Below are 89,793 nucleotides of genomic sequence, written 5' to 3'. Positions count from 1 at the left end.
AGCCGGGTCTTCGACGTCGAAGGTCTTGCCGGAAGCGGCGTCCCGCCACTCACCGTTGATAAGCAGGCCAGTGGGAACAGAGGCCAGAAGGGCGCTTTCGCGTTCTGCGGAAACGGCCGGCTGTGCAGTGACAGTCACGATGACTCCCTTGTCAGTAGGGGTTATTGCAGCCCGCCGAGGACGGCCGGAAATAGCCGTCCGGGTTGCGGGCTGATTAATTGCCAGACTACTGCCGGGCGGCTGCAAGGGTCTACGCCTTTACGCACTGCGAAAGCGTCAGGGTGCTGTGCACCTGCACAGCAGAGGATGCAGCTGCTCGGCAGCCCTACCGCGCCGCCAGCACTGCCGAATAGAGTTCCCTTTTGCTGACCCGGGCATCGTCCGCCACGGCGGCCACCGCTTCCTTCAGGCGGATGCCTTGGGCCACCAGCCCATTCACGGCTGCCACATGGTCCTCGGCTGTCCCTGCAGCCTGCTCGGGCGCCCCACCAAGGACAATCGCGATCTCTCCCCTGATGTCCGTGCTCTCCGCCCACGCCAGGAGATCACCCAGTGTCCCGCGGACCACCTCTTCGTACGTCTTGGTCAACTCCCGGCACACGGCGACCGGGCGGTCCGGCCCGAACCGTTCCCGCAGGGCCCGGAGCATGGCCTCCAGCCGGTGCGGTGCCTCGAAGAACACCATGGTGCGCCGCTCCCCCGCAAGGTCCGCCAGCCGCGACGCCCGCTCGCCCGCTTTCCGGGGCAGGAACCCTTCAAAGCAGAACCGGTCCGTGGGCAGGCCGGACAGGGCAAGGGCGGTGAGCACCGCTGAGGGGCCCGGAACAGCAGTAACGGTCAAGCCCGCCGCAACCGCGCCCTCAACCAGCCGGAAACCCGGATCCGATACCGAGGGCATACCGGCATCCGTGACCATGACCAGAGTGCTCCCCGAGCGTACCTGTTCCAGCAGCTCGGACGTCTTCGCCGCCTCGTTGTGCTCGTGGTAACTGATTACCCGCCCCGCGACTGTCACACCCAGGCTTTGGACCAGCCGGTGCAGCCGCCGCGTGTCTTCCGCAGCGACAATGTCCGCTGTTCCCAGCAGTTCCACCAGGCGTGCGGAGGCGTCACCGGTGTTCCCGATCGGAGTGGCGGCAAGGACGATGCGCCCTGCGGTCGGCTGGCCGGAATCAGGAAGGGTGCTGGGGTTAGGGTCCACGCCTCCAGCCTACTGCTGCGGCGGTCTGCCTGCCGCAAACGGTAGCATGGGGCTCGTGACGCAGACCTCGACGCGGCCAGGCGGGACCGGGCAGGCCATCCCCGCGGGACCCGGCAGTGAGACCGGGGGGTCACCAGGCGTCCGGCGCGGTTCCCCGGCGCGGCCCTGGATCAGCCGCCCTGCCGAGGCCTTCACCGTGGACTCCCTGCTGGTGCGGCTCCTGGGGTCCATGCCTGCGTGGCGGGGCTACCCGCCCTCCCTGAGAATGTGGTTCCTGCTGGTTCCGGTCCTGACAGCCGTTGCCGGCGGGATCCTGAGGTTTGTCCGGCTGGAGGTTCCGCCCAAGCTGGTGTTCGACGAAACGTATTACGTTAAGGACGCATACTCTTACCTGGTCAGCGGCTACGAACGCAGCTGGCCGGACAAGGCCAATGATGCCTTCAATGCCGGAAACCCGGGAGTGCTGCTGGGCTCCCCGGAGTACGTAGTGCACCCACCCGTGGGCAAATGGATGATTGCCGCCGGGATGTGGCTTTTCGGTCCGGACAACCCGTTCGGCTGGCGCTTCGCGGCGGCCCTGACCGGCACGCTGTCCATCCTGCTGGTTTCCCTGATCGCCCTGAAGCTGTTCCGGTCGCTTCCCCTCGCGGGAGCCGCCGGCCTGCTGCTGGCGGTGGACGGCCACCACCTGGTGATGTCCCGCACCTCGCTGCTGGACATCTTCCTGATGTTCTGGATCCTCGCCGCCTTTGGCGCCCTGCTCCTCGACCGCGATGACGGCCGGCGGCGGCTCGCACTGCGGCTGGCCCGCGCTGCCGCCGCCAACGGCGGTCGTCCGGCTGCGGGCCAGTTGCTCTCCGGACCCTGGTTGGGAGTACGCTGGTGGCGCCTTGCGGCCGGAGTCTGCCTGGGCCTTGCGGCGGGGACCAAATGGTCCGGGCTGTTTTTCCTGGCCGGCTTTGGGCTCCTCACGGTCTTTTGGGACCTCAACGCCCGGCGGGTGGCCGGGATCCGTGGCTGGATCAGTGGCGGCATCATCAAGGACGGAATTCCGGCGTTCCTCAGCATGGTTCCGGTGGCGGGCCTTGTCTATGCGGCCACTTGGGCAGGATGGTTCCGGTCCGAGGACGCGTACTTCCGCCGGTGGGCCGAGAGCAACCCCTCCGATGCCTGGGGCTGGTTGCCGGACCCGGTCCGCTCCCTGGCCCACTACCACCGGGAGGCCTATACCTTCCACCAGGGGCTGGGATCGGAGCACCCGTACGAGGCAAGCGCGTGGAGCTGGCTGGTACTCGGCAGGCCGACGTCGTTCTTCTATGAATCCCCGCAACAGGGCAGCCCAGGCTGCGCGGTGGAAAAGTGCACCGCGGCCATCCTGTCCGTGGGAAATCCGCTCATTTGGTGGGGCGCCGTGATTTCCCTGGTGGTGCTCCTCTTCTGGTGGGCCGGGAGGCGTGACTGGCGGGCAGGCGCTGTACTGGCCGGAGTGGCGGCGGGATACCTGCCGTGGTTCCTGTATCCGGAACGGACCATGTTCTACTTCTACGCCGTGTCCTTCGAGCCTTTCCTGGTCCTTGCCCTGGTGTACTGCCTGGGGCTCGTCATGGGCAGGGCCGAGGATCCCCCCTGGCGCCACCGCGCCGGGCTGTACCTGGTGGTCCTGTTCCTGTCGGCGGCCGTCCTGCTGTCGGCCTTCTTTTATCCTGTCTGGTCTGCCGAAACCATTCCCTACGAGGACTGGAAAGTCCGGATGTGGATGCCGTCCTGGATCTAGGGCAGGATGGCATCAGACCCCCCAAACCAGCCGCTGCCGCCGCATGGTAGCGGAACGGAGACCTGCTGTGAGAGAAGCGAGCACCGAACTGCTGGTTGAGCTTGACGCCGCCAGCAACGTAACCGACCTGTTGCTGGAGCGGCATGCGGCGAATCCCGCCCATGCCCTGTACCGGCGGAAAGGGCCCAACGGCTGGGCGGACGTACCCGCCCACAGGTTCCTGCAGGACGTCAGTGCCCTTGCCAAGGGCCTGATCGCCGGCGGAATCGAACCAGGCGATACCGTTGCCGTCATGTCCCCCACTTCCTACGAGTGGACCCTGGTTGATTTCGCCATCTGGTTTGCCGGCGGGGTGACGGTGCCCATCTACGAGACATCCTCCGCCCAACAGGTGGAATGGATCATCCAGGACGCGGGGGTCCGCCGCGTCTTTGCCGCGGACCGCGCCACAGTGGATCTCGTCAGCGGCGTCGTGGCGAACTCCGCGCTGCTTCGGGACCGGCTGGTCAACGTCGTGCGAATGGACTACGACGGCGAAGCGCCGGACCTCGCCAGCCTCGCCGCTGCCGGGGCGGGGGTCACAGACATGGAGCTTGAACGGCACCGGAGCAGCGCGGGGCTGGACGACGTGGCCAGCCTGGTCTACACCTCAGGTATCACCGGCCGTCCCAAGGGATGCGAAATCACCCACGGCAATTTTGCCTTGGTGGCAAAGAACATCGTGGCGTTCCTGCCGGAGCTGCTGCAGCAGGAACAGGCGCGCACCCTGATGTTCCTGCCGCTGGCGCACGTCCTTGCGCGTGCCGTCCAGGTGGTTTGCCTCGCCGCCGGGGCGACCCTGGGCCACACCCCGGGGGCCGCGCAGCTGCTTGAAGACCTGGGCACCTTCCGGCCGACGTTCCTGCTGATGGTGCCGCGGATCTTCGAAAAAGTCCGGGCAACCGCCGCGCACAAGGCCGCCGCGGCAGGCAAAGCCCGGCTTTTCCGGGCAGCTTCAGCCACCGCCATTGAATACTCGCGGGAAGAAGACAAACGAAGCCGGGGTGAGGGCAGCGGCCCGGGCCTGCTGTGCCGGATCCGCCACGGCATCTTCGACCGGCTGCTGTACCCGCGCCTCCGCCACGCCTTCGGCGGCCAGGTGCGGTACACGGTGTCCGGGGCCAGCCCCCTCGGACTTGAAGACGCCCACTTTTTCCAGGGCGCCGGAATTCCCGTCCTCGAGGGATACGGCCTGACCGAAACCACCGCCCCCTGCACCGTCAACACCCCATTGCGGACCCGCGTGGGATCAGTTGGAATTCCCATTCCGGGCACCACCATCCGGGTGGCTGAAGACGGCGAGATTCTGGTCAAAGGGATCGGAGTCTTCAGGGGCTACCACGCCAACCAGGCCGCGAATGCCGAAGCATTCGTGGACGGGTTCTTCCGCACCGGCGACCTTGGCGAACTGGATGCCCGGGGTTTCCTCACCGTCACCGGCAGGAAGAAAGACCTCCTGGTCACCGCCGGCGGCAAGAATGTGGCGCCCGGTCCCCTCGAGGAGACAATCCGGGCCCACCACCTGGTGGCCAACGCTGTTGTGGTGGGCGACGGGAAGCCCTTCGTCTCCGCATTGGTCACGCTGGACCCGGAGGGGGTGGACAACTGGCGCTCGGAGCAGGGCCTGCCTGCCCTGGCGGTCAGCGAAGCAATCACCGATCCAGCAGTTGTCACCGCGGTACAGGAGGCAGTGGACCAGGCGAACCTGCTGGTGTCCAAGGCGGAGTCCATCCGCAGCTTCTCGCTCCTGGACGCCCAGTTCACCGTGGAGTCAGGACACCTGACGCCCTCCCTCAAACTGAAGCGTGCCGCCGTCGTGCGTGATTACGCCGAGGAGATCGTCAAGCTGTACGGCTGACCGCCAGGGGCTACGCCTGGTCCGCGGCTGCTTCCCGCTCCTCCTGCACCGCACCACGGGCCTCCTTGACCAGGCCCCGGCGCCGGCGCGTCGGCCAGGTGAGGATCAGCGTCACCAGCGCCGCCAGCAGCACCAGTCCTGCGATCACCATGCCGGCATCAATCCAGAACTGGCCGGGGAAAAGCCGGATCAGGGTATCCTCCAGGCTGAAGGTCCAGGACCCGTCGGCGAAAAAGATCCGGTGGAACTCGGTAAAGAACTGCTGCCAGCCAAGGACGGCCAGGGTGCCCAGTCCGAGGATGAGCACCAGGGTGATGATTGAACCGGCGAACAGGCCGCGCCGGACTCCGCCGGCGCTTCGCCTGCGCAGGTAGAGGACGGCGATGATGCTCAGCAGGACCAGAAGCACGCCGGCACCGAACGTTGACAGGATCACCAGCTTGACGTCCGCCATGTGGCTGACCTCGCCGTCCTTGAACAGCTTGTCCCCGCCGCGGTGGACCAGGTCGCCCAGGTAGCGCGGTCCGGCCCAGTTGCTGAGGTAATCCACGGCGTAGGAGCCGTAGGTCATCCGGTCCTCAGTGCTGAAGCCGTATCCGTCACCGGGGAAGCCGGGCCGGTTGTATTCCACCCACAGAAACAGTGGAGAGGCCACCGCCCGGACAGCCAGGATCACCAACACCAGGGGGAAGAATACGGCCAGCAACACCTGCATCACGCGCGGCGCGACAGGCTTGGCGTTGGCTGCACTCTCCCGCTGCGCATTCCTGCGCTCCACCTCTTCCTCAGGCGGCCGGACGTGCAGCGCCGAGGTGGGAAGAGGCTCTTTGAAGACAGCTGAACTTCCATCTCCGGACCGTTCCACAGCGGCCTCCGCAGCTTTTCGGTCCGCCCGGCTCTCCGGTTGCGCGGCATCGTCCCCGTCGTGTCCAGTGGCGTGGGCGCCGGCAGGCCTGGAGCCGGTACGCCCGGAACCGGGCGTACCGGAACCGGCAGCAGTCGCGGCCGCAGTGCCACCTGCCGTGCTGGACCCGCTTCCGCCGGGCGTAAGCCAGGAAAACGCGGGCTCGTCGGAGTCCCCGGACGTGTCCAGGAGAGGTTCCGGCTGCGGCTCGGCGCTTTTGGCGCGGGCCGGTGTTTCGTCTTTCACAGCAGCGTCACTTCCGTTGTGCTTCCACGCCGGACCGGGGCCAGCCGGCGCGCTTGATCTGTTTTCGAGCCTACCGTCAGGGCCGTCGGCTGGGCGAGGAACCACCCCGTCCGGTTTACAACGATTCAGGCAGCCATTTCCGTGTAACCGGCATCCTCCCGCCGGAGGTCACCCCGTTCACCTGAAAGGTACGCGCGCCGCCCCCACACCAACACATACGTCCAGTAGGCTGCCAGCACCATCGCCCCAATGGTGATCTTGGCCCAGACCGGCAGCGCACTGGGCGTAACGAATCCCTCCACCAGGCCGGACACGAACAGCACCAGCACCAGGCCCAGCGCCACGGTTATCAGGGATCTCCCCTCCTCCGCCACAGCCCTGCCCCTGGTCCGCGGGCCCGGGGACACCATGGCCCAGAAAATCCGCAGGCCGGCGGCGCTGGCAATGAATACGGCCGTGAGTTCCATGAGGCCGTGCGGCAGGATATAGCTGAAAAAGACGTCGGTCTTGCCGGCGGCGGCGAAGATTCCAGCTGCTACGCCCACGCCCTGTGCATTCATGAACAGGATCATCGGGACCCAAAAGCCGGTGATCCCCAGGGCTACCGCCTGGGCGCTGATCCAGGCGTTGTTGGTCCACACGGCACCAGCGAACGAGGCCGCCGGGTTTTCAGAGTAGTAGTCAATGAAGTCTTCTTCGACATATTGCCGAGCGGCCGCCTCAGAGGCCACGGCCCGCAGGGCCTCGGGAGACGTGCCGATCCAGATCGCGTACGCCGCGCCGATGAGGGTAAATGCTGTGCCGCAGGCAAGCGTCAGCCAGGTCAGACGGTAAAACGCGGCCGGCAGTGCCACGACGAAATACCGTGCCAGATCCGCCATCGGGTTGGACCGCGCACCCGTGAAGCGTGTCCTTGCCTGTGCGAGGGTGGCGGACAGCGAGGCGGAAAGTCCGCTTTCGGGGGCAACCGAGCGGATCAGTGACAGATGCGCAGACGTGGACTGGTAGAGCGCCAGCAGTTCATCAGCCTCGCGCCCGCTCAGCCTGCTCCGGGATGCGAGCTCGTGCAGGCGTGCCCACTTGTCCGCGTTGACAGCGGTGAAGGCGTCGATATCCACGGCACCAGCCTAGCGGCACGGCACTAGACTTTGAGCGACCACACCTTACGCCGGAGGACCAGGGAGCAACTGTGAGTTCAATAGTCACCGGTGAAGCAGTGCTGCTGGAGCTGCGCCCTGCATCTTTTGCCGCCCGCGCACTCGGCCTGCTGCTGGATGTTGCCTTCAATGCCATCCTGCTCGTGGTGATCCTGCTGGGCCTCACAGCTGCCGGCGAGGACCTGGACGAGGCCGCCACGCGCGCCCTGGTCCTGTCCAGTGTGGTTTTTTGCCTGGTCATCGTGCCCGTGGCAGTCGAAACGCTAAGCCGCGGCCTGTCGCTGGGAAAGCTGGCCGCCGGCCTCCGGGTAGTCCGGGAGGACGGTGGCGCCATCCGCTTTCGGCACGCCGTGATCCGGGGGCTGACCGGATTCCTGGAGATCTACCTGACGTTCGGCGGGATTGCGCTGACAGTTGCCTTGCTCAATGACAGGTCCCGCCGGCTGGGAGACCTCATGGCCGGAACCTACGCCATCCGCACCAGGGTGCCCGTTGAGGAGCCCGTTGCGGTGTTCGTGCCGCCCCGGCTGCGGGCGTGGGCCGCCAGCGCCGACATCGGCAGGATTCCCGATGCGACCGCGCGCAGGGCTTCCCAATTCATCCGGCAGGCGGGACGGATGGCTCCCCGCTCGCGCGCGGACATGTCGACCTCCATCGCTGCGGAGCTTTCCGCCCACGTGGCTCCGCCTCCGCCGCCGGGGACCACCCCGGACGACTACCTCGCCGCCGTCGTCGCTGAGCGCCGGAACCGGGAACTCAACCGGCTGTTGCAGTCACGACGGCGCAACAGTGAGGTTGGCGAGAGGCTGCACAGGCTGCCTTTCGGCAGCTGAGGGCTAGTTGTCGTATTCACTCCAGGGGATGTTCCAGTCCCCGAACCCGTCGTCGTGGGCGGCGTAGTCACCTTCCGTGTTCACGATGTTGACCACGTCCCCCGTGCCCATGTTCTCAAAAACCCAGGCAGCGCCGTCGGGGGCGAACCCAATGCAGCCGTGCGAGACGTTCGTGTTCCCGATGAATGGGTAGGCGGACTCCAGGGCCTGGTGGATATAGGCACCGCTAAGGGTGAGACGGATGGTGTACTCCACGTCCTTGTCGCCGTAGTAGGCGGGGTCATCCGGTTTCAGCCCGATGCTTGAGGCCCGGAAGTGGTCATACCGCTTCTTTTCCATCAGCACCCCGTAGCCCCGGGCCGACGGGAAGCGTTTGTCCCCCATGCTGACCGGCAGAGTCTTGACCACCTGGTCGTTGACGCTCAACGTGAACGTGTGTGCGGCGGCGTCAGCGACTGCCACCTTTTTGTCACCGATGGAGACGTTGACTTTCTTATTGAAGTTGGCGATCTGGCCATTGCCAAGGTCCACGCCGAAGAGCTTCATGTCCATGGAGACGGTGGAGTTTGCAGCCCAGAAGTTCTCTGCCCGGTACCGGACCATGGTGTCGCTGTGCCAGTGGAAGGCGCCCACCTGGCCGGCGCTGCTGGTGATGGTGATGGCCTCCTCGACGGCGTCGCGGTTAAGCACGGGCTCGCTGAAGATGATCTGCAGAGGCTGACCCACGCCGACTTTCATGCCGTCCAGCGGGTAGATGGCGGCGTCCGCCTCATGGGAGCTGGACACGGTGCTGAAGGACTGGGTGGTGCTTGTGTCCCGTCCCGCACTGTCCTTGACGACGTAGGTGTAGCGGTACTCGGTATTGAACTTCAAGGGCGCGGCTGCGGACCAGCCTGTGCCTCCGGCGTCGATGCGGCCCTCCACCGTTTCACCTGAGGTGCTCGTGAGTGTGACCCGCTCAATGGTGCCGTTGGTCACTTGCAGTGAAACCGGTGCTGCCGGGTTCACCTGCTTGGCACCGTTTGCGGGTGTGGCCTCGGACTTGACTGGGGCGATAACTGGCGAGGCTATGCCAGGGGACGTCCTGACGGCGGACCCGGCCTCGGACTCAATGGCACCCCGGGCGATGCCCGGAGCCACGGCAGCGAAAACGCCGCCGACGGCGGCCAGAACGCAGACGGCCACCACCACGAGGATTTTCTTGAGCGTCCCGGGGCGGCGGGACTGGACTTCAGGCTCCATATTTTGATCCTAGGCGCAGAAAGTAACAGCCCGGGTGCGCGCAGCACCCGGGCGCCTCACTTCTTAGTAACGGTAGTGCTCGGGCTAGTAACGGTAGTGCTCGGGCTTGTAGGGACCGGCAACGTCGATGTCCAGGTACTCGCCCTGGTCCTTGGTCAGCTCGGTCAGCTCTACGCCCAGGGCGTCGAGGTGCAGGCGGGCCACCTTTTCATCAAGGACCTTGGGCAGGACGTACACCTGGTTTTCGTATTCGCGTTCGCCTGCCGGCTGGTCTTTCTTGGTCCACAGCTCTATTTGGGCGATGGTCTGGTTGGCGAAGGAGTTGCTCATCACGAAGGACGGGTGTCCTGTGGCGTTGCCCAGGTTCAGCAGCCGGCCTTCCGAGAGGACGATGATGGAGCGTTCGGCATCATTGCCCTCATCGAAGACCCATTCGTGGACCTGCGGCTTTATTTCCACCTTCTTGATGCCGGGGACCTTGGCCAGCCCGGCCATGTCAATCTCGTTGTCGAAGTGGCCGATGTTGCCCACGATCGCTTTGTTCTTCATGCCGGCCATGTGCTCGGCCATGATGACGTCCTTGTTGCCCGTCGTGGTGATGAAGATATCGCCCTGGGTAAGGACGGATTCGAGCCTGGCCACCTGGTAGCCGTCCATGGCTGCCTGCAGCGCGCAGATGGGGTCGATTTCGGTAACGATGACACGCGAACCCTGGCCGCGAAGCGCTTCCGCGGCTCCTTTGCCAACGTCGCCGTAGCCGCAGACGACGGCGACCTTGCCGCCCATGAGCACGTCCGTGGCACGGTTGATGCCGTCCGGCAGCGAGTGCCGGATTCCGTACTTGTTGTCGAACTTGCTCTTGGTGACAGAGTCGTTGACGTTGATGGCGGGGAACAGCAGCTTGCCCTGTTCGGCAAGCTGGTAGAGACGGTGGACGCCCGTGGTTGTTTCCTCGCTGACGCCCTTGATGGTGGCTGCGGCCCTGGTCCACTTATGCGGGTCCGCCGCGATGGAACGGCGCAGCACGTCCAGGAAGATCCCGTACTCTTCGGAGTCGGTGGGGTCCGCGGACGGTACGTTGCCTGCAGCCTCGAACTCGACACCCTTGTGCACCAGCATGGTGGCGTCCCCGCCGTCGTCTAGGATCATGTTCGGTCCGAGCTCCGGGTTGGACTCAGCGCCCGGCCACGTGAGAATCTGCTCGGCAGTCCACCAGTACTCTTCGAGGGTTTCGCCCTTCCAGGCGAACACGGGCACGCCCTGCGGGTCCTCCACGGTGCCGTTGCCCACAACCACGGCCGCGGCGGCCTCGTCCTGGGTTGAAAAGATATTGCAGGAGGCCCAGCGGACGTCAGCGCCCAGGGCGGTAAGCGTTTCGATCAGTACGGCAGTCTGCACTGTCATGTGAAGGGATCCTGCGATCCGGGCGCCCTTGAGCGGCTGCGTGGGCCCGAATTCCTCCCGAAGCGCCATCAGGCCGGGCATTTCATGTTCGGCAAGGCGGATCTGGTGGCGGCCGGCTTCAGCCAGCGTGATATCGGCAACCTTGTAGTCAAAAGTCATGAATGGTCCTTAGTCCCGTCCGGGATGCTTGTCCCGGTATTTCTGTATCGATGCGGAGCGGCAGCGCCGTGCTTGTGCTCCTGCGTTGGCTGGCCCGGCGGCTCCGCTAGGGGGCCTCGGATGTTCCGGAGGCGGAATCGTGCTGGTCCGTCCCCGTGGCGGTGGCTGCCTGCAACAGCTCTGGTGGCAGGAGCAGCGGAATCCCGTCCTCGATGGCATACCGCGGTGCGGCCCCGGATTCGCCGGCAAGGGCGGCAACCAGTTCTTCGCCCTCCTGCACCAGGGGTGCGCCGGTCACGGGGCACCGCAGGACGGACAAAAGCTCAGGACTGATTTTTGGCATGTAGTGATGCTCCCTGGCGGGCGCGCTCGCGCCGGTAGCGGACTGGTGTTCAGCTACCAGCCTACCGCCAGACGGTGCTTACGAGGGTTCACGCAGCACACGGAGGTGTCCCCTGCGGGCGCCTTCTGCCGCCGCCGGCGCTTCGAGGGCTGTATGGTGGCCCCGCTGGGCAGGAGGCTGCTGTGCCTGGGTGGGCAGCGCCGCTGCGTCCCGGACAGCGTTGGCCAGGGCCAGAAGGTCGTCAGGGCCGGGTTGCTGGGGCGTTGAGGGCATGGCCAGCCGCAGGACTTCCCAGCCGCGGGGAACGGTGAGGGAGTCCGCGTGTTGTTCGCAGAGATCGTAACAGTGGGGCTCGGCGTAGGTCGCGAGCGGACCCAGGACCGCAGTGGAGTCTGCGTACACGTATGTCAGGGTTGCCACCGCTGACTGGCGGCAGGCCGATCTTGAACACTGACGGATAGCTCCCACGACATCACAGACTACTCCGTGTCACCACGAAAACGGCGTATTGGCGCCGCGGGCAGGACGCGCCTTCGCTGCAGGGGGAATCTATCGCGTAAATCAAGCAGCGGGTTTACAGTCGAAGTATGCAGTCATCGAACCAGAAATCAGCTTTCACGGTCCGGTTGGCTGATCCGGATGCCCCGGAGCTTCCGGGCACCGGCTCTCCGGGCAAGAGCTTCGTCATGCGCCGCCGGAACCGCCACGGACGGGGACTCCGCGGGGAGGTCATGCTCCCAACACATCCCGGTTACCGCACGCGCTCGGACCGCTTTGATGACATGGTGCTCGATTCGGCACAACGCCTCCACGACATCTGGGGAAAGACCCTGGACGGCGTCCGGTTCGGCGTTGATGAGATTCCGCCCGATCTGGAACAGTTGGCGGCCAACTCCGCTGCAGCCCCCATGGGCTCCTACACTCCGGCCACGGACGGCGAAGGACCGATGATCACGGTATACCGCCGCGTGGTTGAACAGGCCTGCCCCGGCCCCGAAGAGCTCCAGGACCTGGTTCATGACGTCGTGGTGGAGCACACCGCTGAGATGCTGGGAGTTGCTCCGGAGACACTGGACCCGGTCTACCGGCGCCGGTACTGACGCCGGGGACTGAGCCGCTGGGGCGTCCCTCAGTAGCTAAGGGTCACCGGCACTGTTTCCTGGCCTGCGGCTTCCGGCAGGAACGCCAGGGTGGATACGTCGTTCCTGCCCTCCTGCTGCACCAGCAAAGCCCCGTAGGCCGCCCCGCCTGAAGCGGACACCACATAGCCCACCACGCCGGCATCCTCCACCTTGTCAGGAACGGCGATGGAGGACGTGGTGCCACCGGCGATATCGGCAGTGGACGCCGCGCGGACCTTGCCGTCTGATGTAATCGCCGAGTAGGTGATGGTGGCCCTGTCATCCAGCGCGCCGAAGACCAGGCTGCGGACCCCGCCCTGGGGCACCGGAACAACGTGCTGGCTCCCGAGCCGAACTCCGGACGCTGCCCACGCCACGTCTGAGGCCTGGCCTTCCTGGAGCCCGCGTGCCACCCGCGCCGCGGCCACAAAAGAAACATCTGACGATGCGGCCACCGTATATTGCCCGGCGGGGACACCCGCGAGGGAAACCTCGGTGACAGCCCCTGACTTGGCGGTGACGACACCGCCGGATGGGAGTGCCTTCTCGCCGTCACGGCCGTAAAGCTTGACTTCCACCACTGCATCCGACGGGCCGGGCACTGTGAGCTGCAGGGCTGGTGCGGCGTCCCTGTACCCTGGCTTGCCGGTCAGCTGGGCCAGTGCGGCGGGGTCCTGGATGTCCACGCCCGCCATCACCTGCCGCGCTGCAGGTGCCGTGCCGGGGGTGATGAAGTCCACTCCTCCCGGCGTAAGGCCGCGCAGGACGCTTTGCTGGATCACTGCCGCGACAGGACCGCCCGCACTGCGGACATGGACGCTGAGCTGCTCCTCTCCTGCCGCCAGGCCCGCGAGGACTATGGAGCGCGTAGTTCCCGGCGCTACCAGCAGGCCGCGGCTGCCTGGTGCCTGGATCTGTCCCCCGCCGCCGAAAAGCTCAAGGCTCACCGTGGCCGGTGTGCTGGAGGCATTTGTCAGGATCAGCACGGATGTCCGCCCCACCGTGGTGCTTGCGCCCGCGAGCCACTGGTCGTTGGAGGGCTGCTGGCAGTTGGACGTCGCAGTGCCCTGGAGGTCACCGTCGGTAGCGGTGAATTTCATCGCCCCGGCTGATGAAGCCTGTTGGTTCGCCAACGCATCGGCACTGAGTACCGTCACCTGATCCACAGGCCGGGACGCGAGCACGCCCGCAAGAGGTTCCTGGGCCGGGCCGGCGGGAGGTGACTGGCCGGGTTCTTTCGTGATTTCGACGGCGGCAGTCCCGTCCAGCTGGGACAGCCGGCTCGCAGGCAGTACCCCTGCCGCACCCAGCACCGCACCGGTCACGGCGCTGGCCGCAGTTGCAGAAACGGGACTGAATTGCGGATCGGTTCCCGCTTCTGTGCCCTCGAGCAGCCGGGCAGGGCCAGGACAAACGCCCACGCTTGTTCCGGCCGGGACGGCTGCTGCCGCGGCGGGCAGAGGCCGGCTCGACCCGGGAACCGGCAGGAGCGATCCGCCGGCAACTACCGCTCCGGCGCCGGCCAGGATGAGTGCCGCCGACGCGGCCCCGATCAATGCCGCCCTGTTTCCTTTACCGGCAGGCCGCTGGCCGGTGGCTGAAGAGCCGCCGCCTGCGGGCTTCCGAACTGATAACTCCGGGCGTGCAGTGATGGCAAGGCCACCCTCGTGGCGGGCGTCCGGCGGCCCGCCGGGGACTTTGTGCTCATGCATTTTGGTGTTCCTTACGCAGGGAGCCTTCGTCCCGGGACAGGCCTGTCCTGGGCCGTGGGGCCGGCATCGGGATGGCGAGCAGGACCGTCAGCCCAATCACTGTGGCCTGGGCAATGGCCGTCCACGGCGCCCACGGGTTCTCGTAGCGGACTGTCAGTTGGCCTCCGGCTGTTGGAAGGGTGAAGGCCTGGGACCAACCGGAGGTGGTCGATGTCAGCCTGCGGCCGTCAAGCCACGCGCTCCAACCGGAATCGGCGCGTTCAGCGAGCACCAGCAGGCGCCCTTCCGGGCCGGCCGGCACGGGGGCGTCCACGTCGTTATTGGCGGAGGGCACCAGCGCGATGGCAGCGCCGCTCCCATCCACGATCCTTACCCGGTGTGCAACATCAGCGGCCTCCAGCGCCGGCTGGTTCAACGGGGTAATCCGCCAAAGCCAGCCCACATCGGTCTGGCCGACCGCCACGAGCCCTGGTACCGCGTCCATTCTGCTTGCCGTCAGCTGGGCCGCGGTATCTGTTGAGCGCAGGACGAGGAATCCGACGCCCAGCTGCTCCAAGTCGTTGCGCGGGTCCACCCCCTGGCCCGCAACGAGGGTGGCCACCACACGCCGGACTGTGGCCGAGACGTCGTCGTCCTCGCGGACGGTTTCGCTTCCGGGACTGCCGATGATGTTCCGTGCGGAGGCAATGGTGGACAGGTTGTCGAGGGTGGTGCCGGAGCCCCGCACCACGGATGCGTCAAAAGTTCCGTCGTCACGCGTGCTGATGAGCAAGGTCCGGGTCTGCTCCGGTCCGGTTCCCCGGTCGATCGCAGTGGCGGGAAGCGTTCTGGGATTAACGGCTTCCACGAGCCGCCCAGCACCGAGCGGGGCGGCTTGGCGGTCTTCCGCGGAGCCGGTTTCGGCGCCGGCAGATGGGGAACCGGTCGCGGCGGCGGACGCAGCGGTGGCAGGGCGGAGCAGGTTTTGGGCTGACCAGGCAGCCATGCCGGCCAAGGGGCCGGCAAGCAGGATCACCATGCCGAGGGCAACGGCTGTGCGAAAAGTTGCCTTGTGCCTGGCTGTGGTGCCGGCCGCCGCACTGTCCGCCATCGCCAGGAGTCTTTCTCCTCCCAGGATGCCTGCTGCCAGGAGGGTGAAAGCGGCGGCTGAGACAGCCGGACCCGTGAAGGGAGTCACCAGGACGTCCGCGTTCATCGCAGTGGCCACGTGGCTGGCCAACCAGCCACCGGCGAGGGCGATGCTTCCAGCCACCCAGAAAGACCCGGCCAGGCTGGCACGGTTCCCGGGTATCAAAAGCCCGGCAAGTGCCAGTGCCAGCACCGGCGCGGCCACGAGGAGCGCCAGCAGCAGCGCCCAGGGCACTGTGCCGCCGGCGAAGAGTGGAAGGCCTTGCAGCCCTCCCTGCGGGTCAAACCGCAGGGGCTGGCCCAGGAATTGCTGCCACACCGGAGCGGCGTCGAAAGCCAGGGGCAGGCCAGGATCGGCCAACAACGCCCGCGGCCGGTCAAGCACGGAAAGTCCGAAGGGAATGAACAGGGCGGCGGTGGGCAGCAGTGCCCACCAGACTGTGCGGCCGCGACGGCCCAGCAGGAGGCCGCAGAGCACGATGACCACGGCGGACGGGGCCAGGAGGGAAGGAGCAGAGGCAATAACAACAGCCAGTACAAGACCGGCTGCAGCCGCTGCCGTCCAGGACGGCGTGCCGTTGATGCCGGGCCTCGCAGGTGGCTTTTCACCGGGGCGGCGTTCAGAAGGGGCCGGCGACCTGAAGCGGCCGTGCCCTGTAGCTGATCCAGTCGCCCTCAGCAGTGCGAGGACCAGCAGGGGGAGCATGATGTGGGCAATCAGCGCGCCGGCCCTGCCCTGGTTCAGTGCTACCTGGAGCGCAGGGGCCGCGGCCCAGAGGATTGCCGCCGCAAGCCGGAGCCGGCGCCGGACCGTCAGCCCTCCGGCGGCGAACCATGCAGTGAGAGCGGACACCGGCGCAGCAAGCAGCAGCAGCCAGACCACAGCCGGATTGGCGTCGCCTCCTCCCAGGACGCCCAGGATCCAGAGGACGTAGTCGAAGGGATCCCCCCTGCCGGGCAGCCCTGCCCCCAGCGTAATCCACCAGCTCGAGGCGTGGTGCCAGATGTCACCCAGGCTGGCGGAGACTGGAATAAGGGCGCCACCGGCAACGGCGTCAGCACGGAAAAGACCCGCCAGGGCCAGGAGTGACGCAACAGACGCAAGGATGACGGCAGCGAGTGCACCGTTGCCCACCCAGCCCCGCTTAGTGGTAGCCAGCGCTGCAAAGTCGTCGGAGGCGTCACCCGACGGCTGGTGGGCCAGCGGATCCTGCTCAAGATCGTCCGCGGGGGACGGATCCGATCCAAGGGCTTCCATCAGGGACCGCCGGTGGCTCCAGACTTCGCGCCTGGGCGTTTGCAGCTTACGGATGACTGAGCGACGGATCCGGCGGGTCTGCCGTGCGCTCCGGCGGGCCCTCGCGACGGCCCGCGGCCGGCTCAGGGCAGCGCAGGTGGCAAACAGCTGCGACACGCCGTGCCCCGGGTCCTTGACCAGAATGCTCAGCACGAGTTTGAACAGGCTGCCCAGGAGCGCCCCTGCCCAATGAACCGGAACCATCCACAATGGGGCATGCTTCAGGCGCAGGTGGACCTGGGCTTTCCGGGCTGCTGCCGCGTTGCCTAGGGCATGGGGCCGGTGCGCTACGTGGAACATCCTGGCTGCCGGTACAACAACCACCCGGTGCCCGGCCAGCCGGTTGCGCCAGCAGAAGTCGACGTCGTCGCCGCTGCCCGGCAGGGCAGGATCGAAGCCACCCAAGTGCTCCCAAACATCACGGCGCACCAGCATGCCGGCGGAACTCACCGCAAAGGTGTCGCTGCGGCCGTCGTATTGCCCCTGGTCGAGCTCGTCGGCGTCGATCAGGGTCAACCGCTCTGCCCAACGGCTCGTGGACAGTCCGACGTCTATCAGATTCCGCCCCGCATGCCAGTCCAACTGCTTGCAGCCGGCAACGGTAACGGAAGGGGCACGTTCAACGGCGCTGAGCAACTCGGCCAGGGCATTCGGTTCAGGGGCCGCGTCGTCGTGGATCAGCCAGATCCACTCGGAACTGCCGCCGGAAGCGTCTCCGCTCCATGGTGCGAGCTCGGCCAGCCCGGCGGAAACAGCGGCTCCCATGCCGCCTTTACCGCGCTGCTGGCTCACCACGTTGGCTTCACCCAGGGCCCGTTGAAGCAGTTCCTTGGAATCGTCGCGGGAGCCGGTGTCGACGCCGATGGTGTAGTCCACGGGCCGGGTCTGATCCGCCAGGGCCGCGAGGGTTCGGGGAAGATAGTCGCTGCCGTTATGGGCTACCACAACGGCAGTGACATGGACATCTCGGTGAATTAGACTGCCCGCTTCCTCAGCCGCCGGCGCTCGCGCTCGGAAAGGCCTCCCCAGATCCCGAACCGTTCGTCATTGGCCAGCGCATATTCCAGGCACTGGGAGCGAACGTTGCAGGCTCCGCACACCTTCTTCGCATCCCGCGTCGACCCGCCCTTCTCCGGGAAGAAGGCCTCCGGGTCGGTCTGGGCGCACAGGGCGTCCGTTTGCCAGCCTAGCTCGCCTTCGTCGTCGAAATCCTGCTGGCGGGGCAGTCCAATCCATACCGGCTGGCTTGCGCCGGCGGCTGCCAGTTCCATGGGCGGGTCGAGTTCATCCTCGGGGTCCGCACCGCCGTCCAGCAGGGCTTCATGGGCGGCGAGGAAGGCAGTTGCCTGGTCCTCAAGGAGGCCCGTGGCGTCCCTGTTGTACCGCTCCACTGCATCAGGATCGGCCGGGTCCACGAACCAATCGCTGGGCACCCCCCGGGCCCGGTACTTCGCCGTCGCCTGACCAGCCACGACGGCATCTTCCTGGATACGCTCTGCTTGCCCCACGGCGACCCTCCTGATGTTGCAGCCCCTGCCCGATAGGTGGCACTCGGTGATGTGCCGGCATTTACGCAGTTGCTTTTAGATATCTAATTACACGTGTGTAACTAGGGCGAGTCAAGCGGCTGCCGGATAATAATCACTCCGGTTGAGGAAGTTGGCGCACGCCACGCCCGGGAATTTTTCAGACTCGGGCGCCTGGGAGGGGTGCGCCGTCAGGAGACGTCTCCGAACGGCGCAAAATCGCCGTCAAATGCTGGAAAATACCTGCCATCGGAAAAAATAGCAAGCACACTGAGGATTTCGTGTGAGATATCTCACATCAGGCTCGCCTGGCTGTGCAGCCCGGCCTGGCATCGGGGGTACGGGCAGTGACCATCTTCTCCGCCGGTGGCAGGATGTAGCCATGGAAACCCCCGCAGCTGGTCTCATGGCAGCCCTTCGTTCCGGCAATTCCACCGCCCCGCGGCTTACCTGGTACGGCCCGGACGCCGAGCGGGTGGAGTTGTCCGGCCGGGTGCTGGACAACTGGGTGGCCAAGACGAGCAACCTGCTCCAGGACGAACTGGACGCCGTACCAGGCATGCGGCTACGGCTTGACCTTCCGGCGCACTGGAAAGCCATGGTGTGGGCGCTGGCCGCCTGGCAGCTCGGGCTGGAGGCCGTGCTGGACGGGGAGGCAGCGGATTTCCTGGTCACCGCCGAGCCCGCATCCGCAACGGGAAAATACGACGCCGTGGTTGCCGTTGCGCTTCCGGCGCTGGCCATGCGCTGGCCCGGTGAGCTGGCCTCCGGATACCTTGACTATGCGGCCGAGGTCCGCTCCCACGGGGACGTTTTCATGCCGCACGCGGTTCCCGATCCTTCAGCCTGCGCCATCGTGGGCAGCGACGGGCGCCGGCACCTTCACCGGGACCTGCTGGAGGGTTTCGCTGTTCCCCATGAAGTAGGCGTCCGCCTGCACATACCGGCCGGCGATGGACTGGAGGCGGCGCTGTCCAATGCCCTTGGCGCCTGGCGGCGTGACGGCTCTGTGGTGCTCACGCACCAGGACGTGGAACTGACGGACAAGCTTCTGGCGGCGGAGCGGGTACACGGCAGCTAGGAAAGCGGAAGCTTCCGTCGGGCCGGTCGTACCAGGCGGGTTCAGCTACTGCTTGGGTTCAGGGGAAGGCTCGCGCTCCACAGACCGCTCTACGGCAACCTCGTGTTCCTTGTGGTGGTGGAGCTCGATGAGCTCGTGGTCATGGGAAAACTCTGGTTCCTGGTCCAGTTCCTGGTTGAACACCAGGAAGCGGTAGGCGAAGAACCGGACCACCGTAGCCACCAGGATGCCCAACACCCCGGCAGAGAACAGCAGGTTCTTGTCCGTAACGCCCAGCCCGTACTTGGCAAGGGCCGTAAAGCCCGTGGAGATGCCGATGCCAATTCCGTTGATAAGGACAAACATCAGGAATTCGCGGAGTATGTTGGCCTGCCGCCGGTGCCTGAAGGTCCACAACCGGTTGGCGATCCACGAGAAAACAGTGGCGACTGAGGCGCCGACAAACCGCGCTTTGGCCTCGCTGTCCGTCATGGGGCCATGCATCAGGTAGTAGGTCAGGCCGTTGTCAATGACGAACGCCACGCCGCCTACTGCTCCGAACTTGGCCACCTCGCGCCAAAAAAGCGAGGCGAGGCCCCGAATACGGTCTGCAAGTGCGGTGATCATGGCCCTCCATGGCTTTGTGAACTGTGGGCCATCGGGCCAGAGGCCTATTTTAGCCCCTAAACCTGTGCCACAGCCTCCCCAACCTGTGCCCGCGGAGCGGCCGGCCGCCGAAACACTCCACGGCTGCCGGCACTTAAACGCGGGATACGGGCGGTCTTCGGTAGGCTGGCTACTGTGACTTTTCCAGTGATAGGTGTGGTTGGCGGCGGCCAGCTAGCCCGAATGATGGCCCCGGCCGCAACTGCTCTCGGCTTTGAACTCCGCGTCCTTGCCGAAGGCGACGACGTCTCCGCTGTATCAGCAGTGTCCTCCTCTCCAGTGGGCGACTACAAGGATCTGCAGACGCTCCTGGACTTTGCGCAGGGGCTGGACGTCATGACCTTTGACCATGAGCACGTGCCCACCGGGCATCTCCGCGCCCTGCAGGAGGCCGGCGTCAATGTCCAGCCGGGGCCGGACGCACTCGTCCATGCGCAGGACAAACTGGTGATGCGTTCGGCGATCGACCGGCTGGAGCTGCCCAATCCCGCGTGGGCAGAGGTGCACGACGTTGCAGCATTGGTCAGCTTCGGTGAAGAGACGGGCTGGCCCGTGGTGCTGAAGATGCCGCGTGGCGGGTACGACGGCAAAGGTGTCCGCATCGTTTCCTCCGCAGAGGAGGCGGCAGAGAGCAGGGACTGGTTCGATGCCATGAGCCCGCTTCTCGCAGAAGCCAAGGTTGACTTCACGCGGGAGCTTTCCGCGCTGGTTGCCAGGACCCCCGACGGCGAAGCCCGCGCCTGGCCGGTAGTTCATACCATCCAGGTGGATGGTGTGTGTGATGAAGTGATAGCGCCTGCACTGGACATCCCGGTGGAAGTTGCGGCAGCCGCCGAGGATGCGGCACTGCGGATTGCCGCCGAACTGGACGTGACGGGCGTGCTGGCCGTGGAACTGTTCGAGACCCCCGGAACCGGCGCAGGATTCCTCATCAACGAACTTGCCATGCGCCCGCATAACACCGGGCACTGGACACAGGACGGGTCGGTGACCAGCCAGTTCGAACAGCACCTGCGCGCAGTGCTCAACCTCCCCCTGGGAGCCACCGATGCGCTTGCGCCGGTCGCGGTGATGAAGAACTTCCTGGGGGGCGAAAACCAGGACCTGTTTTCCGCCTACCCAGTGGCCCTCGCCAGCGAGCCTGCTGCCAAAGTCCACTGTTACGGCAAGTCGGTGCGTCCCGGCCGCAAGATCGGACACGTGAACCTGGTGGGCCAATCCACAGCGGACGTCGAGGCTGTCCGCCGCCGCGCCGCCCTGGTGGCAAACATCATCCGCGATGGTCGGGTTCCGGCAGAAGAGCCGTCGCAGACTTTCGAGGAGACCGCATGAGCGCCCAAGCCGAGTCCGCCGCTTCGCAGACCGCCCCGCTGGTGGGACTGGTCATGGGCTCCGACTCTGACTGGCCGGTGATGGAGGCTGCGGCTGATGCGCTGGCGGAGTTCGGGATTCCCTTCGAAGCGGACGTGGTGTCAGCGCACCGGATGCCCACGGAGATGATCCGCTACGGACAGACGGCACACGAGCGGGGCTTGCGGGTGATTATCGCCGGTGCAGGAGGCGCAGCGCACCTGCCGGGCATGCTGGCGAGCGTCACGCCGCTTCCGGTCATCGGCGTGCCCGTCCCCCTGAAAACCTTGGACGGGATGGACTCGCTGCTGTCCATCGTCCAAATGCCGGCCGGCGTTCCGGTGGCCACCGTTTCCATCGCCGGGGCCCGCAACGCAGGGCTCCTTGCCGTCCGGATGCTCGCTGCCGGCACGGACGAGCTGGCCGCGTCGCTGCGCGCCGACCTCCTTGATTTCGCAGCCGACCTGAACGCCGTCGCCGCCCGCAAGGGCGCAAACCTGCGGCAAAAAGTCAGCGAAGTCTTCGCCGAAGGCAACGGCGCCCTCCGGGGCAGCCGCTAGGCGCCGCGTATGTCCAGCAGCAAAGTGCAGCGGTCAGCCTCGGACACCGGCCTGACCGATCCCGTCCGTTACCCGGTCACTGCTTCCCCTCCAGTCCGCACCAAACGTGCGTTCGTGCTGGTGCTGCTGACCCTCTTGATCCCGGGCAGTGCGCAATTGGTGGCCGGCGACCGGAAACTGGGCCGGTCCGCGCTGCGCGTGACGCTCGGGGTGTGGACCGCAGTGGTGCTGGCTGGGCTCCTGCTGCTCTTTAACCGGAGCCTGCTGATCAGCATCATCACCCATCCTTTTGCCTCACTGGCGCTTGTCATCCTGCTGGTAGCGCTGGCTGTGGGCTGGGCAGTCCTCTTCATCAACACGCTGCGGCTCATCCGCCCTGTGCTGCTGGCACCCTCCGCACGACCTGCCGTCGCGGTTGTGCTCGTGCTCGCGCTGGTCCTTGGCAGCGGCTCGCTCAGCTACCTGGCGTACCTGCTCAACGTCAGCCGCAACGCCATCGGCAGCATCTTTTCCTCCGGTCCCGCAATAGACCCCGTGGACGGGCGCTACAACTTCCTGATGATGGGCGGTGACGCCGGGGACGACCGCACCGGAAGGCGCCCGGACAGCCTCTCCGTGCTGAGCGTGGATGCCGAAACTGGACAGACCGCCATCATTTCCGTCCCGCGTAACTTCCAGAATGCCCAGTTCAGCGAAGATTCACCCATGCGTGAGATCTATCCCGACGGCTACAACTGCGGCGACGAATGCCTGATCAACGCCATCAACACAGAGGTCACAAACGAATACGCGGACCTCTACCCCGGTGTGGCCGATCCGGGGGCGCAGGCAACCATGGAGGCCGTCTCCGGAACCCTTGGCCTGGAAATCCAGGCCTATGTCCTGGTGGACATGGAGGGATTCGCCACTCTGATCGACGCCATGGGAGGCATCAGGATCAAGGCCGGCGGATGGGTTCCGATGAGCGGCTACTACGACGACTTCAGCCAAACCCACGGTATGCCGCTCGGCTGGATCCCCGCCGGCGAACAAACACTCGATGGCAACCAGGCGCTGTGGTACGGCCGGTCCCGCGAGTACGTGGACGACTACTCCCGCATCCAGCGCCAGCAGTGCGTGCAGCAGGCCATGTTGAAGCAGTTGGATCCCGCCACGTTGCTGGCAAAGTTCGAGGACATTGCCAACGCGGGCACCAAGGTGGTGGACTCCAATATCTCCTCGACGCAGCTGGGCAGCTTCGTCGACCTCGCCATCAAAGCCAAAGGCCAGGAGGCCAAGCGCCTGACCATCGGCCCGCCTGACTTCGATGCGTCTTTCTCCACTGTTCCAGACTTTGACCAGATCCACGAGCGCGTTGACCAGTTGCTGGCATCGGCATCGGCCGGCGGCGCCCAGTCTGCAGGAATCACCGATGACGCCATGGTGGCCCCGGGTGCCGGCGCGGGGCATGTTCAGGCGGCAGGGGCATCACTGGCGATCCTGCCGGCAAGCGGCAGCATGGTCCAGCAGCCCACGCCGTCGGACTTCATCCCCGTGACCACAACACCGGACGGCGAGCCGATTACTGAAGAGCTGCTGACGCAGCTCAAGCTCGAGGGCAACGAAGAGGCCATCCGCCAGCTCGTGGCCACCAACGGCCAATGTGCGGCTCTCTAGGCTCCAAACCCGACGAAAGAAACGGAACGGATTTGTACGAGATTGAGAATGTCCTTCGCGACTACGCATGGGGTTCGACGACGGCCATCGCCGCGCTCCTCGGGAGGCCAGAGTCAGGCGGTCCGGAAGCAGAGCTGTGGATTGGCGCGCACCCCGACTCGCCGTCTGTGGCGCAAGTTCCGGAGGATGGGACGGCCACCCCCCTGGATGCGCTGATTGCACGGGATCCCGAGCATTTCCTTGGTGCCGAATCCGTGGGCCGGTTCGGCCCCCGCCTGCCCTTCCTGGCAAAGATCCTCGCGGCTGCCCAGCCGCTCTCCCTTCAGGTCCACCCCAGCCTTGAGCAGGCGCGGACGGGCTTTGCACGCGAAAATGCCGAGGGACTGGCAGCAAACGCGCCTAACAGGAATTACCGGGACGACAACCACAAGCCCGAGATGATTTTTGCCCTGACACCGTTCGAGGCGCTCTGCGGTTTCCGTCCTGCCGCGGAAACACGGAAAATCCTGGCCCATGTGGCAGCCGCTTTCGATTCAGTTGAAGACGACGTGCCGCCGCTGATCGGTTCGCTGTTGGATGACCTCGACGCCACCGACGAAGGGGGCGGCCTCCGCACGGCTTTCGAACGCCTGATCACCGGTGGCCGATCCGTCTCTGATGACACAGCACTGGTAGTGGCGGCGCTGGTCTCCGGCGCTCCCCTGGCCCCGTACGAGGCCGAACTCAACACGGTCATCAGCCTTAACGAGAAGTACCCCGGGGATTCCGGCGTCCTGATCTCCCTGCTGCTGAACCGCATCTCGCTGGCGCCAGGTGAGGCTGTCTACCTCCCCGCTGGAAATGTCCACGCCTATTTGCACGGTCTGGGCGTGGAAGTGATGGCGTCCTCGGACAATGTCCTGCGCGGTGGCCTGACTCCGAAGTTCGTGGACGTGCCCGAACTCCTGCGGACCATTGACTTCCGCCCAGTTGCAGTGCCCATGCTCCCGGCTGAAAGGACGGAACTGGACCAGGAAGTCTTCCGCCCGCCGTTCGAGGAGTTCCAGCTTCAGCGCATCGAACTTGCACCGGACGCGGGACCCGTCCCGCTGGCCCAGTCCGGAGCGGCGATGGTTATTGTGGTTGCCGGGGATGTGTATCTGGATTCGCCCAAGGGTGACCTCCAGCTTTCCCATGGCGGCAGCGCTTTCCTGGCCGCGGCCGAGGCCCCCGTCAACGTACACCCGGTGGCGGGCAGTACCGGGCCCGCCCTGGCGTTTGCGGTGACCACCGGCCTTCGATAGCCGGCTGGCTGCGGGCCGCCCAAGCTGTTGGAAGCGCCGGCCGGCCCTAAGGCTAACTGCCGGGGCGCAGGCGCTGCATTACGGGACGGACCTGCCCGGCAGCAGCCTTCACCACGCGCCGCGCGGTTTGCAGCCCGCGGCGGGCCAGGGGCATTGCCTGTGCGTAGGCAGGGTAGAGCGGCGAGAGCGGCTTCTCCCAGGTGCCCAGGAGCATGTTCTCATGCTTTGCGAACTGCTTCTTGAAGTCCGAGATTCCGTCATTGAGCAAGCCGTTGAAGTCGTACCGGGTGCAGCCGTCCTCACGCATGGCCTGGATCGCTGCCCACTTCACGCCGTAGTTGACGCGCTGTTTCTGCCCCTCGGCAGAGACACCGCCGTACAGCTCGAAAGCGGTGGAGCCGCTCCTGGCGAGCCAGGCGAACGCCAGCAGCTGCTCGCCGTCGAAAGCGCCGATGATTGGTGAGCCGTCACCCATGTTCCGGAAGATGTCCCGGTAGTACTCATCCTGGTGGATCCCGAACCCGGCCCGTTCCGCCGTCTCGTGGTAAATGCCCAGCACCTGCTCCAGCTCCGCATCGTTTTTCACCTTGCGGAACTCAACGTCGCTGCGCATGGCCTTGCGGATGTTGGCGCGGGTGGACTTGGACATGTCCGCCATCAGCTCGTCGTCGGACCTGCTGAGGTCGAGGATCAGCGTGCGCGGAATCAGCACGGTGTTCGTGGAGGAACGGAAGCCGGCGGCAGTCACGGCACCGGCGAAGACGGAGTCGTGGTCCCAGTCCGGCTCGATGCTCAGGGCGACTCCGCGGTGCCGGAGGGCCGCATGCTCGGCCAGCCGGTTGAGGACCACCTGTGCGTCCTGGGCCGAGCACATGGGCCCCCTGGGGATGTAGACCAGGGCCCGGAACGGAAGCGGAAGGCGGCGGACCAGCAACTGGGCGCAGCCGATGGTGTTGTCGCCGTCGTTGACCAGGACCCGGTCCACTGACCAGCCGTGCATCGCCTTGGTCTCGCCCCAGCCCCAGAGCTGTTGCGGATGTCCCTGGAATTGGTCAACGAGTTCGTCCCAGAGGGCGCGGTCAGTACAGGGCACAACAGCAGGAATCATGGCTTCAACCCTATACCAAGGGCATAATGACGGGCTTAACGGCGGAGCCCCGGAGTGCGTTCGGCACTCCGGGGCTCCACGGCGGACAGGCGAGGGCATTAGCTCCTGCGGGCGTAGCCCTCCCACTTGTCGGCGCGGTGCTCGCCGTCCACGAAACGGATGGTGCCGGACTTGGAACGCATCACGATGGACTGCGTCAGGACCTTGTCCTTGGAGTAGCGGACGCCCTTGAGGAGGTCGCCGTCAGTGATGCCGGTGGCAGCGAAGTAGCAGTTGTCGCTGGAGACGAGGTCGTTGGTGGAGAGGACGCGCTCCAGGTCGTGGCCGGCGTCGATCGCCTTCTGCTTTTCCTCATCGCTGGTGGGCCACAGGCGGCCCTGGATGACGCCGCCCAGCGACTTGATGGCGCAGGCCGCGACAATGCCCTCCGGAGTACCGCCAATACCCATCAGCGCATCAACACCGGTCCCGGAGCGTGCGGCGGCAATGGCGCCGGCAACGTCACCGTCCATGATGAACTTCGTGCGCGCACCTGCCTCGCGGATCTCCTCCACCAGCGGGCGGTGGCGGTCACGGTCCAGGATCATGACGTTGAGCTGGTTGACCTTGACGCCCTTGGCCTTGGCAATCAGGTGCAGGTTCTGCTTCACGGGCAGGCGAAGGTCAACCATGTCCGCGGCTTCCGGGCCGGTTACGAGCTTTTCCATGTAGAACACGGCGGAGGGGTCGAACATGGAGCCGCGCTCTGCAACCGCCAGGACGGCCAGTGCGTTGTTGATGCCGAGGGCGGTGAGCCGGGTGCCATCGATGGGGTCCACTGCGACGTCCACCTCGGGGCCGGTGCCGTCGCCGACGCGTTCGCCGTTGAACAGCATCGGGGCCTCGTCCTTTTCACCTTCGCCGATGACCACTACGCCGTTGAAGTGGACGGTCTGCAGGAAGGAGCGCATAGCGTCAACGGCGGCGCCGTCGGCGGTGTTCTTGTCGCCGAAACCGACCCAGTGTCCGCCGGCGATTGCTGCCGCCTCGGTAACGCGGACAAGCTCGAGGGCGAGGTTGCGGTCCGGCTCATCGTTGCCCACCGCCAGGGACGGGGAGATGGTGGAGTACTTCTGGGTCATGGACGCTGGTGACACGTGAACCTCTTCTTCGAGTGGCGATCATTGAACCCGCCCCGCCGGAACAGCTGAACGGTGATTCCTCTATCACTGATCATAGTCGCGGTGCCGTCCGCTGGAGGGTGGATGACGCGGGTCCGCAATGTGCCCCAAGGAGGCAGAATTCCCGGACGGCGGCCAAATGGAAGTTGTTCGCCGGGATGGGCGACTATAGAGGGGTGAACGATATGCAGGAGAAGACCAGCCCCAGCCCCGACCCCACGGGATCCGCAAGCGGCAGCGGATCCAGTGCCGCGGCCGGGAACGGACCGGTCAAGCCCGTCATTCCGGCCGCCGCCGCAAAGCGCGCCAACGCCTCAGTGATCGGGATGGTCATCGCCCTGGTGGTGAGCATCGCGGCCTTCCTGCCCATCATCCTCATGAATCCGCTGCCCAAGAGCGAGGGCTACCGTCCTGACATCGATGTGCCGGCCACTGCCCGCAATGCAGCGGATGTGGCGGGATTCACACCCGTGGCGCCGGACACCGGTGACACATTCCGGGCCAACTACGCAAGGTGGGAGGCCGGCACCGCCAGCGGCGTCCCCACCTGGGAAGTGGGCTACCTGACGCCGGAGGAGTCTTTCATCGGTTTGGTCCAGACCAGGAACGCCAACCCCACGTGGCTGCTGCAGCAGACAAAAAATGCTCCCGTCACCGGCTCACGGGACGTCGGCGGGCAGGAATGGGAGCTCCGCGACACCGGAAAGGGCGAGAAGTCGCTGGTGCTGGACTACCGCGGAACCACCGTTGTTTTGTCCGGGGAGGCCGAACTGAATGAATTCGCGGCCCTTGGGGACGCCGTCGTGAAGTCCCTCGAGAGCAACCCGGCTGTCACAGTTTCACCCTCCGCGGCTCCTTCACCGTAAGGTAGGCGCGTGGCTACCTATCTGACTCCTGCACTCGCCTGGCGCCGTCTGCGCGAAGGCAATGAACGCTTCGTCAACGGCGAGACCTCCCACCCCAACCAGGATGCGTCACGCCGGTCTTCCCTGGTGGAGAACCAGCATCCCTTCGCCGTGATCTTTGGCTGCTCCGATTCGCGGCTCGCCGCGGAAATCATCTTTGACGTGGGGCTCGGTGATGTCTTCGTGGTGCGCACCGCCGGCCAGGTCATTGACGACGCCGTGCTGGGTTCGCTGGAATACAGCATTGGCGTGCTGGGGGTTCCGCTGATCGTAATCCTGGGGCACGACAGCTGTGGTGCCGTGGCCGCCACAAAGTCCGCCGTGGAAACCGGCCAGATGCCTGCCGGGTTCATCCGCGACCTCGTGGAGCGCATTACGCCGTCCGTCCTCACCGCCCTGCGCAACGACGAAACCGAGGTCAACGGCATGGTGGTGGAGCACGTCAAGCAGACGTCGCAGCGGCTGGCGGACAGCTCGCGTGTGATTTCGGACGCAATTGAATCCGGACGCACTGCCGTGATCGGCCTTTCGTACAGCCTGGCCGAGGGCCGCGCGAACCTTGTTTCCGGAATTGGCGAGCTGTAGGAGCTGCCCGAAGGGGGCCTGCGGGCAGCCTGTAGCAAGCCGTTCACGGTTTTCGATGCGGCGCCGGATCGCCCTAAGCTAGCCCCATGACTTCCACTGAAGAGTTCCGCATTGAACATGACACGATGGGCGAAGTCCGCGTCCCCGTGAACGCACTGTACCGCGCACAGACGCAGCGGGCAGTGGAGAACTTTCCAATCTCCGGCAAGACCCTGGAACGTGCCCACATCGAGGCGCTTGCCCGGGTCAAGAAGGCCGCTGCCCAGGCCAACGCAGAACTGGGCGTGCTCGACGGCGAGCTGGCCAAGGCGATCGCAAACGCGGCCGACGAGGTAGCTGCCGGCAAGTACGACGGCGACTTCCCCATCGACGTTTTCCAGACCGGCTCCGGCACGTCCTCGAACATGAACACCAACGAGGTCATCGCCGAGCTGGCCTCCCGCGCATTGAAGGCCGCAGGCAGCGACAAGGTGGTCCACCCGAACGACCACGTCAACGCCTCGCAGTCCTCCAACGACGTCTTCCCCACCTCCGTGCACGTGGCCGCCACGTCCGCGCTGATCAACGACCTCATTCCCGCGCTGGGCTACCTTGCCGAGTCGCTGGAGCGCAAGGCCGTGGAGTTCAAGGACGTCGTCAAGTCCGGCCGCACCCACCTGATGGACGCCACACCGGTCACCCTTGGCCAGGAGTTCGGCGGATACGCCGCACAGATCCGCTACGGCATCGAGCGGATCAATGCCTCACTCCCCCGCGTTGCCGAAGTTCCGCTCGGCGGCACGGCAGTGGGCACCGGCATCAACACTCCGGCCGGCTTCCCTGAGCGGGTTATCGAACTGCTGGCAACCGACACCGGGCTCCCCCTGACCGAGGCCCGCGACCACTTCGAGGCCCAGGCCAACCGCGACGGCCTGATCGAGGCGTCCAGCCAGCTGCGCAACATCGCCATTTCATTCATGAAGATCAACAACGATCTCCGCTGGATGGGTTCCGGCCCCAACACCGGGCTCGGCGAGATCGCGATTCCGGACCTCCAGCCCGGCTCCTCGATCATGCCAGGCAAGGTCAACCCGGTGATCTGCGAGGCATCCATCATGGTGGCAGCGCAGGTTATCGGCAACGACACCGCAATCGCCTGGTCCGGCACCAACGGCGCCTTCGAGCTTAACGTGGGCATCCCCGTCATGGCAGCCAACCTGCTCGAATCCATCCGCCTGCTGGCCAACACCAGCCGCGTCATGGTGGACAAGATGATCGACGGCATCACCGCCAACGTGGAGCGTGCGCGCTTCCTGGCCGAGGCTTCGCCCTCTATCGTTACCCCGCTGAACAAGTACATCGGCTACGAGAACGCCGCGAAGATCGCCAAGAAGGCCGTGGCCGAGGGCCTCACCATCCGTGAAGCGGTCGTGTCCATGGGCTTCCTGGAGCGCGGCGAACTCACCGAGGAGCAGCTGGACACCGCCCTGGACGTGATGTCCATGACGCGCCCTCCGCACAAGGCATAAGTCCCCAGGAGAATACCGCAAGAAGTACGACGGCGGCCGCCCACCTTCCCAGACGAAGGTGGGCGGCCGCCGTCGTTGCACTAAAGAAGCTTTAGTGCAGAAATCCCGCCGGACTTTCTTCAATTACTTCCCCACCAAGGAAGACGCCGTCATCGGCCACGCGGACGAGGGAATTCCTGCCGACATCCTCCGGAGTTCATTGCCGGCTGCGCCTCATCACCCAAAGGCGGGCTCTCCCACCCTGTTCAGCGACCTCCCTATGCGGAGTCGCTGGCACCGGTCTTCTGGTACCTCATCCCGTTTATCGCGGTGGCGCTTCTCCTGGCTGTCATGCTCAAGCAGATCCCGCTCTCGGACACTGCCGGGATGGTTGCGCGCGGCGAAGCGGTGGGCGGTGAGGAGGCGGAGCCTCGCCGCAGCGCTGCCCACGGGGGTCCCCACCCCGCCGTTCATGGGCGGAACGGCGGGGTGAGGTCAGGGTTCGAAGTGGGCGGCTTCGGCTGGAGCCAGTGCGCGATGGATGCTGGTGAGATACCCCGCCATCAGTTCGGGGAGTTCATCCACACCGAACCAGCCGACTGCCAGCCCACGGAGGCCAGACGCTCGGTTCGGCCACCACGGCCGTTCCCTCAAAAATTTCCCTCACCAGTCCCCGCGCCGACTCTGCGCCGGCCCGTGTTGCCTGCCTGCGTCCCCTGCCCGGAGGCACTTATGCCGGGAGGAGCATGGCCGCAGCTGCTCCGGCCAGCATGAACGGGCCAAAGGGGATGGACGATTTCAGTGTCCCTTTGCGCGCAACCAGGAGCCCAAGGGACCACAGTCCCCCCAAAAGGAAAGCCAGGAAAGTGCCCGCGAACAGGTGCCCCCAGCCAAGGTAGCCGAGGTACATCCCCAGGACTCCTGCCAGCTTCACATCCCCGAAGCCCATGCCCGGCGGATAGGCCATCCGCAGGATGAAGTAAAAGACCCAGAGGATGGCAGCACCCGCCACAACACGAAACACCGGCAGGGCCACCAGGCCGCCAAGGGGCCCTGCGATTGCCTGCTCAGTGCCACCGCCAGTTGCGGCAAAAGCCGCCGCAAGCAGCAGGGCACCGGCCACGGCGTAGGACGGGAAGACGATCCGGTTCGGCAGGAGGTGATGCCGGACATCGATGACGGTGAGCCTGATGGCCATGACAGCGAAATAGGCACAGGCGGCCAGCACAAGCCAGAAGGCCAGCGGAGTTTGCTGCCACAGTTCGCCCAGTCGTTGGATCACCCTCGGATGCTACTGGATTCCAGTGCCCGGCCGTACTGCCCGCGCGTAAACTGTGGATATGTCGACGTGGGACTCCCGGCACTGGGCGGACCCGGACAGCGGCGCTGCCCGGACGGACCTCGTGACCATGTTCCGGAACCTGTGCCGGTCCTCCCCCTGGAAGTGGCAGTCGTTGCGCTTTGAGTACTGGGATGAGCCCTTCGAGGAAGCTCCCAGTCCTGCAGCTCCCTTGGTCCGCGCCTGGCTGCGCCGCCCGGGCGCGCTGCGCCTCGAAAGCCCGGACGGACTGGTCCTGCACAGCACCACCGGAATCAACGATTCCAAGGACGGCTTCTACGTCAGCTCCACCCGGAAATCGTGGCTCCTGCCGCCCCACTTGGTGACCCCGGTGTACGATGACTCGGGCCTGGTCCGGCGGCGCCCGGAGGCAGCGTACGGGGAGCCGGGCTTCGGTAACGGCCGGTTCTCGGCGGCGCTTGATCCCGTGGAGCTAGCCGGGAATGCCCCTGTGCCCCTGGAGTTTCCGGGCAGCAACCCGGTAGAGGTGCGGGACGTCATCAGGTTGGAGCATGAAGGGCGGCCGGCGCTGGAGGCAGAAGTGGCTCCCACCCCCGCGTACCATCCTGCGGACCCTTCAGCTCCGCTGTGCCCGCCGGGCCGAAACCGGATACGCGTGGATTTGGGAACGGGGGTTTGCGTCTCCAGCCATGCATTGAAACCCGAAAAAGATCAGTACGGCCACTGGCTGCGGATCATCGCGGTGGATGAATACATGCTGGATGACCTGTTCCTGGCCGAATCGATGAACCTAACGGACGTCCGCCGCCACATCAGCTGGGACGTCCCGGCCTGATTGTGACAGCCGCAACCCTGACTCATCGGCTAGGCTTCGCGGATGACCTCCCTAACCGACGTTTGGCCACTCTTCGGCCTCCGGCTGGCCACGCCACGCCTGGAACTCCGGCCCATTCAGGACGAAAACATCCCGGCAGCAGTCAAGGCAGCTGAAAGTGGAATCCACGCTGTCGGCCGCAACCCTTTCAGCACGCCCTGGACAGAGCTTCCGGCAGCCGAACTCGGGGCAAACATGGCACGCTGGTACTGGCGCTGCCGGGCCGAATGCACACCGGAGTCATGGACCCTCCTGCTGGGCATCTGGTACGAGGACGAATTCATTGGCTGCCAGGACATCGGTGCCAAGGACTTCGCCACTCTTAAGACCGTCACCACCGGCTCCTGGCTCAAGCAGTCCGTGCAGGGCCGTGGCCTCGGCAAGGAGATGCGTGCCGCCGTTGCCCTTTACGCATTCGACTGGCTCGGTGCAGAAGTCGCCGAATCCGAAGCAGCAGACTGGAACGGCGCGTCCCTCGGAGTGTCCCGCTCCCTCGGCTACGAACTCAACGGCACCACCCGTAAGGCCTGGGGCAGCAAGGCCGAAACGGTTCAGCACGTCCGCCTCACCCCAGAAATCTTCAAACGCCCTGATTGGCAGCTGAAAGTGGACGGCCACGAGGCAGCAGCGAACTTCCTGAAGGTGACCTGACCACAAGGCGGGTTACGGTCCTTCGCGTAGGAGCGCATCGCCGACCAGAGCTATGCGAAGGTCGCCCAGCGACCGTAGCGGCGCCAGGCGGAGTATAAGCGGCGTCCCGAGGGACCCGAGGCGAGCTTGCGAGCCTTGGGAAGGGACCTCCGCGCTAAGCGACGGCGAAGGGCCGTGGCCCGCCGAACGGGACCACGGACCTTCCAGGGCACCCCCGCTCAGCCCTCGAGCAGTTCGGTGACCAGTGCGGCGATCGGGGACCTTTCAGAGCGGGTAAGCGTGATGTGGCCGAAGAGCGGGTGTCCTTTCAGGGTTTCGACGACGGCGGCGATGCCGTCGTGGCGCCCGACGCGGAGGTTGTCGCGCTGGGCGACGTCGTGGGTCAGGACGATCTTCGAGTTCTGGCCGATGCGGCTCATGACGGTGAGCAGGACATTCTTCTCCAGCGACTGTGCTTCGTCAACGATCACGAAGGCGTCGTGGAGTGAGCGCCCGCGGATGTGGGTGAGGGGCATGACCTCCAGCATGCCGCGGTCCATGACCTCCTCCACCACTTCCTGGCTGACCAGGGCGCCCAGGGTGTCGAAGACTGCTTGCGCCCACGGGTTCATCTTCTCTGACTCGGAACCGGGCAGGTAACCCAGTTCCTGCCCGCCCACCGCGTAGAGGGGACGGAAGACAATCACTTTGCGGTGCTCGCGCCGTTCCAGCACAGCTTCCAGTCCGGCACACAGCGCCAGCGCGGACTTGCCGGTGCCGGCCCGGCCGCCGATGGATACGATTCCGACGGCGGGGTCCATCAGCAGGTCGATGGCAAGCCGCTGCTCGGCAGACCTGCCGTGGAGCCCGAAGACGTCACGGTCGCCCTTCACCAGGCGGACCTGCTTGTCCGGCCCAACCCGGCCCAATGCCGACCCCCGGTTGGAGAGCAGGACAAGGCCCGTGTTGACGGGCAATTCCCCGGCCGCGGGGATGAAAACCGGTTCGTGGCCGTAGAGGGTGGAGACCTCCTGCTCGCTGGCTTCCACCTCGGCGACGCCGGTCCAGCCTGAATCCTTGACCAGTTCGTTGCGGTACTCGTCGGCGGTAAGCCCCATGGCCGACGCCTTAACCCGCATGGGCAGGTCCTTGGACACGACGGTGACGTTTCGGCCCTCGTTGGCAAGGTTCTTGGCGACGGCCAGGATCCGGCTGTCGTTGTCCCCGCTTCGGAAGCCCAGCGGCAGAACCTCCGAGGAGATGTGGTTCAGCTCCACCATGAGGGAGCCGCCGTCGTCCCCGATGGGAATAGGCTGGTTGAGTCCGCCGTGCTTGATGCGGAGGTCGTCCAGGAGCCGCAGGGCCTTGCGGGCAAAGTAGCCCAGCTCAGGATCGTGCCGCTTGGCTTCCAGTTCAGTGATAACCACCACCGGAACAATAACCTCGTGTTCAGCGAAGCGCAGCAGCGCGCGGGGGTCGGACAGCAGGACGGAGGTGTCGATGACGAAGGTGTTAATCGTGGCTTCCCTTCCGGAGACAGCAAAACCGGCCGCAGCATCCGCTGCTGCACCGGTCTGTAAGGTGGCTCGCGTGGCGCGAGAGGTAGCTTTCCCTCCCTGGTCGGACAGGACCTCGGGCAGTTGTTCAGAAGTAGCCACATCGACTCCAGCCCCGGGCGCCAGCCCGGAATTGTTATTGGTGAGGCGGCTCGGCCAGGAGGCCGGGTCCGGCCTCCCATACAACCGGTGCGATGATTCGCTCCATGTACTGGCCTCCCCGATCAGCCGGCGGTTTTGCCTGCTGATGGATATAACGTAAATCCACCCCAGGTAATTTCCGCAACCATTACGCGGCGATTCCTGTTGCGTTGACGTGAACTCCTGATGAACCGGGACCGTCAGGAACCGAAGCGGCGCTGCCTTCCGGCGTAGTCGCGGAGGGCGCGCAGGAAATCCACCTTGCGAAACGCGGGCCAGAGGGCCTCACAGAAGTAGAACTCGCTGTAGGCGCTCTGCCACATCAGGAAACCGGAGAGACGCTGTTCACCCGAGGTTCTGATGACGAGGTCCGGGTCCGGCTGGCCCCGGGTGTAGAGGAATCGGGAGATGTCGTCCACGCAGAGATCGTCAGCCAGCTTGGAGATGTCCGCTCCCCTGGCTATGGCATCATGCAGGAGTTCACGCACTGCATCAACGATCTCCCGGCGTCCGCCGTAACCCACGGCCACGTTCACGTGGATCTTCTCGTGCACTGGGGTCCTGGCGGTCAACTTATTGAGCCTCTCGGCCAGGTAATCGGGCAGCAGCTCCGGCGCGCCCATGGCGTGGACGGAGATGTTGGCATCCTCGTCCAGCCGGTCGAGGGTGTTGGCGATGATGCCCATGAGGAGGTCCAGTTCCTCGCTCGACCTGTTCATGTTGTCCGTGGACAGCATGTACAAGGTGACCACCTTGACGCCCAGCTCCTGGCACCAGCCAAGGAACTCGTGGATCTTGTCCGCACCGGCCTGGTGGCCCTGGCTGGTAGGGGCATTGAACTGCCTCGCCCAGCGGCGGTTCCCGTCCACCATGACGCCGATGTGCCGGGGAATCCGGTCTCGGGCCAGGTCTTTGAGGAGCCTGCGCTCATAAAAGCCATAGAGGAACCCGGGCAACTCCACGCGTTCACTCACCTGACTTCCTTGGTACGTACTTTGCACATCCTAGGCTACCGCCCGCGGCGGCCCCTGCCCGCCCGCCCACACCGGGTACCTCCGCTCAGACACCTACTAGCCAGTAACTTACCGGCGCGTAAGTTATTCTGGGACCATGAACAGCGAGACCCCGGATACCCCGCGGACGCCGCAGCCCGACAAGCACAGCAGCACGGGAACCGGCCCCGCAACGAACGCCATGGATGAGGCTGCTGTCCGGCTGGCCGAGCTTTTGATGATCAAGCCAAAATGGCGCGGCTGGATCCACACCGTGACCGCACCGCTGGCACTCGCGGCAGGAATCATCCTGGTGGCAATGGCCCCCACCGTGGACCGGAAAGTCACTTCGGCCATCTACGCAGCCACCGGGGTCCTGCTGTTCGGGGTCAGCGCCGTGTACCACAGGGGAAACTGGTCCCCGCGGATCAAGATCATCCTCAAGCGGGTGGACCACACCAACATCATGCTGGTCATCGCCGGAACCTACACGCCCCTGGCCTGGACGCTCCTGGAGCGGCCCAAGGCCGTGCTGCTGCTCTGGGTCATCTGGTCAGGGGCGATCCTGGGCGTACTGTTCCGGCTGTTGTGGACGGACGCACCCCGCTGGCTGTACGTGCCGATCTACATAGCACTGGGCTGCGCGGCCCTCTTCTACCTGCCGCAGTTCTTCCAGGCCAGCATTCCCGCGGCCACGCTTATCTGCGTGGGCGGCATCCTGTACATCACGGGAGCGGTCTTTTACGCCCTGAAGAAGCCTAACTTCAGCTATCACCACTTCGGGTTCCACGAACTCTTCCACGCACTGACCGTGGTCGCCTTTGCTGCACATTACGCAGCCATAGCCACGGCAGTCCTGGACTGAGGCGGCTCAGCGCCGCTGCTCACCCTTCCCAAGGTCCGTGCCGCCGTCGGCCGTTTTCTGGGCGGACCCTGTTTCCTGAACTGGGCCCTGCCCTGCATGCCCACGGCCGGCACTGTCAGCGGCGTCGGCCGCCTCAACGTCAGCCGCGGCAGCGGCAGCCAGGCGCTCTTCCTCCACCTGGGCACGGTAGCGGACGCGGCGGATGCGCCGCACCATGTCCACGATCAGCAGTGCCGTCGCAACCACGAAGAACGCCGTCATGATGAAGCCCAACAGGCCGGGCGTCACCTGGTCCTCGGAAATGCCTTCGCGGAGCGTGGGCGTAGGCAGCGGCGTCGGGGTGGTAGCCAGGCTGAGGAGCAGATGATGCACGGTGAATTACCTTCTGTGGAGCGGATGGCAGCGGCCGGGGATGTGACGGCGGGCCAGACCCTATCTTCTACGAGACATAGAAATGCCGGCTGCTTCTATCTTAGCCCGGCGAACAGGTCCCGCTCAGGGAGCTCGGAAGGAACCTTTGACCTGATCAGGGAGTAGTCTTCCCATGGCCAGGCCCGGCGCTGCATCTCCGGAGACACGGCAAAAAAGAATCCCAGCGGATCCACTTGGGTGCGGTGCGCCCGGAGGGCGTCATCCCGCACCTCAAAAAAATCCCCGCAATCCACCTGCGTGGTGGTGGGGTGAGTCGCAGGAGGCGGAGTGTGCCCTTCCGCGTCCGACTCGAGCCAGGCCGCGAGCCGCTCCGCGTACGGGGACTGCAGGCCGGCTTCCTCCAAGGCAAAATGCAGTGCGCGGAAGCGTTCCGGGCTGAAGGCCCGGTCGTAATAGAGCTTGCTGGGCTCCCAAGGCTCTCCGGCTCCCGGATAGCGTGACGGGTTCCCTGCCGATTCGAAGGCCTCCACTGCCACCCGGTGCGCCATGATGTGGTCCGGATGGGGGTAGCCTCCGTTTTCGTCATAGCTGAGGATGACGTGCGGCTTGAACGACCGGACCAGCCGCACCAGGGGGGCGGCCGCCTGGTGGAGCGGCAGTGTGGCGAAAGATCCCGCGGGAAGCGGAGGAAGCGGATCGCCTTCCGGAAGGCCGGAGTCAACGAAGCCCAGCCACCGCTGCCTGATGCCGAGGATTGCCGCTGCCCGTTCCATCTCCAGGCGCCGGGCACCGGCCATATCACGCTTGGGATGCGGCTCGTCCTCGACCGCGGGGTTCTGGATGTCCCCCCGGGAGCCGTCGGTGCACGTGGCCACCAGGACGTCAACCCCGGAAGCTGCGTACTTGGCCATCGTCGCAGCGCCTTTGCTGGACTCATCATCCGGGTGGGCGTGGACTGCAAGCAGCCGTAGCGGCGCCGGGGAGTTGCTGGACGCTGTCATCGAAGGACGGCTCCTTAATTTCTTTTTGCTGCCAGTGGCTGCTGGACGGATCGCTTGAGCGGGGCGGTTGGTTGCCAGGGCTGCTGCAAAACCAGCCTCTGCCGGAAGGGCACTAAACTGGTCTGGTGACTTCACCGGACCAGCCGGCCCAACCCGCGCCTGCAGACACTAGCCTAGCCAATCGCTATGGCACCCAAAAGCGCAGCATCAAGCCCGGCACCAAGCGCATTCTGGGTGGTGCTGCACTAGCCGTGGGAATCGGGTTTCTGGCCTGGGTTTCCACCTCCCAGTCCCTGTCCGATGTTTCCTTCAAGGACGTCGGCTACAGCACCACGGATGCCACACTGGCAGAAGTGGACTTCCGAGTGACGCGTGAGCCTGGTACTCCGGTTAAGTGCGCGGTTAAGGCACTGGATTCCAAGTTCGCCATTGTGGGCTGGAAGGTGGTAGACATTCCTCCCGGAGAGGCCAATGGAACGGCCGACGGCGGACGGACGGTTGCCCAGCGGGTGGCCGTGCGCACCGAGTCGCTCGCTGTGTCCGGCGTGGTAGACAGCTGCTGGGCTGCTGACGCCTAGCGGCGGAAGTGTGACGCGCACCGCTTCCTTGTTGGGTATGTCCAAGTGATTGACTACAATGGAGCAATACCTTTACCCCGCTGAGCTGGTTACTGTTCCACAAGTGGCCACCGTGGCGGGGTCTTTTGCATGTAGGACCACTAGAGGAGAAGTCCGTGTCTACCACCAACAGCGCAGCTGCAGCCTGGCTCACCCAGGAAGCTTTTGACCGCCTGAAGGCAGAGCTGGACCACCTTTCCGGCCCTGGCCGGGCAGAGATCGTCCAGAAGATTGACCAGGCCCGGCAGGAGGGGGACCTGAAGGAGAACGGCGGCTACCACGCAGCCAAGGAAGAGCAGGGCAAGATTGAGGCCCGCATCCGCCAGCTGACCGTGCTGCTCCGTGACGCCCACGTGGGCCAGGCCCCGGCAGACGACGGAATTGTGGAGCCCGGCATGATTGTCGTGGCAAGGATCGCCGGAGATGAAGAGACCTTCCTGCTAGGTTCCCGCGAAATTGCCGGCGACTCGGACCTGGACGTCTTCAGCGAGAAGTCCCCGCTGGGTGCCGCCATCCTGGGGCACAAGGAAGGCGAAACCCTGAGCTACGTGGCACCCAACGGCAAGGATATCAAGGTGGAAATCCTCTCCGCCAAGCCGTACGCAGCTTAGTCCTGCCGAGGCAAACACAAGGCTGGCCGTTCCGAAGGGGCGGCCAGCCTCTGTGTTTATGCGGCGGGAGACCCTACAGCGCAGTTCCGCGGGCCCGGCTGCGGCGCCGGAGCAGCAAGGCGGCCACCACTCCCCCGGCGGCCCCGCCCAAATGGGCCTGCCAGGAAACGTATCCCGCCGCAATGGGCAGAACGCCGAGCAGGATGCTCCCGTAGCCCATGAACAGGACAACTGCCAGGAGTATCTGGCGCCAGCTGCGGTTGATGAAGCCGCGCACCAGGAGGAACGCAAACAGCCCGAAGACCAGGCCTGAGGCACCCACGGTGACGCCGCCGTCGCCTATCAGCCAGACGGCGATCCCCGAACCAAGCCAGCTAAAGGCAAGGGCGGTCAGGAATACCCTGAGTCCCGAGAGGAACACCAGGAAACCGAAGATGATCAGCGGCAAACTGTTGGACATCAGGTGGTTGAGGTTTGCGTGCAGCAGCGGGAAGGTGAAGATGTCCACCAGGCCATCCGCGCTTCTGGGCCGCAGGCCGAACGTCCAGTTCAGCGAGCGCAGCATTAGCGCGTTCACCATCTCGATGACAAAGAGGAGAACCACAAAGCCGCCCAGAACCAGCAGGCCGCCCTTCGCGCGGGCGGCAACAGTGCCCCGCTGGCCGGGGCTTCCGTTTCCCATGAGCCCTGCCACCGGCGGTCCTAATGCACCACGATGGGCTGGAAGCCTTCGGCACGCAGGGCGGTGAGTACCTGCTCGCCATGCTGGTGGCCTTTGGTTTCCAGGTTTACGGTAATGGACACGTCCCCCATGCTGATCGAGCCGCCTACCCGCGTGTGGTCGAGGCCGGTGACGTTGGCGTCGTTCTCGGCGATGATCCTGGCAATGGTGGCCAGCGAACCGGGACGGTCATCGAGCATCATGCGGACCGTCATGTAGCGCCCTGCGGCTGAGAGGCCCCGCTGGATGACCTTGAGCATGAGCATGGGGTCGATGTTGCCGCCGGACAGGACCGCCACCGTGGTGCCGGGGTTTTCGATCTTGCCGTCCATCAGCGCTGCAACCCCCACCGCGCCGGCGGGTTCCACCACCATCTTGGCCCGCTCCAGCAGGAAGATCAGCGCACGGGCCAGTGAATCTTCGCTGACCGTCACCACATCGTCCACCAGTTCACGGATGATGCTGAAGGGAAGCTGGCCGGGCCTGCCAACCGCAATGCCGTCCGCCATGGTGGACACCTTTTTCAGGGGTACCAACGCGTCGGCTGCGAGGGACGGCGGGTAAGCCGCAGCGTTCTCCGCCTGGACGCCGATGATGCGGATTTCCCGTCCGAGCTCCCTTGCCCGGGCTTTAACGGCGACGGCGACCCCCGCCAGGAGTCCGCCGCCTCCCACCCCCATGAGGATGGTGTCCACAGTGGGGACCTGTTCCAGGATTTCCAGGCCCAGTGTGCCCTGTCCCGCCACGACGTCCACGTTGTCGAAGGGATGGACAAAGACCGTTCCTGTTTCGTTGCTGTAGCGCTGGGCTTCAGCGAGCGCCTCGTCAACATTGTGGCCGTGCAGGATGACCTCCGCACCGTGGCTGCGGGTGGCCGACAGCTTGGGCAGCGCAACGCCCAGCGGCATGTAGATGCGCGCCTTGATGCCGAGGCTCTTGGCGGCAACGGCGACGCCCTGCGCGTGGTTGCCTGCGGAGGCGGCCACCACCCCGCGCTTTTTCTCCTCGGGGGTAAGCCGGGCCATCCGCACGTAGGCGCCCCGGACCTTGAACGAACCCGCCCGCTGAAGGTTCTCGCACTTAAAATAGACGTCGCCGCCCACCATCGCGCCCAGGGCCCGCGATGATTCCACAGGCGTGCGCGTGATAATCCCGTCGAGCAGCTTCTGCGCCTCCAGGACATCGTCCAGCGTGACGGGAAGGGTTTCAAGGACGTTCACGGACTATTCTCCTCTGGAAATTCGGCCCCGGGGCCCGGCTCCGCAGCGGGAGGGGCATCGGGATGTTCTGCTGTTGTGCCGGCGGCGGCGCCTTTGCCGCGGCTGAGCGCTGCCGGCGGCTGGACGTCGCGGATGGTGTTATCCGCGCCTGCCGTCAGTGGCTCTCCGGCGAATACCGGCACTTGTTCATGTTCCCACGTTCTGGCGGCGATGTAGCGAACGGCTGAGTTTGCGACGGCGAGGATGGGCACCGAGAACAGGGCGCCTGGGATGCCGGCAAGGTACGATCCGGCCGCCACTGCAAGGATGACCGCCACCGGGTGCAGGGCAACCGCCTTGCCCATGACCAGCGGCTGCAGGATGTGGCTTTCCAGCTGCTGGACGAGCAGCACGATGCCAAGCATGATCAGGGCGTTGATGGGGCCGTTAGCCACCAGGGCCAGCAGGACCGCGATGGCGCCGGTGACCAGGGCACCGACGATCGGAATAAAGGAACCAATGAAGACCAGCACGCTGAGGGGAAGCGCGAGGGGAACTCCGATGATGGCGGCACCGACACCGATGCCCACTGCGTCCACAAAGGCCACGAACATTTGGATGCGCGCATAACTGACCATCGACGCCCATCCCCTGCGCCCTGCGCCGAATGTTGCCGCCCTTGCCTTCCTGGGAAGCATCCGGACCAGGAAGGCCCAGATGCGGTCCCCTTCCAGCAGGAAGAAGATCAGGATGAAGAGGGCCAGGATAAGGCCGGCGGCAAAGTGCCCGGCAGTGCTGCCGAAGGACAAGGCTCCGCTGACGATGCTGCTGGTGTTTTCCTGCAAGGCGGTGGATGCATCCTGCAGGTACTGGTCCATCTGGTCCGCGGTGAGATGGAGCGGACCGTCCGACAGCCAGCCCTGGATCTGCTTGACCCCTGCAAGCGCCTCGGACCAGAGTTCGCCAAACCCGGAGATCAGCTGCCTGCCCACCAGCGCCAGCGATCCGGCTATCAGGCCGATAAAGCCCAGCACGGTGACGGCGACCGCCACCCCGGACGGCAGCCTGTGGCGCTTGAGCCACCCCACCACCGGGCTCAGGAGCCCGGCGAGGAGGGCAGCCACCATGACCGGAATGATCAGGAAGCTGATCTTGCTCAACAGCCAGACCAGCGCGCCGCCCACCAGGAGGATCAGGCCAAGGCGCCACGCCCAGGAGGCGGCGATGCGGATGCCGTAGGGAATGTCCCGGTCCAGTTCACGGTCGGCTAGGACCCGCAGCGGTTGGCCCGCGGCAGGCAACTGCGGTCCCGAAGTAGGGCTGGTGGAGGTAACGGCATCCTTTGCTGGCGTCATAGCCTAATACTTCCGCAGCCGCGGCTTATTCGGAAACCGCTACCCTTCTGTGCCAGGGCTGTAGTCGATGCCCCATTCGATGCTGAAGGATCCGCCCGGCGGCAGCCAGCGGAGTCCCTCTCCCGAGTTGAAGGCGTTGGCGGGCCCGGTCATGGGTTCGACGGCCACCGCGCGCGTGCGGCCGGGGTACCTGTCGCTCACGAAGACGTGGACGTACTGGCAGGATTCGTCCTGCCACAGGCTCACCTGGCTGCCGTCCCGGGCTGCCAGCGTGTGGCGCGCTTTTCCTGCTGCAAAATGCAGGTCTGTCAGGGCAACGTCCACCGTCAGCGCCGCGATCTCCAGGCCTGCCCTGAAGTCCGTGTCCCCCTGGACCGGGGCAGTGCTGCGCGGAATGAGGCGTTCGTCCGCCACCAGACGGGCATCCGCAGCTACCGTCAGCACCAGGTCCGCCAAGGGCGCATCACCCAGCCGGAGGTATGGATGGGCTCCCAGGACGAAGGGGGCGGGCTGGCTGGCATCGCTGGCAAGGGTCTGGCGGACCAGAAGCCCGAGGTCCTCCCCGAGCTGATACTGCACCCGGTGACGCAGCAGGAAGGGATACCCGTGCTGCGGAAAAATGGTGGCTTCCAGCGTGACCGAGTGCTGCGATTCGTCCACCAGGGCGTAGGAGGAGTTCCGGAGCAGGCCGTGGCTGGCGTTGTTCCGCCCCACCTCGGTGATGTCCAGCTGCTGCTTTTTGCCGTCGAGCAGCCAGGCGCCGTCCTCAACCCGGTTGGCCCAGGGGGCGAGCGTGATTCCTGCGCCGCCCGGCGGAATCTGGTCATCGGCGTAGGTCTCGGTCAGGAGGGTCCCGCCTCGGCTGTAGGAACGCAGGCCTGCCGCCAGCTCGGTGACGACGGCCAGGGCATCGCCGCGGCGGATCTCGTACTGCCGGCCCGTGGCATAAGCACGTCGGGTCGGAGCGGCGCTGGTTTCCTGGGATGAACTGGAACTCATGGGCATTACCGTACCGGTCCCTGACCGATATGGCGCGTAGCCAGCCTTCCGCCTCGTTGTGAGTTTTTGTTGTTAACTATTCATTTTTGGTCGGATGTGCCAGACTTTTTGCATGACCAGTATCAGCAGCACCACGCTCTCCGACGGCAGGGAGCTGATCTACTTCGACGACGCCGGGTTTCCGAAGTCGCGGGCCAAGGGCCTTACCACCGATCGCCGGGGCCTGCCACCGAGGGGCGAACCGGGTGAGGTCCGCTACGATGCCTTGACCGACGAGTGGGTTGCCGTCGCTGCACACCGTCAGACCCGCACCCACCTTCCCCCCGCGGACCAGTGCCCCATTTGCCCCACAACGGCGGGCAACTTTTCTGAAATTCCTGCCCCGGACTACGACGTGGTGGTGTTTGAAAACCGCTTCCCTTCTCTCGGACCCGCCCTCGGCGCGGTAGCCGCCAACCCGGCCTGGGGAACCAAGTGGCCGGCGTTCGGCCGCTGCGAGGTGGTGGCCTTCACGCCCTCACACACCGGATCCTTCAGTGAACTGAGTGAAGCCCGGTCCCGGACCGTCATTGAGGCATGGGCGCAACGCACGGAAGCACTGAGCGCCCTCCCCGGGATCAAGCAGGTTTTCCCGTTCGAAAACCGCGGCGCAGACATCGGTGTGACGCTTCATCACCCGCACGGCCAGATCTACGCCTACCCCTACGTCTCACCCCGCGCAGGAGTGCTCGGTGCCGCCGCCCGCAGGTTCTACGACGCCCGGGACGGGCGGGAGACCCTTACCGGTTCCCTGCTTCGCTCGGAACGCGAAGACGGCAACAGAATGGTCCTGGAAGGTGAGAACTTCAGCGCCTATGTTCCCTTCGCAGCCCGATGGCCGCTGGAAATCCACCTGGTCCCCCACCGCCAAGTCCCGGACCTGGCAGCCCTGAACGGCGAGGAGAAGGATGAACTCGCGTCCGTCTACCTCGATCTGCTCAAGCGCATGGACGCCCTCTACCCGACGCCCACCCCCTACATCTCGGCCTGGCACCAGGCACCATTGGATGATCTCCTGCGGCCTGCCGGTTACCTGCACCTTCAGCTGACCTCCCCGCGGCGGGCAGCCGATAAGCTGAAGTATCTGGCGGGATCGGAGGCAGCCATGGGCGCTTTCATTAACGACACCACCCCGGAAAGTGTGGCTGAGCGGTTGCGCTCCGTCGCCGTTCCGGCTTCCGCCACTCCCCCCGCCGTCCTGGCGGCAACGCCCGAAGGAGCCCGCGCTTGAACCCGCCAGCCGACCCCCTGACCGCCAACGCCCCGGCAGGAGCCACCCTGGCCACACGGTTCAGGCAGGAGTTTGATGATGCTCCTGATGGAATCTGGCAGGCGCCTGGCCGGGTTAATCTCATCGGTGAGCACACGGACTACAACGAGGGCTTCGTCCTGCCCTTCGCCATCGACCGGACCGCCCGCGTTGCCGTTCGGGTCCGGCCCGATTCCTCCGTACGCCTGCTGTCCACCTATGGGGACCAGGGCGTTGTCAGCAGCAGCCTGGATAACCTGGAACCCGGGTCGGCCAAAGGATGGACAAAGTACCCGCTCGGTGTCATGTGGGCACTGAAACAGCGCGGCGTCGACGTCCCGGGCGTGGACCTCCTGCTGGACTCAAACGTCCCCCTGGGCGCCGGGCTTTCCTCATCCCACGCCATTGAGTGTGCCGTGATCTCGGCGATCAACGACCTGACCGGTGCCGGGCTCCAGCCGCAGGAGATGGTGCTGGCCACGCAGCGCGCGGAAAACGACTTCGTGGGCGCGCCCACGGGCATCATGGACCAGTCCGCCTCGCTCCGGGGGTCTGAAGGCCACGCCGTTTTCCTGGATTGCCGGGATCAAAATGTGCGCCTGGTTCCGTTCGAGACGCAGCCGGCGGGCCTGGTGATGCTGGTCATCGACACCAAGGTCTCGCACTCGCATGCCGATGGCGGCTACGCCTCGCGGCGGGCTTCGTGCGAGCTTGGCGCCGAGGTGCTGGGAGTGAAAGCACTTCGTGACGTGCAGGTGGCTGATCTGGCCGAAGCCAACGGTCTGCTGGATGTGGTCACGTTCCGCCGTGTCCGCCACGTGGTCACCGAAAACGCCCGCGTGCTCCAGACCGTGGAACTGCTGGCAGGCGCAGGTCCCGCCGCCATCGGCTCCTTGCTGGACGCAAGCCACGCCTCCATGCGCGACGACTTCGAGATCTCCTGCCCGGAACTCGACCTGGCGGTTGACACCGCCCGTGCCAGCGGCGCCATCGGCGCCAGGATGACCGGCGGCGGCTTTGGCGGCGCAGCGATCGCACTGACTCCGGCCAGCGCGGAACAATCGGTGCGCGACGCCGTCGCCACTGCATTTGCAGACGCCCGCTACAAGGTGCCGGACATCTTTACGGTGTCTCCGGCGGCAGGAGCCAGGCGGATCGCCTGATGCCCTGCAAGGCAAGGTTAACAGCTGAGGGCCCCACCGTATGGTGGGGCCCTCAGCTGTTAAGGGGAAGCGCGACGGCGGACGCCCGCCTGGGCGTTATTCGTCCCCGCGCAGGATGGCCAGCAGCCGGATGATCTCCACGTACAGCCATACCAGCGTGACGGTCAGGCCAAAAGCGGCCGTCCACGAGAAGCGCTGGGGAGCGCCGCTGCGGACACCGGCCTCGATGCTGGTGAAGTCCATGACCAGTGAGAAGGCTGCGAGACCGATGGCCAGAATGCCAACGACGACGCCGATGATCCCGCTCCGCAGCCCGAAGGGTTCCGTGGTCAGTCCCGTCATCATCATGATCAGGTTCACCACGGAGAACAGCGCGTAGCCAACCAAGGCGATCAAGAAGAACTTTATTGCCTTCGGCGTGGCGCGTACCTTGCCGCTCTTGAACAGCAGGAGCGTCACGGTGAAGACGGACAGTGTGCCGATAACAGCCTGAAGCCCCACTCCCGGGTACATCGTGTCCAGGACCCGGGTGAGGCCGCCAAGGAAGAGGCCCTCAAGCCCCGCGTACGCAAGGATGAGCGCCGGTGACGGCTGCTTCTTGAAGGTGTTGACCAGGGCAAGAACGAAGCCGCCCAGCGCACCGACGATCATCAGCATGGAGGCCAGGCCCAAGCTGACAGTCAAGGTGATGGCGGCACCCACCAGCACAAAGCCGAGGCAGGCAGCCGTCTTGACGATGACGTCGTCGAAGGTCATCCGGCCGGTGTCCGCCGGACCTGCAGCAGGCTGGTTGTACATCTGCTGCAGCTGCTCGTTACTCATGTTCTGGGGCTGGCCGTATGCCTGCTGGCCGTAGGGACCCTGGCCGTAGGGGGCCTGGCCGTACGGCTGCTGGCCATAAGGAGCCTGGCCGTAAGCCTGGCCATACGGCCCGTTTCCGTAGGGAGCCTGCGGGACAGGCGGTGCCTGGGTGGCTCCACGGAAGTTCTTTCCGTTGAAGATCGGGTTGCCGCCAAGTGCCATTGCTGGAGTCCTCCGTAGGGGATGTGTTGTGAACCTTAAGGTTTACGGTACCAATTCTCACGTAATTGCACCCCTGAAAGTTCCCGGGCGCCAAAACGGCCGCTGAGTTGTTATCCGATCGCTACCATCAGCGCCTGAACCACGTCATTTCCGGCAACATCCGCGCTGTAGCATAAGCCAAGCAGGGTGACGGAACTCACACACGTGCGGGTGCCGGGCGCCTGGGCACCACCCTATCCCTGCATCCGTTCGCAACGGCTGCAATGGCGCAGCCGAGACCGCCCCCAAGTGGAGGTTTTCCAATTTGAGAAGTACACCCCAAGGCCGGCCGGCCGGAAGGCGCCGCGGGCTGCTTAGGGTACTGGGAGCCATCAGCGCTTCCATCCTGGCAGTCCTGCTAGTGGCAGCACCGGCGTCCCAGGCCGCTTCCCCCTCACCGACACCATCCCCGTCGAACCAGACCTTCCAAAACAACATCAGTGGATTTCTCCGTGATGACACCCGCGCACCCCTGGCGGACGTGACCATCACTGCCAGGAAGGGCGACTTCACCGGAACCACCAAGTCGTCAGCGAACGGATCCTGGAGCATCGGTGTGCCCGAGCAGGGCACCTACACCGTGGAACTGGACGAATCCACCCTGCCCGAGGGCATCACACTGGCCGAGGGCCAGGAAAACCCGCGCGAGGTCACCTTCAGCCAGACCTCCAACCTGTCGGTGATCTTCGCCTTTGGCAAGGGCATCGTGGTGCAGCAGCAGGACTTCGGCCAAAACCTGCTCAACCGGCTGGTGGCGGGATTGAGCTTCGGCCTGCTCCTTGCCCTTGCCTCAGTGGGTCTCTCCCTGATCTTCGGCACCACCGGCCTGACCAACTTTGCCCACGGCGAGATGGTCACGCTGGGCGCGGTGCTGGTGTTTGCCTTCAACGCCATGGGCCTTCCCTTCTGGCTGGCCATCATCCTGTCCCTGCTCGGCGGAGGCCTGTTCGGGTACGCCCAGGACAGGGGGCTGTGGCGGCCGCTGCGGCGCCGCGGCACCGGCCTGGTGCCCATGATGATCGTCAGCATCGGCCTCGCGCTTGCCGTCCGCTACGTGATCCAGTTCTACTTCGGCGGCGCCACCCAGCAGCTGCCATACGCCCAAAGCCCCGAAATCCAACTGGGCCCGGTCTCCATTTCGCCCAACAACCTCTGGTCGCTAGGCATCAGCGCGGTGGTGATCGCGCTGATCGGCATCGTGCTGCTGAAGACCCGGCTGGGCAAGGCGACCCGGGCCGTGGCGGACAACCCCGCCCTCGCTGCCGCCTCGGGCATCGACGTCGACGGCGTGATCCGGCTGGTATGGATAACCGGCGGCATGCTTGCCGCACTAGGCGGCATCCTGTGGGCCTACTACCGTCCCGGCGTCACCTTCGACATGGGCTCCGCCATCCTCCTCCTGATCTTCGCAGGCGTCACCCTGGGTGGCCTTGGCACCGTCTTCGGAGCGCTGATCGGTTCCGTGATCGTGGGCATCTTTGTGGAGCTGACCACGGTGTTCGGCCTGGCCGCGGACCTGAAGTACGTGGGCGCCCTGTTCATCATGATCGTTGTCCTTCTGTTCCGGCCGCAGGGAATCCTGGGCCGGCGCGAGCGCGTGGGTTAGGAGACAGCCATGGACTTTGGATTCATTCTTGCCAGCGCTGCCAGTGAAATTTTCAGCCCGACGACGGCCGCGTACGCCTTGGCCGCGCTCGGACTCGCCGTCCACTTCGGCTACTCCGGCCTGCTGAACTTCGGGCAGGCAGGCTTTATGGCGGTGGGTGCCTACGGCTTCGCCATCTCCACCCTCACCTTCGGCGTCCCCTTCTTCGTGGGTCTGCTGATCGCCGTCATTGCCTCCGCAATCTTCGCCCTGATGCTCGGTATCCCCACCCTGCGGCTCCGGGCCGATTACCTGGCCATCGTGACCATCGCGGCCGCAGAAATCGTCCGGTACATCGTGACCACCAACCAGCTGACCTCAGTGACGGGGTCCGCGAACGGGCTGGCAGCCTTCGAAGGCGGGTTTTACGCCATGAACCCGTTCCCCGAGGGCTCCTACTTCGGCATGAACAACCGCGACTTTTTCATCCGGGTGGTGGGCTGGGCCCTCGTGGCGCTCTGCTGCACCCTGGTGTGGCTGCTGATGCGCAGCCCGTGGGGACGTGTCCTCAAGGGCATCCGTGAGGACGAGAACGCGGTGCGCTCCTTGGGCAAGAACGTCTACGCCTACAAGATGCAGGCCCTTATCATCGGCGGCGTCCTTGGCGCGCTTGCCGGCATGGTCTTCACCCTCCCCCGGGGCGCGGTGCAGCCGGCCAACTACGGTACGGAACTGACGTTCTTTCTCTACACCTGCCTCCTGCTCGGCGGCCTCGGTACAGTACTCGGCCCCGTCATCGGCGCCATGATCTTCTGGGTTGTGCTGTCCTTGACCCAGGGCGTCCTGTATGGCCTGATCGAGTCGGGGGCCATCACATGGCTGAACACGGTCCAGGCCGGTCAGCTGCGTTACATCCTGGTTGGTGTCGCCCTGATGCTGCTGATGATCTTCCGGCCGCAGGGCGTCTTTGGAAACAAGAAGGAGCTGGCGTTCGCATGAGCATGCACAGCGAAGAGCCGAAAGCGGCCCGGTCGGGCGAGGTGGATTACATGACGGACAGCCGTCCCATTGCCGCCGGTGAGGCAGGGCCCGGCTGCAAGAAGCGTGACCCCATAGTGGTGGCGGAGAACGTCACCCGCAGCTTCGGCGGCATCAACGCGGTGGATGTCGACTACCTCGAGATCCCCCGGCACAAGATCACGGCGTTGATCGGCCCTAACGGGGCAGGCAAGACCACCCTCTTCAACCTGCTCACCGGTTTTGACACCCCGAATACGGGGAAATGGCAGTTCGAAGGCAAGAGCCTGGCCGGCGTGTCCCCCTACAAGGTGGCACGGATGGGGATGGTCCGAACCTTCCAGCTGACCAAGGTCATGGGCAAGCTCACCGTGATGGAGAACATGCGCCTGGGGGCATCCAACCAGCCGGGCGAACGCCTTGCGAAGGCCCTGTTCAAGGGCATGTGGGGTGGCCGGGAGAAGGAGATCACAGCGCAGGCCAACATCCTCCTGGAAAAGTTCAAGCTTGACGCCAAGAAGGACGACTACGCCGCGTCCCTGTCCGGTGGGCAGCGGAAGCTCCTCGAAATGGCCCGGTCCCTCATGGTGCAGCCCAAGCTGGTGATGCTTGACGAACCCATGGCAGGCGTCAATCCCGCCCTGACGCAGTCACTGCTGGACCACATCAAGAACCTGAAAGCGGAAGGCATGACGGTCCTGTTCGTCGAACACGATATGCACATGGTCCGCCACATCGCCGACTGGGTGGTGGTCATGGCCGAAGGAAAGGTGGTGGCGGAAGGCCCGCCCGGGGAAGTGATGAAGAACCCCGCGGTCATCGACGCCTATCTTGGTGCACACCACGATGTCGACCTCGGCGACTCCGAGGGCCTCAAGGAGCTCGCCGCCGAACTCGAAGCTGACGAGGAGTCGATTGTCGGAACCGAAAATGCCGGCATCATCTCCTTGGACGTTGTGTCCCACGAGGCCGAGGAGGCCCGTCAGCGTGCGGACCGGCTCCGTAGCGATGAGCCTCAGGGACGCCACGGGAGCACGGATACAGGCAGCACCGGGAAGGACAGCCAATGAGCAGCACCAGCGCGGCACCGGCCGCACAGCCCGTAGGAGACAGCGGGTCGGTCGTCAAGGTGACCGACCTTGTGGCCGGCTACCTGCCGGGGGTGAACATCCTCAACGGCTGCAGCATCGAAGCCAGGAAGGGCGAGCTGATCGGCATCATCGGCCCCAACGGCGCCGGCAAGTCCACCCTCCTGAAGGCAATGTTCGGCCTGGTAAAGGTCCACTCCGGAACCGTGGTGGTCCGCGGCCAGGACCTAACCGGCCTGAAGGCAAACAAGCTCGTGAGCCGCGGAGTGGGCTTCGTTCCGCAGACCAACAACGTCTTCGCGACGCTGACTATCGAGGAAAACCTGCAGATGGGGATGTTCCAGCGCCCCAAGGACTTCGATCAGCGGTTCGACTTCGTCACCAGCCTGTTCCCGGAACTCGGCAAGCGCCGCGCCCAGCGGGCCGGTTCACTTTCCGGCGGCGAACGCCAAATGGTGGCCATGGGCCGTGCACTGATGATGGATCCTGCCGTGCTGCTGCTGGACGAGCCGTCAGCCGGCCTCTCCCCCGTCAAGCAGGACGAAACCTTCCTGCGCGTCCATGAGATCAACCGCGCAGGCGTCTCGGTCATCATGGTGGAACAGAACGCCCGGCGCTGCCTGCAGATCTGCGACCGCGCCTACGTCCTGGACCAGGGCCGGGACGCCTACACCGGCACCGGCCGGGAGCTGATGAAGGACCCCAAGGTTATCCAGCTGTACCTTGGCACCCTTGCGGACACCGTCGAATAGGGCCGACCGCAAAGCGAAGGAGCCCCCGTCCTGTGAACTGCTCCCCGAAAGTTGGACTGGAAAATTCAGTTCCGACTTCCGGGGAGCAGTTTTTTGCATGCACGTAGTTCGTTGTCAGAGGATCAGCGCGAGGCCGCTGTAGCGTGGTTTGAAAAGGGCATCGCAGATACGGCGACAGCCGGTTTGCTGGGAGTCTCTCGCGGGCCGGTAAAGCTTCTCTATCGGCGGTGGAAGATCCATAATCGAGGAGCGTTGGTGGCCAAACCGACAAGGCATGCGTACTCGTTCGAATTCAAGCTTGCATTGGTCGAACGGTTCATCGCGGGTGAGACCGCCCCTGATCTTGCGGCAGAGGCGGGTTTGTCCTCTCCTGGGTTACTGAAAACGTGGGCACGTGCGTACCGTCGCGAGGGAGCGGACGCGTTGCGCCCGAAGCCTAAAGGCAGGCCCCAGGCTCCGCCGGCCGCGCAGCCCGCAGAAGTATCCGAACTGGAGCGGTTGCGGCGGGAGAACGAGCGGCTCCGGGCGGAAGTGGCTTACCTGGGAAAATTGCGGGCCTTGAGGGCGCAGGAACGACGGTGAAGGTCCAGGCCATCATCGCCCTCAAGGCTGACTTTCCGCTGCCGGTTCTGCTTCAGGTCTCCGGCTTGGCCCGGTCGACTTTCTTCTATCACCAGGCCCGTCTCCGGAATCCCGACCCCCAAGAGGCGATCAAGGCCGCGGTCACGGAAATTTTCAACAAGAATCATGGCCGCTACGGGCATCGGCGCATCCACACCGAGAAGGTCAAGCACGGGTGGACTGCCGCGAAGAAGACCGTGCTGAAGCTCATGCGTTCCCTGGGGCTCGTCTGCAAAGTACGGCGGAAGAAGCGTTATAACTCCTACCAAGGCGGTCAGGGCGGGGTTACCCCGAACGTGCTCAACAGGGAGTTCGAGGCGGATGCGCCGAACCGAAAGTGGGTAACGGACGTGACCGAATTGAGCCTTGGCGACCGAAAGCTCTACCTCTCGCCAATCATGGATCTCTTCGACCGGCAGGTCATCTCCTACTCCATTGGAATGTCACCGAATCTGGAGCTCGTCAACACTTCGCTGCGTCAGGCCCTTGCACGTCTTGAGCAAGGCCAGCAGCCGCTTGTGCACTCGGACCAGGGATTCCAGTACCAGCACGTGTCCTGGCGGAATCTGCTGCAGGACGCCGGCGCGGTCCAGTCGATGTCCCGTAAGGGCAACTGCTACGACAACGCCGTGATGGAGAACTTTTTCGGCCACCTCAAGGAAGAACTGTTCCACCGGGTCCGGTTCCTCAACGCTGAAGCACTGGAAGCGGCCCTGCACGAGTACGTCCACTGGTACAACAACGAAAGAATCTCAACAAAGCTCGAGGGCCTGAGCCCGGTGCAATACCGTGCCCAGGCCCTCGCGGCTTAGGATTTTATTTGGCCAGTCCAACTTTCGGGGACCAGTTCACTGTTGGACGGGGGTTCCTTCGTGTTCAGGAAGGTTTACTAGAGCTTGCCGAACTCTTCCTTAACTGCGGTGTACTTGTTGTCATCCTGGTACTCGTAGATGCCGATGTAGGCCTCCGTGGGGTCGCCCGCATCCGAGAACGTCACCGGACCGGACTGGCCGTCATAGTCAGCATCCTTGCCCTCGCGGATCAGCGTCACGCAGGCTGCGAAGGACGTGCACTTTTCACCGCCCTCGGAAACTTCCTTCAGCTTGGCTGCGATGTCCGTGCCCTTGGTGCTCTTTGCAGATTCTGCGGCCAACGCGATCAGGTTGACGGCGTCGTAGGACTCACCGGCGTAGCTGTAGTCCTTGAGAGCCGGATCGATTTCCAGCAGCTTCTTCTTGAACTCCTCCTGGGCGAAGGTGCCCGGGATTGTGCCGCGCGCTCCCTTGAGCGTGCCCGGCTGGAAGTCCTTGCTGTAGTCGGAGGTATTGCCGTCCACCAGGAACATCTGCGTGGGCTTGACACCCTTGCCGGTCATCAGCGGAACGATGCTCTTTGCCTGGTCGAAGGTGATCAGGGCAATAGCATCAGGCTTGGCGGCAAGGACCTTGTCCACCTGGCTGCTGAACTGGGTATCGCCCTCGTTGAAGAGCTCTTCCGCAACAACCTGTCCGCCTGCTGCTTCGAAGGCTGACTTGATGTTGGTTGCCAGGCCGGTGCCATAGGCATCGTTCAGGACAATCATGCCCACAGTCTGCGCACCGCAGGTGGCCATGTAGTTGCCCAGCACCTTGCCCTGGAGGACATCCGAGGGCGCGGTGCGCCAGTACAGGCCCTTGTCATCCCAGGTGGTGAAGTCCGGCGAGGTGTTGGCCGGTGAGAACTGGATGACGCCCGCCCCGGTGATCTGGTTGATGACCGTCTTGGAAACGCCGGAGGAGGCCGCACCAATGATGGCGCTGACTCCCTGGCCCAGCAGCGCGGACGTGGACTGGGTGGCGATGTCCGTCTTGGTGTCACCCGAATCGCGGTGGATCACCTCCATCGGCTTGCCCAGGACTCCGCCTGCATCATTGACTTCCTTCACGCCGAGGTTGACACCGGCGATTTCCGGGGGGCCAAGGAAGGCCAGGGAACCGGTAGTCGGAAGGAGTGAACCGATGCGCAAGGGGGTATCAGTAGTGGTGGTTGACGGCGGCACTGAAGGGGTTTCCGCAGGTTGGCTTGCGGCTGCGCCCCCGCCGCCTTCAGGTGCCGGGCAGGCAATTCCCGCCGCTTCTCCGGTGGCGGCAGACTCGGTTGCCGTGGGTGTGGACGAACCGCCGCAAGCCGTCACCATGAAGGCGACACCGATGCCAAGCGCTGTCAGCTTGGCAGCACGGGTTCCCGCCTGGGGGAATAAAGTCATTTACGAGCTCCTCGATCTAAAGGTGCGAACGGCCTTTGACACGAAAAATCAGGTGTTCCTGATTTAGCTTCAAGCTAATGCATATGCGGGGCGAACATAAGTGAGAGAGGTCACATCCTTATAACACTCGTTGCATATGTGGAATTAAGCGGCGGAAGCCGCCCGCTGCGCGGACGGCTTCCGTTTTCAGGCCCCTAATCACGGGGCGCAAGAACTTCGTACCCCAGGTGGGACTCGAACCCACAACACGCGGATTTTAAGTCCGCTGCCTCTGCCAATTGGGCTACTGGGGCGCCCGGTCAATGGTATCGCGTCAGACCAGTGCAAAAGGTTCGGCATACCGGAAGGTCCCGTGCACGCCGCCCGGCCAGAGTGCCAGCGGCAGCAGCTGGAAATGGCCGCCCCATGATTCTTCCGGCGGGAGCACCCCCAAGGAAGCGGCCGGGACAAAGCCGAAGCGCGCATAGTATTTGGTGCTTCCCAGCAGGGCGATGCCGGCCTCACCCGCAGCATTCGCCCGGGTGATGGTTTCCTTCATCAGGGCAGAACCGATGCCCTGCCGCTGCAGCCTTGGCGCCACCGACAGGGGACCGAGCCCCAGCAGCGGCTGGTCGCCCGCCCAGCCCCGGGTACTGATGACATGCCCCACCACCTTGCCATCCAGCACCGCCACCACGCTGAATTCGGGCAGGTACTCCTTGCAGTCGAAGAGTCGGCGGAGCAATGCCACCTCCACCGGCTCACCCTGCACGGGCAGGCCGGCGACCGGCGAGACGGCGAAGGCGTCAGCGGTGAGGGCGAGGATGGCATCACGGTCCTCCCGGGTCTCCCTGCGCAGCACGGGCGGCTGCAGCGGCCCGTTCCTGCTGCGCGCTGAGAGGCCTGCGAGGACCTCCAGCGCCAGCGGCGCGTCGGCGACCGGGACCAGCAGGTGGTCATGGTGGAAGCCGGCGAGCACATTGCAGCTGATGCCGGCTTCGGTGAGAGCCTTGCTGATCGCGGCGGTCAGGCCCACCGCTTCCAGGGCGGAGTGGACCTGCAGGGTGATCCAGGCACCCACAAAGTCATAGGCCAGGCCCTCCTGGTCCGCTACCGCCCGGGGCAGGACTACAGTAAGTCCTTCTGCTTCCCGGACTGCCGCCTCAATACCCGGCAGGAGCGGCCTGCCCTCGGGCCACAGGACATAGACGTACTCGCCGTGGCGCTGGGCTGGATGCATGGCGGCCAGCAGGGACTTAAGGTTCTTTTCGCCGGTCATGGTGCCAGTCTAAAAGGGCACGTAAAGTGGCGCAGCAGGCCGGCGGGGCACCCAGTGTGCCTGGGAACGCAGACGGCGGCTGCCCCTGAAAGGGACAGCCGCCGTCGAACACGCTCCAGCCTGGAGCGGCAGGTAAGTTACTTGGCCTTGGCAGCCACAGCTTCCTTGGCAACGGCAGGTGCCGTGGCGCTGGAACCGGAGCCGCCGGCCGCGCCGGCTGCCGGAGCAGGAGCAGGAGCAGCTGCCGGCTTGGGGGCCGGGGTGGCTGCCGCCACGAACGCGCCACGCGGGTTGTCCAGGTCCATCAGCTGCGTGGTGTCGCGGCCGGCAAAGAAGCTCAGGATCCAGTTGAAGATCACGCGGAACTTGCGCTCGAACGTGGGCATGGCCAGGCCGTGGTAGCCGCGGTGTGCAAGCCAGGCGAGACCGCCCTTGAGCCCGATGCTGCCGACCAGGTTGATGTTGGCAACGCCCTTCCACTGGCCGAAGCCGGCAACAGCACCCAGGTTCTTGTGCTTGTAGTCCTTCAGCGGCTTGTCCCAGCGCGAAGCCCACAGGTTCTTGGCGAGGCGCTTGGCCTGGCGAAGCGCGTGCTGGGCGTTGGGGACACAGGTGCCGTCCGGCAGGCCCTTGCCGGTGAGGTCCGGAACGGCGGCGATATCGCCGGCGGCCCAGGCGTTCTCGATGATGCCTTCGTCGCCGGCAACACGGAGGTCCGGGAGGACGCGGACGCGGCCGCGGGGCTCAAGCGGGAAATCGGTGGAACGGACCATGGGGTTGGCCTGCACGCCGGCCGTCCAGACAAGGGTGTCGGCTTCAAACTCCTGGGCAGGGGTCTTATCCGGGAGGTTGATGAGCTTGAGGGTGCCCTCGGCGCTGTCCAGCGAGGTGTTCAGCAGGACCTCGATGCCGCGGCTGCGGAGGTGCTCCACCACCCACTCGGCCTGCTTGGCCGTGACCTCGGGCATGATGCGTCCCATGGCTTCGACCAGGACGAAGCGGACTTCCTCCTGCCTGATGCGCGGGTTGTTGCGGACGGCCGCACGGGCCAGGTCCTCCATCTCGGTGATGCACTCGATGCCGGCGAAGCCGCCGCCCACCACCACGAAGGTGAGGGCGCGGGCGCGGGCAGCCGGATCGGTCATGGTGGAGGCAACTTCGATCCGCTCCAGGACCTTGTTGCGCAGCGCAACGGCTTCCTCGATGGTCTTCAGGCCGATGCCCTTGTCCGCGAGGCCCTTGATGGGGAAGGTGCGGGTGATGGCGCCGGCGGCCAGGACGACGTCGAAGTAGGGAACCTCGAAGTGCTCGCCGCCATCGGCGGGAGCCACGACGGCGGTGCGGTTCGCGTGGTCGATCGAGGTGACGCGCCCCTGGATCAGCTCAGTCTGCTGGAGGTGCTTGCGGTGGGAGACCACTGCGTGGCGGGCTTCGATGTTGCCGCCGGCTACCTCGGGGAGGAAAGGCTGGTAGGTCATGTAGGGCAGTGGATCTACGAGGGTGACGATGCCACCGGCATTCGCGATCTTCTTCTGCAGTTTGAGTGCTACGTACAGGCCGACGTACCCGCCGCCGACGACGAGTACCCTGGGACGGTCCTGGAGCTGTGGGGTGGTTGCCATGCCATTAAAGATACAGCAGTTTGTGAAAATCTTCACTAACTGCTGGGCCAGCCCGTAACCTACGTTTTCCGCCCGGAGTCCACACTGTCCATCGCGCCCGTTTCGGGTTCCTCCGGGACCAAAGCCGGCTTCCCCGCGGCCCGCCTCAACTGGACGGCAGCTGCCGCGATAATTGCGATGAACAAGACGCCAAAACCAATGACGACGGCGGCGCCTACAGCAGTGTCCCGCTGCGAAGGTGCTTCTGCTGCGGGCACTGTTGCTTCCGGCAGAGTGGGTGCCGCACTGGGCACGTCCGTGGTGGGCAGGGGGGCAGGAGTAGCGAGGTTGCCCCGCCGGTGGACACGGATCCATTCAGCGATGGAGCCCAGCGGGTTGGCGGTGACTTCCGGGACGTTGTCTTTCAGCGCCGCCTCGGCATTGAGCACGCCGAAACCGTAGAGCGGGTCCTTGCCGGGCGCGCCGGCATCCTTGGCAGTGGTGACGATCCGGTTGACCACCTGTTCGGCGCTCATGGCGGGCCACTTGGACCGGATCAGTGCTGCAACGCCGGCCACGATGGGCGCGCTGCCTGACGTTCCGGCCCACTCAGCGTAGCCGCCGCCCGGGAGGCCGCCCAACAGGTTTTCGGCCGGGGCGGCAACGCCAATGCTGATGCCCTGGGAGGACGCGTCAATGCTGGCCATGCCCTTGCGGTCCAGTCCGGCCACTGTGAGGACACCTGGAATGGTGGCCGGAGCCCCTACTTGGATATTGCCGCCCACCCTGTTGCCGGCGGCGGCAACGATCACCACATCTTTTTGCTCCGCGTAGAGGAAAGCCGCGTCCCAGCTCTGGGGCCACTCCGGGGTGGTGCTGCCAAGCGAGATGTTGATGACTTTGGCGCCGTTGTCCACCGACCACCGGACAGCCTCCGGAATTTGGTCCTGGTCACTCTTGCCCGAGGGATTGGTGGAGCCAAGCCACGTGGACACCGGGAGGATTTGTGCCTCCGGCGCCACCCCGATGATGCCGTCCGGCGCTGGCCCGGAGGGTCCCGGGGTTGGCGTTGGGCTGGCGCTGGCGGGCTGGTGGCCGCGTCCCGCGAGCATGGTGGCCACCAGGGTGCCGTGCTCCGGCTTGACGCCCACGCTCTTCTGCCCGTCGGGCTGTCCGGATCCCGAAGCGTCATAGCCCCGGGCCACTGCCCCCTTCAGGTCAGGGTGGCTGGCATCCACGCCACTGTCGATGACGGCCACCTTGACGCCAGCGCCCTTGGAGACCTCCCAAGCTTTGGTTATGCCGGATTCGGCAAGCCAGTACTGTTTGTCCCGCCACTCATCCGCCTGCGCGGCGGGAGCAGTGAAAAGACCGGAGGAAAGGCAGCAGGCAGCAAGGACCAGGGCCAGCAGGGCTGAACCCGCCCTTCGCAGCGGAGGTGCTGTGGCGGCGGTAGGGATTTGCATGCGTTCAGCCGATACTCAGGGCGATGCCGTCAAGGATGTCGTGCTCGCTGGCGGTTGCAGTAGTGATGCGCCCACCGGAGACCCCTTCCATCTGTTCCAGGATCCGCCGCCACACCAGTCCGCCGGCACCAATCACGTCAACCCGCCCGGGGTGCATGTAGGGCAGGACTGCACGTTCCGGCCGGGTCATCTCCAGAAGTCCAGTTGCGGCTGCACGGATTGTTTCAACCGGCAGCTCCGTGCCGTGGATTGCGTCGGGGGCGTACTCGGCCAGTCCCAGCGCGTGTGCGGTGATGGTGGTGATGGAACCGGCAACGCCAACGACGGCGGTGGCCCGTTCCAGCGGTACGCCCTGCCGGACACGGGCGATGGCTGCGTCCACGTCCGCTTCGGCGGCTGCCACCTGTTCGGCGGTGGGCGGATCGTCCCGGAGGTGCCGTTCGGTGAGGCGCACGCAACCGATGTCCACGGACATCGCTGCTGTGACGCCGTCGGCCGTACCCAGGACGAACTCGGTGCTGCCGCCGCCCAGGTCCACCACCAGCACTTCGTGGCCGTCCAGGATGGGCAGAACGCTGCTGGCGCCGGCGAAGGACAGTGCGGCTTCCTCACCGCCGGAAATGACCTCGGGTTCCACGCCCAGAAGGTCGCGGATTCCCTCCACGAAGACGTCGCGGTTCCGGGCGTCCCGGCTTGCTGAGGTCGCCACAAAACGGACTGCCGTTGCGCCGTGCTCCCGGATCAGCCGGCCGTAGTCGGCTGTCGCCGCGAACGTCCGCTCCAGCGCCTCCGGCGCGAGCTCGCCAGTGGCGTCCACTCCCTGCCCCAGCCGCACCACGCGCATTTCCCGCACCACGTCGCGAAGGGCGATGCGGCCGTTGCTGCGGTCGATGTCGGCGACCAGGAGGCGGATGGAATTGGTGCCGCAATCGATGGCGGCCACGCGCGTCATTCGCCCGCCCCCGTCGGGTTGGCCGTTTTCCGGACGGGAGCCGGGCGGCCCACGATCTCCGGCAGGCCCTGCGGACCGTGGCGGCTCAGGTCTTTGGAGGGTGCTTCGCCGGTGGTGTCCCAGGCGCCGTCGCAGTAGCAGGCGTCCGTAGTCCACCACTCCCGGATGCGGTCCAGGGCCTCATCGCCCAGCGGGTTGACGCCGGGGCCGGCAGCAAGTGAGTGTCCCACCAGGACGTGCAGGCATTTGACGCGCGTGGGCATGCCCCCGGCGGAGACGCCGTCGATCTCAGGGACGGCCCCGATGCCGGACCGCTGCCCGATGTCGTTGCGGGCAGCGAGGTAGGCCTCGTGGGCTGACCGGTAGGCAGCGGACAGTTCCTGGTCCCCAGCCAGCTGTTCGTTCATCTCGTTCATGACGCCTGCGGCCTCGAGCCGGGAGACGGCTGACGTGATGACCGGATGGGTCAGGTAGAAGGTGGTGGGGAACGGGGTCCCATTGCTGAGGCGGGGAGAGGTTGCTGCCACCAGCGGGTTGCCGCAAATGCAGCGGGCAGGAATTTCCACCACGTCGCGGACTGGCCGTCCCAGCTGTCGGCTCAGTACTTCCAGGTCATGCGCTGATGGCTTGCGGGATTCGTCCCGGGCGGCTGCCGTGTTGGATTCCACTGTGGCGGGCCGTCCTTCCTGTTGCGGTTCAGTCTGTAGCCGCGCGCGTGATGGACTCCCACAGGGCATCCACCCACGGCAGATCGGCGGGGTCTTGTGCTGCTGCGCCGGTCTGGCTACTGCTTTCTCCGGCCGGCAGATCGCTTCCGAAGACCCAGTAGCCGGTCTCTCCCGGCATAACCATGTTAATGCGGTCGCGGGCCTGCTGTTTCACGTAGTTGGGGTCCTGCCACCGCGAGACCTGCTGCCGCAGGGCATCCCCTTCGGCCTCGCGCGCAGCGATATCAGCATTCAGGGCGTCGATCTCGGCCTTCTTGTCGAAGAAGATCTTCACGGTGGGGGCCAACATGATGGTGATCGCAATCATCACCACGGCAAGTGCCAGCATCCGTCCGGAAAACGCCTTGGCAGGTACAGGCTGCTGTTCCTCGTCATCCTCCGGCTGGCCGTTTTTGGCTGTGCTTCCGGCGGCCCTGCTCCCCTTCCCGGCCCGCGGGAAATCAGGGGCTTTGCGGGCGGAGTTCTCCCTGGCCGGTCCTGCCGCGGTCTGTTGCGCCCTGGGCGGCTGTGCGCCGGGGGCTTCTCCCGCCGTCTTCTCCTTGCCCGAGCCAAAGTCGGCGCGGATGACGTCCGCCCCGTCCGAGGCTTCCTTTGCCGGGCGGGATGGGGCGACCTTGGGAACTTTGGGACGGCGGGTAGCCATGACACTCCTGAAACGCGCAGCCTGCCTGGGCCGCCACTGTCTGGGCTGGAACAAGTGCCGCCGAAACAGCAACGGTGGCTATGGTCCTTCAACCATAGCCACCGTTGTTTGTTTTATGCGGCTACTAGCCCTTGAAACGCGGGAAGGCGCCGCGGCCGGCGTAGCGTGCGGCGTCGTCGAGTTCCTCTTCGATCCGCAGCAGCTGGTTGTACTTGGCAACCCGTTCGGAGCGGGCCGGTGCGCCAGTCTTGATCTGGCCGGCGTTGGTGGCCACCGAGATGTCGGCGATGGTGGTGTCCTCGGTCTCGCCTGAGCGGTGCGAGGTGATGGTGGTGTACCCGGCCCGCTGCGCCAGGCTCACGGCATCCAGGGTCTCGGTCAGGGAACCGATCTGGTTGACTTTCACCAGCAGTGAGTTGGCGGTCCTGGTGTCGATGCCGCGCTGCAGGATGGCGGGGTTGGTGACGAACAGGTCGTCGCCCACCAGCTGGACCTTGTCGCCGATCGCGTCGGTGAGGGTCTTCCAGCCGTCCCAGTCATTCTCGTCCAGCGGGTCCTCGATGGACACCAGCGGGTAGTCGGAGACGAGTTCGGTGTAGTAGGCGCTCATCTCGGCGGAGCTCAGCGACTTGCCCTCGAACTGGTAGGCACCGTCCTTGAAGAACTCGGAGGAGGCGACGTCCAGTGCCAGTGCGATGTCCTTGCCCGGGGTGTAGCCGGCGTTCTTGATGGCTTCCTGGATGAGGTCCAGGGCTGCCCGGTTGGAGGGCAGGTTCGGGGCGAAGCCGCCCTCATCGCCGAGGCCGGTGGACAGGCCCTTCTCCTTCAGAACGGACTTGAGGTTGTGGTAGACCTCCACGCCCCAGCGCAGGCCCTCGGAAAAGGTCTCGGCGCCGATCGGGGCGATCATGAATTCCTGGATGTCGACGTCGGAGTCCGCGTGGGAGCCGCCGTTGAGGATGTTCATCAGCGGCACGGGCAGCACGTGGGCGTTCGGGCCGCCGAGGTACTTGTACAGGGGCAGGTCAGCGGAAGCGGCGGCTGCGTTGGCGACGGCCAGCGAAACGCCCAGGATGGCGTTGGCGCCCAGCTTGCCCTTGTTCGGGGTGCCGTCCAGGTCCAGCATGGCCTGGTCGATGCTGCGCTGGTCGGTGGCGTCGAAACCGGTCAGGGCCGGTGCAATCTGGTCGATGATCGCGTCAACGGCCTTCTGGACGCCCTTGCCGAGGTAGCGGCCCTTGTCGCCGTCGCGCAGTTCAACGGCCTCGTGCTCGCCGGTGGAAGCGCCGGAGGGAACTGCGGCACGGCCGATCTGGCCGTCGGAGAGCAGAACCTCAACTTCTACGGTCGGGTTGCCGCGGGAATCGAGGATCTCGCGGGCGTGGATGGCATCGATAAGCGCCATGAATTTGCTCCTTATGGGCGATTAACGGGGGGATCTTGCAGAAAGACTCGACGTACTCGTCGAAGACCAGCGTAGTCCAGAGTGGCGCGGGTTACGGAAACCTATCCAGCCCCCGGACGTCATGATCGCAGGGTTATTCCTGCTGCCGCTGCCCGCTGACGCGCTCCTGGTAGCGGCGGACGGCACTGCGGAGGGCACGTTCGGCGTCGTATCCGCTGGCGTGGGCGGTATGCACGACGGCGAGCAGCAGCTCCCCGAGCTCATCCTCAGAAGCGATGGGCCTGGATTGCACCGGTGGCTGGGCCGGCGGAAGGCCCGCCCGCGCCGCCCGGTCCATGGATTTCTGGGCACGCGCCAACGCTGGCAGCGCCAACGGAATTCCCTCGAACGGGTCCTGCCGTTCCGGCCGTTCGGCCCGCTTGACGGCGTCCCACTTCTGCACGATTTCGTCGACCGTTGCCGGGAAGCTGTCCTGCAGGGAGCCGTCGGGCCGGAAAACATGGGGATTACGGCGGATCATCTTGGCACTCAGGCCGCGTGCCACGTCGTCGAAGGTAAAGGAACCGCGTTCCTCGGCAATCCGCGCGTGCAGCACCACCTGGAGCAGGACGTCGCCCAGCTCGCCCCGGAGCTCGCCGTCGGGATGCCCGGCCTCGATGGTTTCGGCAACCTCGAAGGCCTCCTCCAGGAGGTACTCCACCAGCGAGGCATGGGTAAGCGCACCCATCCATGGACAGTGCTCGCGCAGGGAAGCAATCACGTGCAGCAACTCCCCTACCGGGGTGCCGGCGGTGTCGCTGTCCGGTAGGTCAGCCAAGGTTTGCGTAGGCGTCGTTGATGTACTCCACCAGCGCCTCCTTCTCCTCCAGGGGCAGGAAGGAAGCTTCGGCGGCGTTCAGGGTGAGCTCGAGCAGGTCATCCAGGTCATAATCGAAAGTCTCCACCAGGAGCTCGAACTCGTCGGTCAGGGTGACCCCGCTCATCAGCCGGTTGTCGGTGTTGATGGTGACGTTGAAGCCCAGCTGGTAAAGCATGTCCAGGGGGTGGCTTTCGATGCCGTCACCAAACCCCGCGATCGCACCGGTCTGCAGGTTTGACGACGGGCAGATCTCCAGTGCGATGCCCCGGTCCCGGATCCAGCTGGAGAGGTCCCCCAGGGTGACCAGGCCGATGGTGCCCTCGTCATTTTCGGGATCGTCGTCGAACTCCACCGTGATGTCCTCGGCGATCCGGACGCCATGGCCCAGCCGCAGGGCGCGTCCGTCCACCAAAGCCGACTGGATGCTTTCCAGTCCTGCCGCCTCGCCGGCGTGGACGGTGGCGGGAAAGTTGTGCTGCGCCAGGTAAGTGAAGGCATCCCGGAAGCGGGCCGGCAGGAAGCCGTCCTCGGCACCGGCAATGTCGAAGCCGACCGCGCCCTTGTTGCGGTGGCGGACGGCCAGCTCGGCGATCTCCTGGCCGCGGTCCGCATGCCGCATGGCCGTAATGAGCTGGCCCACCTGGATCTCTCGGCCGCTTTCCCCCACGGCTTCAACCCCGGCTTCAAGGCCTTCCTGGACCGCTTCCACTGCCTCGTCGAGGGTGAGGCCCTTCTGGAGGTGCTGCTCAGGCGCCCAGCGGACTTCCCCGTACACCACGCCGTCGTCAGCCAGGTCCTCAACGAACTCCTTGGCCACCCTGTAGAGGCCTTCGTGGGTCTGCATGACGGCAACGGTGTGGTCGAACGTTTCCAGGTAGCGGACCAGCGAGCCTGAATCGGCGGATTCGCGGAACCACTGGCCCAGCGCCACGGGCTCGGTGGAAGGAAGCGTGTGGCCAACGGCCTCTGCCAGCTCGATGATGGTGGCCGGACGGAGTCCGCCATCCAGGTGGTCGTGAAGGGAAACCTTGGGCAGGTTCTTCAGGTCGAAATCGATGGCAGGGGCAGCGTCAACAATGGGCTCAGTCACGTTCCCACCTTAGGGTGGGCTGGAGCTCAAAGCCAGCCGCTAGTTTCCAGCCTGTTCGCCGTCCCCGGCCGCGGAAGCAAGGATGGCGCTGCTGCCGCTTTTTGCGTCGCGTGCCCCGGAAGGACCGCCGTCGAGCCACTCGTCAACGTCCTCGGCGTCATTGCGGGCCAGGTGCTTATGCCACCACCGGAGCAAGTGGTCGATGAGGATCCCCAGGATGATCGCGAAGACAACGGCGATCCCCGCGCTGAGCAGCGGGTTGTGGTGCAGCCACGGGAAGGAGCTCGCCAGCAGCCCGATGCCGATGGAATAACCCACCCAGGTGATGCAGGCAAAAGCGTCCAGCAGGAAGAAGCGCCGGTGGCTGAAGCCGGTACTGCCCGCCACGTAGTTGACGGCCACCCGCCCCCAGGGGATATAGCGGGCCGTGAAGATCAGCACAGCGCCGCGCTTGTCCAACTCGTAACGGGCCCAGCCGAAAGCTTTCTGTACCCTGGGGCGGCGCATCCACCGCCACCGGTTCAGGCCAATCCGGCGGCCGAGCATGAATGCCATGTTGTCCCCGGCGATGGCTCCGATGAGTGCTGTGAGGCCGAGGATCCACAGGTTCGGATCTCCGCTGTGCCGGGAGAAGGCCGCCAATGCCACGATCAGGGTCTCGCTGGGAACCACCATGGCGAAGCCGTCAACGAAGAAGAACACCAGCAGGAGCGGGTAGATCCACCACTGGCCCGCTGCATGGAGCACAGCATCATTAATAAACTCCACGCGGGTCTTGCTCCTATGCAAAATGGCATAGCCGGAAGTGACGCAGCCAAAGCGGAAATCGTTACTAAGTGTCCCACGGCCAAGGTGCCATTTGCTACGCCCCAACCTGCTGGGACAACGGCCGGGCTACGCTTCCGGTTCCTTCATCCGCTCCACCATCGGCGGCTGCCGCCGGACGCGGTTAATCACCAGGTCCATGATGATCCCCAGGGTGACGGCGCAGATGATGGCGATAACGGCGCCCAAAAGGTGGTTGTCCTCGAACCACTGGCCGAAGAACAGCCCGACGCCCACTGAGTATCCGGCCCACAACGTTGCTGACAGGATGGTCAGGCCCACGAAGCGCAGATGGGGGTAGCGGGTCACGCCGGCAGTGAGGTTGACCGCCACCCGGCCGATCGGAACGAACCGTGCGACCAGGATGAGCGAGGCCGGCCGCTTCCGCAGTTCCCGCCCTGCCCAGCGGAAGGCACTCTGCATCCGCGGCCCGCGCATCCACGACCATCGCCTGGTGCCCACCCTGCGGCCGATCAGGTAGGCGATGTTGTCCCCCAAAAAAGCGCCAAGGGCAGCCACCAGCATCAGGAGCCATGGGTTGGGGACCTCCGCGGTGGCGGCCACTGCGGACAGTCCCACCACCACTGATTCGCTGGGGATGGGCGGAAAGAAGCCATCAATGGTGCAGCAGGCCAACACCACGAACAGCACCCAGGGCTGTCCGGCGGCGGCGAGGATGAAGTCATTGATGGCCTGCATGACTCCCTATGCTATGCGGTCGATGATCAGCTGCTGCGCCGGCCGCGAGCCCTCGGGTGCAATAACGGCTGCATGTTCCAGGGCCTCTTTGGCCCGGGCAAACCGTTCAGGGGTGTCCGTCAGCAGGGTCATCAGCGGTTCCCCTGCCCGGACCACGGCACCGGGTCTGGCGTGCATCCGGACTCCGGCCCCCGCCTGGACCGCATCCTCCTTGCGGGCGCGCCCGGCTCCCAGGCGCCAGGCTGCAACACCGACAGCGAGCGCGTCCAGTTCCACCAGGACTCCGTCTGCCGGGGCGTAGAGCACCTCGGACTCGCGTGCGACCGGCAGCTTGGCGTGGGGGTCTCCGCCCTGGGCTGCAATCATCCGGTTCCAGACATCCATGGCGCGGCCGTCCACAAGCGCGGCGGCGGGATCGGCGTCGTGCACTCCTGCGCAGGCCAGCATCTCCTCCGCCAGCCGGACGGTCAGCTCCACCACGTCGGCGGGGCCGCCGCCCGCCAGCACCTCCACCGATTCCTCCACCTCGATCGCATTGCCCGCGGTCAGGCCGAGCGGAGTATTCATGTTGGTGAGCAGCGCGACGGTGTTCACCCCCGCGTCCTTGCCCAGCGCCACCATCGTCTCTGCCAGCTCCCGGGCCCTGGCCTCGTCCTTCATGAACGCGCCCGTTCCCACCTTGACGTCCAGGACCAGGGAACCGGTCCCTTCGGCGATCTTCTTGCTCATGATCGAAGAGGCAATCAGGGGAATCGCCTCAACCGTGCCGGTGACGTCGCGCAGCGCGTAAAGCTTCTTGTCCGCCGGGGCCAGGCTCGCGCCGGCGGCGCAGATCACCGCGCCCACGTCCTGGAGCTGGGCCAGGATCTCCTCGTTGCTGAGCGAGGCACGCCAGCCGGGGATGGCCTCAAGCTTGTCCAATGTGCCGCCCGTGTGCCCCAGTCCCCTGCCGGACAGCTGCGGAACGGCCACCCCGAAGACCGCCACCAGGGGCGCGAGCGGCAGCGTTATCTTATCCCCCACCCCTCCGGTGGAATGCTTGTCCGAGGTGTACTTCAGGCCGCCGTCGGGCCGCCGCAGGCTGGAAAAGTCCATCTGCTCGCCGGAGGCGATCATCGCGGCTGTCCAGCGGGCAATCTCGGTGCGGTTCATGCCGTTGAGCAGGATCGCCATGTTAAGGGCCGCCATCTGCTCGTCGGCAATGGCCCCGCGGGTGTAGGCGTCGATGGTCCAGTCGATCTGTTCGGGGCTAAGGACGCCCTTGTCCCGCTTCACGCGGATGATGTCCACGGCGTCGAACGGTTCCGCCGGGGCGCTTTCTGTCACCTTTTCAGCCACGTGTTTCCTCCAGGTGTTCGGGACCGAAGGCGTCTGGCAACACCTGGTCCATGGACTTGATGCCTTGGGTGGTCATGAGCTCCATGTCCGGAGCCCGGAACTCGTACAGCAACTGCCGGCAGCGGCCGCACGGCATGAGGATGCTGCCGGCCCCGTCCACGCAGTAGAAGGCGCGGAGCAGGCCACCGCCGGTCATGTGCAGATTTCCCACCAGCGCGCATTCGGCGCAAAGGGTCAGGCCGTAGCTGGCGTTCTCTACGTTGCAGCCGCTCACGATCCGGCCGTCCCCGGTAAGGGCCGCTGCCCCCACCGGGAACTTCGAATAGGGCACGTAGGCGCGGTGCATCGCTGCCGTAGCCGCCGCCTTGAGCGCGTCCCAGTCCACCGGCTCCGCTGCGTTCTTGGCCGCGCCTGTCACCTGGTCCACGCCGTCACCCCTTGACATACGGAATACCGCTGGCTGCCGGCCCCCGGGACTTGCCCACCAGCCCGGCCACCGCGAGGACCGTCACGAGGTACGGCAGCATGGCCATGAACTGGCTGGGAACGGGAGTGCCGATGATCGTGACAATGCTCTGCAGGTTGTCGGCAAAACCGAACAGGAGCGCGGCGAAGAAGGCTCCGAAGGGGTTCCATCGGCCGAAGATCAGGGCTGCCAGGGCAATGAAGCCTCGGCCGCCGGAGATCTCCTTCGTGAAGCTGTCGATGGCCACCAGGGTGAAGAACGACCCGCCGATGCCGGCCACCGCCCCGCCCAGGGTGACGTTCCAGAAGCGGGTGGCGTTCACGTTGATGCCCAAGGTGTCCGCGGCCTGAGGGTGTTCGCCTACGGCGCGTACGCGAAGGCCCCACCGGGTCTTGAACAGGCCCACCCAGACCACCAGTACCGCAATGTACATCAGGTAACCCACCAGGGACTGCCGGAACAGGATGGGACCGATTATCGGGATGCTGGACAGGACGGGAATCTCGATGGCGTCCAGCCCGGGCGGCGAGTTGAACCTGTCGCTGTCTTCCTGCATGACAGTGCTGAACAGGAAGCCCGTCACGCCCGAGACCAGAACGTTCAGGACCACACCGACGATGATCTGGTTCACCAAATACTTGATGCTGAAGAGCGCCAGCACCATGGACACAACAGCTCCCGCCACGGCGGCGGCCAGAAGCCCGATCAGGGGATTCTGGGTCACGCTTGCCACGATGGCTGCGGTGAACGCGCCACCGAGCAGCTGGCCCTCAATGGCGATGTTCACCACGCCGACACGTTCACAGAGGACGCCGGACAGGGATCCGAAGACCAGCGGGACGGCAAGGGTGACGGACCCGGCGATGAGCCCTGCCAGCGAGATGCTGGGAGTCCTGGCACCGCCCACCACCCAGATCAGGAACGCCGCGGTGAACAGCACGATGAACGCCACGGTAAGCCAACCCGGCACCTGCCTGTCCCTGGTCCTAAGGAACACAGCGTAGGCGGCCAGGCCGAGCAGGAGGATGGAGAGTACCAGGCCCCCGGCGAACGCGTTGACCTCAAGCGCGGGGAGCTGGAAGAAGTCGCTGCCGGTGGAAATCCCGAAACTGGCGGTCCGGCTGGGCGCCAGCAGTCCGAAGAACACCAGGGCCACCAGCCCGAACGCCGTGAGGAGCAGCGGTGTTTTCCAGGTCACCGGCTTGGCCGAAACGGCGGCGGCACGCGTGTCCGTGCCGTTGGCGCCAGGCTGCGGTTTGCCGGGCCTGGAGGACGATACTGTCGTGCTCATGCTGCACCTCCGGTGGTTGCTGCCTCGCGGGACTTGGCTGCGCGGGCCGGCTTCCTGCGCCGGGGATTCAGGCCGAAGATGGCCCGTACCAGCGGTGGAGCGGCGATGAACAGGACTATCAGGGACTGGACCACCAGGACGATGTCGATGGGCGTCCCGGTCTGGATCTGCATCTGGACCGCCCCGGCGCGGAAGGCGCCGAACAGCAGGCCGGCAGCGAAGGTGCCCCACGGCGTCGAGCGCCCCAGCAGCGCCACGGTGATGGCGTCAAAACCGTAGGTGGCGGCAACGCCGTCGGTCAGGACCTTCTCTGTGCCTGCCACCTGGGCGACGCCTGACATTCCCGCCAGTCCGCCTGCCAGGGCCATCACCAGGATGGTGGAGCGGGACACGTTGATGCCCGCCGTCTGCGCAGCCTTGGGGTTTGCGCCCACGGCACGGAATTCGAAGCCCACCGTGGAGCGGTTCAGGAGCCACCAGACCAGGACGGTTGCGGCGATGGCCAGCAGGAACCCGAGGTGGAGCCGGTACTGCGTGCCGAAGATCTGGGGGTAGACGGCGGTGGGATCCAGGACGGGCGAGATGGGGTTTGACTCCCCTGGCCGCTGGAACGCCGGCGTGTTCAGGAGGTAGCGGAGGAAATACAGCGCGATGTAATTGAACATGATGGTCAGGATCACTTCATGCGCGCCGGTACGGGCCTTGAGCAGGCCCACGAGCCCGCCCCAGAAGGCACCGCCGATGATGCCGGCCACGAGGACCAGCAGCAGGTGCAGGCCCAGCGGCAGGTGCAGCGCGAAACCCACCCACGCGGCCAGGATGCCGGCCACGATGATCTGGCCCTGCGCGCCGATGTTGAACAGGCCCGCACGGAACGCCAGGGCCACGCCCAGACCGGCCGTGATGAGCGGGGTGGCGATGGTGAGGGTTTCCATGAAGGGCGCGAACTGGGCCGCAACGCTGTTGCCGCGCGGGTTGAAGACCGAGCCCTGGAACAGTGCGATGTAGGAGCGGGTGGCGGCATCCCAGACCGCTGTGAGGAAGTCGGTGGGCCTGGCCAGGAAGTACCCGCCGGTGGTGGCCACCCGCTCGTCCGTGCTCGCGATCAGCAGGCCGCCGATGATCAGGGCCAGCAGCACCGCCAGGACCGAGACCATGCCGCTGCCGGTGAAAATCCTGCGGAGCAGTGTGTCCGGGCCGCCTGGAAGCTGCCCGCTTTGGGCAGTGGCGGGAACGGCGGATGGTTCCATCGCTCCGCCGGCAGTGTCAACGGATACGACGGCGGCAGTTGACTCGTCAGCGGAGGTTGCCTCCTGCGTGTTGCCGGGCCTGTTTGCAGCGTGTTTGGGTGGGTGCTTTTCAGGCATGGTCGCCTCCTTCGGCGTCGGAGGTATTGATCGTGGTTCTGCCCGCGGACAATCCGGCCTGCGGGGCATGGCTGTGCTCTTCAGGCGGGATTCCCGCCATCATGAGGCCCAGGGCATCGCGGCTGGTGCCGGCGGGGACCACGCCCACCAGCTTGCCCTTGTACAGCACGGCAATGCGGTCAGCCAGTTCCATCACCTCGTCCAGTTCTGTGGAGACGATCATGACTGGCGTGCCCTGGTCGCGTTCAGCCACGATCCTCCGGTGCAGGAATTCGATGGAACCCACGTCCACACCGCGGGTGGGCTGCGAGGCGATGAAGAGCCGCAGGGGGCGGGACAGTTCGCGCGCCATCACCAGTTTCTGCTGGTTGCCGCCGGACAGGGTCCCTGCTGCTGCCGCTGCAGACGGGGTCCGGACATCGAACTCGCCGATCCGCGCCCTCGCGTTCTCCATGATCTTCGCCGGGCTCATGCTGATGCCCTTCGCGAAGGGAGGCTTGTCATAAAGGTCGAGGACCAGGTTCTCGGCCACGGAGAAGGTGCCTACCAGGCCGTCCACTTTGCGGTCTTCCGGGACGAATCCGACGCCGGCGTCCAGGACCTCTTTGACGGACCGGCCCAGGAGCTCCTTGCCGTCCAGCCTGACGGACCCGCTGACCCGTTCCTGGAGGCCCAAAATGGCTTCCGTCAATTCAGTCTGACCGTTGCCCTGGACGCCCGCAACGGCCAGGATCTCGCCCCGGGATATGTCGAAGCTCAGCCCGTCCACCACGTGCTGGCCGTTGGGTGCAATGACGGTAAGGTCGCGGACTTCGAAGGTTTTTTCCTGCGGGCGGGCCGGCTCTTTGTCGAGGACCAGGCTTACGGCACGGCCCACCATCATGGAGGCCAAATCAGTGGTGGACGCAGCGGGATCAGCCGTGCCAACCACTTTTCCGCGCCTGATCACCGTGATGGTGTCCGATACTTCCTTCACTTCCCGCAGCTTGTGCGAAATGAAGACAATTGACGTTCCGCTTGCCTTCAGCTGGCGCATGATGTCCAGGAGCTCATCAGTCTCCTGGGGGGTCAGCACGGCTGTGGGTTCGTCAAGGATCAGCACGTTCGCGTTCCGGACCAGGGCCTTGATGATCTCCACGCGCTGCTGGACGCCCACCGGGAGGTTTTCCACCAGGGCGTCCGGGTCGACGTCGAACCCGTACTGGTCCGAAATCTCCTTGATCCGGCTGCGCGTGGCATCCAGGTCCAGGAAGCCTGCGGCCTTCGTGGGTTCGGCGCCAAGCGCCACATTTTCGGCGACGGTGAAAACGGGAACCAGCATGAAGTGCTGGTGGACCATGCCAATGCCGGCCGCCATGGCGTCGCCAGGTCCGCGGAAGGACACGGGCTTGTCATCGATGAGGATTTCGCCTTCGGAGGGCTCGTACAGCCCGTACAGCACATTCATGAGGGTGGACTTGCCGGCCCCGTTTTCGCCCAGCAGACAATGGATTTGTCCGGGCTCAACCACCAGGTCAATGTGGTCGTTGGCGAGCAGGCTGCCAAAGCGTTTAGTGATCCCTCTGAGTTCAAGTTTCAAAACTCTGACCAATCTCGAAGCGTCCAGTGAGCCACCGGACGGGATATGTGGCTGCAGCACCAGCCTAGTGGGTGCAGCCCTGGGACAGGCGGGCTGCGGTCCGGTGAGGTGCAGCCAGCAAAAAGCGCCACCGCCCGGCCAGTCAGTGACCAGCCGGGGGTGGCGCTTCACGCCGGGGATCAGGCCTTCGGGCTTGCCTTGGACTCAACCTTCAGCTTGCCGTCCACAATGTCTTTCTTGATCTGCTCCAGTTCGGACTTCAGCTCTGCCGGAACCTGGGAATCGAGGTCGTGGAAGGGAGCCAGCTGGACGCCGTCGTTGGCCAGCGTGCCCACGTACGGCGTGTTGTCGAAGTTGCCTTCCTTGTCATCCTTGACCACCGTTTCCACGGCGTCGCCCATCTGCTTCATGACCGAGGACAGCATGATGTCCTTGTAGTCGGGAGCAGTCAGGTAGCCGTCAGAGTCCACCCAGATGAGCTTGACGTCCTTGCCGGCGGCCTTGGCATCCTTCAGTGCTGCACCGGAACCCTTGCCCACGGGGCCGGCGACGGGCATCACGATGTCGGCGCCCTGGTCCAGGAAGTTCTGGGTGACCTGCTTGCCCACATCCTGCTTTTCGAAGTCTCCGGTAAACGTGCCGTCCTGGGCATCCTTGTTCCAGCCAAGGAGCTTGACGTCCTTGCCCTTCTGCTCGTTGTAGTACTTGACGCCGTCCGCGTAGCCGTCCATGAAGATGGTCACGGTGGGGATGTTCATACCGCCGAACGTTGCCACCGTGCCGGTCTTGGTGGTCCCTGCGGCAAGGTAGCCGGCAAGGAACGCTGCCTGCGCGGTGTCGTAGATGATCGGCTTGACGTTGGCGATGGGGGGATCGTAGGCGAAGTCCACAATGGCGAAGTGGCTGTCCGGGTTGTCTTCCGCCTGTTTCTTGGTGGCGTCGCCCAGCAGGAAGCCCACCGTGACGGTGAGGTCGCAGCCGGCGGTGACCATGGCGCGGAGGTTGGGTTCGAAGTCGTTGTTGGTCTTGGATTCGACCTGGTTGATCTTGATGCCGAGATCGGCCTCTGCCTTCTTCAGGCCCTCGTAGGAGGACTGGTTGAAGGACTGGTCGTCGAATCCGCCGGAGTCGGACACGATGCAGCCTGTGTAGTCGCTGGCCCCGGCCGTCGAGCCGGTTCCGGCTTCCGGGGGCGCACCGCAACCGGCCAGCACGAGCGCTGTGGCGCCCATCGTGGCCAGTCCCGCAACTGAACCGCGCTTGAAACCTGCACGCAGTGAGTTCTTCAATTTTCCTCCAGGATGAAGAGAGTGGCGCTACGGCTCGAATTCAATGAGTGTCCGTTTCTGCACTGAAATTCTGTTGTCACTGAGGGCACGCAGCACTGCGCCGGAGCGCACTGATGCCACCACTTTAGTGGCCTGCGCCACGTCTCAATAGCACGCTGGCAAGGTATCCGGAAGATTGTTTACAAGTTGTTACCAAGGAGTAGGTGTGGCAGGGCCAGCGGCACGCCTACCGCCCAGGGACGGCAGGCATGGCCTGGAGCCGAACCAGCATCTTGCCGGTGTTGGCACCGTCCAGCAGGTCGGTGAAGGCCTGCGGCGCGTTCTCCAGCCCGTCCACGATGGTCTCGTCATAGCGGACGGTGCCGTCGGCAAGCCAGCCTGCCATGGTGTGTGATGCAAAATGCGGCAGGGCCCGACGGCGCGGTCCAGGGACGGTGCCTAAAGGTCGCGGATAGTGCGCAGGGCCGCGGCAGTGAGCACCCGGATCCCCAGGCCCAGGGCACGTTCATCAACGATGTAGTCCCCGCGGTGCAGATCGTATTCCTCGCCTCCGGGGGTCTTGGTGCCCAGGCGCATCATGGCTCCCGGGAGCTCAGCGAGGAACCAGGCGAAATCCTCGCCGCCCATGGACTGCGGTGTGAGGACTACGGCGTTTTCGCCGATTTCAGCACGGGCGGAGGCTTCGATGATCGCTGTTTCATGCTCGGAGTTCACTACCGGCGGGACTCCCCTGGTGTGCTCCAGCTTCACGTCCACGCCGTAGGGGGCCGCCACCTGGTGGACCACTTCGTCGAGGAGTTCCCCGGCCTCGTGCCAGGCATCCCGGTCCAGGCAGCGCATCGTGCCCGCCATGTAGCCAGTGCCGGGAATGGCGTTGGGCGCTGAACCGGCGGAGATCTGCCCCCACACCACGGATACCCCGCTGCGCACATCCACGCGGCGGGAGAGGACTGCGGGCACATTGACTGCGATCTGCGCCAGGGCGAAGACCAGTTCTTCGGTCAGGTGCGGGCGGGAGGTGTGTCCGCCGCGGCCCGAAAGCTCGATACGGATGGTGTCCGAAGCAGAGGTGATGGCGCCGATGCGCGTGCCGATCTTGCCTACTTCGATGCGCGGATCACAGTGGAGTGCGAGGATCCGCGGCACGCCCGCAAGGACGCCCTGCTCGATGCAGGAGTGGGCACCACCGGGCATGGTCTCTTCGGCAGGCTGGAAAATGATGCGGATGGTGGCACCGAGCGGTTCCTCCAGGTGCATCCTGTGCAGCACCAGGGCGATGCCCAGCATGGTGGTGGTGTGGACGTCGTGGCCGCAGGCGTGGGTGACGCCATGGTTTTTTGAGGCAAAGGGCAGGCCCGTTTCCTCGATGATGGGCAGGGCATCAATGTCGCCGCGCAGGGCAGTGGCAATGGGCCCCTCCCCCACGTCCACCGTGAGCCCGGTACCCTCGAGCCTGCGGGGGCTGAGGCCTGCGGCTTCGAGCCGCTCGGCCAGCTTGTCCGTGGTGCGGAACTCCTTGAACGACAGCTCCGGATGCGCGTGCAGGTCCCGGCGGAAGTCGATCAGTTCCGGCAGGAGGGGCTCAAGCCATGGAGCCACCAGGGCGGTGGGCTCGGCTTCGGTAGTGTAATTGCGCACTGCTTCACTCTAGCGAGGGTGATGGGATTAGCGGCGATCGCGTTACTTCAGAGGACGTCGGTATCCCCGCTCGCCTTGAGGGCATCCACGGCTGCCTTGACCCGCTGCGAGTTCGCCATGGTGGTTACCAGGAGCGCATCCGGGGTGTCCACGATGACAACGTCCTCGATGCCGATGAGGGCAATAACGCGCTTGGTGTCGCTGACCACCACGCCGCTGGATTTCTCCGTGAACACACGCGCGCCTTCGCCCAGCACCGTGACATCATCAACTTCCTTGGCGCTGTTGAGGCGACCCACGGAGGCGAAGTCCCCGACGTCGTCCCACCGGAAGGAACCAGGCACGACGGCGACGTCCCCGGCTTCGGCGGCAGGCTCGGCCACCGCGTAATCGATGGCAATCTTCGGCAGTCCGGGCCAGACGCGGCCCGTCACTTCATCACGGTCAGGGGTGTCCCAGGCGCGCGCGATCTCCTGCAGGCCCAGGAACAGCTCGGGCTGGTTGGCTTCCAGGTGCTTGAGCAGCAGGGAGACAGGAGCGACGAACATGCCGGCGTTCCACACGTAGTTGCCGCTGTCCACGTACTGCTGGGCCACTTCCTCGTCCGGCTTTTCCACGAACTCCACCACGTCCTGTGCGCTGGGGGCGCCCTCGATATGGAGGTCCTGTCCGGAGCGGATGTAGCCGAAGCCGGTGGAGGGATGGGTCGGCTTGATGCCGATGGTCACGATCTTTCCGGCGGCTGCAGTATGGATTGCCTCGCCGACTGCCTGTTGGAAAAGGCTGTCCGGGCTGATCACCTGGTCGGCGGCAAAGGAACCCATGATGGTGTCGGGATCGCGTTCGTGCAGGATTGCCGCAGCAAGGCCGATCGCAGCGGCAGAATCCTTCGGTTCCGATTCCAGGACCAGGTCTGCGTCGTGGATCTCCGGCAACTGCCGGCACACTGCTTCCCGGTGGGCTTTCCCGGTAACCACCAGCATCCTGCTGCCGGCCAGCGGGTGCAGCCGGTCGTACGTGGCGCGCAGCAGTGTGCTGCCCGATCCGGTGAGGTCGTGGAGGAATTTGGGAGCTGCGGCGCGTGACAGGGGCCAGAGGCGGGTCCCCACGCCGCCTGCCGGGATCACCGCAATGAAGCGCTCAAGGGGTGATGCGGGGCTTGTCACTTTGTCTGTACTCATCACCGCCTACTTTAGCGGAACAGGCACGGCGCCTTCCGGCGGACGCTGCCGGCCCTGCTTCGGCCCGTCACGGTATCCATCTCACACGCACCGGCCGGCAGTGTGTCCTTTGTCTCATATTTTCTCGAAATCCGCGCCACTGCTGGCCACCAAGGCGCTCCTAAATTGAATAAGCTGTTAGCTGAGCCTAGATTTAGGCCTGAGCTACGAGTGCTCTCGCAGCAGGCGTTCCCCCCGCGTGGATCTCATGCCAGCGCCGCTGTGTTGCAGGGAGGTTTATCAGTGCCGACAAAACCAGCTGGCACCTTGTACCGCGGCCGTGAAGGCATGTGGTCCTGGGTAGGACACCGCATTACCGGTGTAGTGATCTTTTTCTTCTTGTTGGTCCACGTCCTGGACACCTCCTTGGTGCGTGTGTCACCTGAGGCCTACACCGCCGTGATCGGTGCCTACAAGAATCCCCTGATGGCCCTGGGCGAGACCGGCCTTGTTGCCGCGATTGTTTTCCACGCCTTCAACGGCCTGCGGATCATCGCGGTCGACTTCTGGAAGAAGGGCGCCAAGTACCAGCGGCAGATGCTGTGGGCCGTCATGGGTCTCTGGCTTGTCACCATGGTCGCATTCTCCATCCGCCACCTGTCCCTTGCCCTCGGAGGCCACTAAGCCATGACTGCAACGATTGAGAGCCCCCGCAGCGGGCGGATCGCCCCCCAGTACCGCCGGCATGGCGGCAGCAGGGGAAATTTCGAGATGATTGCCTGGCTGTTCATGCGGCTGTCCGGCGTGGTCCTGGTGGTCCTCATCTTCGGGCACCTCTTTGTGAACCTCATGGTGGGTGAAGGCATCCACGCCATTGATTTCGGATTCGTGGCCGGCAAGTGGGCCGATCCGTTCTGGCAGGTCTGGGATCTCACCATGCTGTGGCTGGCCATGCTGCACGGAACCAATGGCGTGCGGACCATCATCAACGATTACGCCGAAAAGGACTCGACCCGCCGCTGGCTGAAGACGGTCCTCTACTCGGCCACCGTCGTCATCATTGTCCTGGGCACCCTGGTGATCTTCACCTTCGACCCGTGCCCCGTGGTTAACGGCGTCCCCCTGCCTGGCGGGTTCTGCCCTGCCTAGCCGCAGAGCCATCCCGGGCCCGCGGGTTCTCCGCGGGCCCTGTTTTGCGGAGCAGGCAACGCCGGCCCGTTGTTTTATAGCGAATTTTGAGAGAAAGAGCATCTGGTATGCAGGTCCATAAGTACGACGTCGTCATCGTCGGTGCCGGTGGCGCTGGCATGCGCGCCGCGATCGAATCCGGTCAGCGCGCGCGCACAGCAGTACTGACCAAGCTCTACCCCACCCGCTCGCACACAGGTGCTGCGCAGGGTGGCATGTGTGCAGCACTTGCCAACGTCGAGGAAGACAACTGGGAGTGGCACACCTTCGACACCGTCAAGGGCGGCGATTACCTGGTGGACCAGGATGCGGCTGAAGTGATGGCGAAGGAAGCCATTGATGCCGTGCTGGACCTCGAAAAGATGGGCCTGCCGTTCAACCGCACGCCGGAAGGCCGCATCGACCAGCGCCGCTTCGGCGGGCACACCCGCGACCACGGCAAGGCTCCGGTCCGCCGTGCCTGCTATGCAGCCGACCGCACCGGCCACATGATCCTGCAGACGCTCTACCAAAACTGCGTCAAGCACAACGTTGAGTTCTACAACGAGTACTACGTCCTTGACCTGCTGACCGTTGAAGAGGAAGCGCTCCGCGAGGACGGCACGCCGTACATGCAGAAGCGCGTGGCCGGCGTCGTCTCCTACGACCTCGCCTCGGGTGAACTGCACGTCTTCCAGGCGAAGTCCGTGGTGTTCGCCTCGGGCGGTGCCGGCAAGGTCTTCAAGACCACCTCCAACGCACACACCCTGACCGGCGACGGCATGGGCATCGCCTTCCGCCGCGGCATCCCCCTGGAGGACATGGAATTCTTCCAGTTCCACCCGACCGGCCTTGCCGGCCTGGGCATCCTCCTTTCCGAGGCCGCCCGTGGCGAGGGCGCCATCCTCCGCAACTCAGAGGGTGAGCGCTTCATGGAGCGCTACGCCCCCACCATCAAGGACCTGGCTCCCCGAGACATCGTGGCCCGCTCCATGGCCAACGAAGTCCGCGAAGGCCGCGGCTGCGGCCCGAACAAGGACTACGTCCTCCTGGACCTGACCCACCTTGAACCGGCCCACATTGACGCCAAGCTGCCGGACATCACCGAGTTCGCCCGCACCTACCTGGGTGTTGAGCCCTACACGGAACCCGTTCCCGTGTTCCCGACGGCGCACTACGCCATGGGCGGCATTCCCACCAACATCAACACTGAGGTCCTGCAGGACAACGACACCGTGGTCCCCGGGCTGTACGCAGCCGGCGAGGTCGCGTGTGTATCTGTGCACGGCTCCAACCGCCTGGGCACCAACTCGCTGCTGGACATCAACGTGTTCGGCAAGCGCGCCGGTATCGCTGCTGCGGAGTATGCCAAGGCTGCCCAGTTCGTGGAGTTGCCGGAAAATCCGGTGGCCTACACCACGGAGCTGCTGGACATCGCCCGCAACGGCACCGGCGACGAAAAGGTGGCTGTTATCCGCAAGGAGCTGCAGGACACCATGGACGCCAACATGCAGGTGTTCCGCACGGCCGAGACACTGAACCAGGTCCTGAGTGATATCGCCTCCTTTGAGGAGCGGTACAAGCGGATCAATGTCCAGGACAAGGGCAAGCGCTTCAACCTGGACCTGCTCGAGGCCGTTGAACTCGGCTTCCTGCTGGAGCTGGCCAAGGTGATGACCGTGGCAGCCCTGTACCGCGAGGAATCCCGCGGCGGACACTTCCGCGAGGACTTCCCCGAGCGCAACGACGAGAAATTCATGAAGCACTCCATGGCGTACAAGGACGACGAGGCTCCCGCGGGATCGGCAGAATCAATTGCCGGCATCCGGCTGGACACCAAGCCTGTGGTCTTTACCCGCTACGAGCCGATGGTGAGGAAGTACTAAGATGACCGCTGAAATCGCTGAGCCAGCCTCAAAGGTTGAACTGCCTGCCGGCGTCGGCGGGGGCGGCGAGATCCCCACGTTCGATGTGCACATGCGCGTCCGCCGGTACAACCCGGAGGTCTCCGAAGATGCCACCTGGGATGATTTCCACCTCACCATGTACGGCACTGACCGCGTCCTGGATGCCCTGCACAAGGTCAAGTGGGAGACCGACGGCAGCCTGTCCTTCCGCCGCTCCTGCGGCCACGGCGTGTGCGGATCGGATGCCATGCGCATCAACGGCCGCAACCGCCTCGCCTGCAAGACCCTGCTGAAGGACCTGGACACGTCCAAGCCCATCACGGTTGAGCCCATCAAGGGCCTGCCGGTGGAAAAGGACCTCATTGTGGACATGGAACCGTTCTTCCAGTCCTACCGCGAGGTCATGCCGTTCCTCATCAACAAGGGCCACGAGCCCACCCGGGAACGCCTGCAGTCCGCCGAAGACCGTGAGCGCTTCGATGACACCACCAAGTGCATCCTGTGCGCCGCGTGCACGTCCTCCTGCCCGGTGTTCTGGACCGACGGCCAGTACTTCGGCCCCGCGGCGATCGTCAACGCGCACCGCTTCATTTTCGATTCCCGGGATGACGCGGGCGACATGCGCCTTGAAATCCTCAACGACAAGGAAGGCGTGTGGCGCTGCCGCACCACCTTCAACTGCTCTGAAGCATGCCCCCGCGGCATCCAGGTGACCCAGGCCATCCAGGAAGTCAAGCAGGCAATCCTTTCCCGCAAGATCTGACAAAGGACCAAGCGGACGACGGCGCCGTCCCCCACACGAGGGGGGCGGCGCCGTCGTTGTTTCAGCAGTCAGTCACGCACCGGCAACGAACGAAAGGGGACGAAGTGTCCCACTCCGAAAAGGTCAGTTTCGAAGGCTCCACCGGCGAGATGCTCTCCGGCATCATCGATGTTCCCGAAGGTCCGGTGAAGGGTTGGGGAGTCTTTTCCCATGGCTTCACCCTGGGCAAGGACAGCCCGTCGGCTTCCCGGATGTGCAAGGCACTTGCGGACAGCGGCGTGGGGATGCTCCGCTTCGACAACCTGGGCCTGGGCGGCTCCGCGGGCGAATGGTCGGCGGGTTCGTTCAGCCACAAGGTGGCGGACACCGTCAAGGCCGCGGAGTTCATGCGCAGCGAGGGGAAGCAGATTTCCCTGCTGGTGGGCCATTCGTTCGGCGGTGCGGCGGTGCTGGCTGCTGCCCGGGAGATCCCCGAGCTCGACGCCGTCGCTACCGTTGGTGCTCCGTTCTCGCCGAAGCACGTGGCCCATGTCTTCGACGCCGCACTGGACAAGATCCTCAGCGAGGGCAGCGCCGAAGTGGACCTTGGCGGGAAACGCGTGGAGATCCGCCGGCACTTTGTGGAGGACCTGGAGAACGCCGACCTGACCGACTGCATCAGGCAGCTCCATAAGCCGCTCATGGTGCTCCACTCCCCCACGGACAACACGGTGGGGATCGAGAACGCCAGCACCATCTTCCAGACAGCACGCCACCCGCGGAACTTCGTGTCCCTCGAGGGAAGCGACCATCTCCTGACCGGCAAGGGCCAGGCCGCGCGGGCCGCTCGGATCATCGCGGCCTGGGCAGACCAGTACCTCGACGCCGGGCAGTAGACCGGACTGGCCGGCATCGGTGCCGGGATGTCCGCCTCGCACGGTCACCGCGGAACGGTGAGGGTTGACAAGCGGCCGGCACGGCAACCACTATTGAGCCCGGCGGGGAAAGCGGTTTCTGATGATGTTTGCTCCCGTGTCACCACAAGAACTCGGGAGGGCATGCACCGTGGAGAGCCAGACGACCGCAGGCGGTCCGGGCACTCGAATCACCGGTCTGGCAGACAGCGGCCGCATCGACAGGAAAGCCCTCGTCCACAGGCATAACATCCGCCAAAGGGCGTTGGATCCCAGAAGCCCCGTGTCCGTGGGCAACGGTGAGTTCGCCTTCACGATGGACCTCACCGGGCTCCAGTCACTGCCGGAGGCCTATCCGGTCGGTTCAAGGGAAGGGCTGCCGGCGGGAACACTCCTGGGCACCCAGGCCCAATGGGGGTGGCACGCGACGCCGTCCGCCCAACCCTACGACCTGGAAGACTCCACCGTCCTATACGACTCGCCCCGGGGACCCGTGCCGTACGTCGATATGGCGGGGGACATCGTCAACGACCGCGAGACCGGCACCTCCCAGGCTGAAACCTGGCTGCGCGGGAATCCGCACCGCCTGGACCTGGGCCGAATCGGCTTCCGGCTGCCAGACGCCGGAACGGTGCGCGGACTCACTGCGGCTGACATAACAGACACCGTCCAAGTCCTCGATCTGTGGACCGGAGAGGTGACCAGCCGCTTCACCCTCGCCGGCCACCCGGTCGCAGTCAGGACCTCGTGCCACCCGCACTGGGACGAGCTGGGCCTCCGCGTGGAGTCAACTGCCCTCAAGGAAGGCCTCGTCATCAGCATGGACTTTCCGTACGGCTCGGAGGCCTGGCACGACGCTGCCGACTGGAACAGCCCGGACGCCCACGCCACCGTGTTGGGAGAACCGGCTCCCGCTCCGGTGGACCCCGGTGCCGCTTGTTGGACCATACACCGCGAGTTGGACGGCTCCCGCTACGAAGTGGCGATCACCGGACAGGGGCTAAGAGTGGAACAGCCGGGAAAGCACCAGCTGCTTATCAGCCTCGATGCCGCCGCTGCTGAGGACGCCGCAGCTGTCATGGACCTGGCCATCGCCTTTTCCCCCGCCGGAGGTGACTGTATCCCGCGGGGCGGCAGCAGGATTCCCTCAGCGGCAGCACCGTCGGGCCAGGGCGCAGAAGGCCGCACCGCCGTCGTCCGCCCTGAAGGTGAGCAGCTTCCCGCCGGAAGCGCCGTTGCCGCCGCATCCCGGTACTACTGGCCTACCTTCTGGCGTTCAGGGGGTGCCATGGAGCTGGTTGCAGAAAAAGATCCCCGCGCGAAGGAGCTGGAACGCCGGATTGTCCTCTCCCAATACCTGACGGCCATCAACTGCTCCGGGTCATTGCCTCCGCAGGAAACGGGCCTTATCTGCAATTCCTGGCGGGGCCGCTTCCACCTGGAGATGCACTGGTGGCACGCCGCGCACTTTGCGCTGTGGAACCGCGTGGAACTCCTGCTGCCCTCCCTGCGCTGGTATTCAACAGTGCTGGAGCCGTCCCGGCAAACCGCCAAGGCCCAGGGTTTCGACGGCGTCCGCTGGCCCAAGCAGGTGGGCCCGGACGGGAGGGAGAGCCCGAGCCCCATCGGGACCTTCCTCATCTGGCAGCAGCCGCATCCCATCCACCTGGCCGAACTCGTGTACCGTGCCAACCCGGGCCGGGAAGTGCTGGAAGAGTTCGCAGAGATCGTCTTCGAGTCCGCAAACTTCATGGCCAGCTTCGCGCACCGTACAGCACGCGGATTTGAGCTGGGGCCGCCGTTGATTCCGGCGCAGGAGAGCTACGGCTCCATCCGGGCAAGGGTCACCAATCCCACCTTCGAGCTGGCGTACTGGCAATGGGCCCTGCGGGTGGCAGCGCAATGGCAGGAGCGCTTGGGCCTCGAGCCCGTTGCAGCCTGGACTGAGGTGGCTAACGGGCTGGTGAAGCCGCGCGTGGTCGACGGCGTGTACGCCGCCATTGAGGAGGAACCCTTCACCATCCGGACCGACCACCCCTCAATGCTGTGTGCACTCGGCGTCCTGCCACAGACGGATCTGATCGACAGAGACACCATGCGGGCAACCCTCGCCGATGTCCTCTCCAACTGGGACTGGGCCAGCACCTGGGGCTGGGACTACCCCGTTATGGCCATGACGGCCACACGGCTGGAGGACCCGGAGGCTGCGGTCAACGCACTCCTGCTCGATGCCGGGAAGAACACTGTGCTCCCTAACGGCCACAACCGCCAGACCGAGTCCCTGCCGCTGTACCTTCCCGGCAACGGGGGCCTGCTCGCCGCCGTCGCACTGATGGCCGCCGGCTGGGACAACGGGCCGGACCGGCATGCCCCGGGATTCCCTGACAACTGGGATGTCGCCTGGGAAGGGCTGGTGGCCGCGCCATAACGGATCGTGTCAGGTCTGGGGTGTGGCCCTGCGCGCACCGAGGATTTTCCTGCGCTGGCTCCCGCCGCCCTTCAGGTCCGATTCCCGGACGGCAGCCCAACCCGCTGACACGAGGTACACCTGGCTGACCAGGTAGAACCAGATCAGCAGGCCGATGATGATGGCGAACGACGCCAGGATGGGGTTGCGTCCGGCACCGGCGAGAAGTTCGGTGCTGAACACCTGAAGCAGTGTGTTTCCCACCGCCGCCAGGACCGTCCCTTCGAGCAGGGCCCGGCGGGACAGCTTGAGGCCGGCCGCAAGCCGGAACATGATGAGCGCCGTGATCCAGCTGAGTACCAGCGGCACGGCGATTTTGATCGATGTGGTCAGCGGGCCGGCTATGGCATCCTCCAGCTTCAGAAAGTCGGCTACCCAGCCAGCCGCGGTGCCGAACAGCAGAGAGGCGCCGGCGCTGACCACCAGCGCGACTCCCAGCAGCAGCAGGATCCCGGCATCCCGCAGCTTGAGCAGGATGGGATTGATCAGCAGCGGCGGCAGTTCCATCACGCCGCGCAACCCGTCACGCAGGCCGGCGATCCAGCGCAGCGACGTGAAGACCGTCACTGCCGCAGCGATGGTTGCCGTCCAGCCGAGCCCGTCAGGATTCAGCAGTTCCTGGGGATCAACGAGGCCTCCGCCGCCGTTCACCTTCAGCAGGCCCGGAGCACTCTGGGCAACGCTGCTGATGATCGTGTCCAGCAGCGCGGGCTGACCACGCAGCACCAGACCGGCGATGGAGAAGCCTGTAGTGAGGAGGCCGGTGATGGAGAAGAACATATTAAAGCCGATGCCGGCGCTCATCAGCGGGCCGTGCTGGAGCGTGTAGTGCCGGAAGGCGCGCATGGGGCGGAGGGCATTGAGGCGCGCCACAAGCCACTGGACCATGGCCATCAACCCGGCAAAGAGTCCCTTGCCGTCCCGGCGCACCTTGTTCCACTCCATCCGTTTCTGGATGACTGCGAGCTTCAGGTGGGCGTGGTCAGTGGGAAGGGGCTGCTGTTCCGCCTGCTTAGGGTGCGTCCGTGGCAGGGGCCGCGGGGCAGGTGCCGCCGTCGTCGTCAGTTTGGGTCCCAAAGTCCAGCTCTTCCCTTAGCTGCCAGATACCGTTGGCATCGTGCTCGTAAAGTCCCATGCTAACCACGGGAAAGGTAGCCCTGTAGTTCTTCAGCACAGTTTCGGCTTCGTCCAGGCTTTCCGGGGCCACATCATGGGCAATAGTGACGTGCGGGTGGTAGGCAAACGGCAGCTCGCGGTGGAGCGGGCCCCGCTGGAGCTTTTCGTGCAGGTCAACGCAGTCCTCGAAGCCGTCCTCCACGTTGATGAACACCACGGGGGAAACCGGCCGGAACGTTCCTGTGCCCGCGATGGTGACCTTGAAGGGTTTTTGCCGGCGGGCCACCTCGCGGACGTGCTCCCGGGTGGCTTCCCAGTCCCGAGTGGGGGTGGTGGTCACCAGGGTGATGTGCGCCGGCACCACCTCCGCAAGGGGGTCGCCAAAGGACGCACGCCAACGCTGGAGCTCCGCGGCAATTTCAGGCGGGAAGCCAAGGATGACGCCCACGCTGATATCTTCCGAGCGGGAGGCAGAGTTGGTTGCCGCAGCACGGTGGTCCGCCGGGGACCTGTGGGAGTTGCCTGTCATCCCCGCCACCTGGTGGATGGAACGGGAACCTTCCCTCGCTGCGACATTGCTGTAGGACATGGCGCTAGCGGACTCCGGCGAGGCTGAAGGACGGGAGGAAGCCCATGCGCTCGTACACCTGGGCCAGCGTGACCGAGGCGATTTCACGGGCGCGCTCGGCTCCGTGCGCCAGCAGCCTGTCCAGCTCGGCGGGATCTGCCATCAGCTCATGGGTCCTGTCCCGCAGTGGCGTCACGAAGTCCACCACCACGTCGGCAAGGTCCACCTTGAGGTGGCCGTACATCTTGCCCTGGTACTCGCTCTCCAGCTCGACCACCGACTTGCCCGTCAGCGACGAGTAGATGGTGAGCAGGTTGGAGACGCCGGGCTTTTCCTCCGGATCGAACCTGATCTCCGTGCCGGCATCCGTCACCGCGGATTTGATGCGCTTGGCCGCGATCTTGGGGTCCTCCAGCAGCTGGATGGTCCCGTTGGGTGATTCCCCCGTCTTGGACATCTTGGCGCTGGGGTTCTGGAGGTCGTAGATCTTGGCGCGTTCCTTGACGATGGTCGCCTCCGGAACGGTGAACGTGGCACCGAACCTGGTGTTGAAACGCTGGGCAAGGTTCCGGGTGAGCTCCAGGTGCTGGCGCTGGTCCTCGCCCACCGGCACCAGGTCCGTCTGGTACAGCAGGATGTCTGCGGCCATCAGCGTCGGGTAGGCGAACAGGCCCAGGGTGGCGGCGTCGGCGCCGGATTTTTGGGTCTTGTCCTTGAACTGGGTCATCCGCGAAGCCTCGCCAAAGCCGGTGATGCAGTTCAGGGCCCAGGCCAGCTGCGCATGCTCGGGCACGTGGGACTGGACGAAGAAGATGCTCTTGTCCGGGTCGATGCCCGCTGCAATGTACTGCGCGGCCACAATCCGGGTGCGCTTGGCCAGCTCGGTTGGGTCAAAGTCCACGGTGATGGCGTGCAGGTCAGGGATAAAGAAGACGGCGTCGTACTCGGCCTGCATATCCACCCAGTTACGGACGGCCCCGATGTAGTTCCCCAGGTGCAGGGAATCAGCGGTTGGTTTGGCGCCGGAGAGGATGCGCTTCTTGGCGGCGGGCGTCGTGGAGCTAGTCATGTGCGGAGGAACCTTCGGGGGCTTAGAGCTGGTAGTCGACTACCAGCGGGGCATGGTCGGAAAAGCGGGTGTCCCATGAAGCTGCACGGTCAACAACCGCGGAGACGGCGGAGGCGGCGAGCCCGGGTGTGGCCAGGTGGTAGTCGATGCGCCAGCCTGTGTCATTGTCAAAGGCCTTGCCGCGCTGGGACCACCAGGTGTAGGGGCCGTCCATCTCCCCGGACAGGTTGCGGTGGACGTCCTGCCAGCCAATGTCTTCCCCGAAGAACCGGTCGAAGTACGCGCGTTCCTCCGGCAGGAAGCCTGCCTTCTTGACGTTGCCCTTCCAGTTCCGGATATCCAGGGGTGTGTGGGCCACGTTGAGGTCGCCCACCACCAGCGCGTGGTCGCTGTGCTTGGTCAGCTCCGGCAGCCGGACGCTCATGGCATCGAGGAACCGGAACTTGTCGTCCTGTTTGGGCGTGCCCACCTCACCGGAGTGGACGTAGGCGCTTGCCACCGTTAGCTGGACCCGCTTTCCGGCGGCGTCAATAAAGCGGAAATCCGCCTCCACCCAGCGTCCCGCCGTCGAAAAGTAATCGTCACCGATGCCGTTACGGGTTGCCAGGGGTTCTTCCCGGGAGGCGATTGCGACGCCGGCGCGGCCTTTTGCCTCTGCCTCGGCGTGCAGGATGTGCCAGCCTTCGCCCAGCAGCTGCCGCACGACGGCATCGGGGGCTCGGACCTCCTGCAGGCAAAGGATGTCCACTCCGCGGGGCTCAAGCCATGCCGCCATGCCGTTCTTAAAGGCAGCCCGGAGGCCGTTGACGTTGACTGATGCGATGCGAAGGTGGTCCTTCTTCAATGCCAAGCTCACCCGCTCCACTCTAGTCGATGATGGTTCCAGTGACCGGCTCTCCGCTGCCCCCGGAGGACTTGATCATGTCCCGGGCATTGGTGGCTGTAATCTCGATGGTTTCGAGTGCCCGGTTGATGGTGTCCTGGTTGGCGGCTGCACCCTTGACGCGCTCCTCCTCCACCACACGGACCTGCACCTGGACGATTTTGAAGGAGTGGTCCAGCTTGAGGTCGCGCACCTCGTCGGCCTGGGTGCGCTCGGCAACAACCAGGGTTCCGCCGTCCTCCCTTGCATAGGGCCCCCGGCCGGTGAAAGCGTTCTGGGCTTCGGTCAACTTGGCGCCGGCCTTCTTGGCGGCCTTCTGGATGCTGAACACCACAAAGCACGCAAGGGCGAGCCAGAATGCGGCGATGATGGCAACCACCCAGCCCACAACGTCGTTCTGGTTGGCCGCGAAGATCACGGCTACAACGAAGGCGGTGACCAGGACCATGAGTCCCGGTCCGCTGATGCGGAACATGGAGAATCCGCCCCTGGCGGGTTTAGAGGATGACGAGGAGCTGCCGAGGGTTCGCATGAGGCTATTCTCTCAAATTCCGGAGTATGCTTCCGCCGCCTTCCACCCCGGGCGAACACCGCCGGCTACTTCAGGAAGAGCTGCCGCAGCCGCACAGTGGTGAAAAGCATGCCGAGCGCGGTCATCACCAGGTAGTAACCGATGTGGAGGGGGGTGGCGGCAGTAAACGTGCCCACGCTGATCTGGCGGAGCAGTTCCACCCCGTGCCACAGCGGCATGGCTTGGATCAGCCACTGTATGGGCTGCGGATACACGGTCAGGGGGTAGAACGTGGCGCTGAACAGGAACATCGGAAGCATGATGAAGGTGATCCAGTCCATCTGCTGGAACGTCTTCATGAAGCTGGTGACCGCCATGCCCAGGCTGGCGAACCCGAAGGCGATCAGCACCGAGGCGGGGATCATCAACAGCGCCCACGGGGTGGTGATGAGCCCCATCATTGCCATGACCGCGGTGAAACCCGTGGCATACAACATGCCGCGCAGGAGAGCCAGGAAAATCTCCCCGAGGGCGATGTCCAGCGGGCCAAGGGACGTGTACAGCATGCCCTGGTACAGCTTGGCGAAGTTCATCTTGAAGAAGACGTTCCAGGTTGAGTCGTACACCGCGCCGTTCATTGCCGAGACGGCAAGCAGGGCGGGCGCGATGTAGGCCGCGTAGCTGACGGGAGTGCCGTCAGGTCCCTCCACCGCACCCACGATCGCCCCCATGCCCACGCCCATGGACACCAGGAACAGAACGGGCTCGAAGAATCCCGACAGCATGACCAGCCAGTGGCCGCCCATCGTGGCTTTCATCCCGCGGGAGATTACTGCCCGGGCGTTGCGTGAGTAGAGCGGCCCGAAGGTCCTGTTCCGTGCCTGGTCAGCGGCGCCCCGCCGGGCGGTCAGGCTCACTGCCCCATCCTTGCAGCGAACCGGCGACGGGTCAGGTTCCAGCCCAGGACCGCCAGCCCGGCCAGGACGGCGACGTGGACAAGGGTGAGGACCGGCGGCTCTTCGTAGCCATAACTGAGCACCCGGCCCAGTTCCGTGCCGTGCCAGATGGGCGAGATCCAGCCGATCCACCGGACGGCCAACGGAAGCGTGTCGAGCGGGAAGAAGGTTCCGGAGAACAGGAACAGCGGCATCACGACGAGACGCATCACCAGCGCGAACTGGCCCTTGTCCTCGGTAAGCGAAGCGGAGTACGCCATCAGCGGCAGTCCGAAGGACAGCCCGGCCAGGGTGGCCACCAGGATCGCGGCCCACCCCCAGCCCAGCGGGGAGGCCCCAAACAGTGCCACGGCAGCGAAGTAGATTGCCGATTGCACCAGCAGCCGGAGCGTCACGGCCATGATGTGTCCGGCCGCGATCTGCTCCGGTGTCAGCGGCGAGGCATGAGGACCGTAGTACGTCCTGCGCCACTTGAACCCGGCCATTACCGGAAAGGTGAACTCATTGGCTGCGGTCATCACGGCGGCGGACACCAGCAGCGCAGGCGCTATGAAAGCCAGGTAACTGACCCCGCCGAAAGCCGCCGCGCCCTGGCTGTCCACCAGGGAGGCCAGGCCAACGCCCATGGCAAACAGGTACGCCACCGGCTGCCCCACGCTGTACATCAGGATGGACCAGCCGTAGCTCTTCATGACCCGGAGCACCTGCTCCGCGTAGTAGAACGCTCCCCACCGCCGCGCCTTCGCCGCCGCCACCTCGGGGCCATGGGCCCGAAGCGTCCCCACGGCAGACCGCTCAGTCAACGAGGCTCCTGCCCGTCAGCCGCAGGAACACGTCTTCCAGCGAGGACCTCCGGACCAGCGAAGTCAGCGGCCGCAGGCCACGGGAGGCCACCTGCTCAAGGGCGGACTCGCCGTCGGCCGCGTAGATCAGCACCCGGTCCGGAAGGACCTCCAGCCGCTCACCGATCCCATCAAGTTCAACCGCGATGGTGGTGTTCCGCTCGGAACCGAAGCGCAGCTCCAGCACCTCCCGCGTGGAGTGCTCACGGATCAGCCGGGCCGGCGACCCCTCGGCCATGATCCGGCCCTTGTCCACCACGATCAGCCGGTCGCAAAGCTGTTCGGCCTCATCCATATAATGCGTGGTCAGGATCAGCGTGACGCCCTGCTCCTTCAGCCGGAAAAGCCGGTCCCACAGGATGTGCCGGGCCTGCGGATCCAGCCCGGTGGTGGGCTCGTCCAGGAGCAGGATGCGCGGCTCGTTGATCAGCGAGCGGGCAATCGTCAGGCGGCGCTTCATGCCGCCGGACAGGGCGTCTACCTTGGACTTCGCCTTGTCCGTCAGCTGCGCAAACTCCAGCAGCTCGTCCGCCTTCGGTTTCAGGTAGCTCAGCGGCAGGCCGAAGTAGCGGCCGTAGACCAGGAGGTTGTCCCGGACCCGCAGTTCCTCGTCCAGGTTGTCCTGCTGCGGCACCACGCCCAGATGGGCGCGGACCTCCGGCCCGTGGGTGTCCGGATCGAGGCCCATGATCCGGAGGTTTCCCGCCGTGCGGCGGGTGACACCGCCGATCATCTTCATGGTGGTGGACTTGCCGGCGCCGTTGGGCCCCAGCAGGCCAAAGGATTCACCCGCCCGAACACTGAAGGAGATCCCGTCCACCGCGGCAACATTGCCGTAGGTCTTGGTTAGGTTCTCTGCCGTGATGACCGTGCCCGGGGCCGGCGCACCGGCCGTGTTTGCAGTGGAGGGCAGGATGGCTTCGTTGTGCACCCTCCGCAGACTAGTTCAGCTGCCTGGCAAACGGTAGTGCGGTACGGCTTAAAGTACGACGGCGGCAGGCACCTTCGCTGGAAGGTGCCTGCCGCCGTCGGGGTGCCCGCTGTGTGCGTGCCTACGCCTTTGCCGCCTGGCGTTCCGCGGCTTCGACCACGTTGGTCATCAGCAGGGCGACGGTCATGGGGCCGACGCCACCGGGGTTCGGCGAAATCCAGCCGGCCACCTCGGCGGCGGCGGGATCG

General features: G+C 65.2%; 84 protein-coding genes and 1 tRNA gene (1 of these 85 only partly in view). 31 read left to right on the top strand and 54 right to left on the bottom strand.

The genetic code is table 11. The annotated features are described in order from the left end of the window. Positions 1-325: 325 nt before the first annotated feature. A complete protein-coding gene (gene rsmI, locus FDW84_RS09060; protein WP_138608631.1) occupies positions 326-1,201 on the bottom strand; it encodes a 16S rRNA (cytidine(1402)-2'-O)-methyltransferase in 876 nt (291 codons plus the stop codon). Positions 1,202-1,247: 46 nt separating this feature from the next. Between rsmI and FDW84_RS09055 the strand changes: the two genes are divergently transcribed. Both FDW84_RS09055 and FDW84_RS09050 read left to right on the top strand, forming a co-directional pair. Further along, on the top strand, positions 1,248-2,975 hold the full coding sequence (locus FDW84_RS09055) for a dolichyl-phosphate-mannose--protein mannosyltransferase (RefSeq protein ID WP_138608630.1): 1,728 nt from the start codon (positions 1,248-1,250) through the stop codon (positions 2,973-2,975). A gap of 67 nt (positions 2,976-3,042) precedes the next feature. Continuing rightward, entirely contained in the window at positions 3,043-4,872 is a 1,830-nt protein-coding gene (locus FDW84_RS09050; RefSeq protein WP_138608629.1) for an AMP-dependent synthetase/ligase, read from the top strand. Positions 4,873-4,882: 10 nt separating this feature from the next. Here FDW84_RS09050 and FDW84_RS09045 read toward each other — a convergent pair whose 3' ends face one another. Together FDW84_RS09045 and FDW84_RS09040 are read right to left on the bottom strand one after the other, a co-directional pair. Further along, positions 4,883-6,022 (bottom strand): TIGR01906 family membrane protein, encoded by a 1,140-nt coding sequence (locus tag FDW84_RS09045; protein ID WP_138608628.1) that lies wholly within the window; start codon positions 6,020-6,022, stop codon positions 4,883-4,885. A gap of 125 nt (positions 6,023-6,147) precedes the next feature. Further along, complete coding sequence (locus tag FDW84_RS09040; protein ID WP_205754740.1) at positions 6,148-7,140, bottom strand: stage II sporulation protein M; 993 nt, start codon at positions 7,138-7,140, stop codon at positions 6,148-6,150. A 71-nt stretch (positions 7,141-7,211) separates the two neighbouring features. Here FDW84_RS09040 and FDW84_RS09035 point away from each other — a divergent pair, with 71 nt between their 5' ends. Continuing rightward, positions 7,212-8,012 (top strand): RDD family protein, encoded by an 801-nt coding sequence (locus FDW84_RS09035; protein WP_138608627.1) that lies wholly within the window; start codon positions 7,212-7,214, stop codon positions 8,010-8,012. 3 nt (positions 8,013-8,015) lie between these two features. Here FDW84_RS09035 and FDW84_RS09030 read toward each other — a convergent pair whose 3' ends face one another. The 4 genes from FDW84_RS09030 to FDW84_RS09015 all read right to left on the bottom strand — a co-directional run bounded on the left by FDW84_RS09030 (position 8,016) and on the right by FDW84_RS09015 (position 11,628). Next, positions 8,016-9,254 (bottom strand): L,D-transpeptidase, encoded by a 1,239-nt coding sequence (locus tag FDW84_RS09030; RefSeq protein ID WP_138608626.1) that lies wholly within the window; start codon positions 9,252-9,254, stop codon positions 8,016-8,018. Positions 9,255-9,338: 84 nt separating this feature from the next. Next, complete coding sequence (gene ahcY, locus FDW84_RS09025; protein ID WP_138608625.1) at positions 9,339-10,817, bottom strand: adenosylhomocysteinase; 1,479 nt, start codon at positions 10,815-10,817, stop codon at positions 9,339-9,341. 106 nt (positions 10,818-10,923) lie between these two features. Continuing rightward, positions 10,924-11,160, bottom strand: coding sequence for a Trm112 family protein (locus FDW84_RS09020; RefSeq protein WP_138608624.1), 237 nt, complete (start codon positions 11,158-11,160; stop codon positions 10,924-10,926). A 78-nt stretch (positions 11,161-11,238) separates the two neighbouring features. Then, positions 11,239-11,628: a DUF3499 domain-containing protein gene (locus FDW84_RS09015; protein ID WP_138608623.1), complete on the bottom strand. Its 390-nt coding sequence runs from the start codon at positions 11,626-11,628 to the stop codon at positions 11,239-11,241. Between the two features lie 119 nt (positions 11,629-11,747). Here FDW84_RS09015 and FDW84_RS09010 point away from each other — a divergent pair, with 119 nt between their 5' ends. Beyond that, complete coding sequence (locus tag FDW84_RS09010; RefSeq protein ID WP_138608622.1) at positions 11,748-12,260, top strand: metallopeptidase family protein; 513 nt, start codon at positions 11,748-11,750, stop codon at positions 12,258-12,260. Positions 12,261-12,289: 29 nt separating this feature from the next. Here the strand turns inward: FDW84_RS09010 and FDW84_RS09005 are convergent, their stop codons facing one another. The 3 genes from FDW84_RS09005 to FDW84_RS08995 are packed head-to-tail and all read right to left on the bottom strand — an operon-like array spanning position 12,290 to position 17,926. Then, positions 12,290-13,993 (bottom strand): DUF5719 family protein, encoded by a 1,704-nt coding sequence (locus FDW84_RS09005; RefSeq protein ID WP_138608621.1) that lies wholly within the window; start codon positions 13,991-13,993, stop codon positions 12,290-12,292. Beyond that, complete coding sequence (locus FDW84_RS09000) at positions 13,986-17,363, bottom strand: glycosyltransferase family 2 protein (RefSeq protein WP_138608619.1); 3,378 nt, start codon at positions 17,361-17,363, stop codon at positions 13,986-13,988. Before FDW84_RS09000 ends, FDW84_RS09005 begins: the two co-directional genes overlap by 8 nt. Before the next feature lie 29 nt (positions 17,364-17,392). Then, positions 17,393-17,926, bottom strand: coding sequence for a WhiB family transcriptional regulator (locus tag FDW84_RS08995; protein ID WP_138608616.1), 534 nt, complete (start codon positions 17,924-17,926; stop codon positions 17,393-17,395). Positions 17,927-18,326: 400 nt separating this feature from the next. On the opposite strand from FDW84_RS08995, the gene FDW84_RS08990 reads away from it, so the two are divergent. Continuing rightward, on the top strand, positions 18,327-19,025 hold the full coding sequence (locus FDW84_RS08990) for a TIGR03089 family protein (RefSeq protein ID WP_138608614.1): 699 nt from the start codon (positions 18,327-18,329) through the stop codon (positions 19,023-19,025). 45 nt (positions 19,026-19,070) lie between these two features. Here FDW84_RS08990 and FDW84_RS08985 read toward each other — a convergent pair whose 3' ends face one another. Next, complete coding sequence (locus FDW84_RS08985) at positions 19,071-19,631, bottom strand: GtrA family protein (RefSeq protein WP_138608612.1); 561 nt, start codon at positions 19,629-19,631, stop codon at positions 19,071-19,073. Between the two features lie 222 nt (positions 19,632-19,853). On the opposite strand from FDW84_RS08985, the gene FDW84_RS08980 reads away from it, so the two are divergent. The 4 genes from FDW84_RS08980 to manA are packed head-to-tail and all read left to right on the top strand — an operon-like array spanning position 19,854 to position 24,519. Next, positions 19,854-21,002: a 5-(carboxyamino)imidazole ribonucleotide synthase gene (locus FDW84_RS08980; protein ID WP_240721454.1), complete on the top strand. Its 1,149-nt coding sequence runs from the start codon at positions 19,854-19,856 to the stop codon at positions 21,000-21,002. Continuing rightward, the gene (purE, locus tag FDW84_RS08975; protein WP_138608608.1) at positions 20,999-21,580 is read left to right on the top strand and encodes a 5-(carboxyamino)imidazole ribonucleotide mutase; all 582 of its coding nucleotides are present in this window, start codon (positions 20,999-21,001) and stop codon (positions 21,578-21,580) included. Before FDW84_RS08980 ends, purE begins: the two co-directional genes overlap by 4 nt. A gap of 9 nt (positions 21,581-21,589) precedes the next feature. After that, positions 21,590-23,236, top strand: coding sequence for an LCP family protein (locus FDW84_RS08970; protein WP_138608606.1), 1,647 nt, complete (start codon positions 21,590-21,592; stop codon positions 23,234-23,236). 32 nt (positions 23,237-23,268) lie between these two features. Next, a complete protein-coding gene (gene manA / locus FDW84_RS08965; RefSeq protein WP_138608605.1) occupies positions 23,269-24,519 on the top strand; it encodes a mannose-6-phosphate isomerase, class I in 1,251 nt (416 codons plus the stop codon). Between the two features lie 52 nt (positions 24,520-24,571). Here the strand turns inward: manA and FDW84_RS08960 are convergent, their stop codons facing one another. Beyond that, complete coding sequence (locus tag FDW84_RS08960; RefSeq protein ID WP_138608603.1) at positions 24,572-25,627, bottom strand: lipid II:glycine glycyltransferase FemX; 1,056 nt, start codon at positions 25,625-25,627, stop codon at positions 24,572-24,574. 98 nt (positions 25,628-25,725) lie between these two features. Next, positions 25,726-26,748 (bottom strand): class II fructose-bisphosphatase, encoded by a 1,023-nt coding sequence (glpX, locus tag FDW84_RS08955; RefSeq protein WP_171027165.1) that lies wholly within the window; start codon positions 26,746-26,748, stop codon positions 25,726-25,728. A 224-nt stretch (positions 26,749-26,972) separates the two neighbouring features. On the opposite strand from glpX, the gene FDW84_RS08950 reads away from it, so the two are divergent. The 3 genes from FDW84_RS08950 to FDW84_RS08940 all read left to right on the top strand — a co-directional run bounded on the left by FDW84_RS08950 (position 26,973) and on the right by FDW84_RS08940 (position 29,785). Continuing rightward, complete coding sequence (locus tag FDW84_RS08950) at positions 26,973-27,653, top strand: DUF4245 domain-containing protein (RefSeq protein ID WP_138608601.1); 681 nt, start codon at positions 26,973-26,975, stop codon at positions 27,651-27,653. A gap of 9 nt (positions 27,654-27,662) precedes the next feature. Next, on the top strand, positions 27,663-28,277 hold the full coding sequence (locus tag FDW84_RS08945; RefSeq protein ID WP_138608599.1) for a carbonic anhydrase: 615 nt from the start codon (positions 27,663-27,665) through the stop codon (positions 28,275-28,277). Positions 28,278-28,363: 86 nt separating this feature from the next. Next, on the top strand, positions 28,364-29,785 hold the full coding sequence (locus tag FDW84_RS08940; protein WP_138608597.1) for a class II fumarate hydratase: 1,422 nt from the start codon (positions 28,364-28,366) through the stop codon (positions 29,783-29,785). A 709-nt stretch (positions 29,786-30,494) separates the two neighbouring features. On the opposite strand, the gene FDW84_RS08925 is transcribed toward FDW84_RS08940, so the two are convergent. Beyond that, positions 30,495-31,046, bottom strand: a complete 552-nt coding sequence (locus tag FDW84_RS08925; RefSeq protein WP_138608595.1) for a prepilin peptidase — start codon at positions 31,044-31,046, stop codon at positions 30,495-30,497. A gap of 58 nt (positions 31,047-31,104) precedes the next feature. Between FDW84_RS08925 and FDW84_RS08920 the strand changes: the two genes are divergently transcribed. Together FDW84_RS08920 and FDW84_RS08915 are read left to right on the top strand one after the other, a co-directional pair. Beyond that, entirely contained in the window at positions 31,105-31,899 is a 795-nt protein-coding gene (locus FDW84_RS08920) for a proline racemase family protein (protein ID WP_138608593.1), read from the top strand. Between the two features lie 42 nt (positions 31,900-31,941). After that, positions 31,942-32,589 carry a GNAT family N-acetyltransferase gene (locus FDW84_RS08915; RefSeq protein WP_138608591.1) on the top strand — a complete coding sequence of 216 codons (648 nt, stop codon included), beginning with the start codon at positions 31,942-31,944 and terminating at the stop codon, positions 32,587-32,589. Between the two features lie 218 nt (positions 32,590-32,807). Here FDW84_RS08915 and FDW84_RS08910 read toward each other — a convergent pair whose 3' ends face one another. Beyond that, positions 32,808-34,226, bottom strand: coding sequence for a PhoH family protein (locus tag FDW84_RS08910; protein ID WP_138608589.1), 1,419 nt, complete (start codon positions 34,224-34,226; stop codon positions 32,808-32,810). A 239-nt stretch (positions 34,227-34,465) separates the two neighbouring features. Further along, positions 34,466-35,227: an isoprenyl transferase gene (locus tag FDW84_RS08905; protein WP_138608679.1), complete on the bottom strand. Its 762-nt coding sequence runs from the start codon at positions 35,225-35,227 to the stop codon at positions 34,466-34,468. Positions 35,228-35,459: 232 nt separating this feature from the next. Between FDW84_RS08905 and FDW84_RS08900 the strand changes: the two genes are divergently transcribed. Further along, positions 35,460-36,122, top strand: a complete 663-nt coding sequence (locus FDW84_RS08900; RefSeq protein ID WP_171046734.1) for a PAQR family membrane homeostasis protein TrhA — start codon at positions 35,460-35,462, stop codon at positions 36,120-36,122. Between the two features lie 6 nt (positions 36,123-36,128). Here FDW84_RS08900 and FDW84_RS08895 read toward each other — a convergent pair whose 3' ends face one another. Then, positions 36,129-36,494 (bottom strand): hypothetical protein, encoded by a 366-nt coding sequence (locus tag FDW84_RS08895; RefSeq protein WP_138608587.1) that lies wholly within the window; start codon positions 36,492-36,494, stop codon positions 36,129-36,131. A gap of 95 nt (positions 36,495-36,589) precedes the next feature. Continuing rightward, complete coding sequence (gene mca, locus FDW84_RS08890; RefSeq protein ID WP_138608585.1) at positions 36,590-37,495, bottom strand: mycothiol conjugate amidase Mca; 906 nt, start codon at positions 37,493-37,495, stop codon at positions 36,590-36,592. Between the two features lie 125 nt (positions 37,496-37,620). Between mca and FDW84_RS08885 the strand changes: the two genes are divergently transcribed. Then, a complete protein-coding gene (locus FDW84_RS08885; RefSeq protein WP_138608583.1) occupies positions 37,621-38,073 on the top strand; it encodes a DUF4307 domain-containing protein in 453 nt (150 codons plus the stop codon). A 155-nt stretch (positions 38,074-38,228) separates the two neighbouring features. Continuing rightward, entirely contained in the window at positions 38,229-38,723 is a 495-nt protein-coding gene (gene greA, locus FDW84_RS08880; protein ID WP_138608581.1) for a transcription elongation factor GreA, read from the top strand. A 73-nt stretch (positions 38,724-38,796) separates the two neighbouring features. Here greA and FDW84_RS08875 read toward each other — a convergent pair whose 3' ends face one another. The 4 genes from FDW84_RS08875 to FDW84_RS08860 are packed head-to-tail and all read right to left on the bottom strand — an operon-like array spanning position 38,797 to position 42,997. Continuing rightward, positions 38,797-39,405, bottom strand: a complete 609-nt coding sequence (locus tag FDW84_RS08875; RefSeq protein WP_240721446.1) for a rhomboid family intramembrane serine protease — start codon at positions 39,403-39,405, stop codon at positions 38,797-38,799. Between the two features lie 20 nt (positions 39,406-39,425). Continuing rightward, positions 39,426-40,664, bottom strand: a complete 1,239-nt coding sequence (ilvA, locus tag FDW84_RS08870; RefSeq protein WP_138608577.1) for a threonine ammonia-lyase — start codon at positions 40,662-40,664, stop codon at positions 39,426-39,428. Further along, on the bottom strand, positions 40,661-41,998 hold the full coding sequence (locus FDW84_RS08865) for an AI-2E family transporter (protein ID WP_171046728.1): 1,338 nt from the start codon (positions 41,996-41,998) through the stop codon (positions 40,661-40,663). Before FDW84_RS08865 ends, ilvA begins: the two co-directional genes overlap by 4 nt. A gap of 39 nt (positions 41,999-42,037) precedes the next feature. Then, complete coding sequence (locus tag FDW84_RS08860) at positions 42,038-42,997, bottom strand: aldose 1-epimerase family protein (RefSeq protein ID WP_138608575.1); 960 nt, start codon at positions 42,995-42,997, stop codon at positions 42,038-42,040. A 112-nt stretch (positions 42,998-43,109) separates the two neighbouring features. Between FDW84_RS08860 and galT the strand changes: the two genes are divergently transcribed. Beyond that, complete coding sequence (galT, locus tag FDW84_RS08855) at positions 43,110-44,267, top strand: galactose-1-phosphate uridylyltransferase (protein ID WP_138608573.1); 1,158 nt, start codon at positions 43,110-43,112, stop codon at positions 44,265-44,267. Continuing rightward, on the top strand, positions 44,264-45,448 hold the full coding sequence (galK, locus tag FDW84_RS08850) for a galactokinase (RefSeq protein ID WP_138608571.1): 1,185 nt from the start codon (positions 44,264-44,266) through the stop codon (positions 45,446-45,448). Before galT ends, galK begins: the two co-directional genes overlap by 4 nt. A gap of 96 nt (positions 45,449-45,544) precedes the next feature. On the opposite strand, the gene FDW84_RS08845 is transcribed toward galK, so the two are convergent. Then, on the bottom strand, positions 45,545-46,471 hold the full coding sequence (locus tag FDW84_RS08845; protein WP_138608569.1) for a Bax inhibitor-1/YccA family protein: 927 nt from the start codon (positions 46,469-46,471) through the stop codon (positions 45,545-45,547). Positions 46,472-46,775: 304 nt separating this feature from the next. On the opposite strand from FDW84_RS08845, the gene FDW84_RS08840 reads away from it, so the two are divergent. From FDW84_RS08840 to FDW84_RS08820, 6 genes are all read left to right on the top strand, one after another. Continuing rightward, positions 46,776-48,116 (top strand): branched-chain amino acid ABC transporter permease, encoded by a 1,341-nt coding sequence (locus tag FDW84_RS08840; RefSeq protein ID WP_240721445.1) that lies wholly within the window; start codon positions 46,776-46,778, stop codon positions 48,114-48,116. A gap of 9 nt (positions 48,117-48,125) precedes the next feature. Further along, on the top strand, positions 48,126-49,094 hold the full coding sequence (locus tag FDW84_RS08835) for a branched-chain amino acid ABC transporter permease (RefSeq protein ID WP_138608565.1): 969 nt from the start codon (positions 48,126-48,128) through the stop codon (positions 49,092-49,094). Beyond that, positions 49,091-50,182 (top strand): ABC transporter ATP-binding protein, encoded by a 1,092-nt coding sequence (locus FDW84_RS08830; RefSeq protein ID WP_138608563.1) that lies wholly within the window; start codon positions 49,091-49,093, stop codon positions 50,180-50,182. Before FDW84_RS08835 ends, FDW84_RS08830 begins: the two co-directional genes overlap by 4 nt. Further along, positions 50,179-50,952: an ABC transporter ATP-binding protein gene (locus FDW84_RS08825; RefSeq protein WP_138134004.1), complete on the top strand. Its 774-nt coding sequence runs from the start codon at positions 50,179-50,181 to the stop codon at positions 50,950-50,952. Before FDW84_RS08830 ends, FDW84_RS08825 begins: the two co-directional genes overlap by 4 nt. 255 nt (positions 50,953-51,207) lie before the next feature. Beyond that, the gene (locus FDW84_RS20025; protein ID WP_371419153.1) at positions 51,208-51,534 is read left to right on the top strand and encodes a helix-turn-helix domain-containing protein; all 327 of its coding nucleotides are present in this window, start codon (positions 51,208-51,210) and stop codon (positions 51,532-51,534) included. Next, on the top strand, positions 51,531-52,385 hold the full coding sequence (locus FDW84_RS08820; RefSeq protein WP_240721444.1) for an IS3 family transposase: 855 nt from the start codon (positions 51,531-51,533) through the stop codon (positions 52,383-52,385). The genes FDW84_RS20025 and FDW84_RS08820 overlap by 4 nt, the downstream gene beginning before the upstream one ends. 77 nt (positions 52,386-52,462) lie before the next feature. On the opposite strand, the gene FDW84_RS08815 is transcribed toward FDW84_RS08820, so the two are convergent. The 22 genes from FDW84_RS08815 to FDW84_RS08715 form a co-directional block, all read right to left on the bottom strand. After that, positions 52,463-53,818, bottom strand: coding sequence for an ABC transporter substrate-binding protein (locus FDW84_RS08815; RefSeq protein WP_138608561.1), 1,356 nt, complete (start codon positions 53,816-53,818; stop codon positions 52,463-52,465). A 219-nt stretch (positions 53,819-54,037) separates the two neighbouring features. Then, positions 54,038-54,111: transfer RNA gene (locus tag FDW84_RS08810), tRNA-Leu, on the bottom strand. 20 nt (positions 54,112-54,131) lie between these two features. After that, positions 54,132-55,076, bottom strand: coding sequence for an N-acetyltransferase (locus tag FDW84_RS08805; protein WP_138608559.1), 945 nt, complete (start codon positions 55,074-55,076; stop codon positions 54,132-54,134). 137 nt (positions 55,077-55,213) lie between these two features. After that, the gene (locus tag FDW84_RS08800; protein WP_138608557.1) at positions 55,214-56,698 is read right to left on the bottom strand and encodes an NAD(P)/FAD-dependent oxidoreductase; all 1,485 of its coding nucleotides are present in this window, start codon (positions 56,696-56,698) and stop codon (positions 55,214-55,216) included. 59 nt (positions 56,699-56,757) lie between these two features. Further along, positions 56,758-58,143, bottom strand: coding sequence for a S8 family serine peptidase (locus FDW84_RS08795; protein ID WP_138608555.1), 1,386 nt, complete (start codon positions 58,141-58,143; stop codon positions 56,758-56,760). Between the two features lie 4 nt (positions 58,144-58,147). Then, on the bottom strand, positions 58,148-59,095 hold the full coding sequence (locus FDW84_RS08790) for a Ppx/GppA phosphatase family protein (protein ID WP_138608553.1): 948 nt from the start codon (positions 59,093-59,095) through the stop codon (positions 58,148-58,150). Continuing rightward, a complete protein-coding gene (locus tag FDW84_RS08785) occupies positions 59,092-59,763 on the bottom strand; it encodes a DUF501 domain-containing protein (RefSeq protein ID WP_138608552.1) in 672 nt (223 codons plus the stop codon). The genes FDW84_RS08790 and FDW84_RS08785 overlap by 4 nt, the downstream gene beginning before the upstream one ends. Before the next feature lie 28 nt (positions 59,764-59,791). Further along, positions 59,792-60,466, bottom strand: coding sequence for an FtsB family cell division protein (locus FDW84_RS08780; protein ID WP_138608550.1), 675 nt, complete (start codon positions 60,464-60,466; stop codon positions 59,792-59,794). A gap of 124 nt (positions 60,467-60,590) precedes the next feature. Next, the gene (eno, locus tag FDW84_RS08775; protein ID WP_138608548.1) at positions 60,591-61,871 is read right to left on the bottom strand and encodes a phosphopyruvate hydratase; all 1,281 of its coding nucleotides are present in this window, start codon (positions 61,869-61,871) and stop codon (positions 60,591-60,593) included. Between the two features lie 133 nt (positions 61,872-62,004). Next, complete coding sequence (locus FDW84_RS08770) at positions 62,005-62,598, bottom strand: MazG nucleotide pyrophosphohydrolase domain-containing protein (protein WP_138608672.1); 594 nt, start codon at positions 62,596-62,598, stop codon at positions 62,005-62,007. Positions 62,599-62,680: 82 nt separating this feature from the next. Next, positions 62,681-63,820: an adenosine deaminase gene (locus FDW84_RS08765; protein ID WP_138608546.1), complete on the bottom strand. Its 1,140-nt coding sequence runs from the start codon at positions 63,818-63,820 to the stop codon at positions 62,681-62,683. A 39-nt stretch (positions 63,821-63,859) separates the two neighbouring features. Then, positions 63,860-64,588, bottom strand: a complete 729-nt coding sequence (locus tag FDW84_RS08760; protein ID WP_138608543.1) for a DedA family protein — start codon at positions 64,586-64,588, stop codon at positions 63,860-63,862. 126 nt (positions 64,589-64,714) lie between these two features. After that, the gene (locus tag FDW84_RS08755; RefSeq protein WP_138608540.1) at positions 64,715-65,344 is read right to left on the bottom strand and encodes a DedA family protein; all 630 of its coding nucleotides are present in this window, start codon (positions 65,342-65,344) and stop codon (positions 64,715-64,717) included. A 6-nt stretch (positions 65,345-65,350) separates the two neighbouring features. After that, positions 65,351-66,682 (bottom strand): thymidine phosphorylase, encoded by a 1,332-nt coding sequence (locus FDW84_RS08750; protein WP_371419152.1) that lies wholly within the window; start codon positions 66,680-66,682, stop codon positions 65,351-65,353. Further along, positions 66,675-67,109: a cytidine deaminase gene (locus FDW84_RS08745; protein ID WP_256371719.1), complete on the bottom strand. Its 435-nt coding sequence runs from the start codon at positions 67,107-67,109 to the stop codon at positions 66,675-66,677. The genes FDW84_RS08750 and FDW84_RS08745 overlap by 8 nt, the downstream gene beginning before the upstream one ends. Positions 67,110-67,113: 4 nt before the next feature. After that, positions 67,114-68,439 carry an ABC transporter permease gene (locus FDW84_RS08740; protein WP_138608537.1) on the bottom strand — a complete coding sequence of 442 codons (1,326 nt, stop codon included), beginning with the start codon at positions 68,437-68,439 and terminating at the stop codon, positions 67,114-67,116. After that, positions 68,436-69,806, bottom strand: coding sequence for an ABC transporter permease (locus FDW84_RS08735; protein ID WP_138608535.1), 1,371 nt, complete (start codon positions 69,804-69,806; stop codon positions 68,436-68,438). Before FDW84_RS08735 ends, FDW84_RS08740 begins: the two co-directional genes overlap by 4 nt. Beyond that, positions 69,799-71,385 (bottom strand): ABC transporter ATP-binding protein, encoded by a 1,587-nt coding sequence (locus FDW84_RS08730; RefSeq protein WP_138608533.1) that lies wholly within the window; start codon positions 71,383-71,385, stop codon positions 69,799-69,801. Before FDW84_RS08730 ends, FDW84_RS08735 begins: the two co-directional genes overlap by 8 nt. Before the next feature lie 179 nt (positions 71,386-71,564). After that, the gene (locus FDW84_RS08725) at positions 71,565-72,674 is read right to left on the bottom strand and encodes a BMP family lipoprotein (protein WP_240721443.1); all 1,110 of its coding nucleotides are present in this window, start codon (positions 72,672-72,674) and stop codon (positions 71,565-71,567) included. Positions 72,675-72,900: 226 nt separating this feature from the next. Continuing rightward, the gene (locus FDW84_RS19315; protein ID WP_371419151.1) at positions 72,901-73,059 is read right to left on the bottom strand and encodes a hypothetical protein; all 159 of its coding nucleotides are present in this window, start codon (positions 73,057-73,059) and stop codon (positions 72,901-72,903) included. 53 nt (positions 73,060-73,112) lie between these two features. Beyond that, positions 73,113-74,312, bottom strand: coding sequence for an amidohydrolase (locus FDW84_RS08720; RefSeq protein WP_138608531.1), 1,200 nt, complete (start codon positions 74,310-74,312; stop codon positions 73,113-73,115). A 47-nt stretch (positions 74,313-74,359) separates the two neighbouring features. Further along, a complete protein-coding gene (locus tag FDW84_RS08715; protein WP_138608529.1) occupies positions 74,360-75,493 on the bottom strand; it encodes a mannose-1-phosphate guanylyltransferase in 1,134 nt (377 codons plus the stop codon). A gap of 282 nt (positions 75,494-75,775) precedes the next feature. Here FDW84_RS08715 and sdhC point away from each other — a divergent pair, with 282 nt between their 5' ends. From sdhC to FDW84_RS08685, 6 genes are all read left to right on the top strand, one after another. Further along, entirely contained in the window at positions 75,776-76,156 is a 381-nt protein-coding gene (gene sdhC / locus FDW84_RS08710) for a succinate dehydrogenase, cytochrome b556 subunit (protein WP_138133986.1), read from the top strand. A 3-nt stretch (positions 76,157-76,159) separates the two neighbouring features. After that, entirely contained in the window at positions 76,160-76,621 is a 462-nt protein-coding gene (locus FDW84_RS08705; RefSeq protein ID WP_138133985.1) for a succinate dehydrogenase hydrophobic membrane anchor subunit, read from the top strand. A 107-nt stretch (positions 76,622-76,728) separates the two neighbouring features. Then, complete coding sequence (sdhA, locus tag FDW84_RS08700; protein ID WP_138608527.1) at positions 76,729-78,525, top strand: succinate dehydrogenase flavoprotein subunit; 1,797 nt, start codon at positions 76,729-76,731, stop codon at positions 78,523-78,525. 1 nt (position 78,526) lies between these two features. Beyond that, the gene (locus tag FDW84_RS08695) at positions 78,527-79,309 is read left to right on the top strand and encodes a succinate dehydrogenase iron-sulfur subunit (RefSeq protein ID WP_138608525.1); all 783 of its coding nucleotides are present in this window, start codon (positions 78,527-78,529) and stop codon (positions 79,307-79,309) included. A gap of 104 nt (positions 79,310-79,413) precedes the next feature. Further along, the gene (locus FDW84_RS08690; RefSeq protein WP_138608523.1) at positions 79,414-80,184 is read left to right on the top strand and encodes an alpha/beta hydrolase family protein; all 771 of its coding nucleotides are present in this window, start codon (positions 79,414-79,416) and stop codon (positions 80,182-80,184) included. A gap of 169 nt (positions 80,185-80,353) precedes the next feature. Then, positions 80,354-82,630: a hypothetical protein gene (locus tag FDW84_RS08685; RefSeq protein ID WP_371419150.1), complete on the top strand. Its 2,277-nt coding sequence runs from the start codon at positions 80,354-80,356 to the stop codon at positions 82,628-82,630. Positions 82,631-82,639: 9 nt separating this feature from the next. On the opposite strand, the gene FDW84_RS08680 is transcribed toward FDW84_RS08685, so the two are convergent. The 9 genes from FDW84_RS08680 to FDW84_RS08640 all read right to left on the bottom strand — a co-directional run. Continuing rightward, positions 82,640-83,614, bottom strand: a complete 975-nt coding sequence (locus FDW84_RS08680) for a YihY/virulence factor BrkB family protein (RefSeq protein ID WP_138608664.1) — start codon at positions 83,612-83,614, stop codon at positions 82,640-82,642. Positions 83,615-83,681: 67 nt separating this feature from the next. Beyond that, the gene (locus FDW84_RS08675; protein ID WP_240721450.1) at positions 83,682-84,314 is read right to left on the bottom strand and encodes a 2'-5' RNA ligase family protein; all 633 of its coding nucleotides are present in this window, start codon (positions 84,312-84,314) and stop codon (positions 83,682-83,684) included. Between the two features lie 64 nt (positions 84,315-84,378). Next, positions 84,379-85,422 (bottom strand): tryptophan--tRNA ligase, encoded by a 1,044-nt coding sequence (gene trpS / locus FDW84_RS08670; protein ID WP_138608521.1) that lies wholly within the window; start codon positions 85,420-85,422, stop codon positions 84,379-84,381. A gap of 22 nt (positions 85,423-85,444) precedes the next feature. Next, on the bottom strand, positions 85,445-86,278 hold the full coding sequence (locus FDW84_RS08665; protein ID WP_138608519.1) for an exodeoxyribonuclease III: 834 nt from the start codon (positions 86,276-86,278) through the stop codon (positions 85,445-85,447). A 10-nt stretch (positions 86,279-86,288) separates the two neighbouring features. Then, positions 86,289-86,837 carry a hypothetical protein gene (locus tag FDW84_RS08660; RefSeq protein WP_138608517.1) on the bottom strand — a complete coding sequence of 183 codons (549 nt, stop codon included), beginning with the start codon at positions 86,835-86,837 and terminating at the stop codon, positions 86,289-86,291. Positions 86,838-86,902: 65 nt separating this feature from the next. Beyond that, positions 86,903-87,733, bottom strand: a complete 831-nt coding sequence (locus tag FDW84_RS08655) for an ABC transporter permease (protein ID WP_138608515.1) — start codon at positions 87,731-87,733, stop codon at positions 86,903-86,905. Next, positions 87,730-88,575: an ABC transporter permease gene (locus tag FDW84_RS08650; protein WP_138608513.1), complete on the bottom strand. Its 846-nt coding sequence runs from the start codon at positions 88,573-88,575 to the stop codon at positions 87,730-87,732. Before FDW84_RS08650 ends, FDW84_RS08655 begins: the two co-directional genes overlap by 4 nt. Continuing rightward, entirely contained in the window at positions 88,568-89,545 is a 978-nt protein-coding gene (locus FDW84_RS08645) for an ABC transporter ATP-binding protein (protein WP_138608511.1), read from the bottom strand. Before FDW84_RS08645 ends, FDW84_RS08650 begins: the two co-directional genes overlap by 8 nt. Positions 89,546-89,666: 121 nt before the next feature. Continuing rightward, positions 89,667-89,793, bottom strand: partial view of a bifunctional methylenetetrahydrofolate dehydrogenase/methenyltetrahydrofolate cyclohydrolase gene (locus FDW84_RS08640; protein ID WP_138608509.1) — the end only. It continues 773 nt past the right edge of the window; the window shows 127 of its 900 coding nt (coding positions 774-900); the start codon falls outside the window, past its right edge; it ends in the stop codon at positions 89,667-89,669.

The organism is Pseudarthrobacter sp. NamE5 (assembly GCF_005796225.1).
Lineage (GTDB): Bacteria > Actinomycetota > Actinomycetes > Actinomycetales > Micrococcaceae > Arthrobacter.
This window is presented reverse-complemented; position numbering and strand designations above follow the sequence as displayed.

Coding starts and splice junctions, on each gene's coding strand:
- FDW84_RS09055 (WP_138608630.1), top strand. CDS start 1,248: ATGGGGCTCGTGACGCAGACCTCGACGCGGCCAGGCGGGACCGGGCAG.
- FDW84_RS09030 (WP_138608626.1), bottom strand. CDS start 9,254: ATGGAGCCTGAAGTCCAGTCCCGCCGCCCCGGGACGCTCAAGAAAATC.
- ahcY (WP_138608625.1), bottom strand. CDS start 10,817: ATGACTTTTGACTACAAGGTTGCCGATATCACGCTGGCTGAAGCCGGC.
- FDW84_RS09020 (WP_138608624.1), bottom strand. CDS start 11,160: ATGCCAAAAATCAGTCCTGAGCTTTTGTCCGTCCTGCGGTGCCCCGTG.
- FDW84_RS09010 (WP_138608622.1), top strand. CDS start 11,748: ATGCAGTCATCGAACCAGAAATCAGCTTTCACGGTCCGGTTGGCTGAT.
- FDW84_RS09005 (WP_138608621.1), bottom strand. CDS start 13,993: ATGCATGAGCACAAAGTCCCCGGCGGGCCGCCGGACGCCCGCCACGAG.
- FDW84_RS08990 (WP_138608614.1), top strand. CDS start 18,327: ATGGAAACCCCCGCAGCTGGTCTCATGGCAGCCCTTCGTTCCGGCAAT.
- FDW84_RS08985 (WP_138608612.1), bottom strand. CDS start 19,631: ATGATCACCGCACTTGCAGACCGTATTCGGGGCCTCGCCTCGCTTTTT.
- FDW84_RS08980 (WP_240721454.1), top strand. CDS start 19,854: ATGATGGCCCCGGCCGCAACTGCTCTCGGCTTTGAACTCCGCGTCCTT.
- purE (WP_138608608.1), top strand. CDS start 20,999: ATGAGCGCCCAAGCCGAGTCCGCCGCTTCGCAGACCGCCCCGCTGGTG.
- FDW84_RS08970 (WP_138608606.1), top strand. CDS start 21,590: ATGTCCAGCAGCAAAGTGCAGCGGTCAGCCTCGGACACCGGCCTGACC.
- FDW84_RS08960 (WP_138608603.1), bottom strand. CDS start 25,627: ATGATTCCTGCTGTTGTGCCCTGTACTGACCGCGCCCTCTGGGACGAA.
- glpX (WP_171027165.1), bottom strand. CDS start 26,748: ATGACCCAGAAGTACTCCACCATCTCCCCGTCCCTGGCGGTGGGCAAC.
- FDW84_RS08950 (WP_138608601.1), top strand. CDS start 26,973: ATGCAGGAGAAGACCAGCCCCAGCCCCGACCCCACGGGATCCGCAAGC.
- FDW84_RS08940 (WP_138608597.1), top strand. CDS start 28,364: ATGACTTCCACTGAAGAGTTCCGCATTGAACATGACACGATGGGCGAA.
- FDW84_RS08920 (WP_138608593.1), top strand. CDS start 31,105: ATGTCGACGTGGGACTCCCGGCACTGGGCGGACCCGGACAGCGGCGCT.
- FDW84_RS08915 (WP_138608591.1), top strand. CDS start 31,942: ATGACCTCCCTAACCGACGTTTGGCCACTCTTCGGCCTCCGGCTGGCC.
- FDW84_RS08900 (WP_171046734.1), top strand. CDS start 35,460: ATGGATGAGGCTGCTGTCCGGCTGGCCGAGCTTTTGATGATCAAGCCA.
- mca (WP_138608585.1), bottom strand. CDS start 37,495: ATGACAGCGTCCAGCAACTCCCCGGCGCCGCTACGGCTGCTTGCAGTC.
- FDW84_RS08875 (WP_240721446.1), bottom strand. CDS start 39,405: ATGGGAAACGGAAGCCCCGGCCAGCGGGGCACTGTTGCCGCCCGCGCG.
- FDW84_RS08865 (WP_171046728.1), bottom strand. CDS start 41,998: ATGACGCCAGCAAAGGATGCCGTTACCTCCACCAGCCCTACTTCGGGA.
- FDW84_RS08860 (WP_138608575.1), bottom strand. CDS start 42,997: ATGAGTTCCAGTTCATCCCAGGAAACCAGCGCCGCTCCGACCCGACGT.
- galT (WP_138608573.1), top strand. CDS start 43,110: ATGACCAGTATCAGCAGCACCACGCTCTCCGACGGCAGGGAGCTGATC.
- FDW84_RS08845 (WP_138608569.1), bottom strand. CDS start 46,471: ATGGCACTTGGCGGCAACCCGATCTTCAACGGAAAGAACTTCCGTGGA.
- FDW84_RS08835 (WP_138608565.1), top strand. CDS start 48,126: ATGGACTTTGGATTCATTCTTGCCAGCGCTGCCAGTGAAATTTTCAGC.
- FDW84_RS08830 (WP_138608563.1), top strand. CDS start 49,091: ATGAGCATGCACAGCGAAGAGCCGAAAGCGGCCCGGTCGGGCGAGGTG.
- FDW84_RS08825 (WP_138134004.1), top strand. CDS start 50,179: ATGAGCAGCACCAGCGCGGCACCGGCCGCACAGCCCGTAGGAGACAGC.
- FDW84_RS08815 (WP_138608561.1), bottom strand. CDS start 53,818: ATGACTTTATTCCCCCAGGCGGGAACCCGTGCTGCCAAGCTGACAGCG.
- FDW84_RS08805 (WP_138608559.1), bottom strand. CDS start 55,076: ATGACCGGCGAAAAGAACCTTAAGTCCCTGCTGGCCGCCATGCATCCA.
- FDW84_RS08800 (WP_138608557.1), bottom strand. CDS start 56,698: ATGGCAACCACCCCACAGCTCCAGGACCGTCCCAGGGTACTCGTCGTC.
- FDW84_RS08795 (WP_138608555.1), bottom strand. CDS start 58,143: ATGCAAATCCCTACCGCCGCCACAGCACCTCCGCTGCGAAGGGCGGGT.
- FDW84_RS08790 (WP_138608553.1), bottom strand. CDS start 59,095: ATGACGCGCGTGGCCGCCATCGATTGCGGCACCAATTCCATCCGCCTC.
- FDW84_RS08780 (WP_138608550.1), bottom strand. CDS start 60,466: ATGGCTACCCGCCGTCCCAAAGTTCCCAAGGTCGCCCCATCCCGCCCG.
- eno (WP_138608548.1), bottom strand. CDS start 61,871: ATGGCGCTTATCGATGCCATCCACGCCCGCGAGATCCTCGATTCCCGC.
- FDW84_RS08770 (WP_138608672.1), bottom strand. CDS start 62,598: ATGGGTGCGCTTACCCATGCCTCGCTGGTGGAGTACCTCCTGGAGGAG.
- FDW84_RS08755 (WP_138608540.1), bottom strand. CDS start 65,344: ATGCAGGCCATCAATGACTTCATCCTCGCCGCCGCCGGACAGCCCTGG.
- FDW84_RS08740 (WP_138608537.1), bottom strand. CDS start 68,439: ATGAGCACGACAGTATCGTCCTCCAGGCCCGGCAAACCGCAGCCTGGC.
- FDW84_RS08735 (WP_138608535.1), bottom strand. CDS start 69,806: ATGCCTGAAAAGCACCCACCCAAACACGCTGCAAACAGGCCCGGCAAC.
- FDW84_RS19315 (WP_371419151.1), bottom strand. CDS start 73,059: ATGGCAGGCTGGCTTGCCGACGGCACCGTCCGCTATGACGAGACCATC.
- FDW84_RS08715 (WP_138608529.1), bottom strand. CDS start 75,493: ATGAGTACAGACAAAGTGACAAGCCCCGCATCACCCCTTGAGCGCTTC.
- FDW84_RS08705 (WP_138133985.1), top strand. CDS start 76,160: ATGACTGCAACGATTGAGAGCCCCCGCAGCGGGCGGATCGCCCCCCAG.
- sdhA (WP_138608527.1), top strand. CDS start 76,729: ATGCAGGTCCATAAGTACGACGTCGTCATCGTCGGTGCCGGTGGCGCT.
- FDW84_RS08695 (WP_138608525.1), top strand. CDS start 78,527: ATGACCGCTGAAATCGCTGAGCCAGCCTCAAAGGTTGAACTGCCTGCC.
- FDW84_RS08680 (WP_138608664.1), bottom strand. CDS start 83,614: ATGGAGTGGAACAAGGTGCGCCGGGACGGCAAGGGACTCTTTGCCGGG.
- FDW84_RS08675 (WP_240721450.1), bottom strand. CDS start 84,314: ATGACAGGCAACTCCCACAGGTCCCCGGCGGACCACCGTGCTGCGGCA.
- trpS (WP_138608521.1), bottom strand. CDS start 85,422: ATGACTAGCTCCACGACGCCCGCCGCCAAGAAGCGCATCCTCTCCGGC.
- FDW84_RS08660 (WP_138608517.1), bottom strand. CDS start 86,837: ATGCGAACCCTCGGCAGCTCCTCGTCATCCTCTAAACCCGCCAGGGGC.